Consider the following 84,376-nt stretch of genomic DNA (forward strand, 5'->3'; position numbering starts at 1 on the left):
CTTGGAATGACAGTTCACTGTTGAACTGTAAGTTCGACAATGCCTAAGCTTTTCACTTAGGAACGTGTCGCACCACCTTGTGGATCAATAATTATTGCTGTATTATACGGTTCTCCACCATCAGGATTTCTTTCCATTATAGAAAAAACACCATATACTTCAGACTCTTTACATGCCTCAGCAAACAAGTCTGTTTCTGGCCCAGGGACCGTACATAAAAACTCTTCTGTAGTCCATTTTTTTGTATTAAGCCCTTGCGTACTATATTCTGGAAATACTATCAATTCCAATCCAGGATACCCTGCTTTAGTTGAATGAATTGTTTTTATGATCTGTTTAATTTGTTTATCAATGTCTGCACGTGACTCTACTACCGGTACTGGATATTGTATTAATGCTGCTAAAAAACCACTAATTGGCTTTACCATACTTCCACTACTACCCATTTAAATTCCCCCTTAAAATAGTCCTTGTTTTATTAAAGATAACAATATAAATTTGTAACTCTCTAAAAAACTTGTACTACACATGGAATTATTATGCATTAAAGCTAGTAGTAAATCTTATATCCACTTTAGTACATGCCTACACTAACTTAACATAAATAATTAGAAAATTCAATCTATTAAAGTTTAGTAAAACTAAAAAAGTGTATGGAAACCCATACACTTTTTTACTTCGTTTGTAAATACGGCGGCAATTGTTGTAACTGCTCTTTATCCTTTTCACGCTCTCGACGCGCCCATCGAAAGAACACATAACCAATAATTGTACCGTACACTATTTCCTGGACAATTTTCATAATGATGCCGCCTGTTTGTTGGTCTTGTACGATCGGCATCCAGTGTAAAAATTCTGGTCCAGTTATATTTAAATCAGATAAAGTTCCCGCCGGTACACATAGTTCCATCGCCTTCATCCAAGCAGCCGGATCCGTATACGTTGCAAACAACGGCGCCGTTGCAAAAATAATTAACGCGCAAGCTGGCGTTAATAATATACCGTTAGCAAACATATAACCAAGTTTCTTTATATCACTTAACATTTGATATTCTGGTAATGGATTTAGCATCGGCCACCACATCATGATTGCCGTAAAGAACAATATAGCGAGACAGATAGGATGAGCAATTTGACTTTGTTTTACTGCATCAAAAACAACTGGTAAATGATAAAAAGAAAACAGGCCATTAAATACAAACAATGCAATAAGTGGCTTAGCAAATATCTTTAATATAATTTGAACGAACTTAAAAGAAGTAATATAACGATATAACCAAACTGGTATACCAAGCAACAACAAAGGCGGAACGGCAATATACATAACTGCCATTTCAAACATATGTGCACTAAATATAATATGACCAATTAAATCAATAGGCCCTCCCTTTACAAAATACAAAAGAACAATTCCAGTCGTAAAATAAAAAACTTGCTTCTTACTTACCTTTGTCGCATGTTCAAATCGCATTCTATACGGCCCAATAATTAAAAAATATCCAATGAGGATCGAAAGCATAAATAATAAAAAGATTGGACTCCATAGCGCTTGAAAACCAAATATCCACAAGTTACTCATTTTCACACCTACCTTCTTAAGGTTATCCGTTCACATAACATGAAGAGGGAGCTGTGTCAACACAAGCTCCCTTATTCTTCACTTTTCAAATCCACACAATTGTCATAAAAGCTAAAATTGTAATTAATCCGATCAACAGACCAGAATAAAGAAAGAAACTTGCCGCTTCATGTCCTTTATGACTCATATGCATAAAATAATACAATTGAAAAATTACTTGTACCACCGCTAATAGTAAAATAAATGGTACTGAAAAAGTCGGACTAAAAGTTTTCGGATATGCTACCGCTGCAAATGCAACTAATGTTAAAAAAATCATTAATGCAAATGTAATAACTTGATGCTTCATTTCCTCCGCACTTTTTCTTTTCCGATAAACAAGATCAACTTTAGGATTATTCGTTTGCTTTATCGCCATTGTTTATCCCACCATTCCCATTAAATATACTACAGTGAAAATAAACACCCAAACTACGTCAATAAAGTGCCAATAAATCGATGCAACATAAAACTTCGGTGCATTGTATAAATTTAGACCTCTCTTCGCATTCCTAAAGATTAATGTTAAAATCCAACACAATCCAAACAATACGTGGAGTCCATGTGTACCAACAAGAGCATAAAACGCGGAACCAAATGCACTACTTCTCATAGTATGCTTAAATTCATGCGTATAATGATAAAACTCATATATCTCAAACCCTAAAAATCCTAATCCTAGTAGCACTGTTACCAGTAGCCAAAGTTGCATTTTCTTAAAATTAAAGTTTTTCATATGATACATCGCATATACGCTCGTTAAGCTACTCGTTAATAAAAGCATCGTCATAATGAAAACGAGTGGCATTTGAAACATCTCTTGAGATGTTGGTCCGCCATTTGTAGAATTTTTTAACGCTAAATATGTGCCAAATAAGGAAGCGAACAATACTGTTTCGCCTCCAAGAAATAACCAAAAACCGACAAACTTATTTTTCCCCTCAAGGGTTGCTTTTTCAGGCTCTGCTGGAAATGTTTCATTCGTTAATTTTTCATCTACATGCATTACGCCTTGCCCCCCTTATCCTCTAAATCTTCTTTATGAATATGATACCCATGATCATCAATTACTGAACGTAGGAACATTGCGCCAAATGTAATGATTAAACCAATAATTGCTACTAATAACCAGAACTTATCTTTTCCGCCCTGCATATACATCGCACCAAATGCCGCTATAAACAATCCGAAAGAAATGACAAATGGTGAAAACGAAGGATTTGGCATATGAATATCACCAACTGGTTCCGCTGCTGTCATCTCTTTATTCCCTTCACGTTTTTCAATCCAAAACGGATCTAATCCACGAACAAATGGTAATTGTTTAAAGTTATATTCTGGTGTCGGTGCTGGCATTGTCCATTCTAATGTACGTGCATCCCACGGATCACGACCAGCTTTTTCTTTTGATACTGTCGTTTTAATTACATTGAATAGAAGAACAATCGTTCCAAGAGCCATAAACACCGCTCCGATGGAACTAATCATATTCCCCATTTCCAACCCTTGCCCTTCAAGATATGTGTAGTAACGGCGTGGCATACCAATCAAGCCAAGGAAATGCTGAATAAAGAACGTTAAATGGAAGCCGATAAAGAATAGCCAGAACGTTATCTTTCCTAATGTTTCATTTAATACTTTATTAAACATCAGTGGCCAATAATAATGAGCTCCTGCAAGTAAACCAAATACAACACCGCCAACGATTACATAATGAAAATGCGCTACTACGAAATAGTTATCATGAAATTGATAATCAGCTGGTGCAGATGCTAGCATAACCCCTGTAACTCCACCCATTACGAATGATGGAATGAAAGCTACTGCCCACATCATTGGTGTCGTAAAACGAATACTTCCGCCCCACATTGTAAAGAGCCAGTTGAATATTTTGATACCAGTTGGAACCGCAATCGCCATTGTTGCGACCGAGAAAATAGCATTAGCAACTGGACCAAGTCCAACAGTAAACATATGGTGCGCCCATACCATAAACCCTAAAAATCCAATTAATACAGTCGCAAACACCATCGATGAATAACCAAACAATCGTTTTTTCGAAAATGTCGCGAAGATTTCTGAGAATATTCCGAAAGCTGGGAGTATAAGAATGTATACTTCTGGATGACCGAAAATCCAAAATAAATGCTCCCATATAATTGTATTCCCGCCCAATGCCGGATTAAAGAAACTTGTTCCAAATAAACGATCTAACATTAAAAGTCCTAATCCTACAGTTAACGGCGGAAAAGCGAATAATATAAGCGAAGATGTTACAAATGTCGTCCATGTAAACATCGGCATACGCATGTACGTCATTCCTGGCGCCCGCATATTAATAATGGTTACAAGGAAGTTAATACCTCCAATTAATGTACCAATACCTGAGATTTGCAAGCCAAGCACATAAAAATCAACACCATGGCCTTTAGAGGCTAAAGCTAAAGATGCATAAGATGTCCATCCTGCATCAGGCGCTCCACCTAAAAACCAACTTAAATTTAAAAATACTCCACCAAAGAAAAATAACCAAAATCCGAGTGAATTCAAAAACGGGAACGCTACATCACGTGCACCAATTTGAAGTGGTACAGCGGCGTTCATAAATGCAAACACGAGTGGCATAGCTGCGAGGAAAATCATTGTTGTACCGTGCATAGTTAATACTTGATTATAAGCATCCCCAACAAGAAAAGCGTTGTTAGGAATCGCTAATTGAAGGCGAATAAATAGAGCTTCTATTCCGCCTATTATAAAAAACAATCCACCTGCAATTAAATAGAGAATGGCAATCTTTTTATGGTCTACTGTCGTTAAATAATCCCATATGACAGCACCCATCCCCTGTTTTTTTGCTACAGAACTCACGTTTTCAACCTCCCCTTCGCGAATAATCCCTCTTTACTTTTCAACTTTTAACGTTTGTAAGTATGCATTTAATGCATCAATTTGATCGTCTGTTAAGTTGCCATATTTACCAGTCATTTTATTTCCTGGTTTCATATTTTCAGGATCTTTCAGCCATTTTTTTAAGTTTTCTTCATTGTTTTCAGCAATGCCGGCAACTGTATCGCGATCCGCAAAGTTTGCTAAGTTTGGTGCGATACGAGCGGAAGGTGGTCTACTATCATTAGATCCAACTGCGTGACAACCAATACAGCTTTTATTAAATATTTCTTGGCCTTCTTGCGCCTTTGTTGAAGCTACTTCTTTCTTCCCATCGATTTTCTTCATATCAGCAAGCCACTTTTTGTACTCGCTTTCATCTAAAGCTTTCACTTTGAATTGCATTAAAGAATGTGATGGGCCGCAAAATTCTGTACAAAAACCATTATAAGTGCCCGATTTATCTGCCTTTAACCACATTTTGTTCACATTATCTGTATTTGTATCCATTTTCCCAGCTAAAGATGGAACCCAAAACGAATGTTTAATATCGGCACCCTTCAAATTCAAATACACTTTCTTACCTGTGGGGATGACTAAATCTTGAGAAGTTACTATCTTTTCTGATTTATAAGAAAATTCCCACCAATAAAGATTCGCTGTTACATCAACAACGATAGTATCTTTATCAATATTCTTTTTCTCCATCGCACTTACATCAGCAAGTTTGAATGTATATGTAACCGTCGGAACAGCTAAGATTAGCAAAAGAATAATCGGAATAACTGTCCATATAATTTCTAGTTTGTAATTCCCTTCAACTTGCTCCGGAATATAATCTTCCTGACCTTTCTTTTGTCGGAAACGCACAATTACATATAAGAAAATAATAGTAACTACTAGTACTACTCCTACCATGATCGCACTTGCTAGTAAGAGCAGATCATATTGCATTTTTGCTACTTCTCCTTGCGGAATTAAAGTAGATTGAAAGGCTTTACCGCATCCCCCTAACAGTAAAGCCAGCAGTGAAACGAACGAAAGCAGTCGCCACTGTTTCTTCATACAAACAACCCCCACTTTCCTTGTGAATTAGATTGTACTTTATAGTTAAGTAAAGTAAATCTCAACGTAAAGAAATCCAATTATGTCGTTGTCTTAGAAGAATGTAACTACAATCATTGATACAAATAAGATTGTTAAATAATTTAGGGAATAAACAAACATTTGCACAGACCATTTGATGTCATCTTTCTTACGGAAGCCATAAAAACCTAAAACGATCCATCCGATGTTAAGCAGTGTTGCAATTACCATAAATGTTATCCCTAGTCCACTCATATAAAATGGTAGTGGTAATAAACATACTGTCCAAATCATAATTTGGCGTTTCGTAATTTCAAATCCATGAACTACAGGAAGCATTGGAATTCCTGCGTTTCGATATTCATCAACACGTTTCATTGCTAATGCAAGGAAATGTGGGATTTGCCAAATAAACATAATTAAAAATAACATCCAAGCAATTGGATGGCCTAAAGATGGATCGATTGCTGCCCATCCAATTAAAGGTGGAACTGCACCAGATATACTACCTACAACAGTATTTAGTGTATACTTTCTCTTTGTCCATAAACTATATAAAACAACATATGTGAAAGCACCAATAAATCCCATTAAGACTGCCATTGGTGTTGTTAATAATAAAAATACAAAACCAAGAAGTAATATAACTAGTCCAAATGTAAGTGCAAATCCTGGTTTATACTTTCCAGTAACCGTTGGACGGGTCTTTGTTCTTTCCATTAATGGATCGATGTCTCGATCAATGTAGTTGTTTAAACAACATACCCCTGCCATAACTAATCCAGAACCAACGATTGTAAAGAATAACTTATCCAGATTGTCCATTACACTTAATCCATTAAAGTGTAATGCCAACCAAAATCCTGTAAATACAGTAAGTGTATTTGAGTTTACAATCCCCATTTTAACGAGCGCTTTTAAATCTTGTAACCGAGTTGTTTCCGGTACGCTTGTAACAGCAGACTCATCATGCAGCTCACTTGTTGCATGGTTCATCACTTTAACCCCCTCTTAAAACTTTCGTCTTTCTTTTTTGCGCCTATTTCAAATTGAAATATTTCGCTTCTATATAGCAATATTATTACAGTAGAAACATTGTTAACCCATTCTACTACTAATCTACGCCCATACTCCAATATATTAAATCATATTTCCCGAACATTTTGTGAAGAAAACATGAACTTTTTGTGTCGAACATAAAAAACTTAATTGTTACTTATCCATATCATAACATGATGTTACCTTCTATAATAAACTTTTTTGTCATATTTAACACGTATTCTCCCCATTTCTTTTCAAAATAGCCTATTTTTCACCTAAAAATTTCCTTATAAACCTTATTTCCACACCCGTTTTCTCTTCCCTGTCTTCCCCCTCCATTTCTTTGCTATTTTATTATTTTTTATATATCATAGGAACTAGCGCGTTTTATTCTATACATAATGGAATGAAAATATTTCGCAATAACTTCATAGCAGAAAGATGGTGAAAGAGATTGCAACGCTTTATTAAATGGTTAGCAGTCATTACGAGTCTTGATTTATTAATAGTTTTATTAGGAGGCGCCTTAGTTACAAAAACAGGCTCTGGCCAAGGATGCGGTAAATCATGGCCACTTTGTAACGGTGAATTTGTTCCATCTAATTTATCAATGGAAACTATTATTGAACTAAGTCATCGCCTTACATCAGGATCAGCAGGAATTCTTGTCACTCTCCTTTGTATTTTGTCCTGGAAATATTATAAACATGTGCGCGAAACAAAAACGTTAGCAATTTTATCCTTCGTATTTTTAGTTGCACAAGCATTAATGGGCGCCGCAGCGGTTGTTTGGGGGCAAATGCCAGCTGTACTTGCTATCCATTTCGGTATTTCCTTAATTTCATTTGCTTCTGTCATTTTATTAACGTGTCTTATCTTTGAAATTGACCAAAAATTCGATGCACGTTCACTTATTATGGACAAAAAAATGAAATTTCATATTTATGGTGTAACAATTTACAGTTATATTGTCGTCTACACAGGGGCTTTAGTACGTCACGAACGAGCTAGCTTAGCCTGTCCAGACTTTCCTTTATGCAGCAAAAATAGACCTATGCCAACTCAATTACATGAATGGGTTCAAATGGGACATAGAGTTGCAGCGATGTTAATTTTCGCTTGGATACTATACGCGATGATTCTCGCTATCCGCCATTACAAACAGCAGCCTGTCGTATACTGGGGATGGATCATCTCATTTATCCTTGTTACACTTCAAGCTATCGTAGGAATTTTAGTCGTATTTACAAATGCTAGTTTATCAATGGCATTATTACATTCCCTATTCATTTCTTGCTTGTTTGCTGTACTATGCTATTTAGTTATGTTAGGTACAAGAAGTAAAGTGAATGCAAAAGAAGCTGCATCAATTTCTAAACAAACAAAATAAATGAAAATACCTTGCCCGAATTGGCAAGGTATTTTTTCGTAATAAAAAAGAGTTGCGTTTCCGCAACTCTTTTTTATTTTAGTGATCTAATTCAATGAGTAAGTCACCCGTTTGAATTGCATCTCCATCGTTAACATATACTTTTTTCACTTTACCATTAAACGGCGCTTGAACTGTCGTTTCCATTTTCATCGCTTCTGTAATTGCCATAGAATCGCCTTTTTTCACTTCATCGCCTTCTTTTACAACTACTTTAATAACCGTTCCTGGCATTGTTGCGCTAATGTGGTTTGGATTTTCACGGTTTCCTTTCACACGTTGTGCAACTGTCGCTTTCACACTTTCGTCTTTCACAACAATCTCACGTGGTTGACCGTTAAACTCCAAGTAAAGCACACGATTTCCATCCGGCTGAGGCTCTCCAATTGATACTAGTTTAACCATCAATGTTTTACCTTGTTCAATTTCCACATCGATTTCTTCACCAAGTCTCATACCATAGAAGAATGTCGGTGTATCAAGCACAGATACATTTCCATAAATCTCAGCAACTTTTTCGTAATCCATAAATACTTTTGGATATAATGCATATGCAACTACATCAAACATCGTCACTTCGCGTCCAAGTTTATGGAATAGCTCTTCTTTTAACGCGTCGAAATCTACTGGTTCTAATAATTCACCTGGTCTTACTGTTAATGGTTCTTTCCCTTTTAAAATAATTTCTTGTAACTTTTTCGGGAAACCACCATATGGTTGTCCTAAATCTCCAGAGAACATTTCAACAACAGATCCTGGGAAGTCCATAGAATGTCCACGCTCTAAAACATCTTGTTCTGTTAAGTGATTTTGAACCATGAATAATGCCATATCACCAACAACTTTAGATGATGGTGTTACTTTAACAATATCACCAAACATGTCATTCACACGGCGGTACATTACTTTCACTTCATCGAAACGATCGCCTAAGCCAACCGCTTTCGCTTGTTGTTGTAAATTACTATACTGTCCGCCTGGCATTTCGTGCATATATACCTCTGTATGAGGAGCATTCATACCACTTTCAAACGGTGCGTAGTATTTACGTACATCTTCCCAGTAATGAGATAATTTTTCTAATGAATCTATATTAACATCTGGCTGTCTTTCGTTTCCACCTAACGCATAGTATAGCGTGTTCGCACTTGGTTGTGACGTTTGACCAGCCATAGAACTTACTGCTACATCGACAATGTCAACACCTGCTTCAATTGCCTTCGTATACGTTAATATACCATTTCCACTCGTATCGTGTGTGTGCAGGTGAATCGGAATCGATACCGTCTCTTTTAATGCTGAAACTAAATCATATGCTGCATTTGGTTTTAGTAAGCCCGCCATATCTTTAATACCTAAAATGTGAGCTCCTGATGCTTCTAATTCTTTTGCTAAATTTTTATAGTAATTTAAATCATATTTACTACGCAGTGGATCATGAATATCCCCTGTGTAACACATCGTTGCTTCTGCAATTTTACCAGTATCTCGTACAGCATCAATCGCAACTCTCATACCTTCTACCCAGTTTAAGCTATCAAAAATACGGAACACATCAATTCCAGCTTGGGCAGAACACTCCACAAACTTTTGAATTAAATTATCCGGATAGTTTTTGTAACCAACCGCGTTTGAAGAACGAAGTAACATTTGGAATAAAACATTTGGCATTTTTTCACGAAGATCTAGTAATCGTTCCCACGGATCTTCTTTTAAGAAACGATATGCAACATCAAACGTTGCACCGCCCCACATTTCTGCTGAGAATAAGTTCGGTAACATTCTCGCTGTCGGCTCTGCAATTTGGTGTAAATCTTTTGTGCGAATACGCGTTGCAAGTAATGACTGATGCGCATCACGGAACGTTGTATCCGTTAAAAGTACACGTTTTTGATCTTGTACCCATTTTACTAATCCGTCTGCCCCACGCTCATCCAAAATTTGTTTCGTTCCATTTTGGATTGGCTCTGAGTGTAATACATTCGGTATACGAGCATCTGGGAAAATTGGTTTCTCTTTTTTCCCTACCCCCGGGAAGCCATTTACTGTTACTGTCCCGATGTAATTTAACATTTTCGTTCCGCGGTCTTTACGTTTCGGGAACAAGAATAGTTCAGGTGACGCATCAATAAATGAAGTGTCATATTCCCCTGATAAGAAGTTTTTATGTTTTACTACATTCTCTAGGAATGGAATATTCGTTTTAATACCACGGATACGGAATTCTTTTAAGTTACGTTCCATTTTTGCAGCAGCTTGTTCAAAAGTAAGCGCCCATGTTGTAACTTTTACGAGTAAAGAATCATAGTACGGTGTAATAACAGCACCTTGGAAACTATTACCTGTATCAAGACGAACCCCAAATCCACCACCTGATCGATATGCCATAATTTTTCCTGTATCCGGCATGAAATTATTTAGTGGATCCTCGGTCGTTACACGAGATTGTATTGCAAATCCATGTACAACAACTTCCTCTTGCTTTGGAACACCTACCATTTTACTATGTAATGCATGTCCATCAGCTATTAAAATTTGTGATTGAACGATATCGACTCCTGTAATCATTTCTGTAATTGTATGTTCTACTTGAACACGCGGATTCACTTCAATGAAATAGAAATTATCATCTTTTACAAGAAATTCAACTGTTCCTGCGTTTAAATAATTTACATTTTTCGTTAACTTTACAGCAGCATCACAAATACGCTGACGCAAATCATCTGAAAGCGACACACTAGGTGCAATTTCTACTACTTTTTGATGACGACGTTGTACAGAACAGTCTCGCTCGTATAAATGAACAACATTGCCCTCTTCATCTGCTAAAATTTGAACTTCTATATGTTTAGGTTTTTCAACGAATTTTTCTACGTATACTTCATCATTACCAAAGGCTGCTTTTGCTTCTGACTTTGCTCGATTATACGATTCTCTTAATTCTTCACTAGTACGTACAATACGCATACCACGACCGCCCCCGCCAAGGGAAGCTTTAATAATAATCGGGTAATCATACTTTTCAGCAAATTTTTCGACTTCTTCTAATGAATCTACTGGCCTATCACTACCAGGAATAACTGGAATTTGTGCTAGCTGCGCTTGTGTTCTTGCTTTTACTTTATCTCCAAACATATCTAAATGCTTACTTTTTGGACCGATAAAGATAATCCCTTCTTCTTCACAACGTTTTGCGAATTGAATATTTTCTGACAAGAAACCATATCCAGGGTGAATTGCATCTACATGATTACTTTTCGCAATCTCAATAATGCCCTCAATATCTAGATAAGCATCAATTGGCTTTTTTCCTTCCCCAACTAAATAGGATTCATCGGCTTTATAACGATGATAAGAACCACTATCCTCTTTAGAATAGATTGCAACTGTTTTTAATCCCAGTTCCGAACAAGCTCGAAACACACGAATTGCAATCTCTCCACGGTTAGCTACCAATACTTTTTGAATACGTTGCAGCTTTGTCATGATTTTCCCCCTCTACTTTCCTACCACTCTAGAGATAAAATATATACACACCATAAAGAGCTTGAAGTTCTTCACTTTCCACATTATATTATACTTAGAAAGCTTCACTTTATTTTTATCCATCATACCTTATTTTTTAACAAATGATAAGTTTTCTGAGCAATTTGTCTCACAAAAATAGTATAGCATACCTCTTCCTTTTCTAACAACTTAATTGTATATCACTTTTTATTAATATGATATACAATTTACCTGAAAGATAAATTAATACATCATATTTAAAACTACTTAAAAATAAAAAACACATCATGCTCTAAAGCACAATGTGTTTTATTTTACAACTACAAGATGTGGTCCACCTTGTTCTCTTTCTTTAACTGTCTCGTTCTGTTGTTTCTCTTGTCGTTTTACATGACTAGCAATATTGAGTAATATCCCCATCGCGAGTAGATTAGCTAATAAGGAACTCCCGCCATAACTAACAAACGGTAAAGGAACTCCTGTAAGTGGTATTAATCCAGACATACCACCAACATTAACAAATGTTTGGACTCCAAACAAACTTGCAATTCCGATAGCTATTAAACTTCCAAATGGATCTTTACACTTTTGTGCAACTCTAAAGGCCCGAATAATTATAAGTAATAAACAGATTAAAATAATAGCCACACCTATAAAACCAAGTTCTTCAGATATAATTGCCATTATAAAATCCGTTTGTGGTTCTGGTAAGTAACCATACTTTTGTACACTATTTCCTAATCCTCTACCATTTAGCCCTCCCGAAGCAATTCCAATAAACGAATTTATTAATTGAAATCCATCCTTTTGCGGATCGCTAAATGGATCAAGAAAAACAGAAAACCGTGCTTTTTGGTACTGACTTAATTTATAACTCCCAAGAAAATACAACGCCGGAGCCCATACTATAGATGTTAACAAGAATCTCTTTATCCATAAATTTACATTAACTCCTGAACAAAGAAACATAATTCCTACTGTTCCCGCAATTAACATATCGGTACCTAAGTCATTTTGCTTTAAAATTAAAAACATGATTAAACCAACACCTAAAAGTACTGGTCCTGATCCTTTAAAAACAGACGTATTCGTTTCTTGCCTTTTCGCAAAGAAATGGGCCAATACGAGAATAACTGTTATCTTAACAAATTCCGCAGGCTGTATTCCAAATATCCATCCATTTGCACCATTTACCGCTTTAGCAAAGAAGGCAGCTGCTGCTAATAATGCTACACTAATTCCATAACTCCCCAATAAAAAGATTCGTTTTCTCCACACTTTATATGGGATAATAACAAGAATTATTAATACTATTGTCCCAGCAGCTAAAGTAATTAATTGTCTTTTAAAAAAGAAATTTGCTGGTTTATCAAACCTCGAAATCGCAACAATGGAACTAGAACTATATACCATTATAACTCCCAGCACACATAAGATAACAAGAGGAAGTAATAATGAATAATCCATTGATTTCCATACTCTTTTCATTTCATTTCCTCTCTCTGTTTCAATTTAATTATTGTTGTATTCCATATGTACATTGATTCTTCCTGCTTTATTATACAAATAAAAAGCTCAAACTTTTTCAGTTTGAGCCCCCTTATTTGAACCCGTTATTGTTGTTTGTTTGTAAATGCTTCATGAAGTGCAGATAACTCACGTTCAAGCTCTCCTAACATTGCTTTCCCTTGTTCTTCTGCAATAAGACCAAGGCGAACTGCAAAATCGACTTCGCGGGATAGTCCAAACATTTGTGTGTCTAACACTTCTTCATATAATGGACATTGCGGCATTGTAAGATGGTCCATTTGCACCTTAATAAGTCTTAAAATCTTCTCCGCATCCGCTTGTAGAAGGGCTAGTGCCTTTTCCTGATGATTTGATACTGTCTCAGACGCCAAATTGATTCCCTCCGTTTCCGTCCTACTCTCTCCTATCTATTAATATTAGCGATAGTTTTAATAAATTGCAATAGAAACATTTTTTGTGACAATAGTGTCTAATACTATTATACTGAAAAGTGGGAATATAACACAAATGGGGGAACAACAATGAGCGAAATTTTATTTATTAATGGAAAAGTTCGTTTTCCAATCACTATCGATCCAACCGTTTGGATCTTTGATGATCGAAAAGTAGATTTGACAACTTACTTTGATGAAACGAGAGAAAACACTTCAGAACTAGAAGCTTATTTAAAAAACACTTCGGAACATTGGGATCGCGAAATCCGTGATGGTGCTGCTTTCCCGCCGATACAACAAAGTGTAAAGAAATTTAAAAAAGAACAGCTAATTACTGGAACGTTCGGTATACCATTTCAACCTTTTCTTGCTAATGCCGAAATTTCAGATGACGCTACGCAAGTCGAGATCGAAACAGTAGATGATACAATAACGCTTCCATTAGAAACTGTCAAACATGCTATTCTTGGTTTTTCAAAAGAAGGAAAACCATTAAAAGAAGATGGACCTGTTCATTTATATTACAATGATGGATCTAATAGACAAAATCCAATCCGTAACATCCGCAAATTTACAATTATTTAAAGAAAAGGAGTGAGCTTTTGCTCACTCCTTTTTATAGTAAATCTGCGGCTAGTTGAGCTAAATTAGATCGCTCCCCTTTAACAAACTTTACATGACCACTAATACGTTGCTCTTTAAACTTCTCTACAACGTATGTTAAACCGTTATTATATTCATCCAAATACGGATGATCAATTTGCTGAGGATCTCCCATTAATACGATTTTACTTTTTTCTCCTACTCTCGTTAGTATCGTTTTCACTTCATGCTTCGTTAAATTTTGTGCTTCGTCAATTATAATGAATTGATCTGGAATACTTCTCCCGCGTATATACGTAAGAGCTTCTACTTCTATCGAACCCATTCCAGCTAAAATAGCATCTAACTCTCCTGGTTTTTTCGTATTAAATAAATACTCTAGATTATCAAAAATCGGTTGCATCCACGGTCTTAACTTTTCTTCTTTTTCTCCCGGTAAATAACCGATATCTTTCCCAACTGGAACAATTGGCCGTGCAACGAGTAGTTTTTTATATAACCCTAAATCTTCCGTTTGCATGAGCCCCGAAGCTAAAGCTAGTAATGTCTTTCCTGTACCAGCTTTCCCTGTTAGCGTAACTAGTGGAATATCTTCACGAAGCAACAATTCTAATCCCATAATTTGCTGCACATTTCGTGGTCGTATTCCCCATACTTGTTCATTTGGAAAAATAAGTTTCTTTACCTTCTTACCTAAATGATCCACAATGCCTAGTGCTGAACTAGATCCACCTAACGCATCTTTCATTACTACAAACTGATTTGGATAAAAAGGATGATTTGCAATTTCGGATAAAGGCAATTCGCCTTTTTCATAAAAATAATCCAATTGTTCTTTTGATATATATCCTTCTAAAAATCCTGAATATATATTTTCCACTTCAATAACCCGATCACTTAAATAATCTTCCGCCTTTAAACCTATTGCATCTGCTTTTACCCTTACGAGCACGTCTTTACTTACTAAAATAACAGACTTCCCGTCCTCTTTTTCTTGTTCTTCTAAAGATAGATTTTTTGCTACAGCTAAAATTCGATTATCATTTGTTTTTTCTACAAAAATATCTTGTAGTTGGACAAACGAACGATGATTTAATTCAATACGAAATGTACCGCCGTTTTCTAGCGGAATACTTTCATGCAGTTTTCCTATTTCACGAAATTTGTCTATTAACTTAGATACATAACGAGCGTTTCGTCCTACTTCATCCATATAACGTTTTTTCGAATCAACCTCTTCTAATACAACTGCTGGAATCACTACTTCATTGGTTTCAAATGAAAAAATAGATAAAGGATCCTGCAAAAGTACATTCGTATCTAACACATAAATTTTATCCAACCTGTTACCCCCTGACTCCACTTTTAAATTTGTAGAACAAGGGTTTCATCCATAAAATATGGACGAACCATTGTTATAATTATATGTACCGTATAAACGAGGTAGAATCGAAATTTATAGCCATTAAACCTTTTATTTATTTTTTATTCATTTCTATTCAATATATTACTTTTAATTATAATTATTAACATAAAATCACAATAAGTGATTACAAAAGTTAATAACTGACTTTCTTATTTATCACATTTATAATTCTTTCATTCCTGCTAGTACTTGGTTATCGAGCTTTTTAGCTGCACGAAGATCATACGTTTTTTCATATGTTGGCTCAATTGCAAGTTTTGCACCATAAAACATAACATCACGTACTTCTTGTACATTTACTTCTATTACAGTTAATTTTAGAGGAATGCCTTCCATTCTATCAGTCAAAATTTCACCTGCACCACTTATGGAAAATACGGATTCATTCGCCATTATAGTCAATACCACTCCAGTACTATGTCTTATATTTTCCACAATACGTGAACGTTGATCTACTGCAAATCGAATACTAGTTTTACTCACTGCATACACCCAAGAAATAGCACTTACGTTAGGAACTTGTTTTTCAAAATCTGTTGTTGCTACCATAACAATACACTCTTTACGTAACGTTTGTACTAAATCATCTGTTAATGTGGGCTCTACTACATTCGCCATATTTCCACCTCCAAATATACTTCATATATCCTTATCATAACCTATTTTTTGAATTGCGAAAATATTATTTTTTCCCACTATTATTCAAAAACATTACACTTCCATGATATACTTATACTGATAGAATTCGTATTGAGGTGACGAAATGAGAGTCAAATGTATGATTTGTGATAAAAAAGATATGTTAGATGATGAAAATCCTATGGCAAAAAAGCTGCGTAATCGCCCTATTCATACATATATGTGCATGGAATGTTCGGAACGAATTGCTGAACGTACGATGGAACGTCATGCAAGTGGTAATTTCCGATTATATCGTGATAAAAAAGTCGAAGACGATTGGTAAAATATAAATAAGTCCTTTATCAATATGATAAAGGACTTATTTATATTTTTCAGGTTCGCGATTCATTTGATCCAAAAAACAATCAATAGCTTCTAATGGAAACCTTGCAGATTTTCTTTCTCCATTTATTTCATATGTAACTAAATACATTTCCTCGTTCTTCTTAACTTCCACATTTCTCAATTTATGTTCTTCATATATCATATTTTGAAATAACAAATACGTTTCTTTTGCAGCACTATCATCCGGACGTGCTTCGGCAACTGTTTTAATTGTTAACCAATTATATAACGCATCTTGTACGTAACGCATAAAACTCCCCCTCATCCTGCTTTTTGTTGTCTTGCTTGACGTAATCGCAACCTATAAATCCCAAGTACAATTGCTGCTACAACAAGCCCCTCTCCAACAGGTAAAAAAACTGCAAAGAAAGTTAACACTGTACACCCAATCACTAACGATATATATATCACTATATTTTTTATTATAGATAGTTTTCTTGCAAAACCTAAATTATACACAAGTGCACTTAATATAATAATGACGCCATACAGTAACCACATCCCTAGCTCTGGATTTTCATCGACTTTACATAACTTCGCAAAAAACGACATTCTTTCTAACACCATTTATCCCCCTTCCTCATAAATCAAACCATTTTTCTTTATGTACTTAATACAAGAGTAACCTGTGAAAAAAATACTGTCCACAAAAAGAGTAAATATTCTAAAAAATAAACATAAAAAAACAGCTACCTTAATTAAAGGTAGCTGTTTTACTATTTTACGCTTCTACAGATTTCTTTTTCTTAGCAGCTCTTTCACGTTCGCTCTTATCAAGAATCTTTTTACGTAAACGAATTGATTCTGGAGTTACTTCACAGAACTCGTCATCGTTTAAGTACTCTAATGACTCTTCTAAAGTCATTAAGCGTGGTTTTTTCATTGTTGAAGTTTGATCTTTCGTCGCAGAACGAATGTTAGTTTGTTGTTTCATTTTCACAACGTTAACTGTTAAGTCATTCTCACGAGTGTGTTCTCCGACAATCATACCAGCATATACTTCTGTACCTGGTTCAACGAAGATTACACCACGATCTTCAACTTGCATAATACCGTATTGTGATGCTTTTCCTGTTTCAAGTGAAACTAGAACACCTTGACGACGTCCACCAACTTGTCCAGCGTGTACTGGTTGGTAGCAATCGAATGTATGGTTTAAAATACCGTAACCACGAGTTAATGTTAAGAATTCTGTTGTGTAACCAATTAAACCACGTGCTGGAACCATGAAAGTAAGGCGAACTTGACCGTTTCCGTTATTCACCATATCTAACATTTCACCTTTACGAGCACCCATAGATTCCATAATAGAACCAGTGTATTCTTCAGGTACATCGATTTGTACACGCTCTACAGGCTCACATCTTACGCCATCAACTTCTTTAATAATTACTTCTGGCTTAGATACTTGTAGTTCATAACCTTCACGACGCATGTTTTCAATTAAGATAGATAAATGTAGTTCCCCACGTCCAGATACGATCCATGCATCAGGAGACTCTGTATTATCTACACGTAAACTTACATCTGTTTCTAATTGTGAACGAAGACGCTCTTCGATTTTACGAGATGTAATGTATTTACCTTCACGACCTGCAAATGGACTGTTATTTACAAGGAACGTCATTTGTAGTGTTGGCTCATCAATACGTAATAATGGTAACGCATCTTGATGTTCAACTGGACATACTGTTTCACCAACGTTAATGTCTTCCATACCAGAAACAGCTACTAAGTCTCCAGCTTTTGCTTCTTCAATTTCTTGACGTTTTAATCCCATGTAACCAAATAATTTTGTTACGCGGAATTGTTTTACGCTTCCGTCTACTTTCATTAAAGCAACTTGTTGTCCAACCTTCATTGTACCGCGGAATACGCGTCCAACTCCAATACGTCCAACATAGTCGTTGTAATCAAGAAGTGCTACTTGGAATTGAAGTGGCTCTTCGCTGTTATCAATTGGTGCAGGAATATGTTCAATAATTGTATCAAATAATGATTTCATATTCTCTTCTTGATTTGCTGGGTTTGAATCTAAGCTTGCTGTTCCGTTCATTGCTGATGCAAATACAACTGGGAACTCTAATTGATCTTCGTTTGCACCAAGTTCGATGAATAAGTCGATTACTTCATCAACTACTTCATCAGGGCGAGCGAAGTCACGGTCAATTTTATTTACTACTACGATTGGAGTTAAGTTTTGCTCAAGAGCTTTCTTTAAAACAAATCGTGTTTGTGGCATACAACCTTCATATGCATCAACAACAAGTAAAACACCATCAACCATTTTCATAATACGTTCTACTTCTCCACCGAAGTCAGCGTGACCTGGTGTATCTAAAATGTTAATTCTTTTATCTTCATAGTGAATCGCAGTATTTTTCGCTAAAATTGTAATACCGCGCTCTCTTTCTAGATCATTTGAATCCATTGCGCGCTCTTCAACGTGTTCGTTCGCACGGAAAGTCCCCGCTTGACGTAATAACTGGTCAACAAGTGTTGTTTTACCATGGTCAACGTGGGCAATAATTGCTATATTACGTAAATCTTGTCGTTTTTTCAACATGTCCAACTCCTAATGTCTTTTTAATCCTTCTCTATTATAAGAGCGAAGGGGATACAATAGCAATTAAAATAAAATCAAGAATGAAAATATAGTTGTATTCTTACTTTTGTGAAAGTAAAATGAGATTGGAGGGTGAAGAAATGGAACACATTCAATATCGCTTTTTATTAACTGCAATTATCGGTGTTATTTTCTTAATTGGTATCGGCATTATGATTGCTGAAAATAGTCCAATCGGTATTATTATTTGCATTATCGGCACATTTGTTACAGTTGGATACGGTTTTGTAACAAAAAGAAAAATGCGTAAATCGCAATAACGTCAAAAAGTAAGAAGCCTGTATACAGCCTCTTACTTTTTTTGTTACTTGGATATAAAGTGAAACTTTAATCAGTGGGTTTTTTCTTCATCCCCCACTGATTATCAGCCCTCACCAATCGGGATAAACGATAACACTTCTTCATACACCCCTGGCTTCGCAACTAATACGCTACTCTTCTCTACGATAGAAAGTGGCGCTCCGGAGAATGTTGTTACCTTGCCTCCAACTTCCTCTACAATTATCTGTCCCCCACCAAAGTCCCATGGTGATAATCTAGGTGTTACATATGCATCGATTCTTCCAGTTGCAACGTATACCATTTCTAATGCTGCACAGCCATATGATCTCGTGCCTCTTGCTTTCTTAACAAGTGCCATCATACTTTCCATATTAAGCAATGGATTGTCGGTAAGCCATATCGCATTTAAAGCTACAATACCTTGCTCTACGGTACCTTTTTCTAATAAAGGTATCGGTACTTCATTACAAAATGCTCCAGCCCCTTTTAACGCATGATATAATTCATCATGAACTGGATCATAAATAAGTCCAATCTTTCCGATACCGTTCTCATAAATTCCAATTGAAATTGCAAAATTTCTTTTTTGGTGAACAAAGTTCATCGTGCCGTCAATTGGATCAATTAACCAAACAACCCCGTCAGAAGAAGTTACCTCGTCTCCATAGCCCTCTTCACCTAAAATATGATGATGTGGGAATGTTTCTTTAATTTTCCCAATTAAAAACTGTTCTATTTCTCGGTCCATATTTGTTACTAAATCAGCTGCATTTGATTTTGTTTCTATAATAAGTGCTTTTTTCATTGATGCCATTAAATGCTCTCCCGCATCCCGAATCCACTGTTTGGCGTGTGCATCGATGTCTTTCCATACTTCTTGCATGTTTAAACACTCCGATCTATACTGTTCACAGAAAAAACGAACCCTTTATAAGGTTCGCACCAACTAATTTTTTATACATATACTATTATTACGCTTCTAAACGAATCATTTCAAGTCTTAACACTTCTAACTTTTGTACACACTCTTCTTTTTTCTGTTTATCATCTTCCATCATCGCATCATATAAAGTTGCTAATTCATAATCTAGCTCCAAACGTAGCACCGGTATTCTCTTTTCAGCATCTGTTCTCTTTAACGCATTAATCACCTGTCTCATATTATTTGCCTCCTCCCAATATTCGTCTGCCCTCGGACTAGAATTAATTCAATTTTCTGACTTTTTTGTTTTATACTATACTATGTTGGATAAATCATCTATGCAACAAAATTATATTTTTTTATTTAAATTTTTTTGTGCTGTTTTTTTTATGAATAGTACAAGCTATGCTAAAATAAAAGCAAAATAGGAGTTGGAGGAACAATCATGACACTACAAACATTCAAATCAACTGATTTTGAGGTCTTTACAGTTGATGGTCTCGAAGAACGAATGAGTGCAATTAAAACGAACATTCATCCTAAGCTAGAAGCTTTAGGGGAACAGTTTGCAGCGTATTTATCCAAACAAACTGATGAGAACTTTTTTTATCATGTAGCAAAACACGCACGTCGCAAAGTCAATCCACCAAACGATACTTGGGTTGCTTTTTCAACAAATAAACGCGGATATAAAATGCTACCACATTTCCAAATTGGATTATGGGGTACTCATGCCTTCATATACTTTGGTTTAATCTATGAGTGTCCACAAAAAGTGGAGACGGCTCACGCCTTCTTAGAACATATAAATGATTTAAAAACAAATATTCCAAATGACTTCGTTTGGTCCATTGACCATACTAAACCAAGTGTAAAATTACATAAAACACTTGAAACAAATGATTTACAAAAGATGATTGAACGTCTAGCTACTGTAAAAAAAGCAGAATTATTAGTTGGTATTCATATATCACCAGAGGAGTTTTCAGCAATGACCAACGAACAATTCCTTGCTAAGATTGAATCTACGATGCAATCACTCCTTCCTTTATATGCACTTTGTAATCGATAGTAGAAAACGGACAATTTATATTGTCCGTTTTTAGTTGTTATCACATTATATCACTTCAGTTTTTATTTTTCAAAATATTTTTTACATTTTCACAAGCTTTTCTTCTTCAATTTCTTTAGCCTTCTGAATCGCACGGTATATAGAATATCCACTTACTTCTTGAAACTCTTTATCAATTTTCTTTTCTTCTGCTTTCGATGGAACAATCTCTTTAAAACGACGATATAAACCCATTAATTCTTCTCTTACAATTCCTTTTTCATATGCTTTCTCAATCGCTTCATAAAACTTCACAATTGTAACCATTTCCTCATTTGACCAATCATAATCTAACGGATATTGATATTCCATTTCGCACCTCATTTATCATTTCTTCTTATTTCAATACGCTATCTTAAAGTGATTTTTTCTACTTCACTATAGTCACTTTGCATTATACACTATTTATTCATTTTAATGGAATTGCCTTCCACTAGAAGTTAGTAGGCAGCTACTATTTAACATACTCACCGTAAAAATATTTTTTGCTATACATCTATAATTATTGGTGATATAATGCTTTTGTTTTATAGGAAATAAAGTGAAGCTCCCATCTCAAAAAAGCTTTTGTGAATGGCAGAAAAACAAGTCTCATTCTAAAAAAGAACTTAACTTTTTTAGAACAAGATTATATAAAACAAACTCTAATAAATATAAAAAAAAGAAGGGGTGTATAGATTGTCCCAATACGAAACACCATTGTTTACCGCTTTAGTTGAGCACAGTAAGCGAAATCCAATTCAATTCCATATTCCAGGTCATAAAAAAGGGCAAGGCATGGATCCTGAATTTCGCGAATTTATTGGGCATAATGCATTAGCAATTGATTTAATTAACATTGCGCCGCTCGATGATTTACATCATCCAAAAGGTATGATTAAAGAAGCACAAGATTTAGCAGCCGCTGCATTTGGTGCGGATCATACTTTCTTTTCTATTCAAGGTACAAGTGGCGCAATAATGACAATGGTGATGAGCGTTTGCGGTCCTGGTGACAAAATACTAGTGCCACGAAACGTGCATAAATCAGTAATGTCAGCTATTATTTTCTCAGGTGCAAAACCTATTTTCATGCATCCTGAAATCGATCCAAAACTTGGTATTTCACATGGAATCACAATCCAATCTGTCAAAAAAGCACTTGAAGAGCACTCAGATGCGAAAGGCTTACTTGTTATTAATCCAACATACTTTGGCTTTGCTGCGGACTTAGAACAGATTGTACAATTAGCACATTCTTACGATATCCCTGTACTCGTTGATGAGGCTCATGGTGTTCATATTCATTTTCACGATGAACTGCCGATGTCAGCGATGCAAGCCGGTGCAGATATGGCAGCAACGAGTGTTCACAAGTTAGGTGGATCTTTAACACAAAGTTCTATTCTTAATGTAAAAGAAGGCCTTGTGAACGTAAAACATGTTCAATCTATTATTAGCATGCTTACGACTACATCAACGTCTTACATCTTGTTAGCCTCCCTAGATGTTGCTAGAAAACGTCTTGCTACAGAAGGAAAGGCGCTCATAGAACAAACAATACAATTAGCGGAACAAGTTCGTAATGCTATAAATGATATTGAACATCTTTACTGTCCAGGGAAAGAAATGCTAGGTACGGATGCTACTTTTAACTATGATCCTACAAAGATAATTGTATCTGTAAAAGATTTAGGTATTACAGGCCATCAGGCTGAAGTATGGCTTAGAGAGCAATATAACATTGAAGTAGAACTCTCAGATTTATACAACATACTATGTCTTGTCACTTTTGGGGATACAGAAAGTGAAACGAATACACTTATTGCGGCATTACAAGATTTATCAGCAACATTTAAAAATAAAGCTGATAAAGGTGTTCAAGTGCAAGTAGAAATTCCAGAAATACCTGTGTTAGCACTTTCTCCTCGAGATGCTTTTTATTCGGAAACAGAAGTCATCCCATTTGAAAATGCAGCAGGTCGTATTATAGCTGATTTCGTTATGGTTTATCCGCCAGGGATTCCAATCTTTACTCCGGGGGAAATTATTACACAAGATAACTTAGATTATATTCGTAAAAACTTAGAAGCAGGTTTACCTGTACAAGGTCCTGAAGATATGACATTACAAACATTACGCGTGATTAAAGAGTACAAGCCTATCAGTTGATAGGCTTTTCTTTCACCCTTTTGGCCTTTTCTCATACGATATTATGTAATGTAACGTATAGGTGGGGATACTATTATGATTGTAATAGGCCGTTCTATTGTACATCCTTATATCACAAATGAATATGAGCCATTTGCAAATGAGAAACAACAAATTTTATCTATAATGGCAGGAAATCAAGAAATCTATTCCTTCCGAACATCTGGTGAACTCAGCTTTGATCTAAATTTGCGTGTTAATATTATTACTTCTGCATTAGAACTTTTTCAAAGTGGTTTTCAGTTTCGTACATTTCAACAATCTTTTTGTAACCCTCAGTATTGGAAAAGAACATCTCTTGGAGGATTCGAGCTCCTTCCAAACATACCCCCTTCCATTGCCATACAAGATATTTTCAAAAACGGAAAACTATATGGAACTGAATGTGCCACCGCTATGATCATTATTTTTTACAAAGCTTTACTAGCATTATATGAGGAAGAAACTTTCAACCGTCTCTTTGCAAACCTTTTACTTTATACGTGGGACTACGATCAAGATTTAAAGCTCATAACAAAGACAGCTGGCGATCTTGTCCCAGGTGATCTCGTTTACTTTAAAAATCCACAAGTGAATCCAGCTACAATCGAGTGGCAAGGAGAAAATACTATCTATCTAGGAAATTTCTTTTTTTATGGGCATGGCGTAGGTGTAAAAACAAAAGAAGAAATTATATACGCATTAAATGAGCGACGAGTCCCTTACGCTTTCATTTCCGCTTTCTTAACCGATACTATTACCCGTATTGATAGCCGTCTCATGAGCTACCATGCTTCTCCTAGCACACCACAGACATCCATAGGATTTATTCCGATTAGAGATGATGCAATTGTTGCAACAGTTGGCAACACAACTACAGTTTATTAAAAAAAGCACCTACATATGTAGGCGCTTTTTTTATTTAAGCTTTTGAATGTTCTTTATGGTCACAGTCGCAATGAGATCCACATTTCCCGTATAGTACTATTGATTTTTCATCTTCAAAATGTCCGATTGTTCCTTCACATACTTGGCATACGATTGTTCCCATTTTTCATTTCCCCCTGATTTTTAATAGTAATCTATTTATTTATCATTAAGCTTTCGCATTATCTCTACTAGCACAGTCACAATTTGTTCCGCATTTTCCGTAAAGCACTGTCGTTTTTTCATCTTCAAAATGTCCGATTGTTCCTTCACATACTTGGCATACGATTGTTCCCATTTTTCATTTCCCCCTAAGTTTATGGTCCTAAAAACTTTCAGCTGTCCATTTCCTATCAATTATTGGGCTTTTGTATGCTCTGTGTGATCACATCCGCAAGATCCACATTTCCCGTAAAGTACTGTTACTTTCTCATCCTCGAAGTGTGCAATTGTACCTTCACAATCTTGACATACGATTGTTCCCATTTTTCATTTCCCCCTAAGTTTATAATCCCAAAAACTTTTTGTAACCGCTTAACTTTCTGTCTTTATTTTAATATGTTATACTTTTTACGTCAATAGGTTTTTAGTATAACACATTAAATATTTTAAATTTAAATTAGTATGCGATATTCAAATAAAAAAACAGCCATATTTATACGTACGACTGTTTTACATTATTTATTCTTCGTATTCCGCATGCAAAGATGTAGATGGAACTAGAAATGAGAAAAACTGAGATAACTCAGCTGCTTCCTCTTCTGAGCCTAATTTGAACACTTCCTGTAAATGTTGAACATTCTCTACATCATCTCGTCCAAGTAAAGTAGACCTTCCTGTTTGCATGCAAACAATAAGTGGCTTTCCAAAAAACATATTTGTATAAATAACACCAAAATCATAACGAGTATCATGTGTCATAAACCCCAAAAATCGTACCTTCACACTTTCATGCTCATCATACAATTTTTCAAACATCGGTTTCCACCTTTCTACATCACCTTTCATTAGTATATTAAACAAAAAAAGGAATACTCCTTTTAATTGTCAAAAAATTCAGTAGGATGTAGAATGAGAGTATTCTACTAAGTTAGGGGGAACTTATATGCAACATGCCTTTATTACGCTTGTACCTAAATCCAATCAACAATCTGTTTCAATAGATGATATAAAACAACTTTTTCATTATTATAAAACAGTTACTTCCAAAACCGGTGTTCAAATTAATTACGCTTATACAAATACCGCTTTTCCGTATGAAATTTTAGATACATCAGCAACAACATTCAAACTACAATCTACTCACGATCGATATGACTCCATTTATGTTGGTGTCGGTATAGAAAAGGAACAAACTTATATTCAAGTTTCTTTACCACCTAATGCAACATTTGGTGATAAAGGAAAAGCAAATGAATTTTGCCGTTTTCTAGCGAAGAAATTAGAAGGAGAGTTAAAATTATTTAATGGAAGAACAATGTATTTCTATAAACGTTAATTTAAAAAATAGAAAATATAATTAAGAAAAGTATGCAATTTGAACACGTAAGGAATAATGCCTGCTTTCTAATTTGCAATACAAAATATGCGATCACATATGCTAAATAAAGAAATACAAAAAATAGAATAACTTTATAATGCAACTTATCACCATTTGACAATGATAATACAACGGAAAAACCACTCCATAATAAAAAATGATAAAATATAACATGTAATATTCTCATGGAACCTTCTCCTTTGACATGCTCTATTTTATTAATATATGGTATTAAGTTTGAATCAATTACATATTACACGAAAGCATATATATGGCTTTTGGATTTATATATGTTTTAACAATTCAATTAAATTATTATATATTCATTCGACAAGTACGTATAAAGACCTTGCAAGCCACTTTTATTATAAAATAAAAAATAGCCCATCTCTTTAAATAAGAGATGGGCTATTTTCATTACTTAAATTATTTTACAATGTGAATTGGCATTCCAAGAGCAACTTCAGCTGCTTCCATTGTGATTTCACCTAATGTTGGGTGAGCGTGGATTGTTTGAGCGATATCTTCTGCTGTCATTCCAGCTTCGATAGCTAAACCAATCTCAGAAATAATATCAGAAGCGCCTGCACCTGCAACTTGAGCACCTACAAGAAGACCATCTTCTTTACGTGTTACAAGTTGTAAGAAACCGTCAGTGCTGTTTAATGATAATGCACGACCGTTAGCAGCGAATGGGAACTTAGATACAGTTACAGTCATTCCAGCTTCTTCAGCTTGTTTCTTAGTGTAACCAACAGATGCTAATTCTGGATCAGTGAAGCATACTGCAGGAATTCCGATGTAATCGATAGCTGACGCATGGCCACTAATTGCTTCTACAGCTACTTTACCTTCGTAAGAAGCTTTGTGAGCTAATGGTGGTCCAGGAACGATATCACCGATTGCATAGATGTTTGGTACATTTGTACGACATTGCTCATCGATTTCGATGATGCCGCGGTCAGTCATTTTAACTCCAACTTGCTCAAGACCGATTTCTTGAGTGTTTGGACGACGACCTACAGTTACTAATACGTAATCTGCTTCTACAGTTTGGATTTCACCTTTAACTTCGAAGCTAACTTTTACGCCAGTTTCTGTTTCTTCAACGCCTTTAGCCATAGCTTTTGTATGGATTGTTACGTTACCTTTTTTCTGTAGAGCACGTTTAACAACAGAGCTCATAGCTTTTTCGAAACCAGCTAAGATTTCGTCGCCAGCTTCTACTACAGTAACTTCTGTACCGAAGTTAGCATATGCAGTACCTAATTCCATACCGATGTAACCGCCGCCGATTACAACAAGTTTTTTAGGAATTTCAGGTAAGCTTAAAGCACCTGTAGAGTTGATAACACGTTTAGAGTATTTGAATCCTGGAATTTCGATTGGTGTAGAACCAGTTGCAAGAACAGCATTTTTAAACGTATAAGTTTGAGCTGCATCTTCAGTCATTACGCGTAATGTGTTAGCATCTACGAAGTAAGCTTCACCGCGAATGATTTCAACTTTGTTACCTTTAAGAAGGCCTTCAACACCGCCAGTTAATTTCTTAACTACGCCGTTTTTCCATTCTTGAACTTTTGTAAAGTCAACTTTTACGTTCTCTGCAGTGATACCCATGTCATCAGAATGCATTGCATTCTCATAACGATGACCTGCATTGATTAACGCTTTTGAAGGAATACATCCAACGTTTAAGCATACGCCACCAAGGTTAGCTTTTTCAATAATCGCTACCTTTTGACCTAATTGTGCTGCACGAATTGCCGCAACGTATCCACCAGGACCTGCACCAACAACGACTGTATCTAATTCAATTGGGAAATCTCCTACTACCATTGTTATTACGCCTCCATTACTAATAATTGTGGGTCATTCAATAGACGTTTAATTTGGTTTAATGCTTTTTGAGCAGTTGCGCCGTCAATTAAACGATGGTCAAAGCTTAGAGATAATGCTAATACTGGAGCTGCAACGATCTCACCGTTTTTCACAACTGGTTTCTCAGCGATACGGCCGATACCAAGGATGGCTACTTCTGGGTGGTTGATAACTGGAGTGAACCATTGTCCACCTGCAGAACCAATGTTTGTAATTGTGCAAGAAGCGCCTTTCATTTCAGCAGGAGCTAAACGACCTTCACGTGCTTTACCAGCAAGATCATTGATCTCGTTAGAAATTGTGAAGATAGACTTGCGATCTGTATCTTTAACAACTGGTACTAATAGACCTTTGTCTGTATCAGCTGCGATACCGATGTTGAAGTAATGTTTATGAACTACTTCTTGAGAAGCATCATCTAAAGAAGTGTTTAACATTGGGTATTCACGTAATGCAGATGTTAAAGCTTTAACAACGTATGGAAGGTAAGTTAATTTAATACCTTTGTCAGCTGCCACAGCTTTGAACTTCTTACGATGAGCAACAAGTTCAGTTACATCTACTTCATCCATTAATGTTACGTGAGGAGCTGTATGTTTAGAGTTAACCATTGCTTTCGCAATTGCTTTACGGATACCACTCATTTTCTCACGAGTTTCTGGATATTCACCAGCTGGGATTGGTTGTGCTTTTGGTGCTTCTTCTTTCGCTGCTGCTGGAGTAGCTTCTACTGCTGCTGGAGCCTCAGTTGCTGCTACTGCTTGTCCACCATTTGCAAATGCATCGATGTCAGCTTTTACGATACGACCGTTCTTACCAGAACCAGCTACTTTATGAATGTCTACGCCGTTTTCACGAGCATATTTACGAACAGATGGCATAGCGATTACGCGCTCATTTACTACTTCTGCAGTTGCTGCTGGAGTAGCTTCAGCTTTAGGAGCTTCTTCTTTTGCTTCTTCAGCTTTAGGAGCTTCGTCATGATCGTCGCCTTTAAATTTAAGGTTTTCGTATCCAGGAGCATCAAATTTAATTAATGTATCTCCAACTACTGCAACCGTACCTTCTTCTACAAGTACTTCAAGTACTTTACCTTTAACAGGAGAAGGAATTTCTACTACTGCTTTATCATTTTGTACTTCAAGAAGTACGTCGTCTTCGTTTACTTCGTCGCCTGGTTTAATAAACCATTTTACGATTTCACCTTCGTGGATACCTTCACCGATATCTGGTAGTTTAAATTCAAATGCCACGGAATTCAGCCCCCTGATTCATTTCTTTATTATGGAATATGGCAAAAGAAATCAGCATGTGCTGATTTCTTTTGCACATGAATAAGTAAAAATTAGAAGTTCATTACTTTGTTAACAGCTTCAACAATATCTTTATGGTTTGGTAACCATACGCTCTCAGCTTGAGAGAATGGGAATACTGTATCAGCAGCTGCAACACGTACAACTGGAGCTTCTAAGTTTAAAATTGCACGGTCGTTAATTTCCGCTACAACGTTAGCTGCAATACCAGCTTGTTTTTGAGCTTCTTGAACTACAACTACGCGGCCTGTTTTTTCAACAGAAGCGATGATTGTTTCGATATCTAATGGTTGAACTGTACGTAAGTCAACAACTTCTAAAGAGATACCTTCTTTTTCAAGTTCTTCAGCAGCTTTTAATGCAGCGTGAACCATAGCACCGTAAGCGATAACAGATACATCTGTACCTTCACGTTTGATGTCAGCTTTGCCTAAATCAATTGTGTATTCACCTTCTGGTACATCTTGACGGAATGAACGGTACAATTTCATATGCTCTAAGTAGATAACTGGATCGTTGTCACGAATCGCAGAGATTAAAAGACCTTTTGCATCGTATGGAGTAGATGGAATAACAACTTTTAGACCAGGTTGTTGAGCCACTAAACCTTCTAAGCTATCAGCATGTAGTTCAGGAGTATGAACACCACCACCGAATGGAGAACGAACTGTTACTGGAGCAGTCCAACGTCCACCAGAACGGTAACGCATACGAGCTAATTGACCAGAAATTGAATCCATTACTTCATAAACGAAACCGAAGAATTGGATTTCTGGAACTGGACGGAATCCTTCAAGTGCAAGTCCAACTGCAAGTCCACCAATACCAGACTCTGCAAGTGGAGTATCCATTACACGGTCTTCACCGAATTCAGCTTGTAAACCTTCAGTAGCACGGAATACACCGCCGTTTACACCAACGTCTTCACCAAACACAAGTACGTTAGGGTCATTTTTCATTTCAACGCGTAAAGCATCAGTGATTGCTTGAATCATTGTCATTTGAGCCATGGCTTACTTCGACTCCTTTTCTTTGTAAATTTCATATTGTTCAGCTAAGTTGTAAGGCATTTTTTCGTACATGATTTCCATTAAATCAGTAACTTTTTGTTTTGGAGCTTGGTCAGCCTTAGCAATTGCTTGTTTGATATCTTCTTTTGCTTCTTCGATTACTTTCTCTTCAACTTCTTGAGACCATAGGCCTTTGTTTTCTAAGAATGCACGGAAGCGTACGATTGGATCTTTTTGTTCCCATTCGTTCTCGATATCTTTTGTACGGTAACGAGTTGGGTCATCACCAGCCATTGTATGTGGACCGTAACGGAATGTTAAAGTCTCGATTAAAGTAGGACCTTCACCATTTACTGCACGCTCACGAGCGAAAGCAGTTGCTGCGTATACAGCTAATGGATCCATACCGTCTACTTGAATTCCGTAAATACCTGCTGCTACTGCTTTTTGTGCTACAGTTTTAGCTGCAGATTGCTTTTCTACTGGAGTAGAGATTGCATAACGGTTGTTTTGTACAACGAAGATTGCTGGAGCTTTGAATGCACCCGCAAAGTTCATACCTTCGTAGAAGTCACCTTGTGAAGCACCACCGTCACCAGTGTAAGTAATTGCAACAGATTTTTTACCACGTAATTTCATACCTAACGCAACACCAGCAGTTTGGATGATTTGCGCACCGATGATGATTTGTGGAGCAAGTGCATTTACGTTCTCAGGCATTTGGTTACCCATGAAATGTCCACGAGAGAATAAGAATGCTTGGTATAATGGTAAACCGTGCCATACTAATTGTGGCACATCACGATATCCTGGTAAGATGAAATCTTCTGCTTCAAGTGCGAAATGACTTGCTAATTGAGAAGCCTCTTGTCCAGCTGTTGGTGCGTAGAAACCTAAACGTCCTTGACGGTTTAAAGAAATAGAACGTTGATCTAGTACGCGAGTATACACCATACGGCGCATTAATTCTTTTAATTGATCATCAGATAATTCAGGCATAGCTGCTTCATTCACAACTTCGCCTTTTTCATTTAAAATTTGTAATGTTTCAAATTGAGCTGCGATAGCTTTCATTTGCTCATCAACATTAAATAGGGTCTTTTTTGTTTTAGTACCCATTCCGTTCACCTCTTCCTCTCTTGAACCATATTCTGAAACGCTTTCACTATCTATTAGCTAGATGGAAACCGCAACAATGTAAACCAACAAATTTATTTGTCGGTTGAGAATAATTTTGTGTACCTAACAATCTGTACTAATGTTTTTTCAGAAACATATTAATACAATCTTGATCACGTTTTTTAGTTTACAACTATTCTAATTACGATGTCAATTACTTTGAATACGTTTTTTTATAAATAATCTGCAGGTTTCTCCTACACAAACGTGTTTTTATTTTTCACATCTGTATTAGTAAGCATTAACCTACTGTTATATTATTCCCTTTTTAACTTGTTTTTTCTCTTAGAATAATATGTAAACGATTTAATTCCCTTTAGTTTTTCTCTCTTCTTAGCAAAAATATACAAACTCTTCTTCCTTTTATAGGTAATTACCCATACATTTCTACTCTTCCCTCCATACATTATAGTAACCGCAGTATTAGCGGGAAATGATAAAGGAGGTCATCTCATGTACGGATATTCATATTGCTATCCAACTTGTTCATATCCTTCCTACGGTTATGGCGGTTCTTGTGGTGGGTCTGGACGCGGCTTCGCCTTAATCGTTGTGTTGTTTATTCTTTTAATTATCGTTGGTGCTGCTTGCATTCGCTAATGTAAAATGAAACAACTATGGAAAGAAAGAGACGGCTCTGCCGTCTCTTTCTTTTTATTCCTACATAACCGATCTATCTTCCCCTTACTTGCCGATGACTTTTTCCATCTCCTTTGGTAGACTAAAAAGGAAAGGAGAGATTACATATGCTTACAATGAAAGATGTAATTCGCGAAGGAGATCCTATTTTGCGAAACGTTGCAGAAGAGGTAGTACTACCAGCGAGCGAAGAAGATACAAATACTCTTAAGGAAATGATTGAATTTGTAATAAATAGCCAAGATCCTGAAATGGCTGAAAAATATAGTTTACGCCCTGGAATCGGATTAGCGGCTCCGCAAATCGGTATTTCAAAAAGAATGATTGCGGTTCATGTAGCAGATACGGACGGTACGTTATATAGTCATGCATTATTTAATCCAAAAATCATTAGCCATTCTGTTGAACGTACATATTTACAAAGTGGTGAAGGCTGTCTATCAGTAGACCGTGAAGTACCTGGTTATGTCCCTCGTTATACAAGAATTACAGTGAAAGCAACTTCTATTAACGGCGAAGAAGTAAAGTTACGTTTAAAAGGGTTACCAGCAATTGTATTTCAACATGAAATTGACCATTTAAATGGTGTTATGTTCTATGATCACATTAATAAAGAAAATCCATTTGCCGCTCCTGACGATTCAAAACCTCTAGAGCGATAGTAAAAAAGGCGGAATATACTCTTCCGCCTTTTTACTATATGAAATAGATTCCATATTCACTTATAGCAATCCAGCCCATTTTAAACCATGATATATACCGTCTTCACTAACATCCTTTGTCACATGATTTGCAAGTTTTTTCAAGTCTTCATGACCATTCCCCATCACAATACCTGTCCCAACTGCTTCAATCATTTCTAAATCATTTAAGCCATCCCCAAATGCATACACTTGTTCACGGTTAAATCCTAGCTTTTCAATGAATTTCTCAATCCCTTTTGCCTTAGAACCACCATTTGGAATAATATCCATTGAATACGCATGCCAGCGAATAAAATGAAAGTCTGGGTACTGATTTATAAACTTTTCTTCTTCATTTACTTCACAGAAAAGAAGTGTTTGATAAATATTACGCTTCTCATAAAAATCAGGTTCATATGCCGGATGCTCAAAATGTAAACTGCCAAACCCTTCTTTCACATAATCATGATATTCCACTGATGCTCTCATTTCTTGATGATCAAGATATACAAGTGGATATCCTTCTTGTTTTGCAAACTGAGTAAACTTATGTAGAGCAGCTGGATGTAATGGGTTATTAAATACTACCTCATCTTCAAATACAACGTACTGTCCATTAAAGCTAACATAATTGTGGATATTAAGTTCCTTACGAATATCTTCGAACATAAATGGCGCACGTCCTGTCGCAATTGCTACATGCACGCCTTTTTCTTGTAACTGCCTTACTGCGTCTCGCGTAGATTGCGGAATCTTTTTATCATGATCTAATAATGTTCCATCAATATCAAAAAAGACAATTTTATCATTCATTTGTCAAAATCCTTTCTGTTACTCTATATTCCTATTTTGATTATCGCTTTTCAAATACTAAAAAAAAGTATAACATATTAAACATCTGTGAAGAAAGCGTTCACTTTCTGACCTTATTTATGAAACCTGCATATATATATTAGTAAAAAATGTGGATACTTGTTCGTATGAATTTTCTTTTCTATTCTTTCTCATACTATAGCTATAACTAACGGCTACTAATCGTTACTATAGAATAACTTTCTCTGTATGAGAAAAGACAAGATTCAACATTCACTTTTGTCCTCTTTCTTATATCAGAGACGGCGTTTTCACTAGTAATATGCATGTTTAAAATAAGGAAAGGAAGGAGTAATCATGCTGAAGAAGCTGAAGAAAAAGCTGAAGCGTTATTTAAAAGATCTAGTCCGTAAAAAGACGATCGCTTAAATTATGCCCATTTCGGGCTTTTTCTTCATTCTCATTCGAAAAAACATGAAAATCGTGACTGTTTGCTTTATAATAAGTAACAGATAATGCAAAACATAGACAAGGAGAGGTTTTCCAAATGATTTTTAAAGTATTTTATCAAGAAAAAATGACTGAGGTTCCAGTACGTGAAAATACAAAAGTTTTATATTTAGAGGCTACGTCTGAGAAGGATGTTCGTACAAAATTAAATAAGTTCGCATATAATATCGAATTCGTTCAGTCTGTGACTGGCAATCATCTTGAATATGAAAAAGAAAACGCTGATTTAACATTAGCGGAAATCGTATAGTCATATGAAATTTCTAAAGAATGATCAAGCAGCCGTTTTTGCTTTAGGTGGCCTTGGTGAAATCGGTAAAAATACATATGCTGTTCAATTTCAAGATGAAATTATTATAATTGACGCTGGAATTAAATTTCCAGAAGACGAACTCCTCGGAATCGATTATGTAATACCAGATTACACTTATTTTGTGCGAAACGAAGATAAAATTAAAGGATTATTCATTACACATGGTCACGAAGATCATATTGGTGGAATTCCTTACTTATTACGTCAAGTGAACATTCCGATTTATGGTGGAAAATTAGCAATTGCACTAATCAAAAACAAATTAGAAGAGCACGGATTACTTCGTAAAGCAAAACTTTATGAAATTCAAGAAGATGATGTTATTAAATTTAAAAAGACATCTGTTTCCTTCTTCCGTACAACTCACAGTATCCCAGATTCATACGGAGTTGTTGTGAAAACACCTCAAGGACAAGTGGTTCATACTGGAGATTTCAAATTTGACTTCACACCAGTTGGTGAACCAGCGGACTTAACAAAAATGGCTGAAATCGGAAAAGACGGTGTACTTTGTCTCTTATCTGACAGTACAAACAGTGAAGTTCCAAACTTTACAATGTCTGAGCGCCGTGTTGGTGATAGTATTCAAGATATTTTCCGCAAAGTAGAAGGTCGTATTATCTTCGCAACCTTTGCATCAAATATCCATCGCTTGCAACAAGTCGTTGAAGCGGCTGTTGAAAACAATCGTAAAGTGGCTGTATTTGGCCGAAGTATGGAGGCAGCGATTGAAATCGGACAAAACCTCGGTTATATTCGCTGTCCGAAAGATACATTCATAGATGCATCTCAATTAAATCGTCTACCGGCTAATAAAGTTGTTATTTTATGTACAGGTAGTCAAGGGGAGCCAATGGCAGCACTTTCACGTATTGCTAATGGTACCCATCGTCAAATTCAAATTATTCCTGGCGACACAGTTGTGTTCTCTTCTTCACCAATCCCTGGTAATACAATTAGTGTAAGCCGTACAATTAATATGTTGTACCGTGCTGGTGCTGATGTAATCCACGGAAAACTGTCAAACATTCACACGAGTGGACACGGTGGACAAGAAGAACAAAAACTAATGCTTCGTCTAATTAAACCGAAGTATTTCATGCCAATTCATGGTGAATATCGTATGCAACGTATGCATATGAAATTAGCAAATGATTGTGGTATTCCAGAAGAAAACTGTTTCATTATGGATAATGGTGATGTTCTTGCCTTACGTTCAGATGAAGCAAGTGTAGCTGGTAAAATACCATCTGGATCTGTTTATATTGACGGAAATGGTATTGGAGATATCGGTAATATCGTATTACGCGATCGTCGTATCCTTTCTGAAGAAGGACTTGTTATTGTCGTTGTAAGCATTGATATGAAAGAATTTAAAGTTGCAGCAGGGCCTGATATTATCTCACGTGGTTTCGTTTATATGCGCGAAAGTAGTGATTTAATTAATGATGCTCAAACATTAATTACAACTCATTTAGAAAAAGTAATGGAACGTAAAACAACGCAATGGTCTGAAATTAAAAATGAAATTACAGATACATTAGCACCATTCCTATATGAGAAAACGAAACGTCGCCCAATGATTTTACCAATCATTATGGAGATATAAGAAAAAGGACAATACCTTTATGGTATTGTCCTTTTCTCTTATCTTAAAAAGTGCTTGAAACGATCTACTTCATCGTCATGACCAATTACAATTAATATATCTCCCGCTTGAATGTTTTCCGTAGCTCGAGGAGATACAATAACTTCTTTACCACGTTTAATCGCTACAATATTCAATCCAAACTTCGCACGAATATCTAATTCGATTAAAGAATGACCATCGATTTTTTTATTTGCAATAATCTCTACAATACTATGCTCATCTGAAAGCTCAAGATAGTCTAATACATTACTTGATGCAATATTATTAGCAATCCTTTTTCCCATATCACGCTCTGGGTGCACAATGTGATCTGCTCCTATTTTACTTAATACTTTTTCATGGTAATCATTTTGAGCTTTTACAGTAATATTTTTTACACCTAACTCTTTCAGAATTAACGTTGTTAAAATACTTGAATTCAAATTGTCCCCAATCGCAACGACTACATGATCAAAATTACGAATACCAAGACTTTTTAATACCATCTCATCTGTTGAATCTGCAATTACAGCATGTGAAGCTATATTTGCAAACTCATTAATTTTATCCTCATCTGAGTCAATTGCCATTACTTCCATACCTAATTGAGCAAGTTCTCGACAAATACTTCCACCAAAACGCCCAAGCCCAATGACAGCAAATTCTTTCTCTTTTTCACCCACAGGAATTCCTCCAATAACATCGAATACTATGTATTTTTATTGTAACATACTTTAGATTTGCTACAAAAACCTGTATATCATTCTTTATTTTTGTTTTTGCATATAAAAATACTGTTGTAAATAAAATACGATACTGAAAATTAACATACCAAATACAAATATGTTTCCAAATGAACTAAACGTTTCAAAAACGAATAATAACGTTTCTTGTCCGAAGAAAGCAAATAATAGTTGTGTGAATGCGAATAGCAATGCCAATATATAATGGTGTTGATGAAATAAATAATGCGTTGCACCTAAAAAAGCGATAAACGAAAGAATGAAAATCCACCAATTTTCTAAAAACAGTTGCCAATTCGTAAATTGATACCCATTTACTAATATCGCAATAATTGCTATAACCGCCATCGTTGGCACACTCCATAACAATGCACGCCCTCTAAAGAAATGCGTACCTTTTACATCTCCCTTTTCATTTGCAATGTATGTTAGCACGACAGTACTTATATACAACACAGAGAGAATTGTTAAAACAATTATGAGCCAAAAATGCAACTGATAATATTCATGTTCTATATTCGTCACGATAGCAGCTAGCATACACGGTATTAGCATTCCCGTCCAACCATCTACTTTTCTCTCATTCCAAAATACCGTATTACCAATACGAATTCCTAATAGCATAAAAATAATGATACCTAGTACAAATAATGTAGTCTTATTTCCTACTAAGCTCGTTGAAAAAGCAATTAATCCAATAAATAAAAAAAGAACAAACCCATTCATAATTTCTAGTACAGGTGATAAATACCTTTTCACCCAGTTGTATGTCTCTTCATATTCATTATTATTCGCTAAACGGTAGGCATAAAAACTTATCCCAAAATAAACCGCCGCAATAATAACATATGTATATAAAACAAAACATAAAATCGCACTGCTAATCTGCACGTAATTCCCCACCCTTTTTTCTACGTTTCACCTTGATTTTACACACTTTCCACACGAATTGTAAACATATATAAGCTAGTTAACTAATCATCTTCTCAATAAGCGATAATGAATAATGAGCAGCGGCTCAAAACCACTGCTCATTATTTTATCCATTTGTATGCCGATGTGTATTCAAAACAAATATGAAAGATGTTTTCACCTTGGAACTAACGAATACCCACCAAGTTGGCGAGCAAATTTACTTTCTAGTTCCCTTCCATTTTACATATTGATCTAAAAATACGATAGCTTTCTCAATAGCCTCTTCATCTGGCTTTAATTTTGCATGATGTAAACCATATTCTGAATTTACCCCAAGCCAAAACATAAATCCAGGAATCTCTTGAAGCATATAACCAAAATCTTCACCTGTCATTGCCTCAGTACATGTAATTACTTTCATATCAGTTTGTTCACTTACAAATTGCATAAACTCTCTCGTTAATGCTTCATGATTGTATACTTGATGATACATCGCTCCGTAGTCAATAACGGCTTCACATTGGAAGGAAGCTTCTATACCTGCAACAATTGCCTCAATCCTACTTTTAACACGGCTCATCGATTCCACTGATAACGTTCGGATCGTTCCCTCTAATCGAGACTTTTCTGCTATGATATTTTGAACTGTACCGCCTGTTATTTTTCCGATTGTAATTACTGCACTATCAAGTGGGTTTACATTACGACTAATAACAGACTGAAGCTGTGTAACAAGGTGACTAGCTGCGACAATCATATCATTTGCAGTATGAGGATAAGCTGCATGTCCACCTTTCCCCTTTAAATCAATATATAACTCTGATGTATTTGCAAATAATAGCCCCTCTTTTGTAGCAATTGTCCCTACAGGGTATTCAGGTGCAATATGAAGGCCGAGAATAATATTTGGCTTCCATTCTTTTAACTCTTCACTCTCTAACATAGGAAGAGCCCCTCCAGGCCCTTCTTCAGCTGGTTGGAATAGAAATACAAGGTCATCATCTATTCTTTCTGTTACAGCTGCTGTTAGGAGGCCTAAACCGATTGTCGTATGTAAGTCATGTCCACATGCATGCATCATTCCTTCATGAACAGAAGCGAACTCATATCCAGTTTCCTCTGTAATTGGTAAACCGTCTATATCTGCGCGATAACCTATAACTTTTTCTGGATTCCTTCCCTTTACTTTAACAATAACACCTGTTCTCCACACTTTCACTTCCACATGTTCATTCGAAAGCGTTCCTATGTAATCTAAAATATACTGTTGTGTTTTCCACTCTTTAAATCCAATTTCCGGTATTTTATGTAAGTCTCTACGAATTTGAACGAATTTGCTTACTACCATTTTTGCACCTCTATCTATAAAAAGCGTAAGAGCCTGTTTATGCTCTTACGCTTTTTTGTTTTTATTTCTCTGGGTTTAATTGACGAAGTTCCTGTTTAATTTCAGTTTTTGCTTTTGTCTTCTCATCAATCTCTTTAATTACACGTGCTGGAGTACCTGCTACAACTGTATATGGAGGTACATCTTCTGTTACAACAGCTCCTGCTGCTACAACTGCACCTTTACCTACTGTAACTCCCTCTAACACAACTACGTTAGCACCAATAACAACATCGTCTTCAACGATAACTGGTTTTGCTGAAGGTGGCTCAATAACACCTGCAAGTACTGCGCCTGCACCTACGTGACAGTTCTTACCAACAGTTGCACGTCCACCAAGTACCGCGTTCATGTCGATCATAGACCCTTCACCAATTACAGCACCGATATTAATTGTTGCATTCATCATAATAACAGCGTTGTCGCCGATTTCAACGTGGTCACGAATAATCGCACCTGGCTCAATACGAGCTTTAATACCTTTTAAATCAAGCATTGGAATTGCAGAATTACGACGGTCATTTTCAACAACGTAATCAACAATGTACTTGCTATTTTCATCTAGAATTGTCTTAATTTCAGACCATTCTCCAAATAATACACCAGACTTTTTATTTACAAATGCTTGTACCGTTTCAGGGAATGTTACTTCTTTTAAATCCCCTTTTATGTATACCTTTACAGGAGTTTTCTTTTCACTTTTTTGAATAAACGAAATAATTTCGTTAGCGTCCATCATTTTCATTCTTGTTGCCTCCTAAATCCATTTATAATGTTACTCTACCAAACGATAGGGCGAGTAGCAAGATAATAATCCTATTTTTCCATTTGAATTTCTTCTATAATTTCTAAAAATGCTTGTACTTGCTTCAATTGTCTAGCTGATTCACTCGTCAATAACCATGTTTCTCTCGTTAATTGGACAGGTGTTTTATACATATTTTCCTGTACTTCTTTTAGAACAGTAGAAGGTAAAAGAGCATAACCTATACCATTTAAAACGAGTTGTTTGCAAGTCTCAATTTGATCAACGACAATCGTTCTCTTAGGTGGATTAGAAAATAAACCATACCACCAATTTTGTATTTGTCCATAATAAGTCGAATCACTTTTAAATTGAATAAATGGTCTATTTGTTTCTTTTAACATCGAAATATCTTTTATTTCTTTATCCACTAAATAAAGTTCATCTTCAAATAATTGTTGCTTCTGGCCTTTATATTCTTGTGTTCCTCTCAATATAGCAACATGCACGTCTCCTTCATAAAATTGCTTTTGCACCTCACTACTCCAGCCAGTAAACAGCGATATTTTTACAGAAGGATATTTATGTACAAACTTCTTCAAAACAGGAGGAAGCCAATATTGACCAATAACTGATGCGACAGCTATTTTTAACGTCCCGTGAGTTTCTGTTCTAAAAACAGCTAGTTCACTTTTAATATCCTCTTCCCTTTGTAGCATTTCTTTTGCGTAATTTGCAACTTTTTCCCCTTCAGGTGTAATTGTCAATCCTTTTTGCGAGCGAATAAAAAACTTCATTCCCCATTGTTTCTCCATAGATTGTAATCGTTGACTAAGCGCAGGTTGTGAAACAAATAAACGTTCCGCCGCTTTTCTCATATTTGATTCCTGTGCTAACACAACCATCATTTGAAAATCATCAATTTGCAACTTTCTCCCTCTTTCCTTAGCTTCCATACACCTTATCTCAATAAGCTTTTCATCCGTAATTTAACTACATACGCTTATATTTTTTATCTTTTTAAATATAATACATACACAACTGATATGCACGAAAAAAAAGTGACTTCTTCGGTTCTATGAAGTCACTTTTCTCACATTATCGATTATGTTGCCTTACTTTTTTATTCAACAATTTTAAAATCGCTCGACGTGTTAAAATCCCCTCAAAATACCCATCTTCATTGACAGCGCAAATAAATGGATGATCAATAGTCATTTCTAATGCTTTTGCAAACGAATCTTCTAACTTAAGAACCGGAATATCTTTCTTCATTACTTGCTCTACTTTCATCTCTTCAAGTCTTTCAAACTCAATGCGTTCTAGCCCTAACATACCGTCTAAAATCATAGCAGTACTAATTAACCCGTGCAATTTGTACATCGGGTCCAAAACAGGTATCGCCGAATATCCAGATTTCACAAGTACGAGTAAAGCATGCTCTAAACCATTCCCTATTTGAACGTGTGCTACTTTTTCTGATGAAATCATTAAATCTTTTACAAAAATTTGTTGAAACTCGTCTTTTGGAATACTAATCATATTACATCCCCCATTTTCCCTTTTTCCTGCTTATAATCACCGGCTCTATTCACATTTTATGACAGCGTTTTCATATTATTATTCTGTCCTTACATTCTTTCAGTAAAAAACAAAATTACACAGCTATTTTAGCATATAACACAAAAAAAGACTACCATTTCGGTAGCGCTTAATACCCTTTATTTTTTAATCTGTAAAATAACCTTGTGATTTTTTTATATTGCATCACGTCTGTCTTTTTTAAACCATTCTCGATATCTGTAAGTTCCACAGCTAAAATTTCACTCGCATAATTTTGCTGAAATAAAATATCTAGTAACAAACTTTCCTCTTCTTCCGTTAAAACAAAATCCCTTTTCATATACCCCTCTCCTTATACTCACATCGTTACCATTATTATATAAAATTTTCAGCCTATTTAATAGATGTAATATTCAGTTTTTAGTGGGAGAAATATATAAATTGTTTTTATTTCGTATATCGATTCGCATAACTAAACGCCGCATAAGCATCTGGCTTAATTTTTGCAGTTAATCCCATCGCTTGAATTTTCGCTGTCATATCTAGAATAAATTCTTTTGTTAAACCATCATTTCCGATATCTAAGTGAATCTCCATTATAAAACCAGCCCCATCTTGAGCATATGGATGCAATAAATCCCATATTGTTTGTATATGATTTGGAGTAAATAGGCATGCGATTTCTTGACTAAACTGCGTCTCTAAATATATTTTCTCACGTAAAGTTGCTGGCTTATCTTTTACTGATTGATGGTGTAAACACCCCCAGGCTCCTTTTCCAACGCGATGAATATGAATTGCTGTAATAAACCTCGTATCCTTTTGATGTGCTTGTGAGTCTGTCCCAATGGATAAACGATATAAATTTCGCGGATCCTTTTCAATGAAGTTACAAATACGGGTAAAGACCATATCAAAATTTAAATGCCTCTCTGAAACATTATAAAATTTATGTTCACCGGCCACATAGTCACGTCCTTTCAATTAGACAGACTTTTCGTATTCTCATTGTATGGGACAAAAACAAAAATTATAACTCCCTATCCTTTATTCGTTTCAATATTCCGAATTACATAATGGCAAACTTGGCACGTATAAATTACGTTTTGATTCGATTGAGCCGTTAGTACATGAATAATCTCAGCAGAATTGTGACAATTAGGACAAATCACAACTGGTAAACGTTCCATATAACACACCTCCTCACTATTTTCATCCCGCTATTTACTATCCGTCCTCAATTGGTGATGGATAATAAGCTGTATAGGACGAAGAAACCCTACTAATTACACTTTCACTTTATTACCATTGTAGGAAAAATGAAAAATCCTTATACATATATACTAAAAGTAATAGAACTAAAAAAGGTGTTGCCCTATGGCAACACCTTTTTTATATGTATCAAGAAATGATATCGTAAATCTCAATTGCAACCATGTCGATATTATCGAATTGATACACTTGAGGTTTTTCACCTTGTTGATACACTTCTAACTCATACATTTCACTTTTATCGAAAAATTTCACGCTACATTTGCGCTCACCGTTCACTTCAAAATAGCGTTGTGCTACTTCACCGCTTTCAGCTTGTTCTTGTAGACTAACAAGTCGAGTTAAAATTCCTTGGAGTAGAGACATGAAATCTCTCCTTTCTCTGATCTTCCTACCAATAGGTTTTACAGCTATACTCATTCTATCCGTCATAACAGAAAAAATGTTCCACACTCTAGGATAAAGGTTATTGGCCAGAAACTCAACTAAAAATTTGTCGAAATACGAAGGAAAAAACAGAAAGAACATCTTTTCCCTTCTTTATTGCGATTTTTATACTGGAAGAATATAATAAAAAACAGTAAAAAGGAGGAATTGCAATGAAAAAAATTGAGGTTTACACACAACCTGATTGTCCGCCATGTGTTATTGTGAAAGAATTTTTAAAGCATAATAACGTTGTATACGAAGAGTTTGACGTAAAAAAAGACGCCGCTGCTCGCAATCGTCTTTTATATGACTATGATTCTTATTCAACTCCGACGGTTGTAATTGATGGAGAAGTTGTTGCTGGTTTTCAAATTGAAAAATTACAACAACTTCTTAATATAGAATAGGAATAGGTAAAGACCTATTCCTATTTTTATCCTGATATATTTTGGAAGTATGCATCTGATTGTGGCAAGTTCATATTAAACGGGATATGCCCCTGATTAAAGTTTCACTTTATAATTGTTGTAACCTTTTTATTTCAGTTAAAAGTTCTTGACTTTCATGATATCCAGCCAATTTCCACTTCCCTTGATCTCTTTGCAATGTTACAATTTGATATTGTCCACTTTTCGCCCGCTCATAAACATATAAAATTTTATGCTCTTCATCATATGACATTTTCGTTTCTGAATTAAAAGAAAATGGCGCTTCTTTTGCTGGAAGTAAATATTCACCACTTTGTTTATCACTTCTACTATTTTCATCTGTAAATACTTGAAGGAAATTCTCTGTAAAATATGGTGATAACGTTTCTATCATCTTATTCATCGGCAAATGCTTCCCACGAATTGAAAATTGGCTTTCATAGCCTTTTTGTATCGTTACAAACACTTCTTTCCGATCGACTTTCACTTCCTCTTTTCCTAAAACAGTTGTAACACTATAACCAACTAGAAAGGCAACGCATACAAATAGAACTAACCATATTCCATATTTTCTCATTTTTTTCACCTTCCTTTTAAGAAAACTTGTCTTTGTAGTATTCATTGTAACAATGATTATGCAAAGAAAGGGCTGGTTTCGTTCGTAAAATCTTTACAACGATAGACAGCATTTTCGGCACCACTTTCACTATTACCAATTTATGATAAAAACAAACAAAAAATGCACGAATCTCTTCGTGCATTAAAATAAAACATCTTCTTCATATAAATATTCATACGATAAATCTATAAATAAAAAGTTTTCATCATCAATCGGGAAAGAAAATGTTCGTACCATCTCACCGGTTTCAATATCAGCATATAAATCTGAAAGTCTTGCCTTATTCTCAAAACGCATTTTCATAATATTCTCTAGAAAATACGGGCGCCAACTCCAGTTCTTCATATAATACTCAGGCATCACAATCCATTCCCCATCTTTTTTCATAACGTTTCCTGATTGTTGGAAACCATCTTCGTTACAAATAAATATACGAAAACTACATTGTGATACACTTTGGCTAAATTGTAATAACCAATCATTTATATCTTCATTCTTTTTCTGTTTGGCTAAAACATCGCCAATTCGATCACGTAACATTTCTGTTAAATTATAAATCTTTTGTAGTTTTTTCTTCTCATGTTGAATAAATTGATGACACTCATTACCAAGTCGTTCTTTCAAAACGTTCGTTTCAATAAAATCAGGTAAGCATTCTTTCAAATAATTCCCTTGATAGTACCTACCACCGTTTTTCCATGCATATTGTAATTGATAAAAAGCATCTATTTCTTCATATAACAATGTCGCACCAATTCTTCTAGCAAGTAATGATAAAGAATATAAAATATCTTGATAAGATTGTAAAAGTGCAGTTTGCCTTAAATTTGTTAAATCTACTTTTAAAATATCAGGTGCTAACACGCTAATACGTTCTAAATTACTTGTACCTGTTCCGACTTTATTAATCGAAATTTGAATACCATATGTACGATAATACATAAGCAAATGATTAAATTGCTCTATATCTTCTTTACATTCATGTTCTGTAATCTCTAAAACAATGTTTTTCAAATTTAAACCTTGTTTTTCATACATCAATAAAAGTTGAAGCAAACTTTCATCATCATCGTTCATTAATACGTTAGCATTTCGATGTATAAATAATAATAGTTTTTGATCACTTTCTAAATAACGATTTAAAGCTTTTTCTACTATAATGTTATCCGCTTCTAGTTGGAACTCACTTGGAATAGAGTCATCATGAAAGAAAGAAGCTAAACTTTGTATGCCCTCTTCTGTTTGAATACGCCCTACTACTTCATATCCAATTACAGTATGTTCATCAGCACTAAAAATTGCTTGATAATAAGGAAGGACTTTATCCAAGTTACTCATTACATCTAATGCATCTATCAACGTGCTTCCCTCCCTTTACTTTTCAAAAATTATAACATGATATTTACGGAAAAATAATAAAAAATCCCTTCAGTTTTCCTGAAGGGATTAGAGGGGTAAAATGCTAAGGGGAATTAGCAATTCTACTATGAAGAAAAAAGAGGTCTTAAATATAACGTATATATGACCTCTTGTAAACACTTTTCTTTCATATGTCACAATTCCGTCACATTTTTCTTATCCCTTTTAAAATGAATATTGATGTAAATGTTGTCCTCCATCCATTGTCATGCACGTTCCATTTATGTACGCAGCTTCATCTGAACATAAATAATAAGCTAGACCTGCAATTTCTTCTGGCGTACCCAGTCTTCCAAGCGGAACACTTTGTATCGTACGCTTAGCCATTTCTTCTGAAATCCATAATTTATCAGCACCGCCCGTACGTTCAATTGGTCCTGGCGCAATAGCGTTAACTCGGATTCCATATTTACGTCCCCACTCAACAGCGAGTGTTTTCGTCATTGCTAATACTCCAGCCTTCGCTGCAGCCGAATGAATAACTCCCGGACCTGCATCCCACGCATATGTTGCTACCATGTTAATGATATTTCCTTTTATACCTTTTTCAATCCAATATTTTCCGACAGCCTGGCTACAGTAAAATGTACCGTTTAACACAATATTAATAACCGAATTCCAGCCGTTCACGGATAAATCTTCTGCTGGACAAATAAAGTTTCCAGCTGCATTATTTATTAAAATATCAATTCGTCCAAACTTCTCATCAATCTGTTCAATCATTTTCTGAATATCATCCGTATTTCTTACATCCATTTGTACCGGTAATATTTGTCCTGGAAATTGTTCAATTTCCAATTTTGTTTCCTCTAGTTTTTCCTTTGTACGTCCTGTAATAACAACTCGTGCCCCTTCTTTTGCAAAACGAGTCGCCATTCCTTTTCCCATTCCACTCGATCCACCTGTTATAATAACTACTTTTTCTTTCATATATATCCCCTCCAAAAAATGAATACACATTCATTTTATCATTTTATTTAATAGAAATCTTTATATTTTTAAACTTTTCTGATATTTTAACGTAAAGAGATTTCTTTTCATTCGTTTTTTCGTAATCAATACTACTTTTTTATTATTTAAAATATATTTCAAATAAACTGAAAAGGAGGTTTGAGTAACCTGTAAATAGAGCGAACATATATGATATAAGTCAAATAGGTATACTCATATTTTTATGAAGAAAATTACAAGAAGAGATTTTTTAAAAACTGGAATGCGAACTTGTCTATATTCATTTATAACGACTAGCATCGGATACTATTACGCTAAATATATTGAGCCTCATCTACTCTCTTTTACAGAACATACACTGAAATCACAACTCATACCAAAAAGTTTTCATGGTATGAAGATTCTTCAATTCAGCGATTTACATCTCGGATACTATTTCTCTCTCCACCATTTATCTAAAATCGTTTCTAAAATTAATGCTGTAAAACCCGACATTGTTCTTTTTACTGGCGATCTCATTGATAATTATCAAACATATACTGACACTCCTTTCGTTGCATCCATTTTAAAAAATATACAAGCTCCCTTCGGTAAATTTTCTATTTATGGTAACCATGATCACGGCGGATATGGAACGGAGTACTACGAACACATCATGCGTGAATCTGGATTTGAACTATTACTAAATAGCGAAAAGAAAATCCGTCTGCTGGATAATAGTGAGATTTCCATTTTCGGTCTTGATGATATACTATTAGGCAAACCAAAAATAAAGGAGACACTACAGCGCGCTCGGAAAAACACTTATAACATTGTTCTTGTTCACGAACCAGATATTGCACCGCAAATCGCTAACTATCCAGTTAACTTACAGCTTTCTGGTCATAGTCATGGCGGACAAGTACAAATTCCTTTTTTGGGCGCTATTATTACCCCAGCACTTGCTAAAAACTATGTAGAAGGTTTCTATACGATCCAAGATTTAGCTCTCTATGTCAACCGAGGCCTCGGAAGAACTCGTGTCCCCTTCCGATTTATGTCAAAACCTGAAATTACGATTTTCACGCTCCAACATTCGTAATCATTCGCCTATTTTCTTACATATCCTTTCTTGTACGCGCTCATCCACGTTTCATTTACCATATGATAAAAGTGAGTCCAATAAAGGAGGTTTGTTCATGTATCCATATTATCAACCAATCCCAGTCCGTTCAGCACCTATTGGTCCAGTAGGCGACTCACGCTTCTTTCCATTTTTTGTAGTTCCATTTCTAGCTGGTATTGCTGGTGGACTGCTTGGCGGGGCATTAGCTTTCGGTCCTAGACCATATTACCCACCATATCCACCACCTTTTCCACCGCCAGCACCTTACCCTTGTTATGGTGGACCTTGTCAACAGCCATACTATTATTAATGTACCGCAACAATTCTACCAATGTTATTCCCTCTCTTAACCGATTCATAATCCATTAACATGCTTACAATAAAAACTATTCTCTCTACGCATGCTTCTATTTTGAGAACATACAATAAGTAGAGAACAAAGTAAAAACCTCTTTTTAAAAAGAGGTTTTTACTTTATTCTCATTATTCGGCATCTGTGTTTTGATACGCCATCTTAAATAACTTCACTTGGCTATCAATCTCTTCTGCCCCATTATTAATAACATAATAATAGTCACCGTCTTTATTTTGTTCACGTGTTTTCACATTATCAGCTAAAGTAAGCTGTAAAATCGCCTTAATTCGTGCCTTCATTTCAATATCTAATATCGGGAAAGATATTTCTACACGTTTCTCCATATTTCTTGTCATCCAGTCAGCTGAAGATAAATATATTTTCTCTTCTCCATTATGATGGAAATAATAAATACGGCTATGTTCTAAATATCTCCCGACAACACTAACTACCCGAATATTTTCACTTACATTTGGAATACCAGGTCGTAGGCAGCATGTTCCTCGAACGATGAGCTCTACCTTTACTCCAGCTTGTGATGCTTCATACATTTTTTTAATGAGTGGTTTATCAGTTAACGAATTCATTTTAGCAATGATATATCCATTTCCATATTGCCTATGATAACGAATTTCTTCATTTATTAAATCGATAAATTGCTCTCTTATATCAAATGGCGCAACCGATAAATGATGAAAATGCGGTTTTGTTGTATAACCACTCAAATAATTAAAGAAATTTGTTGCATCGACCCCAAAGTCTTTTCGCGATGTAATATAGCCAAAATCGGTATATAGCTTTGCGGTTGCATCATTATAATTTCCAGTCCCAAGATGTACGAACCTTTCGATTTTTCCGTTTTTTCTTCTTACAACTAGTGTAATTTTACTATGTGTTTTCAAATGACTTACACCGTAAATAACATGACATCCCGCCTGTTCTAATTCTTTAGCCCAATGCACATTATTTTCTTCATCAAATCTTGCCTTTAATTCAACTAATACTGTCACTTGCTTCCCTTTTTCAGCCGCTACCTTTAGCGCCTGAATAATCGGCGAATCCCCACTTACTCGATATAATGTTTGTTTAATTGCAAGTACATTCGGATCGTCTGCCGCATCACGAACAAAATCAACTACTGGCTGAAACGATTCAAAGGGATGATGTAATAAAATATCATGCTCAATCGCTTTTTCAAATACATCTTCTGCATCCCCTAAGTCTTGAGGCCGTTGCGGAATAAGAGCCGGATATACTAGATGCTCATATAAAGGAGCTAGTTTTTTATATAAAGAAAATAGACATGTTAAATCTAACGGTCCATCCATTATATACACATCTTCATCCTTTACTTCCAACACCTCATATAATAATGCTAATACTCTTTCATCAATATGCTCTTTGCCAACTTCTAAACGTACAGCAGCTCCCCACTTACGCTTTTTTAATTCTTTTTCAATTACCTTTAATAAATCTCTCGCACCTTCTTCGTGAATTGTTAAATCCGCATTGCGTGTAATACGGAAACGAGTAACAGATGATACTTTATATCCTGTAAATAATTTATGAGTAAAACTACTAATTACGTCTTCTAATAAAATAAATTTATGCTTTTGTCCTTCACTCGGTAAAAATATGAAACGTTCCAGTAGTGAAGGAACTTGTACAATTCCTAACTTCGTGCGGTTTTCTTCTTCCACTTGTTTCTCATCATATAAAAGAGTAGCTAAATTTAAACTTTTATTTAATAACATCGGAAATGGACGATATGCATCGATAGCAACAGGTGTTAAGACTGGGAAAATTTGTTCATCAAAATACTCTTCTATAAATTCTCTCTGTTCTTTCGTCAAATCATGGAATGTTAAACGCTCAATCCCCTCTAACTCCAGCGCTGGCAACACATAATTTTTAAACGTACCATACTGTACGGTCATTAATTCATGTGCTTTTATCGCAATTTTATTTAGTTGCTTTTTTGGTGTTAAGCCGGCCTTATTTTCTGGTTGGTTAAAACCGGCACTCACTTGATCCTTCAATCCTGCCACGCGTACCATAAAGAATTCATCTAAATTTGAGCTAAAAATGCTAATAAACTTTAATCTTTCTAAGAGTGGATTCGTTTCATCTTGTGCTTCTTGTAGTACACGTTCATTAAATGCTAACCAACTTAACTCTCGATTGTTGTAATAAGCTGTATCATTTAAATTTACTATATTCCCCTTCGATAATTCCATTCTCTTCACACTTCCCCTTGAAACTTTTTTACTATAATTTAGTTACTTTCATTTTAGCAAATTACAATATTATAAAGTGTAAATTTTTTGTAAAGACATCCGTACAACTCAATGCTTTAATTTAAATAATAAGTTAATATTTGTTTTCAATACTCTTTCTAGCTGTTTCTTCTGCTTTTCAGCTTGCACTTTTTCCGCTAACGCCGATTGTTCACATACAATTTCAAATGTTAATCCTTCTTTACTTTCTGTTATAGATATTGATTCAACAAGCGACCTTTGTCTTATATTTAAAGCTGCTGAAAATTGTAAAACAGCCCCTAAAAGGCGAATTTTCTTTTGTTCATTTTTATCAAACCATCCTTCAAATGGTGACAAATGTTGTTTGAATAACATTTTTGATTTATAAGACGCAATAAGCGCTAATCTTACTCGCTCTTTGTGCATCATACCATCAATTGTTTTATTCGCTAATAAATAAAACGTATGTAAGCGGCTCGCTTCTTCGTCTATATATTTGCCTATATTAAATACTTTCGCTGCTTGATGGAATACTTCCCAGTCTTTTACTGACATAGAAATCAGCCCTGTTTGTTCAAGTTGTTGACAAATCAATCTTCCATGTTTAATAAGCTGCATTACAAATTCCATATCCATTTCATATTCATGTGATAATAAATACAAACTTTCTTCGACCACGTTCGGATAATATGAAATCCCCAAATCTTTTGTCAACTCTTCATAGAAAACACCTTCTCGTAATCCTTTTCTACTTAATACAAATGATGGCGCCTCTATAACATTAACAAGCGTATGAAATACTTCGACTGCTGGAACAATTGTATCTGCTCGATCTTTTGCCAATCCTTCCAATTTTTGAAGTTCTATGAACGCCAATGCTTCTAATTCTTCTTTCACATTTTTAATATCTTCTTCTTTCATCTTATATAAATGTACCCCTGCTATAGGATAACAAATTAAATTTTGATGAATTTTCACTAAGTTCCTCGCACTACCACCAATTGCAATAAGAGGCAACTTCTTATCAATTAACCATGGTAATGTTCGAAATTGATATTCTAAGTACGTTCGAATCTTTTCCAACTCTTCTTCAGTAGGTATGTCCTCTTTAATAAACTGCTTTAAAGAAAGTGCTCCAAAAGGAAAGCTATGATACTCTAAAATCTCTCTATTTCGAAAGTATGTAACTTCCGTACTTCCTCCACCAATATCTACTGTAATTCCTTCAGAGAACGAAGTTGAATTCATAACTGCTAAATAGCCGTAACGTGCTTCTTCATATTCTGATAATACTCTAAGAGTAAAGTCTGTTTGTCCTTCAACAAGTTTTTTAATTTCCTCTTGATTCTCAGCCTGCCTAATTGTTGCTGTTGCAACACAAAGTACATGGCGCAACTGATGGAATCGTGTACTTTCTTGAAATTGAAATAATGTTTGTAACAATACCTCTATTCCTTCTTCAATCAACACACCATCGACTAAGTAATTCCTTAACCTTGCAACCACTTTCGTATTTTCAATCTCTTTATAAAAACCTCCGTTTTGCTTTTCATAAATAACTAAACGCATTGTATTAGATCCAATATCTATAATGGCATATTGCTGTTTTAATATTTCTTTCAAACTTCTCACTCTTTCATTATCAAATTTCTAAAACACATTCTATTACTATTATACAAAATAGTTGTTTTTTGTAACAATATTGCTTTAATATTGAAAATATATACAATCACTTTTTGCATATAATAAAAATCGCTTTTACTTATGGTATAATAATGAAAAATTGAAAGGAGATTTAATATGAAACCTTCACAACCACAATCTCAATTACAAAACCAACATTCTATTAATCGACTAGCTCAATCTATTTTCGTTGTGAATCGTCATGCTAAAGCTGCAACTAATCCGAAGTATTTATACTGGTTAAAAAAGACAGCTTTAGAACGCTTAATTACTGAAAAAAAAGCTATTAAAGAAGGATTACATTTCTCTAGAAATCCACGTTTTAGCCAACAACAATCTGATGTTCTTATACGTTTAGGTGATTACTTTTTCCATATTCCTCCTACAAAAGAAGATTTTCGAATCCTACCACATCTCGGTCATCTTGAATCCTCCTATCGAAATCCGAAAACAACCTTATCTTTAACAGTAGCAAAAAAAACACTTCAAGATTATATTGGTCCTGAAGCGCTAAAACAAGAAAAGAAATTAAGTGAACCTGTCCCATGGTATAGTCGTACCTATACAAAAAAATAAAACAGTTTGGCCAATTGTAGGCCAAACTGTTTTATTTTTTCTCTTCTTTAATTTTAATATTTGCTTGTTTATAAAAAGCAATTTTTTCTGTATTATAAGACTTCGTAAATTCATTAAACTTGTCTTTTTCTGATTCAATATCTTTATAAGACTGATTTACTACTTTTACTTTTTCACTAATATCTTTTAATTTCGTACCTTTATCTTGTAACATTGTATATAATTCTTTTTCTTGTTTTAACGATTTATTATAGCTATCATACATTTTGTTAAATGAATCATGTCGTTTCTCATATGTGCTTTTCACTTTATCCGCTTGATCTTTCAATTTCTTATCTTCAATTTTCTTCACATATGTATCTGCCGATTTCACTTCTTCTTGTGCCTTATTTAAAGATTCTTTTTCTTTTTTAAGCACTTTTTCTCGTTCATCTGTATTTTTCACTGCTTGGTTTAGTTTTTCCTTAACAGTTTGATTATTATCTTTTCCTTCTTGAACAATCTGGTTATATAATTCTTGTCCCTCTTTCTCTAAAGTTTCAAGTTTTTTTGCATCTTCAAACATTGTTTTTTCTTGCTTTGCAGCATTTTCAAATGCAACATATAATTCCTCTTCTGGTTTCGGCCCGAAACAACCCGCTAGTAAAGTCATTGATAATGCAGTTACAATTGCTAATTTACTATATTTCAACATCTTTTTCCTCCTACTTATATACGATCATCGTGTAAAAAGCTATGAAATTATATAACCTTCTATAAACTCCACACTCGCACCTTTTTCACGAAAATCATTCATATTGTTTATAATGCTTGTACAAATTGTATTACTTGAAATTACATTTTCCGTTTTTGAACTAAATAGCAGTTCCATATCCATCTTTTACTTGGCACTTTTTAAAACCTATTGATATTATGTATTACACAAAAGTACAACGGAATTCATCACAACCATAATAATTTGAAGAACAACAGTAATCATTCACCTGATAAAAGATGTTCGTTGTTCTCACACGTCTATCATTCTATCATTCCCTTTCCCGCTTTCTATCAAATAATCTCTTCGTTCATTTTACACAGTATAAATGCTATCTTGCAACAACTTACAATTATTCTTGCCATTCCCTAAAAAGGAAAAGTGTAGAGTATACTTTCCTCTACACTTTTAAAATGAAACACATTGTGCAAAATGCATTGACACATCCATCATAATTATATGCCTATTTCATATATTTTTAAAGACTTTTATTACAAAAAAATGTTACAATAAAAACTTCTTCATATCATATTTCTTCAAATCAAAATTTCACTTATTTTTTTACAAATTTCTATGCTGGTACAATTGATTTTGTGCCTTTCTTAACAATTCTTCAAACGTTTTTCCTTCTATAGGATAGCTAGCAGCCCCAAATAATAGAGTCATACTTAACAAACCATTTTCTATTTCACTTTCAATATTTTTCATTAATCGGTTTGTTATTGTCGACTTTTCATGTCCGTTATCAATCGCCACAATCACATACTTATTTTCATCCCACTTCGTAACGACATCGCCTTTACGAAGTGTCTTTACAATCGTGCTCTCCAATTTTTGTACTAACACCTCCAATTTTTTTTCTTGCACTGTTTCTTTTAGCCCTTTCCATTCTTTCACAGAAAGAATGTACACTGTAATATTATGAGAATCTCGTTCTGATAAAGCAGCTACTTTCTCAAAAAAATCAACTACAAAATCATTACTTGCCATTCCTCCTACTTCCGTATCCATACGCCCACTCGCTTTTTTATCATACAAATGTCCAAAATAATAGCTGAGTATCATTTGCAATATATAAATAATAAAGACGGTATAAAATGATCGCGAATCCAGTTTTGTAATTACATCCTGAAGCGCAATCCATTCTGTAACTGCCACTGTATTCCCAAGTAATAATCCACTAATTTTCCCTTTATGTTTCATACTTCACCTCCCTTCTATACCAATATATGTTTCTATAACAATTATGTTTTTCTACAAAATAAAAAATGTACATATTGAGTGTACATTTCCGCTTAAGCTTGTCTACCATTTCTATTCTATTCTATTTCATATATATGCCATGCATCATTTTAGAAATATGGTGACCTACATGCTACAAAAGAAAAATCTATCAGATATTATACGTTTACTATCGGGGTTTCTGTAGTCGCTAAAATTACTATTTAATTCTTTCGGAGTAAACTTCATTACATACAATCAAATCGACGCTATTGTAAATATGGATCGAACAAAAAAGGGAATCAAAAAGGAACCTTTCATACAGGTTCCTTTTTATCATTGCCGTACAACAACTTCATTTGTTTGCAACGGACCATATGATACTCCGTTATATTGAAATGTATATGTAGCCTGAAATAGTGTGTTTTTGAGTTCTTTATCTTTATTTGCTTTTATTTTACAAATTAATTCTACCTTCTCATTTGGTAATAAATTATCGATTCTCCACCTTACAAGCTGGAACAGAAACTCGCTCATCCCCTTATCAACCTTTAATGAATTTGGAATATAGGCAAAATAATCTCGAATCATATGACTTACTACAACTCGTGAAATCATTTCCATTCCTTTATTTTCAACTTCAATTCGAATAATAAGTATGTCGTTTACATCATAGGTCAGTTCATATGAAAATTTTTCTTTATACATACTACGGATTTGTAATGTAACTGCTACGTTAGGACATTCATTTTCCTTTTTTGAGCCATCAATCCATAATACCGGTTGTAGCGGTATTGAACGCCTTCCTTGATCCGGAATTCGTTTCCATATTTTCATAATAATATTCACCCCATTTCAGATGCATCATATCCATACGACCTTATTCTGCCTCTCTACACAATATTAATAAAGCTCGTTACAAACGATATATAGTTATTACTCTTCCTTTTATCCTATTCGACAAAGTAAAGAAAAAACCATTTTTCATCTGTTAACAGCAGGTATTCTTACTGAAATATTTTTTTACAATTTCCTTCATTGACTTTTTACCAATACTAAGTATTACTCACTCTTTCGCTGTCCATACAACAGAATATTTTGACGGAAGAAAAAGTTTGCCTTTTAGTCAAACTTGACTATAATATTCTTTATGGCTTTGTCAGTGCACTTGTGTAAATTGATTTTTAAAAATATATTTATAATTTTTATGCGCTGCACTCAAAACTTAATATAGTTTACTTATTATTAAAGGAGGATTATCTTTGGAATCTCAATTATCAAAAAAAGACTCCAGCAAGACAAAATTTGTTGTTGCGGGTTTACTACTTGGTATTTTAATGGCGGCAATGGATAATACAATCGTTGCAACAGCAATGGCAACAATCGTTGGAGACCTAGGGGGATTTGACAAGTTCGTTTGGGTCACGTCTGCATATATGGTAGCAACAATGGCAGGAATGCCTATCTTCGGAAAACTTTCTGATATGTACGGACGGAAACGCTTTTATATTGGTGGCCTTATTCTTTTCTTGTTCGGTTCTGCACTTTGTGGAACAGCATCTAGTATTGAGCAATTAAGTATTTATAGAGCAATTCAAGGAATTGGTGGCGGAGCTCTTATGCCTATCGCCTTCACTATTATGTACGACATATTCCCACCAGAAAAGCGCGGAAAAATGACAGGGCTATTCGGTGCTGTTTTCGGAACATCTAGTGTATTCGGCCCTTTATTAGGTGCTTATATTACAGACTATATAAGTTGGCACTGGGTCTTCTATATTAATATTCCATTAGGACTTATCTCCTTCTTCTTCATTACGAAATATTATAGTGAATCTCTAGAATTTAGAAAACAAAAAATTGATTGGGCTGGCGCTATTACACTTGTTATTAGTATCGTTTGCTTAATGTTCGCATTAGAACTTGGTGGTAAAGAATACGCATGGGATTCCACTGTGATTATCGGCTTATTTACAACAGTTGTTATTATGCTTATTATTTTCTTCTTCGTAGAACGAAAAGCAACCGAGCCTATCATTTCTTTCCATCTATTTAAAAAACCTTTATTCGCAGCTAGCCAAGGTGTTGCCTTTTTCTATGGTGCCGCTTTTATCATCTGTACAGTTTATATCCCAATCTTCGTTCAAGGTGTTCTCGGTGGTTCAGCCTCAAATGCTGGATTAATTTTAACACCTATGATGATTGGCTCTGTAATTGGAAGTCAAACGGGTGGACAGTTAGCTTCTCGAACAAGTTATCGTAACATTATGATGGCATCTGGCGTTTTCTTCGTTCTTGGCATTTATTTACTAAGCACTTTAACAATGGACACACCTCGCCTACTCGTAACACTATTTATGGTTCTCGCTGGACTTGGTGTTGGTTTCTCATTCTCAGTTTTAAGTATGTCTTCGATTCACAAATTAGAAATGAGAGACCGTGGTTCTGCTACATCAACAAACTCATTTTTCCGTTCACTCGGTATGACTCTTGGTGTAACAATTTTCGGTACAATTCAAAATCATATTTTTACAGATAAACTAAACACTCTCTTCCCACCTGAACTAGCAAAATTAGCTCCAAAGGGTGGAGACACAAGTTTCTTATTATCACCAGGTGCTACCGATAAAATACCAACTGAAATATTAACTGGTATTAAAGAAGCTCTAGCTACATCTATTGCCAGTACATTCTTCTGGGCACTGATCCCGGCTGTACTAAGTATTATTTGCATTTTACTTATGGGAAATGAGCGTCTTTTTACAGGACCAAAAACGAAACAAAAACAAAAGCAGGTAAGTTAGTATAGAAAAAAGAAACGGCATACCCTTTATGAAAAAGGGTATGCCGTTTATAATATATAAAGTAAATCTTTGATCAGTAAGGAACCATTCCTACTGGTTATTATCCCTCACCAATCGGGATCAAGTTTCTATATACAGGAGAAAGAAACAGTAAACAAAAACATAGACAAAAGTGTGCATATATAGCAAAAAAGTAATTATGAAACAATATAAACCAAAAGAATTTTCAGAAATGCTTAATGTCTCTGTTAAGACATTGCAAAGGTGGGACAATCAAGGTGTTTTAACTGCTTACCGAAACCCAAAAGGAAGATATTTTGTATCTGTACTTTGCGAATTGGAAGAAATGGCAACAAAGTTAGCACTCAATAAAATAGGTCTAGGGATTGATTTAGGAGTGAAGGATTTTGCTACACGTAGCGATGGTATCGTTCATGAAAACATCAACAAAACAATAAAAGTAAAAAAGATAGAAAAACGGTTAAAACGTGAACAACGCTCTTTAGCACGTAAATTTGAAAATCTAAAAAAAAGAGGTGAAAAATCTGTTACTAATAAAAGAGTGAATATAGATAAAAATGTTCTTAGAGTGCAAAAGTTGCATGCTCGATTAGCGAATATTCGAATAGAATATGTAAAGTCTATTGTAACGAATGTGGTGAAAACCAAACCAACGTTTATTACAGTGGAAGATTTGAATGTGAAAGGTATGATGAAGAATAAACATTTATCTAAAACAATTGCCAAGCAGTCTTTTTTTACTTTTAAAACGTGGCTTTTGACGAAATGTGAGGAATATGGAATTGAATTACGTCAAGTAGACCGGTTTTATCCATCGTCAAAGTTATGCTCATGTTGCAGTCAAAAGAAAGCGGATTTAAAGCTATCTGACCGAGTATATACATGTGAATGTGGCAATGTAATGGATAGAGATTTGAACGCAGCGATCAACCTTTTACAAGCAAAAGAATATACAATACTAACGTAAATAGTTTGTATATATGTACGGTGGGCTACATCGGAATTTACGCCTGTGGAGTGTCACAGCAAACTGTAGTAGCAAGTGATTAGCAAGGCAGGGCACGTAGAAGCAGGAATACTCTAAGAATATACATTTGTCTATATTTTTAGTAGCAGTTGAGACAGCATGAGCATGAAATTAGTCATTCTCGGCTTACTACTCGAAGGAGATAAACATCCATATGAAGTGCAGCACATAATGAAAGAACGACAAATGGACTGTTACATTAAATATGCAAAAGGATCACTTTACTATGCCTTTGAGCAATTAGAAAAACAAGGGGCAATTCGTGTTACAACTATTGTTCGAGATACAAATAGACCAGATAAAACAATTTTTCATATAACAGACGAAGGTAAGCGGTTATTTCACACATTACTATTAAAACAATTCGAGGCAAAAAATCAAATATATAAACCGATTTATTCGGCACTCTCTTTCACTCATTTTGGTAATGATGAAGAGTTAGTTCCTATTTTAGAAAAAAAGAAAAATGACACCATTCAATATTTACATAATATGCAAACTATATATGATAGTAGCAAAGGACACATCCCACGTGCACAGCGATATATTTTGCAAAGCGTTATTGAACATATTACAGTCGAATTGCAATGGTTAAACACCCTTCTTGCAGATGCTGTTGCCGGGCGACTTTCAGAAATTGATATAGATACGGATTAAACTTTTAAAATAGAAACTGTAAAATGACAATATAGTTATTTTATTTCAAAGTCTAAAACAAGTATAACCCCATTCTAATTTAGGTTGGGGTTATGCTTGTTTAATTTTCTATATAAGATAAACCAATTATTTAATAACATAACTGGCATCTTATGTATGTATAGGTACCCATTTCTTTATAAATTTAATTGCACTTTATTTCAATTTTCCTCATGTTTCTTCACTCTAAAAAATCAGAAAAATACAAATAATTAAAATAAAAAACTTTAGAATTTTCTTATTTCAAAACAGTAGACAAAATTCCAAAAATTGTGTTAGAATTTGTTTCAATATCATATCGCTTGTTAAATTCCTTTCAAAAGGAAAATGGGTACACGAACAGTTTGTTTCGTGTTTAAAAGGGAAGCTTGGTGAAACTCCAACACGGTCCCGCCACTGTAAATGCTGAGATTTCTTTTTAATGCCACTGTGAAAACGGGAAGGTGAAAGAAATCATATGAAGCATAAGTCAGGAGACCTGCCTGTTTTAACAACACTGATAGATTCACGGATGATGATGAGGTGTTAAAACAAAAAGGAAGGCTTATTTTCTATGCCTATATGCTTTTTGTTATAGGTATTTCCTAGTAAACGGAAATGCTTACTTTCAATTAGGGAGGAATTTGAAATGGCAATTCAAACAAGTAACTTAGGTTATCCACGTATCGGACTACAACGAGAGTGGAAAAAAACATTGGAAGCTTTTTGGTCTAATAAAATTGATGAAGAACAATTTTTAACAACAATGAAAGAAATTCGTCTTCAACACGTTAAAGCACAGCAAGAAAAAGGGATTGAACTTATTCCAATTGGCGACTTTACATATTACGATCACGTTTTGGATACTGCTTATATGCTAGGATTTATCCCATCACGTTTTTCTCAGTTTACATCTTACCTTGATGTATATTTCGCAATGGCGCGTGGCTCTAAAGATCACGTAGCTTCCGAAATGACAAAATGGTTTAACACAAACTATCATTATATCGTTCCAGAATATGAAGAGGGATTACAAATCTCTTTAAAAGATAATCGTCCACTTCGCTTATACGAAGAGGCAAAACAAGAATTAGGAGTAGATGGAAAACCTGTTATTTTAGGACCATATACTTTCTTGAAATTAGCTAAAGGCTATACACAAGAGCAATTTGCTACTATTTTAAAACAGTTAGTTGCACCTTACGTACAACTGCTTTCAGAACTACATGCAGCTGGTGCACAAATCATTCAAGTTGATGAACCGATTTTCGCTTCTTTAACGAAAGAAGAAGTTCAACAAGCAAAAGAAATTTATGAAGCTATTCGTAAAGAAGTTCCAAATGCGAATCTTCTTTTACAAACATATTTTGATAGTGTAGAAGAAAACTATGAAGAAATCATTACATTCCCAGTATCAAATATTGGATTAGATTTCATTCATGGTAAAGAAGGTAATCTACATGCTATTTCAAAATATGGATTCCCAGCTGATAAAACTTTAGCTGTTGGTTGTATAGATGGCCGTAACATTTGGAGAGCCGATCTTGATGAAGTTCTTACGTTATTTACAACGTTACAAAAACAAGTCCAAACGAAAAACTTCATCGTTCAGCCTTCTTGTAGCTTATTGCATACGCCAATCGATAAAACAGAAGAAACTCACTTATCGACTGAGCTATTTGACGCGTTGGCATTTGCAAATCAAAAATTAGAAGAGTTAGTTCTTATTCATTCCGCTCTAACTCAAGGTACAGAAAGCATTCGTAATGAGCTGGAAACATATCGAAATGTACATCATACAATTCGTTCATCTGCTGCACGTAACCGAGAAGATGTCAAAGCAGCACGAACAGCACTAAAAGAAGAAGATTTTTCACGACCTCTTCCATTTGAAAAACGATATGAATTGCAACAAGTTGCTTTGAAGTTACCGTTGTTACCAACAACAACTATCGGTAGCTTCCCGCAAACAACTGAAGTTCGCCAAACGCGAAAAGAATGGCGTAACGGTGTTATTTCAAATGAACAATATGAACAATTTATTGAAAAAGAGACAGAAAAATGGATTCGTTACCAAGAAGAAATTGGTCTTGATGTTCTTGTACATGGTGAGTTTGAAAGAACTGACATGGTCGAATATTTTGGTGAACGCCTTGCTGGTTTCTCATTCACTAAAAACGGTTGGGTGCAATCATACGGTTCCCGCTGCGTAAAACCACCTGTTATTTATGGTGATGTAGCCTTTATTAACGGAATGACTATTAAGGAAACTGTTTATGCACAAAGCTTAACAGAGAAAGTTGTAAAAGGCATGTTAACTGGACCTGTTACGATTTTAAATTGGTCCTTCGTTCGAAATGACATTCCAAGAAAAGAAGTTTCATATCAAATTGCATTAGCTCTTCGTCATGAAATTGAACTACTTGAATCTTCCGGAATTCGAGTAATTCAAGTCGATGAGCCAGCACTTCGTGAAGGAATGCCACTAAAAGAAAAAGATTGGGACGCTTATATTACATGGGCAGTACAATCCTTCCTTTTAGCCACTTCATCTGTAGCAAATGAAACACAAATTCATACTCATATGTGTTACAGTAACTTCGAAGATATCGTTGATGCGATTCGCGCATTAGATGCAGATGTGATTTCTATCGAAACATCAAGAAGTCACGGTGAATTTATTGATACATTAAAACATACAACATATGAAAAAGGCATCGGTCTAGGTGTATATGATATTCATAGCCCACGTGTACCAAGTAAAGATGAAATGTATAAAATCGTAGAACAATCTTTAAAAGTATGCGATCCTAAATATTTCTGGATTAATCCTGATTGTGGTTTAAAAACGAGAAGAACAGAAGAAGTTATTCCAGCTTTAGAGCACATGGTGCAAGCGGCAAAAGACGCTCGTTCCTTGCTAAAAACAAACGCATAATAAAAATGGGGTATCCTTTTTGAGAATACCCCATTCTTTATTCTTTACTTTCAAAAAAGAATTCATATTGTATTTTATATAATTCATCATCCGTTGGTTCTTCAAGGGGTGTTGCCTGTAATACAACCGTATACTCTCCATTTGGAATAGGAATTTGAAATTTATTTGAAAGAATACTTGTTACAACGATACATTCATTTTCAACTGTAAAAGGAACTGTAACCGTTCTAATTACTTCTTCTTTCTCAATATGTTTCCCTGGGGTCACTTTTACTTCACAAGTATAATCAGAAAGTGCTTCAAAAATAACAGTTCCATCCGTCTTCGCATAACCTCTCTCAAAATCTTCATCCGTCCAGTCAACGTAAGGCTGATCACCGTCATAGTTCATCAACATTAATTGCGAATACGAAATTGTTAACTCCATCGTTTCCCTCCTCCTTCATTATGAAATATACAACTACTACTTTACGTCAAATTTTACACGCGTACCATCTGGGTATTTATCTAACTTATTTCCTACCCAAGAGCCTGCTCCGCGATTATCTGCTGGACTTATATATTCGATGTGCGCTCCTTTTCCGCCTTCTTTACACATCGCCATTGGCCATTCATCACGATCATACCCTTTTTTTGATGGGTATGGAGCTAACGATAATTTTCTTCTATCCGCAGCGCCACCACGGTCGATTGTACACACTTCTGAATGCCCTTCTTTTATAGCATCCGTAATATGTTTCCCTGTCTCTGGGTATCGATCTTTCGGAAATTCTAGAACTTGATCATACGCATTTGTTTTTTTAATACTTGTTTCCTCTGGAACAAGCACTTCATACACCGCTACTACAATAGAAAGAATTGCAATAATTGAAATGATAATACCTTTTAATTGCTTCATGTATACCTCCATGATTCTACCAGTTTCTTTTCCTCAGTTATTATAACAAACTTCTCCTGTATATGTTTTCAGACATTATTTTAGCTCTTCTTCGCCATTCCGCCAAAAACTCTCATTTTTCTTCATCTTTTCACTAATGCTGTAGAAAACTAATAACCTTCCGACATTCTTTTTCAAAGGAAGTCCTCATAAAAGATTGAAATGATATATACGATACTTTTTGGGGAGGAAATATTATGGAAGCTACCTATAAAACGAAAGATGTGACGAATAAAACAGGCATCCCAAAACATATAGTCCGCAAATATAGTCAACTGTTAGAAGAACATGGTTATATAATTTCCAAAACAGCTGATGCTCGTATTTATAAACTTGATGATTTAAAACTATTGAAATCTATACATGAAAGAGCTGCTACATTGCAGGAAGATATTTCAGAAACGATACCAATTATTTTAAAAGAAAAAGAGGCCCCACCTGTACCAGTTATACAAAATACGCAAGAAATACAACCGAAAGAAAAAGAAGATGGGCGCAACTTCGAGGAATTCATGTTAAAACTTGAAATGCTCGCTCAACTAAATGAAGCCATTATTCATCAAAATTCTACCCTTATTACCCAAAATCGTTTAAAAGATGAAAAGCTAGATGAGTTGATGCAACAAGTTTATGTAAAAGAAGGATCTCAGGAAAAAATGCTACAAGAGTTAGTGGATCATGCCGCTCAAACAGATGCTCTGCAAAAAGAAAAGATGGACTTATTAATGAATCATATGTATAAACGAGAATCTAAACAAGAAGAAAAAATGAATAAACTCGTAAATCAAATTTATAATAAAGATAGCAACCGTGATGCACAACTTATGCAAGTAATTCGCGAAATTCAAGAAACAAAAAGATTAGTCGCCGCTTCAAAAGAACAAAGCTTTTTCCAATCATTTAGAAGTTTATTTAGCCGAACAAAACAAGAAAAAACAACTGAATAGCATAATATATTTTTTCTAATATAAAATAAAAAGTTACCTTCTATCGGTAACTTTTATTCCTTATTTCTTACAGCTGGCAATATAATAATCGCTTCAGTTCCTTTCCCACTTTCACTTTTATATTCCAGCGTACCATTATGCGCTTGTAAAATACTAAATGTTACCATTAGTCCTAATCCTGTCCCTTTTTCTTTTAAAGAATAATACGGTTGTCCGAGCCTTGCTAATTGTTCTTTCGTCATTCCAACACCACTATCTTTAACTCTTATTACAATCGTTTCATCTTTTTGTATAGCCGTTACTTTTAAATATCCTTTATTTCCTTGAATTGCTTCAATACCATTTTTAACAACATTCATAATGGCTTGCTTCAATTTCGTTTTATCACCGATCGTATAAAGACTTTCAGAAATCTCAACTTGCAAATATACACCTTGCATCGCTGCAAATGATGACATAAGAGTCGTCATTTCTATTAATTGAGCTGATAAGCAAATATGTTCTTTTTTCTCAATTTGTGGCCTTGCTAAATTTAAATAATCTGAAATAATTTGTTCTGCCCGGTCCAATTCAGCTAATACGAGACGCATATAATCCTTGTTCTTCACATCTTCCGTACTTTCTAGCAATTGAATAAAACCACGAACAACAGTGAGCGGATTTCGAACCTCATGTGCAACACTTGCTGCTAACTCACTTACAATATTAAGTTTCTCTGACTTTTGCATCTCTGTACGTAGTATTGCATTTTCATTTAAATATTCTGTTAAGTACACCTGAAATACCATTGTCATAACCATAATAAGCGAAGCAAATATATATCCGCTATATAAGTGTGAAACATATGGTGTAAACCCCGTTTCTAACAGAACGTTAATCATACCAATCACTAAAGAAACAAGTACGTACAATGATGAAATCATAAATGCTAAAATTAGCTTCTTATCCCTTGAAAATAGAGACCATTTCTTTGATAAAAATAATGGAACTATCAATAGAAATATTACTTCTATGACTGGAAGAAGGTTTATGCCCTTTAGCGCCCATTCATAGATAACAAAAATAACGGCCGGGATTAAACCAACAATCCCACCATATAAAAAACCACTAACAATTGGGATTGGGTGAAAGTTATACCCGCAAACGTCCCCAAAACAAATAGAATATGTCATAGAGAGAACGAGTGTAATGCTAGATAAAAACATAATAAAGTAGCGGTTCGGCTTCGGAGGCATTTCTTGATAACGATTTAAACGAATCGCTTCGTATAAAAATAGTGGCAAAATAATGATTGCAATTTGGATCATTAAATCACGGATAAGCTCCATAGCCTCTCATCCCCTATATGTATTTTGATATGATTATATCATTTTACAGGTTTGTTTGTTTTAAAATTTTGATTTTTCTTAACATATTTGTTAATTCTTTGTTAACAACACATAATAATTGTTACAGATTTTCGAAATGAATGTAAACCCTGTACCAAATTTCTGCCCGACAGTATACAATGAATACGGATTACAAAGAAAATAAAAAATACTTCATAAGACGGACAACTATAGCAAAATACAGCATATAATCCATACTATCTATGTTTACAAATAAGTGATCATTATTTTAGTAGGAGGAAGATAAATATGGCGGGTACTACGCTTGTTTTAAAAGAAGAAAATTTGGTCGTTCTAGAAAACGTTGAAAAATCAGTGTATGAAGAGTTACAGCATAAAACAGGAGAAGAAAATTGCACATGCGCTGTGAATGAATCAGTTGTTCACCTTGGCAAAGTATCCTCTGTACTTTGGAATGAAGATGAAATAGATTGGGAATACGGATATTAAAAAGTCGCTTACAGCGGCTTTTTTCTATTATTCCTCTCTTTCTACATACCATATACGCAAGCGAAATGATAGAAAATATGTTAAAATGAACTTAATTTTCAAACGGAAGAAAGGGAGATACAATGGAACAATTCATTAACCCTAGAGTAAAGGACATCCAAATTTCTGGAATCCGTCAATTCTCTAACATGATTCAAAACTATGATAATCTTATCTCTTTAACAATTGGACAACCTGATTTTCCTACACCTTCTCTCGTAAAAGAAGCGGCAAAACGGGCTATTACAGAAAATTATACAAGCTATACACATAACGCTGGTTTACTAGAGTTACGCAAGGCAGCTTGTAACTTTGTAAAAGATAACTATGATTTACATTATTCACCTGAAAACGAAACCATCGTTACAATCGGTGCTAGTGAAGCAATTGATGTTGCATTTCGAACGATTTTAGAGCCAGGAACAGAAGTCATTTTACCTGCCCCTATTTATCCAGGGTACGAACCGATTATTCGATTATGCGGCGCAACACCTATTTTTATCGATGTTCGTGAAACTGGCTTCCGTTTAACAGCCGAAGCACTGGAAAAGGCCATTACAGAAAAAACAAGATGCGTCGTACTGCCGTATCCTTCTAATCCAACTGGTGTAACTTTATCAAAAGAAGAACTACAGGATATTGTAGATGTTTTAAAAGATAAAAATATTTTCGTTCTTTCTGATGAAATTTATAGCGAACTTGTATATGAACAAACACATACATCGATCGCTCATTTCCCAGAAATGCGTGAAAAGACTATCGTCATTAACGGTTTATCAAAATCGCATTCTATGACTGGCTGGCGTATCGGTCTATTATTCGCACCAAACTATTTAGCTGGGCATATATTAAAAGTTCATCAATACAACGTAACGTGCGCTACTTCAATCGCTCAATATGCTGCAATTGAAGCTTTAACAGCTGCTAAAGATGCACCAAAAATGATGCGTCATCAATACAAAAAACGACGTGATTACGTATATAATAGACTCATTCAAATGGGCTTAACAGTTGAAAAGCCAACAGGTGCATTTTACTTATTCCCATATGTTGGCCATTTAACATCTTCATCATTTGATTTTGCACTTGATCTTGTGAAAGAAGCTGGACTTGCCGTCGTTCCTGGAACAGCATTCTCTGAATATGGTGAAGGCTACCTTCGCTTATCCTATGCATATAGTATTGAAACTTTAAAAGAAGGCTGTGACCGTTTAGAAGCCTTTCTACAACAAAAAGCTAAGAGTTAAACTCTTAGCTTTTTTTATGCATAATGATCGCAAGTTTGACGCTTCAGTAATTTATGCGGAATAATGATACACTTTGCAGTAGACTCCGCATTCTCTACTTTATCAACTAAAGCTTTTGCTGCCTCATATCCTAGCTGATATATATTCACGTCAACTGTTGAAAGCGGAGGACTCGCAATTTCTGATAATAAAGCATTATTAAAGCTTACAATTGAAACATCCTTCGGTACAACGAATCCTTTTTTAGAAAGTGCACTTAGCACACCAAGTCCAATCAAGTCATCCGTTGCCATAATTGCTGTCGGTGGTTGCTTTAGCCCCATTAATTCCTCCACGGCTTGTTGACCACTTTCTCTTGAAAAATCAAAATGTAAAATATACTCTTTCGGCAATACAATGTCTGCTAATTTTAAAGCATCACTCATACCAGCCAAACGATCTCTCGTCACAAGTAAATCTGATCCACCGCCGATGAACGCGATTTGTTTATGACCTAATGAAATCAAATATTCTGCTACTTCTCTTGCAGCTGTATAATTGTCATTATCTACATATGTAATTTCTTCTTTACGATCATATGGTTTCCCGATTAATACGAACGGGAAATTTTGTTTATGTAAATATTGAATAATCCGATCATTCTCTCTTGAATATAAAAGAATAATGCCACCAATTTGGCGCCCCTGCACCATCTTTACAACACCATTAAAAATTTCATCTTCCGTTTCACCTGTCGACATATAAAGCGCATACCCTTCCACATGTGCAAACGAACTAATCCCTCTTATAACTTCTGGGAAAAACGGATTTTGAAAAGCTTTACTTGCAGAACTTGGCATAACAAGGCCAAGTGTTTTTGTTGTTTGGTTAGCTAGGTTTCTTGCGTTTAAATTAGGATGATACCCTAGTTCACTCATTACTTTCCGAACACGACGCTTTGTTTTTTCACTTATACTTGGATTATCAGCAATTACACGAGAAACGGTAGATGGTGCTACATTCGCCTTCTTCGCCACATCTTTAATTGTAACTGTCATAAAAATCCCCTCCTTTCACTTCTCTGCCATTTTATATATTTTCATCTTGCACCCGTTGCAAGTAATAGGGGAAGTCATAAACTTTCATTGATTCTATCTTGTAAAACCTATCATATTCTCCCTCTCCATGTATTGTAAGGGATAGAGCTCTTTTTTCCTATACTATAATATACTATTTATTTCACTTCTTTTCATATGGGATGTCAAATCTCTTTTCATCTCCCTATAAAATGTTTTATAGGAAGATGAAAAGAAAAATGGGACATAATGTCCCATTTTTCATCCTTTCGTACCTCCAGCAGTTAAACCAGAGATAAAGTATTTTTGTAGTGATAGGAATAAAATTGAAATTGGGATTGCAATCAATACGGAACCCGCTGCGAACGTTGTAAATTCATTCCCAAATTTCTTCGCCACCATTTCATATAATCCAACTGCTAACGTATAATTTTCTGGTGTGCGCAAAATAATACTCGCTAAAATAAAATCTGTAAATGGGCCGATGAAAGTAAATAACGCTACAACCGCTACGATTGGCTTTGCAAGTGGCATAATGATTTGCCAAAAAATACGAAAATGTCCTGCTCCATCCATACGAGCTGACTCATCCAATTCTTTCGGGATCGTATCAAAATACCCTTTCATAAGCCATGTATTCATTGGAATTGCCCCGCCTACATAAATTAAAATTAATGCAAGGTGTGTATCAATTAATCCTGTTAACTGTGCTAATACGTATAAAGCGATTAACGCTGCAAAGTTTGGAATCATTTGCAAAATTAAAAATGTTAATAAACCATTTTTTCTTCCAACAAAACGGTATCTCGAAAATGCATAAGCAGTAAAACTAATTGCTAACACTGAAAAAATCATCGTTAAAACACTTACTTTTAATGTGTTTTTATACCATAGTAAATAATTACTATTCTCTAAATCTAATAACTTACGATAATGATCTAGCGTTGCATTTTGCGGAATAATACTTGATCCAGATAAACTATCACCCAGATTAAACGATGAGCCAATAATCCATAATAATGGATAGAAAATGATGGCACACATTACGAAAATAACGAGATAACTTAATGAGAGACGTAACATCTTTTGTCTTTTAATATTCATTTACATCATATCCTCTTCTTGGAATGATTTTGTTCTCTTAAATTGCCATAACGCAACTGTAATAACGATTAACGATAAGATCATTGTAAGAGCTGCTGCTTTTCCGTACTGCGCGGAAGTCATCGTTAACTTATAAATCCATGAAATTAAAATATCTGTTCCACCTGCGTCTTGTCCAGCTACAGCAGGACCTCCGCCGTTAAATAGATAGATGATACTAAAGTTATTAAAGTTAAACGTATATTGCGTAATTAATATTGGTGCTGTTGCATATAGAACAAGTGGCAATGTAATTTTACGAAACTGTTGCCAAGCTGTAGCTCCATCTACTGTAGCCGCTTCGTATAATTCTCCTGGAATCGATTGCAGTATACCTGTTGTCATTGCAAAGACGAACGGGAATCCAAGCCACGTTTGAATCATAATTAAAGCAATCTTCGCCCAAAATGGATCTGTCATCCAAGCAATCTTTTCAATTCCGAATAAAGCTAATACTTGATTGTTAATCGCTCCAAATGTTTCATTAAACATACCAGAGAAAACAAGAATAGATACGAATGCTGGGACCGCCCACGGTAAAATGAAGATTGTTCGAATAATCGCCTTCCCTTTAATACCAGGCTGATTTACGATAATCGCTAAGAAAATACCAAGTGCAACTTGTAATGTCGTTGCAACGAATGTCCAGATGACAGTCCAAGAAAATACACTTAAAAACGTTTCTCTCCACATCGGTAATGTAAAGATATCAATAAAGTTTTTAAATCCTACCCAATCTACTAATTTAGCTGGAGGAGAATGATATAAATCATAGTTCGTAAATCCAATTAAAATTACGAAAATGATTGGAAATACAACGACAAAGATAAGTAATAAAAACCCTGGTGAAACCATTAAATACGGAAAACCTTGGTCTAGTAAATTACGGTATTGCTCTTTTACAGAGTTTAACGGTGTTCCTATATCCCGTTTCTTTCCGTTTTGGTATGCATCATATAAATTAAATGCATATATTCCGAGTCCAAACACGATGACAATGAGTGCCAAGATTCCTTCTACTAATAGAAAGACAGAATGGTCACGTGGAACTTCTGTACCAAGCGTTACAATTCCCCATAATCCCATATTTAATAAATCAGCAAAGGCTACAATAAATGAACCTGTTAATACTAGAAAAATAAGACCTTTTACAAATTGTTTATTATACATTTGACCCACGCCTGGAATGATTGATAACATGGTTGCCATTTTCCTATGTTTTGAACCGTTTAAGCCGTTTGCTGGTTCCATAGATGTTTGCATGTTCCTTCCCCCTTTTTTCTTGGGAGAGAATTCGTGCCCCTCATATTAGAGGCACGAATTTCACCTTATTTTTTCTTACTATGATTTGCCTCAATATTACCTTTAATTTGCTTCACTGCATTATCAAGTGCTGCTTTTGGTGCCTCTTTATCCGTAACAACTAATTGAAGCGCATCTCCAGCTGGTTTCCATACTTCTTGCATTTCTGGAATGTTTGGCATTGGAATTCCATTTTCAGATTGTGTTGCAACTGCTTTTGCAGCTTCGTTATCTTTAATAATTGGATCTTCCATTACTGCTTTTACTGGAGGAATTTCTTTCGTCTTCTCAAATCGAATTTTTGCGTTTTCTTCATTCGTTACCCATTCAGTGAACTTTGTAGCTAAATCATTTTGTTTAGAGAAACTTGTTACATGCCATCCTTTAACCCCAACAAACGTTTTCATTGGTTGACCATTTGGTAATTTCGGCATTGGAGCAACGCCATAATCAATTCCGTTCTTTTCCATTGCTTGGAACGCCCAAGGGCCGTTCATGATAGATGCTGCTTTTCCTTCATTAAATAGCCCATCAGCAGCAGGTCCACCAGATTCACCGATAATACCTTTCGGGAATAACTTTTCTTTGTACCATTTTTGAAGATACTCAGCACCTTGTACTGCTCCGCTATTATTTAATCCAACATCACTTGCATTTGGCTTTCCATCTTTTTCACCAAACACATAACCACCCATACCTGCCATGAATGCATTAGCAAAGTAGAAGTTATCTCCTAATGCTAAAAATCCGTACTTGCCATCTTTCGTAAATTCTTTTGAGAAGTTAAACAGCTCGTCCATCGTTTCTGGCGCTTTTGGCATTAGTTTTTTATTGTAAATAAAGACTGGTGTCTCAATTGCTTTTGGTAAACCATATAATTTTCCGTTATATGTCTGTGCTTCTATTGATGAATCAGTAAATTTACTCTTTACAGCATCATCAGCTTTCACTTCAGAAAGTAAACCTTCTGTTACTGCATTTCCGATTTGATCATGTGGCAATGTTACAACATCTGGTCCCGTCCCCGCTGGTCCATCAAGGCGTAACTTCTTCACTTGATCTGTCATTTGCATTTCAACAACTTTTACTTTTACTTTATATTTTTCCTCAAAGCTTTTCACTGCTGGTTCTAAACCAACACCTTTTTTATCATCTTCCCAAACGAGTAAATCGTAATCTTTCTTTGCTTTACTTTCTTCTTTTTTCCCTGAATCTTTCGGTCCACATGCAGATAACATACCAATTGCTAATGCTGAAACCGTTAATAATGATAATGCTTTCTTCATCCCAAAAACCTCCCTGAATTGTATATGTACCTTACTAATTGAAAACGTTTGCATTGAATAGTTTAATAGAAGCGCAAACGATATCTCAATCTATGAAAACGTTTGCGCTATTTGTCTATCATTATACATTCTTTTATTCATTTTGCAAATATTAATTTTAAAAATATTATTACTACACTCTTTATAGATTGACTTTATATGAAATGAATACTACTCTTATAAGCAATATTAAAGCTATGCAAAAAGCAATCGTTTGCAACATATGCTTTATTATTATACTTAAGGGAACAATATGCATAGAGATAGTAAAGGGGGATTTTTTATATGCTTAAAGACGCCATCTATCATAGGCCAAAAGATAATTACGCATACGCTTACGATGAAAAAACGATTCATATCCGAATACGTACGAAAAGAGACGATGTTCAAAGCACCAATCTTATTTATGGTGATCCTTATGAATGGACAGACGGGAAGTGGATTTCTTCAAGTGCACCAATGAAAAAAACTGCTTCTACTGCATTATTTGATTATTGGTCCATTTCCATCGAGCCAAAATTTAAGCGCTTACGTTATGGATTTGAATTAAAAGCAGAGACAGAAACGCTTATTTATGCAGAACGCGGATTTTTTTCTAGCATTCCAAATGATGACGTTGGTAACTTTTTCTGTTTTCCATTTATTCATGCAAATGATGTATTCAAAGCACCTTCCTGGATTAAAGATACTGTTTGGTATCAAATTTTCCCAGAACGGTTCGCTAATGGAGATCATACGTTGAATCCAGAAAACACCCTTCCTTGGGGAAGCGCTGAACCAACTCCAACTAATTTTTTCGGCGGAGATTTTGCTGGTATTATGCAAAACCTCGATTACCTTGTTAAGCTTGGAATTTCGGGAATATATTTCACACCTATTTTCAAAGCACATTCAAACCATAAATATGACACAATTGACTACATGGAAATCGATCCGCAATTTGGCACAAAAGAAACATTCAAAGAACTCGTTGAGGCATGTCATACACACGGTATAAAAGTAATGCTCGATGCCGTATTCAATCACAGTGGATACTTTTTCGATAAATTTCAAGACGTACTAGAAAATGGTGAACAGTCAGCATATAAAGAATGGTTTCATATTCATGAGTTCCCAATTAGAACTGAGCCACTTCCGAATTATGATACTTTCGCGTTTACACCGTATATGCCGAAATTAAACACTGCACACCCGGATGTAAAAGAATACTTACTTGAAGTAGGGCGTTATTGGGTAAAAGAATTCAATATAGACGGTTGGCGCCTTGATGTAGCAAATGAAGTCGACCATAAATTTTGGAGAGAGTTCCGAAGTGAGATAAAAGCATTAAATTCTGAAGTATATATTTTAGGAGAAATTTGGCACGATGCACTTCCTTGGCTACAAGGAGATCAATTTGATGCTGTAATGAGCTACCCTGTTACAAACGCTCTACTGTCTTACTTTGCTAACAATTCCATTAAGGCAAATGAATTTATGAAACAAATTATAGAATCTCTACATTCCTACTCTATGAATGTAAATGAAGCAGCATTTCATTTATTAGACAGCCATGATACACCAAGAATATTGACAACATGTAACGGAGATAAAAATAAGTTAAAGTTACTTTATGTATTCCACCTTTCTTTCATCGGCTCTCCTTGTATTTATTATGGAGACGAAATTGGTATGGATGGCGGTATGGACCCCGATTGCCGCAAATGTATGGTTTGGGATACGAAAGAACAAGATCATCTATTATTTACACATGTACAAACATTAATTTCGTTACGAAAGCAATATAAAGCATTTGGAGGACATGGTACTTTCCAATTCATTGAAGCAAATGATGAACATAATTATATTTCTTATACAAAAACATATGAAGATGAAACTATCTTTTTCGTTTTAAATCCGACTAATAGTGATATTACAGCTTCACTGCCTCTCCATGTTACTGGAAAGAAAATCATTAATATTTATACAAACGAAGAATTTTCAGCGGAAGCAAGTGTATTACAAGTTACACTTCCTCCATATGGATTCTCCATATTAAAATGGTAACCAAAAAAATCCTTATACCAAAGTGGTATAAGGATTTTTCTTATTTCAATTTGAACACGATTGCTTCATACGGACGTAATGTCATGTTATCTATCGGTCCATTCTCTACGTCGTAATTGTGTATAAATAACTCTGCTTCACTATAACTAATGTCCTCAGGCAATTCAAATACACATTCTTCCGCAGTAAAGTTTGCAATAACAAGAAGTTTTTCTTCTCCATACGTTCTTACATATGCAAAAATAGATGGATTATTCTCCAATATTAAATCATATGATCCATACACAACTATTTCGTTATTTTTGCGTAACTCAATTAGTTTTTTATAATAATAAAAAATTGAATCTTTATTTTGGATCGCTTGTTTCACATTGATTTCTTTATAGTTAGGGTTTACCGTAATCCAGGGCTCACCTGTTGTGAATCCAGCATGATCTTTATCATCCCACTGCATCGGTGTTCTAGCATTATCTCTGCCTTTTATATAAATAGACTGCATCACTTTATCTATATTTTCACCGCGCTCTATCACTTTTTCCTTATACATATTTAATGTTTCAATATCTCGATATTCATCAATCGATTCAAATCGAACATTTGTCATTCCGATTTCTTCGCCTTGATAAATATAAGGTGTTCCTTTCATCATATGAAGCACCGTCGCTAACATTTTCGCAGATTCAATGCGATACATTCCATCATTACCAAAACGAGATACAACACGAGGCTGATCATGGTTATTCCAATACAGACTATTCCAGCCTGTATGTTCTAATGCTTTTTGCCACTTCGTTAAATTCTCTTTTAAAGTAAGAAGTGAACATGGTTTTACATCCCATTTTCCGCCTTCTCCTGAGTCTAAATCCATATGTTCAAATTGGAATACCATCTGCAGTTCTTTTCGTTCTTCCCCGGTATACAATTTCGCTTCTTCTGTCGTTACACCAGGCATTTCACCAACCGTCATAATATCATAATGAGACAATACTTCTTCATTCATTTCATGTAAATATTTATGAATGTTTGGACCGTTCATAAAATACTTATGACCTGAAACATACCCCTCTTCTTCTGTTTCAACAGCTGGTAATCCCTCTTCTTTAGAAATAAAATTAATAACATCCATACGGAAGCCATCAATTCCTTTTTCTAACCAAAACTTCATCATTTCATAAACATCTTGTCTTACCTTTTCATTATCCCAATTTAAATCTGGCTGTTTTTTAGAAAACAGATGTAAATAATATTCATCTGTCATTTCATCATACTGCCATGCAGATCCGCTAAACGCTGCTCCCCAGTTATTCGGCTCTTTTCCTTCTTTTCCAGGGCGCCATATATAGTAATCTCTATATTTATTATCTTTTGATTTACGTGATTCAATAAACCAATTATGTTCATCAGAAGTATGATTAACAACTAAGTCCATCATAAGTTTCATATTACGTTCATGCATTTCATGTAATAGCTCATCCCAATCTTCCATTGTTCCGAACTCATTCATAATTTTACAATAATCACTTATATCATAACCATTATCATCATTTGGAGATTCATAGACTGGTGATAACCAAATTACATCAATCCCTAATTCTTTTAAGTAATCTAACTTTGAAATAATACCGCGAAGATCCCCGATGCCATCACCGTTGCTATCCATAAAGCTACGAGGATAAATTTGATATACTACACTTTCTTTCCACCACTGTTTTTCCATTATGCTACCCCATTTCATTCATAATTCGATTTTCTCTTTTTAAAGCGCAAACGTTTTCATTAATGAATGATAACAGATTCTATCTTAATTTAAAATAGCGCTTACAACTTTTATTCTTATTTTTCTAAGAAAACATATGAAAATCACTAATAACTATCCAATATATGAAAACGTTTTATTTTTTTGTTTATTTTTTGAATCTATTCGTTTATAATGAACTCAAAGAAAACGTTTGCATAATTATTTCTAGGGGGAAATACCATGGCAGAACTGAAATTAGAAAACATTTATAAAATATATGATAATAATGTAACAGCTGTAACAGACTTCAATTTACACATTCAAGATAAAGAATTTATCGTATTTGTCGGTCCTTCTGGATGCGGAAAATCTACAACATTACGAATGGTTGCTGGACTAGAAGATATTTCAAAAGGAGAGTTTTCAATTGATGGTAAGCTAATGAATGATGTCCCTCCAAAAGATCGCGATATCGCAATGGTCTTCCAAAACTATGCCCTATATCCACATATGAGTGTATATGATAATATGGCATTTGGATTAAAACTTAGAAAAATACCAAAAGATGAAATTGATCGTCGTGTAAAAGATGCAGCAAAAATTTTAGGACTGGAACAATATTTAGATAGAAAACCGAAAGCATTATCTGGTGGACAACGTCAACGTGTTGCGTTAGGGAGAGCAATCGTTCGAGACGCGAAAGTGTTCTTAATGGATGAGCCATTATCTAACTTAGACGCTAAATTACGTGTTGCAATGCGCTCAGAAATTTCTAAGTTACACCACCGCCTTGGTACGACAACAATTTATGTAACGCATGATCAAACTGAAGCGATGACAATGGCTTCTCGTCTTGTTGTTATGAAAGACGGAAAAATTCAACAAATCGGTACTCCAAAAGAAGTATATGAAACACCTGAAAACATTTTTGTTGGTGGATTTATCGGCTCTCCAGCGATGAATTTCTTCCGTGGTAAATTAACTGAAACCGATTTCGTTATAGACAATGCTGCAAAAATTAAAGTAACTGAAGGAAAAATGAAGATATTACGTGAACAAGGCTATGTAAATAAAGACATTGTTTTAGGTATTCGTCCTGAGGACATTCATGATGAACTATTATTTTTAGAAGCTTCACAATCTACTGCCTTCACAACAAAAATTGAAGTTGCTGAGTTATTAGGTGCTGAATCTATTTTATATATGAAACTTGGAAATCAAGATTTTGCAGCACGTGTTGATGCAAGACATACATTTTCACCTGGTGACCAAATTAAACTAGCATTTGATATGAATAAAGCGCATTTCTTTGATAGTCAAAACGAACAACGCATTCGTTAAAAAATAATTTTCATACAAAAAAACCGTCCACATATATTGAGGGCGGTTTTCACTATTATACGAGGGCTTCTACTGTATGAAATGATTGTCCTTTCGTGCTAATAATACCGAAAATCGGTAAGTCACTTAGCACCACTTCTTCTTGCTGTTTCATAAAAGATGACGTTAATTGTTTTATCTCTATCCATACGTCATTAATACAAAGTACATTGGAATCGTTCTCTTGTTGGCGTGAAAATATAGAATCTATTTTATATAAACCAGCATTTTGAAAAAGCATATCAATGCGACTGAATGCATTCAAAGTAATGCTGATTACGCGTTGCCAATCTCCTTTTTTTCCATATTATAGGATACAAAAAGTGCTTCTCCGCCTAAATTCGTAATTTCCTCCACTGTTGCTTGTCCACTTTCTTGATCAATGTCCGTCACAATTACTTTTGCACCTTGTTTAGCCAACAAAAGAGCTGTATTACGTCCAATACCGATGCCACCGCCAGTTACGATAGCAACTTTTCCTGCAAGCTTCATTTTCATTACCCCTTCTATAAGTCTTACCGTCATTCAGTATACTCCTTTATGAGATTAGTCTGCAAGCAAGAAAAGTTGCTTATTCATTTGTAAACGGTTACTTTTTTACTCCTTCTTTTTTCTTACTATTACGCTGATCGAAAACTAAACCGATGAAAATTAAAATCCCCCAAAAGATTACGCTACCTCCAGTCACTTCAATTTCCCCCTTATTATATAAACATATTATTTTAATCATTATAACATTTTCTTAATTTTCAATCTATTAAACTCGAAAATGATATAGATTAACTTTTTCCCTATTATATATCCACTAAAATATATTTGTATAACAAAAAGAGACCTTTTTACATAAAAAGGTCTCTTTTTGTTATACAAGACTTATCACTTTCGTTTTTGTAATTAAATCCTGAAAACCACAATTATCTTTGCGGAATAACATCATATATACGTTACATAATATCGGAATTCCAAGCAGTAATATGTTCGGTAATAACAATACAAAAAATCGAATCGTTAATGTTTGTAATGTTAACTTTTCACTCTTCAATGAAATTAATTTTATTCTCGTTACCTTTTTACCAAGTGTTACACCGTTCCAAATAAAGGGTAGCAAAATAAAATATATCGCCATTAATATAAAAACTACTGCAAGATCATATCTATAATCGCCAAAACTAATATTAAAGCGATTAAAAATAGCACTATAATTTCCAGTCATAACAGCTACTACTGCACCATACATAACCGAGATTAAAAACATGTCAATTAGGGAAGCACCTATGCGGTTCATTACAAGCGCTGGACGATGCATCTTTAACTTCATTTTTATGTCGACTCCTTCATATCCTTCTTTACCCGTCTCATCGTACCACTTCTAAAAAACATTGTAAACTAGCGTTTCTCTTACTTTTCTTGTACAATGTGTTACAACAGCATTGTAAAGGAGGTTCCCATATTGAAAAAATGGATAATCCTATTCGTCGCATTCCTATTAGCCGGTTGTGCTGGAAATACAAATCATATAACATATACGATTAACGATGAATACGAACTCATACGTACTTCTGGAAATGCATTTGAACTTTTCCCCACGCAAGATGCTGTATATGCCACACAATACATTCCTGCAAAAATTACAGACATAGCCTGGGATGATAAATACATTATTGCAAAACAAACTGAGGAAAAGTCAGATCCTAATAATCCTGACGCAGCAATTGCAAATAAAAAAAGCGAGCATTATTGGATTATTGACGTAAAGCATAATAAACGTTTTGGTCCCTATAATGAAAAACAATTTCATGAACAAAAAGATGCGTTTAAAATTAAGGTACCTTTTCAAAGTGTAGATTCATACATAGAAGAACAGAAAAAACAGTCAGCATAATAGTTTGAGCGCTGACTGTTTTTTCTTGCATATATTTAAAAACAACTTACTCAGAAAGTGAGATGTTAAAAGTTTGTGGCTCTTTTACAACATCTTGCGTTTCTGTATTTGCTGCGATTACATTATCTGTTGTAAATTTAATATCCTTTACCTTTTCTTTTCCATCATCAAGTATTAGGCCGATAATACCATCTCTTGTTTCACCAGGCTTATAGTCTTCCCTTGATACATTTTTTGTACCAACGAGCGTATCTTCATCATATAAAAAGTTTTGCGTTGCTACTTTAAAATGTTGTTTATCATTAATCGCAACATCATTCATAGAGAAAAATTGTATATTTTTATTCCCGCTATTTTCCACCTTATATGTAATTTCAACGTAACGAATCGTATCACTAATCTCTGTACCACTTAGCGATGCATATAACTCCGCATCTTCTTGACTGACTTTATCTCCTAATCTACGCTTTACTTCTTCAGGAGTTAATGCCGTATATACTTTTAATGTATTTTTTGCATCTTTACTCATCTGCGATAAAGAGATTACTTTCACATCTTGTACGTGAATTTTCATTGGTGCTACTTCAAATGTTTGATTCACAGAATGAATTTGTTCTAATTTAAAAGTACCCCATCCTGTTTCTTTCACTTTTTGTCCTACTTTTTTCAGCTCACGCCCACCATATTCTTTTGTTTCAGGAATAGATTCTTTCTTCTTCGGTTCAGCTTTCTTTTCTTCTTGATGGAAGCAACCACTTAACATAAGAAGAAAACTACATAAAACAAAAATACTTTTCCATGCTTTCATCATATAATTTCTCCTAACACTATCATTCATTAATATTAATTAGTCCTTTGCTTTGTAAACTATAGAAACAATGAGAAGTCCACAAAACGAACTTGTCAGTCCAGATACTATTATACCCCCTATTTGGAAAATATGAAAATAGGGATCTACGAACGCGTGCACGATAAATATAATAGTTGCCACAACAATTGCCGAAATCCAATATTTTATTTTTTCCGAAGCTAAAATAAGGTCTTTACCCATTTCATTTCTACACTTCCATAAAACGTATACTAATAACAGAAAACCAATACATGTACTTCCATGTTGCATATATTTATAAACAGAGATACCGTACCATTCTCTTTGCAATAATGGTATTTTCATAACAAAATAGCCTGTCTTATGAGTGAATGCATCCCAAACAACATGCGTTAACATACCGAATAATGCTGAATAACAAAATACAAAGAAATCTTTCCTTGTGTAAAGCCCCCACCTCTCATCTACTGCATATGTATAGTAGCCAGCAAATGGTTTAGGTAAATGTGTTATAAACGGCTTTTTTAAAATGTAGTGATATATGTATGCTAATAAAAATACGAGTGGTAAATTAAAATATAAGAATCCAAGCCACGTATGCCCAATTACACCATACGGTCTAAAGTGTAGGAAATATTCAAAGTCAGGCGCCATACTACCTAATATAAGAGCCGTTACTGAAATATGTTGAGAATACTTTTTTGCAAAAGGAAGAACTGCTGCTGGATGTGCAAATGTAAACGGCATGTTTTAACTCCTTTTTATAATTACAATAGATTACATACTATCATAACGACATGAATAATCTCCATGCAATATTTATTTTCACATTGGAATATGATAGTTTAAATGATATAATCCACATAAAATATTTAGAAAATAAGGAGGGATTCACGTGTCATTAACACTTGTCTTTTTTCTTGTTCTGTTTACCTTGTTTTTAAGTACATACATTGGCTTCTATCTATGGAAGCACTACAAAATTATAAAATATATACCTGCTCTCGTTGGTTTTATAAGCATTCTTTTTATTTTCATATGGAAGAGAATGACTTTCGGCTGGGAAGGTCTTGGCTTTGGCGCACTTCAATATACAATACTATTTGCAAGTTGTCTTCCCCTTGTATTTGCTGCTTTTTTAGAATCAAAATCCGTTATGAATTGAGGTTTCTATATTGATTGACGTACCCTTTTTACAAAATGTCACATTAAAAAAAGAAAATATCCCTAGTTTCTCCGCATATCCTTACTGTTTACCCGCTATTCGAACATTACAATCACTAGCTTTCCATCCAAATGTAACATTCATTATTGGAGAAAACGGAACGGGGAAGTCAACATTACTCGAAGCGATTGCAATTGCTTTAGGATTTAATGCAGAAGGTGGAACGAAAAACTTCCGTTTTAGTACAAACGATTCACATTCATCTTTACATGAACATCTTCGAATTTCCAAAAGTTTCAATACACCAAACGATGGTTTCTTTCTTCGTGCTGAATCATTTTATAACGTTGCTTCTTATATTGATGAAATAGATGCTATAAAATCTTATGGCGGTGTTTCACTTCACGAGCAATCCCATGGTGAATCATTCTTCTCCTTATTTATGAATCGTTTTTCAGGACAAGGCTTATACATTTTAGATGAGCCCGAGGCCGCTCTATCACCAATGAGACAACTTTCTATGCTCATTCGAATGCATGAACTAGCGGAACAAGGTTCACAATTTGTTATCGCAACGCATTCTCCTATTTTAATGGCTTATCCCGAATCCACTATATATTCTTTAACACAAGAAGGGATTCATGAATCCACATTAGAAGAAACTGAGCATTACCAAACGACGAAACTTTTCTTTGAAAATCGTGATCGATTATTTCATCATTTATTTGAATCATAAAAAAAAGAAGCAGCGATTGCTGCTTCTTTTTTATAGTGCTTCTATAAATAATGCTACCCCAATACCGCCGCCGACGCATAGAGAGGCAATTCCTTTTTCTAATCCGCGTCTTTTCAATTCATGAATTAAGCTTACAGTGATACGAGCTCCTGTACAACCGATTGGATGTCCAAGTCCTACACCACTACCGTTTACATTCACCTTTTCACGATTTAAACCTAATTCTTTCTCTACAGCTAAGTATTGTGCAGCGAAAGCTTCGTTAATTTCCAGCAAATCTGCATCTTCTAATGACCAATCTACTTTTTCTAACCCTTTACGAATTGCTGGTGCTGGTCCAATACCCATAATTTTTGGATCTACTCCAGCTACTGAATATCCAACAATTCTAGCTAACGGTTGTAAGCCTTTTTCTTTCGCTTTTTCTTCGCTCATTAATACTAGAACCGCACTTCCGTCATTCAGGCCAGATGCATTCCCTGCCGTTACAGATCCGTCTTTACGGAAAGCTGGTTTTAATCCTGCTAATTTTTCTGCTGTAATGTCAGCACGTGGATGTTCATCCTTTGAAAATACTACTTCTTTTCTACGTTCTTTTATTGTAATAGGAACAATTTGATCGTCAAAGTATCCAGACTCGATTGCCTTCAATGCCAATGTATGACTACGAAGCGCAACTTCATCTTGTTCCTCTCTTGTAATTTCATATTGTTCAACTAAATTTTCCGCTGTTTCCCCCATCATAATATGATGAATTGGATCTTCTAATACTTCCCACACCGTATCACGAATTTCTCCGTGTTGTAGGCGTTGTCCCCAGCGGTGTTGTTTTAATGCATAAGGGCTTGAACTCATTGCTTCTACTCCACCTGCAACGACAACTTCACTTACACCTAATTGAATTTGCATTGCAGCCGACATAATTGCTTGCATACCTGAAGAACATTGGCGTTGGATTGTATAACCTGTAACTGTGTCAGGAAATCCTGCCGCTAATGCAGCCGTTCTTGCCGTATTTGCTTCATCAGTTCTTTGAATACAATGACCTAAAATCACTTCATCAACTTCGTGTGGTTCTACCCCGCCTCGTTTTACAGCTTCCTGAAGTACAGGAACAGCTAATTCTACTGGCGTTACATTTTTTAGCGCTCCCCCAAAAGTTCCAATTGGCGAACGAACTGCAGCTGTAATAACAACATTATGCATTTTGCACTTGCCCCTCTCTTATGTACCCTAGTCAGTTTTTAGGTGAAATTCCATAAGATGTATGTCTACACCTATCATACTATAAACATACTAAAAAATCAAAATATTTAATATAATAAAAATAGAAGGAATTAACCTTCTATTCTGTTAATGCATATAGAAATTTTTGTAAAATTTTCTCAGTTGTTTTATTCAAATTCGGTAACTTATCTACAGGAAAATATTGAAGCTGTAATCCTTCATGGTCAAGCCTTAATTCCCCGCTCACATGATGCCCCTGATACAGATGAATGACATTAAAAATTTCATCTCCATTTGGATATTGGAAGTACACTTCTTTTCCCGAAAGAACCCCGATAAATTGCATAATTTTCGCATTTAGTCCCGTCTCTTCAAATAGTTCTCTACGAGCAGTTTCTTCTGTCGTTTCTCCTAGCTCCATCGCCCCGCCAGGTACACCCCAATCATATGTATCTGAACGATATTGAAGCAATACTTCTTGATTATCATTTAAGATAATAATTGCTGATCCTACTAGAATAAGCGGCCTTGTACCAACGACTTTGCGTAACTCTTCAGTATACCCCAATATGTAAACTCTCCTTTCCTCACCCTCCCTTATCATAACAAAATTTTTCTCCTTTTGTTGATGTAATTTTAAAGAAAAAAAGGAAGCTTTCGCTCCCTTTTTTCACCTTTATTTCTTAAAACTTTCATATTTTACAGCTTCAAAAGCTTCTTCTATTTCATCATTACGATAATGGACATATGTAAAACGCCCTAATTCTACTAATCTTGCTATTTCTTGTAACGCTTTATGTTGCTCATATGTTTCCTCAAGCTTAATATGTACATAAAATTTCATTAAAGGATGTTCATATAAAGGTTCTCCCACCTCTACATATACATCTTCCACCCCTTGTACAACTCTTACATAACTTGCAAATTGATACAGTGCTTCTCTGTCTGAAACGATTTTTAATGTATACATATATTCTCCCCCTTTCCTTTACTATATCAAAAAGACAGCCAAACCATGTTATAGAACTATGAAATTTTTTCGACTTGTAATAAACAAGGCGTTTATCCATACATAGGATCTTTTCCCAACATATATTATAGAAAGAATTTTTTCAGTTGAGGTGTTCCTTATGGATCCATACGTCAATATATGTATTTGCATTACGCCAGGCGCCGATATTTCTGATGACCGTATTGCAAAAGATTTAGCAGTTGCAGAATCAATTTGGCACCCCATTACATTTCAAATTCAAGAAGTAATTGTTTTAAATGAACTTTTTCGTTTTTCTGACCGTGAAATTAGTTATAAAGATTCTATTCAAAGTCAGGAAAAATTAGCATCCTTTTTTCACACTTGTGTAAATGAAGCTCCTGAATGCGACCTTTACATTTGTTATATTGGCAGTGATTATTTCAAAGAAACAGCAGTAATTGCCTGTGCCTGTAATCAACGATTGTAAAATACCCAATAACAACGGTTTTAAATTCCCCAAAAATAACAGATAATCGTTTCGAAAC

Annotated in this window: 88 protein-coding genes, 4 pseudogenes and 1 riboswitch; of the genes and pseudogenes, 30 read left to right on the forward strand and 62 right to left on the reverse strand. The window is 35.0% G+C overall.

Annotated elements, in window-relative coordinates; translation table 11 throughout:
- Window positions 1–74 precede the first annotated feature (74 nt).
- The 7 genes and pseudogenes from PDQ33_RS08350 to ctaB form a co-directional block, all read right to left on the reverse strand.
- Window positions 75–446 (reverse strand): annotated as a pseudogene (locus PDQ33_RS08350) (nitrilase-related carbon-nitrogen hydrolase); the annotation flags it as partial.
- Between the two features lie 227 nt (window positions 447–673).
- On the reverse strand, window positions 674–1,579 hold the full coding sequence (ctaG, locus tag PDQ33_RS08355) for a cytochrome c oxidase assembly factor CtaG (protein WP_270755313.1): 906 nt from the start codon (window positions 1,577–1,579) through the stop codon (window positions 674–676).
- An 85-nt stretch (window positions 1,580–1,664) separates the two neighbouring features.
- The gene (ctaF, locus tag PDQ33_RS08360; protein WP_000985699.1) at window positions 1,665–1,997 is read right to left on the reverse strand and encodes a cytochrome c oxidase subunit IVB; all 333 of its coding nucleotides are present in this window, start codon (window positions 1,995–1,997) and stop codon (window positions 1,665–1,667) included.
- A gap of 3 nt (window positions 1,998–2,000) precedes the next feature.
- Window positions 2,001–2,624: a cytochrome c oxidase subunit III gene (ctaE, locus tag PDQ33_RS08365; protein ID WP_000557861.1), complete on the reverse strand. Its 624-nt coding sequence runs from the start codon at window positions 2,622–2,624 to the stop codon at window positions 2,001–2,003.
- A complete protein-coding gene (gene ctaD / locus PDQ33_RS08370) occupies window positions 2,624–4,459 on the reverse strand; it encodes a cytochrome c oxidase subunit I (RefSeq protein ID WP_169509326.1) in 1,836 nt (611 codons plus the stop codon). The genes ctaE and ctaD overlap by 1 nt, the downstream gene beginning before the upstream one ends.
- A gap of 60 nt (window positions 4,460–4,519) precedes the next feature.
- Complete coding sequence (gene coxB, locus PDQ33_RS08375; RefSeq protein WP_270755316.1) at window positions 4,520–5,569, reverse strand: cytochrome c oxidase subunit II; 1,050 nt, start codon at window positions 5,567–5,569, stop codon at window positions 4,520–4,522.
- 93 nt (window positions 5,570–5,662) lie between these two features.
- The gene (ctaB, locus tag PDQ33_RS08380) at window positions 5,663–6,586 is read right to left on the reverse strand and encodes a protoheme IX farnesyltransferase (protein WP_001015058.1); all 924 of its coding nucleotides are present in this window, start codon (window positions 6,584–6,586) and stop codon (window positions 5,663–5,665) included.
- A 499-nt stretch (window positions 6,587–7,085) separates the two neighbouring features.
- Between ctaB and ctaA the strand changes: the two genes are divergently transcribed.
- Window positions 7,086–8,021 carry a heme A synthase gene (gene ctaA / locus PDQ33_RS08385; protein ID WP_001188736.1) on the forward strand — a complete coding sequence of 312 codons (936 nt, stop codon included), beginning with the start codon at window positions 7,086–7,088 and terminating at the stop codon, window positions 8,019–8,021.
- 78 nt (window positions 8,022–8,099) lie between these two features.
- Here ctaA and pyc read toward each other — a convergent pair whose 3' ends face one another.
- From pyc to PDQ33_RS08400, 3 genes are all read right to left on the reverse strand, one after another.
- Complete coding sequence (gene pyc / locus PDQ33_RS08390) at window positions 8,100–11,546, reverse strand: pyruvate carboxylase (RefSeq protein WP_270755319.1); 3,447 nt, start codon at window positions 11,544–11,546, stop codon at window positions 8,100–8,102.
- Between the two features lie 330 nt (window positions 11,547–11,876).
- Window positions 11,877–13,055 carry an FtsW/RodA/SpoVE family cell cycle protein gene (locus PDQ33_RS08395; RefSeq protein ID WP_000832767.1) on the reverse strand — a complete coding sequence of 393 codons (1,179 nt, stop codon included), beginning with the start codon at window positions 13,053–13,055 and terminating at the stop codon, window positions 11,877–11,879.
- A gap of 125 nt (window positions 13,056–13,180) precedes the next feature.
- On the reverse strand, window positions 13,181–13,468 hold the full coding sequence (locus tag PDQ33_RS08400) for a YlaN family protein (RefSeq protein WP_000135695.1): 288 nt from the start codon (window positions 13,466–13,468) through the stop codon (window positions 13,181–13,183).
- A gap of 150 nt (window positions 13,469–13,618) precedes the next feature.
- Here PDQ33_RS08400 and PDQ33_RS08405 point away from each other — a divergent pair, with 150 nt between their 5' ends.
- The gene (locus PDQ33_RS08405) at window positions 13,619–14,116 is read left to right on the forward strand and encodes a hypothetical protein (RefSeq protein WP_001289788.1); all 498 of its coding nucleotides are present in this window, start codon (window positions 13,619–13,621) and stop codon (window positions 14,114–14,116) included.
- 31 nt (window positions 14,117–14,147) lie between these two features.
- Here PDQ33_RS08405 and PDQ33_RS08410 read toward each other — a convergent pair whose 3' ends face one another.
- Together PDQ33_RS08410 and PDQ33_RS08415 are read right to left on the reverse strand one after the other, a co-directional pair.
- Window positions 14,148–15,476, reverse strand: a complete 1,329-nt coding sequence (locus PDQ33_RS08410) for a PhoH family protein (RefSeq protein ID WP_000358084.1) — start codon at window positions 15,474–15,476, stop codon at window positions 14,148–14,150.
- A gap of 246 nt (window positions 15,477–15,722) precedes the next feature.
- Complete coding sequence (locus PDQ33_RS08415; protein WP_000024588.1) at window positions 15,723–16,178, reverse strand: pyridoxamine 5'-phosphate oxidase family protein; 456 nt, start codon at window positions 16,176–16,178, stop codon at window positions 15,723–15,725.
- Between the two features lie 145 nt (window positions 16,179–16,323).
- Here PDQ33_RS08415 and PDQ33_RS08420 point away from each other — a divergent pair, with 145 nt between their 5' ends.
- Window positions 16,324–16,524, forward strand: a complete 201-nt coding sequence (locus tag PDQ33_RS08420; RefSeq protein WP_001995040.1) for a YlaI family protein — start codon at window positions 16,324–16,326, stop codon at window positions 16,522–16,524.
- A gap of 36 nt (window positions 16,525–16,560) precedes the next feature.
- On the opposite strand, the gene PDQ33_RS08425 is transcribed toward PDQ33_RS08420, so the two are convergent.
- The 3 genes from PDQ33_RS08425 to typA form a co-directional block, all read right to left on the reverse strand.
- A complete protein-coding gene (locus PDQ33_RS08425) occupies window positions 16,561–16,836 on the reverse strand; it encodes a hypothetical protein (RefSeq protein WP_270394160.1) in 276 nt (91 codons plus the stop codon).
- Window positions 16,837–16,847: 11 nt separating this feature from the next.
- Complete coding sequence (locus PDQ33_RS08430) at window positions 16,848–17,150, reverse strand: YlaH-like family protein (protein WP_000893668.1); 303 nt, start codon at window positions 17,148–17,150, stop codon at window positions 16,848–16,850.
- A 157-nt stretch (window positions 17,151–17,307) separates the two neighbouring features.
- Window positions 17,308–19,152 (reverse strand): translational GTPase TypA, encoded by a 1,845-nt coding sequence (gene typA / locus PDQ33_RS08435; protein ID WP_000914763.1) that lies wholly within the window; start codon window positions 19,150–19,152, stop codon window positions 17,308–17,310.
- Between the two features lie 140 nt (window positions 19,153–19,292).
- On the opposite strand from typA, the gene PDQ33_RS08440 reads away from it, so the two are divergent.
- Window positions 19,293–19,472: a DUF5325 family protein gene (locus tag PDQ33_RS08440; RefSeq protein ID WP_000400127.1), complete on the forward strand. Its 180-nt coding sequence runs from the start codon at window positions 19,293–19,295 to the stop codon at window positions 19,470–19,472.
- 104 nt (window positions 19,473–19,576) lie between these two features.
- On the opposite strand, the gene PDQ33_RS08445 is transcribed toward PDQ33_RS08440, so the two are convergent.
- Both PDQ33_RS08445 and PDQ33_RS08450 read right to left on the reverse strand, forming a co-directional pair.
- Window positions 19,577–20,377: an inositol monophosphatase family protein gene (locus PDQ33_RS08445; protein ID WP_001158692.1), complete on the reverse strand. Its 801-nt coding sequence runs from the start codon at window positions 20,375–20,377 to the stop codon at window positions 19,577–19,579.
- Window positions 20,378–20,465: 88 nt separating this feature from the next.
- Window positions 20,466–20,654, reverse strand: a complete 189-nt coding sequence (locus PDQ33_RS08450) for a hypothetical protein (protein WP_001250164.1) — start codon at window positions 20,652–20,654, stop codon at window positions 20,466–20,468.
- A gap of 207 nt (window positions 20,655–20,861) precedes the next feature.
- On the opposite strand from PDQ33_RS08450, the gene PDQ33_RS08455 reads away from it, so the two are divergent.
- Window positions 20,862–21,488 carry a YktB family protein gene (locus PDQ33_RS08455; protein WP_000175082.1) on the forward strand — a complete coding sequence of 209 codons (627 nt, stop codon included), beginning with the start codon at window positions 20,862–20,864 and terminating at the stop codon, window positions 21,486–21,488.
- Between the two features lie 81 nt (window positions 21,489–21,569).
- Here PDQ33_RS08455 and PDQ33_RS08460 read toward each other — a convergent pair whose 3' ends face one another.
- A complete protein-coding gene (locus PDQ33_RS08460; protein WP_000456556.1) occupies window positions 21,570–21,839 on the reverse strand; it encodes a UPF0223 family protein in 270 nt (89 codons plus the stop codon).
- A 366-nt stretch (window positions 21,840–22,205) separates the two neighbouring features.
- Here PDQ33_RS08460 and speA point away from each other — a divergent pair, with 366 nt between their 5' ends.
- Window positions 22,206–23,678 (forward strand): arginine decarboxylase, encoded by a 1,473-nt coding sequence (gene speA / locus PDQ33_RS08465; protein WP_000084881.1) that lies wholly within the window; start codon window positions 22,206–22,208, stop codon window positions 23,676–23,678.
- A gap of 75 nt (window positions 23,679–23,753) precedes the next feature.
- Window positions 23,754–24,584 carry a protein-glutamine gamma-glutamyltransferase gene (locus PDQ33_RS08470; protein WP_270755328.1) on the forward strand — a complete coding sequence of 277 codons (831 nt, stop codon included), beginning with the start codon at window positions 23,754–23,756 and terminating at the stop codon, window positions 24,582–24,584.
- Window positions 24,585–24,618: 34 nt separating this feature from the next.
- Here the strand turns inward: PDQ33_RS08470 and PDQ33_RS08475 are convergent, their stop codons facing one another.
- The 4 genes from PDQ33_RS08475 to PDQ33_RS08490 all read right to left on the reverse strand — a co-directional run bounded on the left by PDQ33_RS08475 (window position 24,619) and on the right by PDQ33_RS08490 (window position 25,601).
- Entirely contained in the window at window positions 24,619–24,747 is a 129-nt protein-coding gene (locus tag PDQ33_RS08475) for a GapA-binding peptide SR1P (RefSeq protein ID WP_270755330.1), read from the reverse strand.
- Between the two features lie 45 nt (window positions 24,748–24,792).
- Entirely contained in the window at window positions 24,793–24,921 is a 129-nt protein-coding gene (locus tag PDQ33_RS08480) for a GapA-binding peptide SR1P (RefSeq protein ID WP_000536805.1), read from the reverse strand.
- A gap of 59 nt (window positions 24,922–24,980) precedes the next feature.
- Entirely contained in the window at window positions 24,981–25,109 is a 129-nt protein-coding gene (locus PDQ33_RS08485) for a GapA-binding peptide SR1P (protein WP_000536778.1), read from the reverse strand.
- A gap of 195 nt (window positions 25,110–25,304) precedes the next feature.
- Window positions 25,305–25,601, reverse strand: coding sequence for a DUF3055 domain-containing protein (locus PDQ33_RS08490; RefSeq protein WP_033688489.1), 297 nt, complete (start codon window positions 25,599–25,601; stop codon window positions 25,305–25,307).
- 127 nt (window positions 25,602–25,728) lie between these two features.
- Between PDQ33_RS08490 and PDQ33_RS08495 the strand changes: the two genes are divergently transcribed.
- Window positions 25,729–26,121 carry a DUF1885 family protein gene (locus PDQ33_RS08495; protein WP_001163309.1) on the forward strand — a complete coding sequence of 131 codons (393 nt, stop codon included), beginning with the start codon at window positions 25,729–25,731 and terminating at the stop codon, window positions 26,119–26,121.
- 1 nt (window position 26,122) lies between these two features.
- On the opposite strand, the gene PDQ33_RS08500 is transcribed toward PDQ33_RS08495, so the two are convergent.
- From PDQ33_RS08500 to pdhA, 5 genes are all read right to left on the reverse strand, one after another.
- Window positions 26,123–26,350 carry a hypothetical protein gene (locus tag PDQ33_RS08500; RefSeq protein ID WP_001221351.1) on the reverse strand — a complete coding sequence of 76 codons (228 nt, stop codon included), beginning with the start codon at window positions 26,348–26,350 and terminating at the stop codon, window positions 26,123–26,125.
- Window positions 26,351–26,589: 239 nt separating this feature from the next.
- Window positions 26,590–28,002: a dihydrolipoyl dehydrogenase gene (gene lpdA, locus PDQ33_RS08505; RefSeq protein ID WP_000260111.1), complete on the reverse strand. Its 1,413-nt coding sequence runs from the start codon at window positions 28,000–28,002 to the stop codon at window positions 26,590–26,592.
- Between the two features lie 5 nt (window positions 28,003–28,007).
- On the reverse strand, window positions 28,008–29,297 hold the full coding sequence (gene pdhC, locus PDQ33_RS08510) for a pyruvate dehydrogenase complex dihydrolipoyllysine-residue acetyltransferase (RefSeq protein WP_000863427.1): 1,290 nt from the start codon (window positions 29,295–29,297) through the stop codon (window positions 28,008–28,010).
- 92 nt (window positions 29,298–29,389) lie between these two features.
- Complete coding sequence (gene pdhB / locus PDQ33_RS08515) at window positions 29,390–30,367, reverse strand: pyruvate dehydrogenase complex E1 component subunit beta (protein WP_000068166.1); 978 nt, start codon at window positions 30,365–30,367, stop codon at window positions 29,390–29,392.
- Window positions 30,368–30,370: 3 nt separating this feature from the next.
- On the reverse strand, window positions 30,371–31,486 hold the full coding sequence (gene pdhA, locus PDQ33_RS08520; RefSeq protein ID WP_000536893.1) for a pyruvate dehydrogenase E1 component subunit alpha: 1,116 nt from the start codon (window positions 31,484–31,486) through the stop codon (window positions 30,371–30,373).
- Between the two features lie 513 nt (window positions 31,487–31,999).
- Between pdhA and PDQ33_RS08525 the strand changes: the two genes are divergently transcribed.
- Together PDQ33_RS08525 and def are read left to right on the forward strand one after the other, a co-directional pair.
- Window positions 32,000–32,146 (forward strand): YjcZ family sporulation protein, encoded by a 147-nt coding sequence (locus PDQ33_RS08525; protein ID WP_000274562.1) that lies wholly within the window; start codon window positions 32,000–32,002, stop codon window positions 32,144–32,146.
- A 146-nt stretch (window positions 32,147–32,292) separates the two neighbouring features.
- A complete protein-coding gene (gene def / locus PDQ33_RS08530; RefSeq protein WP_061132257.1) occupies window positions 32,293–32,847 on the forward strand; it encodes a peptide deformylase in 555 nt (184 codons plus the stop codon).
- A 60-nt stretch (window positions 32,848–32,907) separates the two neighbouring features.
- Here def and PDQ33_RS08535 read toward each other — a convergent pair whose 3' ends face one another.
- Window positions 32,908–33,681 (reverse strand): Cof-type HAD-IIB family hydrolase, encoded by a 774-nt coding sequence (locus PDQ33_RS08535; protein WP_000998288.1) that lies wholly within the window; start codon window positions 33,679–33,681, stop codon window positions 32,908–32,910.
- Window positions 33,682–34,228: 547 nt separating this feature from the next.
- Here PDQ33_RS08535 and PDQ33_RS08540 point away from each other — a divergent pair.
- Window positions 34,229–34,441, forward strand: a complete 213-nt coding sequence (locus PDQ33_RS08540) for a DNA-dependent RNA polymerase subunit epsilon (protein ID WP_000576444.1) — start codon at window positions 34,229–34,231, stop codon at window positions 34,439–34,441.
- Between the two features lie 4 nt (window positions 34,442–34,445).
- Window positions 34,446–36,113 carry a ribonuclease J1 gene (gene rnjA, locus PDQ33_RS08545; protein ID WP_000670368.1) on the forward strand — a complete coding sequence of 556 codons (1,668 nt, stop codon included), beginning with the start codon at window positions 34,446–34,448 and terminating at the stop codon, window positions 36,111–36,113.
- Between the two features lie 38 nt (window positions 36,114–36,151).
- On the opposite strand, the gene PDQ33_RS08550 is transcribed toward rnjA, so the two are convergent.
- The 10 genes from PDQ33_RS08550 to PDQ33_RS08595 all read right to left on the reverse strand — a co-directional run bounded on the left by PDQ33_RS08550 (window position 36,152) and on the right by PDQ33_RS08595 (window position 43,125).
- A complete protein-coding gene (locus tag PDQ33_RS08550; protein ID WP_000504032.1) occupies window positions 36,152–36,817 on the reverse strand; it encodes a potassium channel family protein in 666 nt (221 codons plus the stop codon).
- An 84-nt stretch (window positions 36,818–36,901) separates the two neighbouring features.
- Window positions 36,902–37,768: a hypothetical protein gene (locus tag PDQ33_RS08555; RefSeq protein WP_061132256.1), complete on the reverse strand. Its 867-nt coding sequence runs from the start codon at window positions 37,766–37,768 to the stop codon at window positions 36,902–36,904.
- Between the two features lie 241 nt (window positions 37,769–38,009).
- The gene (locus PDQ33_RS08560) at window positions 38,010–39,140 is read right to left on the reverse strand and encodes an N-acetyldiaminopimelate deacetylase (RefSeq protein WP_270755334.1); all 1,131 of its coding nucleotides are present in this window, start codon (window positions 39,138–39,140) and stop codon (window positions 38,010–38,012) included.
- A 61-nt stretch (window positions 39,141–39,201) separates the two neighbouring features.
- Window positions 39,202–39,924 carry a 2,3,4,5-tetrahydropyridine-2,6-dicarboxylate N-acetyltransferase gene (dapD, locus tag PDQ33_RS08565; protein ID WP_000783248.1) on the reverse strand — a complete coding sequence of 241 codons (723 nt, stop codon included), beginning with the start codon at window positions 39,922–39,924 and terminating at the stop codon, window positions 39,202–39,204.
- Between the two features lie 71 nt (window positions 39,925–39,995).
- A complete protein-coding gene (locus PDQ33_RS08570; protein WP_001984809.1) occupies window positions 39,996–40,880 on the reverse strand; it encodes a LysR family transcriptional regulator in 885 nt (294 codons plus the stop codon).
- Between the two features lie 142 nt (window positions 40,881–41,022).
- Complete coding sequence (cbpB, locus tag PDQ33_RS08575) at window positions 41,023–41,466, reverse strand: cyclic-di-AMP-binding protein CbpB (protein ID WP_000623568.1); 444 nt, start codon at window positions 41,464–41,466, stop codon at window positions 41,023–41,025.
- A 169-nt stretch (window positions 41,467–41,635) separates the two neighbouring features.
- A complete protein-coding gene (abbA, locus tag PDQ33_RS08580) occupies window positions 41,636–41,827 on the reverse strand; it encodes an antirepressor AbbA (RefSeq protein WP_000817428.1) in 192 nt (63 codons plus the stop codon).
- Between the two features lie 107 nt (window positions 41,828–41,934).
- Window positions 41,935–42,453 (reverse strand): ribonuclease H-like YkuK family protein, encoded by a 519-nt coding sequence (locus PDQ33_RS08585; protein ID WP_000896650.1) that lies wholly within the window; start codon window positions 42,451–42,453, stop codon window positions 41,935–41,937.
- 74 nt (window positions 42,454–42,527) lie between these two features.
- Window positions 42,528–42,677 (reverse strand): hypothetical protein, encoded by a 150-nt coding sequence (locus PDQ33_RS08590; protein ID WP_000440537.1) that lies wholly within the window; start codon window positions 42,675–42,677, stop codon window positions 42,528–42,530.
- 211 nt (window positions 42,678–42,888) lie between these two features.
- Entirely contained in the window at window positions 42,889–43,125 is a 237-nt protein-coding gene (locus tag PDQ33_RS08595; protein ID WP_000055151.1) for a YkuJ family protein, read from the reverse strand.
- Between the two features lie 233 nt (window positions 43,126–43,358).
- Here PDQ33_RS08595 and PDQ33_RS08600 point away from each other — a divergent pair, with 233 nt between their 5' ends.
- The gene (locus PDQ33_RS08600) at window positions 43,359–43,595 is read left to right on the forward strand and encodes a glutaredoxin family protein (protein ID WP_000717880.1); all 237 of its coding nucleotides are present in this window, start codon (window positions 43,359–43,361) and stop codon (window positions 43,593–43,595) included.
- A 109-nt stretch (window positions 43,596–43,704) separates the two neighbouring features.
- Here the strand turns inward: PDQ33_RS08600 and PDQ33_RS08605 are convergent, their stop codons facing one another.
- From PDQ33_RS08605 to fadH, 3 genes are all read right to left on the reverse strand, one after another.
- The gene (locus tag PDQ33_RS08605) at window positions 43,705–44,193 is read right to left on the reverse strand and encodes a DUF3993 domain-containing protein (protein ID WP_048557617.1); all 489 of its coding nucleotides are present in this window, start codon (window positions 44,191–44,193) and stop codon (window positions 43,705–43,707) included.
- 183 nt (window positions 44,194–44,376) lie between these two features.
- A complete protein-coding gene (locus PDQ33_RS08610; protein WP_000564304.1) occupies window positions 44,377–45,594 on the reverse strand; it encodes an EAL domain-containing protein in 1,218 nt (405 codons plus the stop codon).
- Window positions 45,595–45,819: 225 nt separating this feature from the next.
- Window positions 45,820–46,584, reverse strand: coding sequence for a 2,4-dienoyl-CoA reductase (fadH, locus tag PDQ33_RS08615; RefSeq protein WP_270755337.1), 765 nt, complete (start codon window positions 46,582–46,584; stop codon window positions 45,820–45,822).
- Between the two features lie 244 nt (window positions 46,585–46,828).
- Between fadH and PDQ33_RS08620 the strand changes: the two genes are divergently transcribed.
- Window positions 46,829–47,686 carry a metallophosphoesterase gene (locus PDQ33_RS08620; protein WP_000724508.1) on the forward strand — a complete coding sequence of 286 codons (858 nt, stop codon included), beginning with the start codon at window positions 46,829–46,831 and terminating at the stop codon, window positions 47,684–47,686.
- A gap of 97 nt (window positions 47,687–47,783) precedes the next feature.
- Window positions 47,784–48,020, forward strand: coding sequence for a hypothetical protein (locus tag PDQ33_RS08625; protein ID WP_270755340.1), 237 nt, complete (start codon window positions 47,784–47,786; stop codon window positions 48,018–48,020).
- A gap of 173 nt (window positions 48,021–48,193) precedes the next feature.
- Here the strand turns inward: PDQ33_RS08625 and PDQ33_RS08630 are convergent, their stop codons facing one another.
- Window positions 48,194–50,302, reverse strand: coding sequence for a polyphosphate kinase (locus PDQ33_RS08630; protein ID WP_270393535.1), 2,109 nt, complete (start codon window positions 50,300–50,302; stop codon window positions 48,194–48,196).
- Between the two features lie 108 nt (window positions 50,303–50,410).
- Window positions 50,411–51,946 carry a Ppx/GppA family phosphatase gene (locus tag PDQ33_RS08635; RefSeq protein ID WP_061132254.1) on the reverse strand — a complete coding sequence of 512 codons (1,536 nt, stop codon included), beginning with the start codon at window positions 51,944–51,946 and terminating at the stop codon, window positions 50,411–50,413.
- Between the two features lie 177 nt (window positions 51,947–52,123).
- Here PDQ33_RS08635 and PDQ33_RS08640 point away from each other — a divergent pair, with 177 nt between their 5' ends.
- Window positions 52,124–52,582 (forward strand): YkyB family protein, encoded by a 459-nt coding sequence (locus PDQ33_RS08640; RefSeq protein ID WP_000804868.1) that lies wholly within the window; start codon window positions 52,124–52,126, stop codon window positions 52,580–52,582.
- A 31-nt stretch (window positions 52,583–52,613) separates the two neighbouring features.
- Here the strand turns inward: PDQ33_RS08640 and PDQ33_RS08645 are convergent, their stop codons facing one another.
- Both PDQ33_RS08645 and PDQ33_RS08650 read right to left on the reverse strand, forming a co-directional pair.
- A complete protein-coding gene (locus tag PDQ33_RS08645; protein WP_061132253.1) occupies window positions 52,614–53,276 on the reverse strand; it encodes a YkyA family protein in 663 nt (220 codons plus the stop codon).
- Between the two features lie 621 nt (window positions 53,277–53,897).
- Window positions 53,898–54,539: a diguanylate cyclase domain-containing protein gene (locus PDQ33_RS08650; RefSeq protein WP_270755344.1), complete on the reverse strand. Its 642-nt coding sequence runs from the start codon at window positions 54,537–54,539 to the stop codon at window positions 53,898–53,900.
- 169 nt (window positions 54,540–54,708) lie between these two features.
- On the opposite strand from PDQ33_RS08650, the pseudogene PDQ33_RS08655 reads away from it, so the two are divergent.
- Window positions 54,709–54,954: pseudogene (locus tag PDQ33_RS08655) on the forward strand (hypothetical protein).
- On the opposite strand, the gene PDQ33_RS08660 reads toward PDQ33_RS08655, so the two are convergent.
- Window positions 54,894–55,394, reverse strand: coding sequence for a hypothetical protein (locus tag PDQ33_RS08660; protein ID WP_000708168.1), 501 nt, complete (start codon window positions 55,392–55,394; stop codon window positions 54,894–54,896). The pseudogene PDQ33_RS08655 and the gene PDQ33_RS08660 sit on opposite strands and share 61 nt — an antisense overlap.
- 425 nt (window positions 55,395–55,819) lie before the next feature.
- Between PDQ33_RS08660 and PDQ33_RS08665 the strand changes: the two genes are divergently transcribed.
- From PDQ33_RS08665 to metE, 4 genes are all read left to right on the forward strand, one after another.
- Entirely contained in the window at window positions 55,820–57,361 is a 1,542-nt protein-coding gene (locus PDQ33_RS08665) for an MDR family MFS transporter (RefSeq protein WP_061132251.1), read from the forward strand.
- A gap of 199 nt (window positions 57,362–57,560) precedes the next feature.
- Complete coding sequence (locus PDQ33_RS08670) at window positions 57,561–58,349, forward strand: RNA-guided endonuclease TnpB family protein (protein WP_074543989.1); 789 nt, start codon at window positions 57,561–57,563, stop codon at window positions 58,347–58,349.
- 159 nt (window positions 58,350–58,508) lie between these two features.
- On the forward strand, window positions 58,509–59,066 hold the full coding sequence (locus tag PDQ33_RS08675; protein WP_002193785.1) for a PadR family transcriptional regulator: 558 nt from the start codon (window positions 58,509–58,511) through the stop codon (window positions 59,064–59,066).
- 351 nt (window positions 59,067–59,417) lie between these two features.
- Window positions 59,418–59,605: riboswitch (cobalamin riboswitch) on the forward strand.
- 128 nt (window positions 59,606–59,733) lie between these two features.
- Window positions 59,734–62,022 carry a 5-methyltetrahydropteroyltriglutamate--homocysteine S-methyltransferase gene (gene metE, locus PDQ33_RS08680; RefSeq protein ID WP_001007596.1) on the forward strand — a complete coding sequence of 763 codons (2,289 nt, stop codon included), beginning with the start codon at window positions 59,734–59,736 and terminating at the stop codon, window positions 62,020–62,022.
- Between the two features lie 37 nt (window positions 62,023–62,059).
- On the opposite strand, the gene comJ is transcribed toward metE, so the two are convergent.
- Window positions 62,060–62,449 (reverse strand): competence protein ComJ, encoded by a 390-nt coding sequence (gene comJ / locus PDQ33_RS08685; RefSeq protein ID WP_000424017.1) that lies wholly within the window; start codon window positions 62,447–62,449, stop codon window positions 62,060–62,062.
- 36 nt (window positions 62,450–62,485) lie between these two features.
- The gene (gene nucA / locus PDQ33_RS08690; RefSeq protein WP_000811499.1) at window positions 62,486–62,920 is read right to left on the reverse strand and encodes a DNA-entry nuclease; all 435 of its coding nucleotides are present in this window, start codon (window positions 62,918–62,920) and stop codon (window positions 62,486–62,488) included.
- 236 nt (window positions 62,921–63,156) lie between these two features.
- Here nucA and PDQ33_RS08695 point away from each other — a divergent pair, with 236 nt between their 5' ends.
- Window positions 63,157–63,906, forward strand: a complete 750-nt coding sequence (locus PDQ33_RS08695) for a DUF3967 domain-containing protein (protein WP_000388462.1) — start codon at window positions 63,157–63,159, stop codon at window positions 63,904–63,906.
- Window positions 63,907–63,959: 53 nt separating this feature from the next.
- Here PDQ33_RS08695 and kinB read toward each other — a convergent pair whose 3' ends face one another.
- A complete protein-coding gene (gene kinB, locus PDQ33_RS08700) occupies window positions 63,960–65,234 on the reverse strand; it encodes a sporulation sensor histidine kinase KinB (RefSeq protein ID WP_000420384.1) in 1,275 nt (424 codons plus the stop codon).
- A gap of 309 nt (window positions 65,235–65,543) precedes the next feature.
- On the opposite strand from kinB, the gene PDQ33_RS08705 reads away from it, so the two are divergent.
- Together PDQ33_RS08705 and PDQ33_RS08710 are read left to right on the forward strand one after the other, a co-directional pair.
- Window positions 65,544–65,744: a hypothetical protein gene (locus PDQ33_RS08705; protein WP_000929285.1), complete on the forward strand. Its 201-nt coding sequence runs from the start codon at window positions 65,544–65,546 to the stop codon at window positions 65,742–65,744.
- Between the two features lie 122 nt (window positions 65,745–65,866).
- A complete protein-coding gene (locus PDQ33_RS08710) occupies window positions 65,867–67,030 on the forward strand; it encodes an aminotransferase A (RefSeq protein WP_000434564.1) in 1,164 nt (387 codons plus the stop codon).
- A gap of 14 nt (window positions 67,031–67,044) precedes the next feature.
- Here the strand turns inward: PDQ33_RS08710 and malR are convergent, their stop codons facing one another.
- The 4 genes from malR to PDQ33_RS08730 form a co-directional block, all read right to left on the reverse strand.
- On the reverse strand, window positions 67,045–68,067 hold the full coding sequence (gene malR / locus PDQ33_RS08715; protein WP_000219043.1) for a maltose operon transcriptional repressor MalR: 1,023 nt from the start codon (window positions 68,065–68,067) through the stop codon (window positions 67,045–67,047).
- Window positions 68,068–68,346: 279 nt separating this feature from the next.
- The gene (gene malD / locus PDQ33_RS08720) at window positions 68,347–69,189 is read right to left on the reverse strand and encodes a maltosaccharide ABC transporter permease MalD (protein ID WP_270755355.1); all 843 of its coding nucleotides are present in this window, start codon (window positions 69,187–69,189) and stop codon (window positions 68,347–68,349) included.
- Entirely contained in the window at window positions 69,190–70,491 is a 1,302-nt protein-coding gene (gene malC, locus PDQ33_RS08725; protein ID WP_001194989.1) for a maltosaccharide ABC transporter permease MalC, read from the reverse strand.
- Between the two features lie 65 nt (window positions 70,492–70,556).
- A complete protein-coding gene (locus PDQ33_RS08730) occupies window positions 70,557–71,816 on the reverse strand; it encodes an extracellular solute-binding protein (protein WP_061132249.1) in 1,260 nt (419 codons plus the stop codon).
- Window positions 71,817–72,140: 324 nt separating this feature from the next.
- Here PDQ33_RS08730 and PDQ33_RS08735 point away from each other — a divergent pair, with 324 nt between their 5' ends.
- Entirely contained in the window at window positions 72,141–73,901 is a 1,761-nt protein-coding gene (locus tag PDQ33_RS08735) for an alpha-glycosidase (RefSeq protein ID WP_270755358.1), read from the forward strand.
- A gap of 40 nt (window positions 73,902–73,941) precedes the next feature.
- Here PDQ33_RS08735 and malL read toward each other — a convergent pair whose 3' ends face one another.
- The gene (gene malL, locus PDQ33_RS08740; protein WP_000415194.1) at window positions 73,942–75,618 is read right to left on the reverse strand and encodes an oligo-1,6-glucosidase; all 1,677 of its coding nucleotides are present in this window, start codon (window positions 75,616–75,618) and stop codon (window positions 73,942–73,944) included.
- Window positions 75,619–75,879: 261 nt separating this feature from the next.
- Between malL and PDQ33_RS08745 the strand changes: the two genes are divergently transcribed.
- The gene (locus PDQ33_RS08745) at window positions 75,880–76,980 is read left to right on the forward strand and encodes an ABC transporter ATP-binding protein (RefSeq protein ID WP_000818923.1); all 1,101 of its coding nucleotides are present in this window, start codon (window positions 75,880–75,882) and stop codon (window positions 76,978–76,980) included.
- A 55-nt stretch (window positions 76,981–77,035) separates the two neighbouring features.
- On the opposite strand, the pseudogene PDQ33_RS08750 reads toward PDQ33_RS08745, so the two are convergent.
- From PDQ33_RS08750 to PDQ33_RS08760, 3 genes and pseudogenes are all read right to left on the reverse strand, one after another.
- Window positions 77,036–77,544, reverse strand: a pseudogene (locus PDQ33_RS08750) (SDR family NAD(P)-dependent oxidoreductase).
- A 64-nt stretch (window positions 77,545–77,608) separates the two neighbouring features.
- A complete protein-coding gene (locus tag PDQ33_RS08755; RefSeq protein ID WP_000145657.1) occupies window positions 77,609–77,707 on the reverse strand; it encodes a hypothetical protein in 99 nt (32 codons plus the stop codon).
- A 174-nt stretch (window positions 77,708–77,881) separates the two neighbouring features.
- A complete protein-coding gene (locus tag PDQ33_RS08760) occupies window positions 77,882–78,337 on the reverse strand; it encodes an RDD family protein (RefSeq protein WP_000769088.1) in 456 nt (151 codons plus the stop codon).
- A 132-nt stretch (window positions 78,338–78,469) separates the two neighbouring features.
- Here PDQ33_RS08760 and PDQ33_RS08765 point away from each other — a divergent pair, with 132 nt between their 5' ends.
- The gene (locus tag PDQ33_RS08765; RefSeq protein ID WP_000758783.1) at window positions 78,470–78,901 is read left to right on the forward strand and encodes a DUF3997 domain-containing protein; all 432 of its coding nucleotides are present in this window, start codon (window positions 78,470–78,472) and stop codon (window positions 78,899–78,901) included.
- A gap of 46 nt (window positions 78,902–78,947) precedes the next feature.
- Here the strand turns inward: PDQ33_RS08765 and PDQ33_RS08770 are convergent, their stop codons facing one another.
- Window positions 78,948–79,712: a hypothetical protein gene (locus PDQ33_RS08770; protein WP_000973892.1), complete on the reverse strand. Its 765-nt coding sequence runs from the start codon at window positions 79,710–79,712 to the stop codon at window positions 78,948–78,950.
- A gap of 36 nt (window positions 79,713–79,748) precedes the next feature.
- The gene (locus PDQ33_RS08775) at window positions 79,749–80,477 is read right to left on the reverse strand and encodes a DUF4184 family protein (RefSeq protein WP_071741818.1); all 729 of its coding nucleotides are present in this window, start codon (window positions 80,475–80,477) and stop codon (window positions 79,749–79,751) included.
- Window positions 80,478–80,625: 148 nt separating this feature from the next.
- Between PDQ33_RS08775 and PDQ33_RS08780 the strand changes: the two genes are divergently transcribed.
- Together PDQ33_RS08780 and PDQ33_RS08785 are read left to right on the forward strand one after the other, a co-directional pair.
- Window positions 80,626–80,895: a hypothetical protein gene (locus tag PDQ33_RS08780; RefSeq protein WP_000059968.1), complete on the forward strand. Its 270-nt coding sequence runs from the start codon at window positions 80,626–80,628 to the stop codon at window positions 80,893–80,895.
- A gap of 10 nt (window positions 80,896–80,905) precedes the next feature.
- Window positions 80,906–81,631 (forward strand): AAA family ATPase, encoded by a 726-nt coding sequence (locus PDQ33_RS08785; protein WP_061132246.1) that lies wholly within the window; start codon window positions 80,906–80,908, stop codon window positions 81,629–81,631.
- Between the two features lie 30 nt (window positions 81,632–81,661).
- Here PDQ33_RS08785 and PDQ33_RS08790 read toward each other — a convergent pair whose 3' ends face one another.
- From PDQ33_RS08790 to PDQ33_RS08800, 3 genes are all read right to left on the reverse strand, one after another.
- Window positions 81,662–82,837 (reverse strand): acetyl-CoA C-acetyltransferase, encoded by a 1,176-nt coding sequence (locus tag PDQ33_RS08790; RefSeq protein ID WP_000552085.1) that lies wholly within the window; start codon window positions 82,835–82,837, stop codon window positions 81,662–81,664.
- Window positions 82,838–82,976: 139 nt separating this feature from the next.
- Entirely contained in the window at window positions 82,977–83,426 is a 450-nt protein-coding gene (locus PDQ33_RS08795; protein WP_270697844.1) for an NUDIX hydrolase, read from the reverse strand.
- A 108-nt stretch (window positions 83,427–83,534) separates the two neighbouring features.
- The gene (locus PDQ33_RS08800) at window positions 83,535–83,828 is read right to left on the reverse strand and encodes a DUF3928 family protein (RefSeq protein ID WP_000288327.1); all 294 of its coding nucleotides are present in this window, start codon (window positions 83,826–83,828) and stop codon (window positions 83,535–83,537) included.
- A gap of 160 nt (window positions 83,829–83,988) precedes the next feature.
- On the opposite strand from PDQ33_RS08800, the pseudogene PDQ33_RS08805 reads away from it, so the two are divergent.
- Window positions 83,989–84,300, forward strand: a pseudogene (locus PDQ33_RS08805) (DUF955 domain-containing protein); the annotation flags it as partial.
- Window positions 84,301–84,376: the final 76 nt, after the last annotated feature.

Origin of the sequence: Bacillus cereus group sp. Bc031 (assembly GCF_027716265.1) — a bacterium.
In the GTDB taxonomy this organism is placed as follows: domain Bacteria; phylum Bacillota; class Bacilli; order Bacillales; family Bacillaceae_G; genus Bacillus_A; species Bacillus_A paranthracis.

Excerpts from the sequence above, each read along its gene's own strand:
- PDQ33_RS08760 (WP_000769088.1), bottom strand. The coding sequence starts at position 78,337 with ATGAAGTTAAAGATGCATCGTCCAGCGCTTGTAATGAACCGCATAGGT.
- ctaB (WP_001015058.1), bottom strand. The coding sequence starts at position 6,586 with ATGAACCATGCAACAAGTGAGCTGCATGATGAGTCTGCTGTTACAAGC.
- PDQ33_RS08535 (WP_000998288.1), bottom strand. The coding sequence starts at position 33,681 with ATGAATGATAAAATTGTCTTTTTTGATATTGATGGAACATTATTAGAT.
- PDQ33_RS08620 (WP_000724508.1), top strand. The coding sequence starts at position 46,829 with ATGAAGAAAATTACAAGAAGAGATTTTTTAAAAACTGGAATGCGAACT.
- PDQ33_RS08695 (WP_000388462.1), top strand. The coding sequence starts at position 63,157 with ATGGAAGCTACCTATAAAACGAAAGATGTGACGAATAAAACAGGCATC.
- PDQ33_RS08670 (WP_074543989.1), top strand. The coding sequence starts at position 57,561 with ATGAAACAATATAAACCAAAAGAATTTTCAGAAATGCTTAATGTCTCT.
- PDQ33_RS08425 (WP_270394160.1), bottom strand. The coding sequence starts at position 16,836 with ATGCGTTACGTACAAGATGCGTTATATAATTGGTTAACAATTAAAACA.
- malD (WP_270755355.1), bottom strand. The coding sequence starts at position 69,189 with ATGAATATTAAAAGACAAAAGATGTTACGTCTCTCATTAAGTTATCTC.
- PDQ33_RS08570 (WP_001984809.1), bottom strand. The coding sequence starts at position 40,880 with ATGGAAGCTAAGGAAAGAGGGAGAAAGTTGCAAATTGATGATTTTCAA.
- PDQ33_RS08460 (WP_000456556.1), bottom strand. The coding sequence starts at position 21,839 with ATGGAATATCAATATCCGTTAGATTATGATTGGTCAAATGAGGAAATG.
- rnjA (WP_000670368.1), top strand. The coding sequence starts at position 34,446 with ATGAAATTTCTAAAGAATGATCAAGCAGCCGTTTTTGCTTTAGGTGGC.
- pyc (WP_270755319.1), bottom strand. The coding sequence starts at position 11,546 with ATGACAAAGCTGCAACGTATTCAAAAAGTATTGGTAGCTAACCGTGGA.
- PDQ33_RS08470 (WP_270755328.1), top strand. The coding sequence starts at position 23,754 with ATGATTGTAATAGGCCGTTCTATTGTACATCCTTATATCACAAATGAA.
- PDQ33_RS08455 (WP_000175082.1), top strand. The coding sequence starts at position 20,862 with ATGACACTACAAACATTCAAATCAACTGATTTTGAGGTCTTTACAGTT.
- PDQ33_RS08525 (WP_000274562.1), top strand. The coding sequence starts at position 32,000 with ATGTACGGATATTCATATTGCTATCCAACTTGTTCATATCCTTCCTAC.
- PDQ33_RS08605 (WP_048557617.1), bottom strand. The coding sequence starts at position 44,193 with ATGAGAAAATATGGAATATGGTTAGTTCTATTTGTATGCGTTGCCTTT.
- def (WP_061132257.1), top strand. The coding sequence starts at position 32,293 with ATGCTTACAATGAAAGATGTAATTCGCGAAGGAGATCCTATTTTGCGA.
- ctaG (WP_270755313.1), bottom strand. The coding sequence starts at position 1,579 with ATGAGTAACTTGTGGATATTTGGTTTTCAAGCGCTATGGAGTCCAATC.
- malL (WP_000415194.1), bottom strand. The coding sequence starts at position 75,618 with ATGGAAAAACAGTGGTGGAAAGAAAGTGTAGTATATCAAATTTATCCT.
- PDQ33_RS08705 (WP_000929285.1), top strand. The coding sequence starts at position 65,544 with ATGGCGGGTACTACGCTTGTTTTAAAAGAAGAAAATTTGGTCGTTCTA.
- PDQ33_RS08595 (WP_000055151.1), bottom strand. The coding sequence starts at position 43,125 with ATGTCTCTACTCCAAGGAATTTTAACTCGACTTGTTAGTCTACAAGAA.
- PDQ33_RS08405 (WP_001289788.1), top strand. The coding sequence starts at position 13,619 with ATGAGCGAAATTTTATTTATTAATGGAAAAGTTCGTTTTCCAATCACT.
- PDQ33_RS08540 (WP_000576444.1), top strand. The coding sequence starts at position 34,229 with ATGATTTTTAAAGTATTTTATCAAGAAAAAATGACTGAGGTTCCAGTA.
- PDQ33_RS08775 (WP_071741818.1), bottom strand. The coding sequence starts at position 80,477 with ATGCCGTTTACATTTGCACATCCAGCAGCAGTTCTTCCTTTTGCAAAA.
- PDQ33_RS08475 (WP_270755330.1), bottom strand. The coding sequence starts at position 24,747 with ATGGGAACAATCGTATGCCAAGTATGTGAAGGAACAATCGGACATTTT.
- comJ (WP_000424017.1), bottom strand. The coding sequence starts at position 62,449 with ATGGAGTTAACAATTTCGTATTCGCAATTAATGTTGATGAACTATGAC.
- PDQ33_RS08790 (WP_000552085.1), bottom strand. The coding sequence starts at position 82,837 with ATGCATAATGTTGTTATTACAGCTGCAGTTCGTTCGCCAATTGGAACT.
- PDQ33_RS08485 (WP_000536778.1), bottom strand. The coding sequence starts at position 25,109 with ATGGGAACAATCGTATGTCAAGATTGTGAAGGTACAATTGCACACTTC.
- PDQ33_RS08495 (WP_001163309.1), top strand. The coding sequence starts at position 25,729 with ATGCAACATGCCTTTATTACGCTTGTACCTAAATCCAATCAACAATCT.
- pdhA (WP_000536893.1), bottom strand. The coding sequence starts at position 31,486 with ATGGGTACTAAAACAAAAAAGACCCTATTTAATGTTGATGAGCAAATG.
- PDQ33_RS08415 (WP_000024588.1), bottom strand. The coding sequence starts at position 16,178 with ATGGCGAATGTAGTAGAGCCCACATTAACAGATGATTTAGTACAAACG.
- pdhB (WP_000068166.1), bottom strand. The coding sequence starts at position 30,367 with ATGGCTCAAATGACAATGATTCAAGCAATCACTGATGCTTTACGCGTT.
- malR (WP_000219043.1), bottom strand. The coding sequence starts at position 68,067 with ATGACAGTTACAATTAAAGATGTGGCGAAGAAGGCGAATGTAGCACCA.
- PDQ33_RS08745 (WP_000818923.1), top strand. The coding sequence starts at position 75,880 with ATGGCAGAACTGAAATTAGAAAACATTTATAAAATATATGATAATAAT.
- PDQ33_RS08640 (WP_000804868.1), top strand. The coding sequence starts at position 52,124 with ATGAAACCTTCACAACCACAATCTCAATTACAAAACCAACATTCTATT.
- PDQ33_RS08625 (WP_270755340.1), top strand. The coding sequence starts at position 47,784 with ATGTATCCATATTATCAACCAATCCCAGTCCGTTCAGCACCTATTGGT.
- coxB (WP_270755316.1), bottom strand. The coding sequence starts at position 5,569 with ATGAAGAAACAGTGGCGACTGCTTTCGTTCGTTTCACTGCTGGCTTTA.
- PDQ33_RS08650 (WP_270755344.1), bottom strand. The coding sequence starts at position 54,539 with ATGAAACATAAAGGGAAAATTAGTGGATTATTACTTGGGAATACAGTG.
- ctaF (WP_000985699.1), bottom strand. The coding sequence starts at position 1,997 with ATGGCGATAAAGCAAACGAATAATCCTAAAGTTGATCTTGTTTATCGG.
- PDQ33_RS08445 (WP_001158692.1), bottom strand. The coding sequence starts at position 20,377 with ATGCAAGAAGTATGGAAAGACATCGATGCACACGCCAAACAGTGGATT.
- kinB (WP_000420384.1), bottom strand. The coding sequence starts at position 65,234 with ATGGAGCTTATCCGTGATTTAATGATCCAAATTGCAATCATTATTTTG.
- fadH (WP_270755337.1), bottom strand. The coding sequence starts at position 46,584 with ATGAAAGAAAAAGTAGTTATTATAACAGGTGGATCGAGTGGAATGGGA.
- PDQ33_RS08440 (WP_000400127.1), top strand. The coding sequence starts at position 19,293 with ATGGAACACATTCAATATCGCTTTTTATTAACTGCAATTATCGGTGTT.
- nucA (WP_000811499.1), bottom strand. The coding sequence starts at position 62,920 with ATGAAGCAATTAAAAGGTATTATCATTTCAATTATTGCAATTCTTTCT.
- abbA (WP_000817428.1), bottom strand. The coding sequence starts at position 41,827 with ATGAAAAGGGATTTTGTTTTAACGGAAGAAGAGGAAAGTTTGTTACTA.
- ctaE (WP_000557861.1), bottom strand. The coding sequence starts at position 2,624 with ATGCATGTAGATGAAAAATTAACGAATGAAACATTTCCAGCAGAGCCT.
- PDQ33_RS08710 (WP_000434564.1), top strand. The coding sequence starts at position 65,867 with ATGGAACAATTCATTAACCCTAGAGTAAAGGACATCCAAATTTCTGGA.
- dapD (WP_000783248.1), bottom strand. The coding sequence starts at position 39,924 with ATGAAAATGATGGACGCTAACGAAATTATTTCGTTTATTCAAAAAAGT.
- PDQ33_RS08590 (WP_000440537.1), bottom strand. The coding sequence starts at position 42,677 with ATGGAACGTTTACCAGTTGTGATTTGTCCTAATTGTCACAATTCTGCT.
- cbpB (WP_000623568.1), bottom strand. The coding sequence starts at position 41,466 with ATGATTAGTATTCCAAAAGACGAGTTTCAACAAATTTTTGTAAAAGAT.
- PDQ33_RS08395 (WP_000832767.1), bottom strand. The coding sequence starts at position 13,055 with ATGAAAAGAGTATGGAAATCAATGGATTATTCATTATTACTTCCTCTT.
- PDQ33_RS08480 (WP_000536805.1), bottom strand. The coding sequence starts at position 24,921 with ATGGGAACAATCGTATGCCAAGTATGTGAAGGAACAATCGGACATTTT.
- metE (WP_001007596.1), top strand. The coding sequence starts at position 59,734 with ATGGCAATTCAAACAAGTAACTTAGGTTATCCACGTATCGGACTACAA.
- typA (WP_000914763.1), bottom strand. The coding sequence starts at position 19,152 with ATGTTGAAAAAACGACAAGATTTACGTAATATAGCAATTATTGCCCAC.
- lpdA (WP_000260111.1), bottom strand. The coding sequence starts at position 28,002 with ATGGTAGTAGGAGATTTCCCAATTGAATTAGATACAGTCGTTGTTGGT.
- PDQ33_RS08730 (WP_061132249.1), bottom strand. The coding sequence starts at position 71,816 with ATGAAGAAAGCATTATCATTATTAACGGTTTCAGCATTAGCAATTGGT.
- PDQ33_RS08645 (WP_061132253.1), bottom strand. The coding sequence starts at position 53,276 with ATGTTGAAATATAGTAAATTAGCAATTGTAACTGCATTATCAATGACT.
- PDQ33_RS08800 (WP_000288327.1), bottom strand. The coding sequence starts at position 83,828 with ATGTATACATTAAAAATCGTTTCAGACAGAGAAGCACTGTATCAATTT.
- PDQ33_RS08770 (WP_000973892.1), bottom strand. The coding sequence starts at position 79,712 with ATGATGAAAGCATGGAAAAGTATTTTTGTTTTATGTAGTTTTCTTCTT.
- PDQ33_RS08660 (WP_000708168.1), bottom strand. The coding sequence starts at position 55,394 with ATGAAAATATGGAAACGAATTCCGGATCAAGGAAGGCGTTCAATACCG.
- PDQ33_RS08420 (WP_001995040.1), top strand. The coding sequence starts at position 16,324 with ATGAGAGTCAAATGTATGATTTGTGATAAAAAAGATATGTTAGATGAT.
- PDQ33_RS08450 (WP_001250164.1), bottom strand. The coding sequence starts at position 20,654 with ATGAGACAGGTGATTAATGCGTTAAAGAGAACAGATGCTGAAAAGAGA.
- PDQ33_RS08500 (WP_001221351.1), bottom strand. The coding sequence starts at position 26,350 with ATGAGAATATTACATGTTATATTTTATCATTTTTTATTATGGAGTGGT.
- PDQ33_RS08490 (WP_033688489.1), bottom strand. The coding sequence starts at position 25,601 with ATGTTTGAAAAATTGTATGATGAGCATGAAAGTGTGAAGGTACGATTT.
- PDQ33_RS08735 (WP_270755358.1), top strand. The coding sequence starts at position 72,141 with ATGCTTAAAGACGCCATCTATCATAGGCCAAAAGATAATTACGCATAC.
- PDQ33_RS08630 (WP_270393535.1), bottom strand. The coding sequence starts at position 50,302 with ATGGAATTATCGAAGGGGAATATAGTAAATTTAAATGATACAGCTTAT.
- PDQ33_RS08675 (WP_002193785.1), top strand. The coding sequence starts at position 58,509 with ATGAGCATGAAATTAGTCATTCTCGGCTTACTACTCGAAGGAGATAAA.
- ctaD (WP_169509326.1), bottom strand. The coding sequence starts at position 4,459 with ATGGGTGCTGTCATATGGGATTATTTAACGACAGTAGACCATAAAAAG.
- PDQ33_RS08560 (WP_270755334.1), bottom strand. The coding sequence starts at position 39,140 with ATGGTAGTAAGCAAATTCGTTCAAATTCGTAGAGACTTACATAAAATA.
- PDQ33_RS08600 (WP_000717880.1), top strand. The coding sequence starts at position 43,359 with ATGAAAAAAATTGAGGTTTACACACAACCTGATTGTCCGCCATGTGTT.
- malC (WP_001194989.1), bottom strand. The coding sequence starts at position 70,491 with ATGCAAACATCTATGGAACCAGCAAACGGCTTAAACGGTTCAAAACAT.